Genomic DNA, 107,326 nt, shown 5'->3' with positions numbered 1-107,326 from the left:
GGAGACCATGTTCCCGGTACAGCATTGTTTGAAACGGGTAAAGCATCAGGTGTTGCACCTTGACAATAGGTAGTTGTAATGGCATCAAACGTGGCAACAACCGTTGGGTTGACAACAACCGTTAAGGTCGTTGCTATGGCACATTCAAACGTTTCATTTGGTGTGAAAGTGAACACAAATTCACCTGCTACACTAGTGTCTACTACTCCGTTCCAAGTTCCCGTTACGCCCTCTAAGGAAGTCGCTGGCAATACCGGAGCGTCTGCATTTTGACAAACAACAATTGGATCGAATGTTGGAAGGATTTCGGAGGAGACGGTTACCAATATAGTCACTGGAACAGCACACTGACCTGCATCTGGAGTAAACACATATACTGCATCAACCGCTACTGAAGTATCAATTGTGGCCGGACTCCACTCACCAGTGATTCCATTAGTGATAACCGGTAGAGCATCAGGTGTTGCATTTAAACAATAAGCCGTAACTATTGGCTCAAATGTTGGTGTAACTTCTTCCGTTACAGTTACTAACCATGTAACTGGGTTTGAACACTGCCCTTCATCTGGAGTAAATACATACTCTGCATCTACAACAGCTACTGAGGTATCAATTGTTGAAGGGTTCCATGTTCCTATTATACCATTTGTTGCTGTTGGCAATTCATCTGGTGTTGCACCAATACAATAGGTTAATGTAATTGTTTCAAAAACTGGGTCAACAACATCATTGATCGTTATTGTAACTGTGTGACTTTCATTAATTTCACAAACTCCTGTATTAGATGAAACTAAATAAGTAATTTCATAAACACCATCTGTACTAGTTGACAAATCAATTGCTCCTGTTGAAGGATCAATTGTTAAGCCTTCAGGTGTAGCAGTAAATTGTCCTGTTGTATCAAAGTTTTCGGCCGGTTCAAGAACTGGATTAGATCCTGATTTACAGTATTCTTCTTGATCATAACTAAATTCTGTAATTGGTGTAACTGCATTTACTAATTCTATTGTAAAAGAATAAGTACCTCCGTCCGTACAACCTTCTGCTTCTAAAGTATAAATTACTTCGTAAATTCCGGCAGTACTAGTTCCCAAATTAATTTCTCCAGTAGTAGCATCAATTACTAAACCTGCTGTAGAAGTAAATTCTCCTCCAGCATTAAAGCCCTCTGCCAAAGTTGGCAATAAAAGCCCGCTACTGCTTGAGACACAAATTACAGCCGGATTATATTCAAATTCTACAATTGGTGTGATAATATCATCGCCAAAATTCAAGAAGAATGATTTAACCAAAGAACAGGTATTCGTTAAATCGGAAACGCGTACCCAAATTTGTTGGCCATCCGTACCTTCAAATTCAGCAGGGTTTTCAATAGGGTTTTGAGGAACTAAAGCATCTTCTTCCGATGTATAATAAGTAATCAAGAATAAATCAGGATCAAAAGTTCCTAATATTATTGGCGTGTTTTGTGTTAAATCAAAGATTGCTGTTCCAGTAGCACTACAAGACTCTAAATCTACAGGGTCGTTGCTTGGGAATTCAATGATGTAAACAATATCAACCGTTTTAGAAGTTGTAATTTCTTCTCCTGGTGTACACGTTGAGTACGTAGCAATCGCTTGCATTTCCAGCGTTAACGATAAGTTTTCTTCTAATTCTTGTTGTTGTTCTGGTGTCAATACAATTGAAATATCGTTTTGATCACTATAAAGTGAACCGTTCATTAACCATTGGAAGTCAACATCGGACTCTCCGTTTGGAAGGAATCTCCATGCTTCTTCAATAGCAGTCCAAGTTCCTGTGTTACGCCCTGGGGGAGTATAACCCAAGGTTCCTGTTGCGTTTTGGATACCAATTACACCTCTTCCCCCATTCCATGATGTACAAGGAACTCTTCTTTGCACATAAACCTCAATAATATTTGAAATTTCATAGATAACAATCTGAGTTGTTTGAGCTCCAATATTAGCATCAGTTGTACAACCAAATTGAGCAACCTGCGAGAAATTAACAACAAGAGCTCTACAAGGAGATGTTCCTAAAACCTGATAGTTTATATTGGGTGATGCAAAAGCATTGTTAATATTAGGGTCGATATCTTGGTAAACGCCATAAATTGCATTTAAAATTGGGAAATTTGGATCCGGCACAGATTGAGTGTAAGACCAAGGACAAAACCCTCCATTTGTCATTCCATTTCCAAACTGAACAACTCCGTTAGAACCAACCTTTGCTTGTGTAAAAGATTGACCAAAGAAACAAAAATTAAATGGTAAGTTAATTGCATTCGACCAAACATCATCTGTATTTACAGATGTTTGTATTCCTCCTGTAAAAGGAAATGGTGGTGCATATTCTATCGGATTAACTTCATACGAAGTAGTAGCAGCAATACCATAAAAAGAGGCCGAAAGGTTTATTTCTTCGATATCAGAATCCGGACAAACCACAATTGAGCCATCGACTATGTCAACTCCAACTCCAACCACATCTACAGATGCACATCCGGGTGGAATAAAAATTGAAAACTGTTCTGGACCTGACCAAAAACTTACATCAGTAGAGCTGCATATAGCCCTAACGTAATATTCATAAAAAACATCTTCACTTGCTATAAAAATATAACTCGGATTATTATTTACAATTACTCCAGTTGCTCCTACTCCAGGGGCACCGGTTCCTAAAGGTTGCACTATAACCTCCCATTGCGTTTCAGGACCAAGAGGTGTCCAAAGAAGCTCCACTGAAAATGAACCAATTTCAGTTGTTGCCAAAAGGTCAATTGGTTGCGGACAAGTTGGTAATGTTGTTCCGGTTGCCGAAACACTCCAAGGACCAGTTTCCTGATCACAAACAGCTCTTACATAAAAAGTATAACATGTTAAAGGATTCAATCCTGTGTAAACGTGCGATGTAGTAGTACTTGTTTGCCAACCTGTTGAATTAGCATCAGGTGCTGGTGAGCCACAAGGTAGTGCTAAAATTTCCCAGCTGTTTCCACTTAAACTGTTCCATGTTAAATCTGCAGTAAACGTATTAGTTGCTGTCACCGTTAAATTAGTTGGCGAAGGACAGCTTGTACATACTACACTAGCTACCCAGCCTGGGGCGTTTACAACACCATCGGAGGTGAAAACAAACGTTAAGCAACCTCCAAAAGTTGACGAGCTAATTTGAGGAGGTAAATTAACTCCTGTGTATGTAGCAATTAATGGCGCCGTTGCATCGCTTCCATCATACACCCTTAAAAAGTCAAAATTATTTTCGATGTTAAAGGATGAAAAAGTTACTGTTACAACTTGATTCTCATTTGTAGGGCATATTGTAGTAGTAACATTTGCATTGTTTGGATAATTAGCAGAAACTCCTCCTGGATCAGAGAAAGTTCCTCCACACGCTGGTGGTATTTGTTGTGTAGTTGCATTTACGCCTTGAGACCAAGTACTGATATCATCAACAGCACATACAGCTCTAACATAAAATGTGTAACATGTATCAGGATTTAAGCCAGTTACGTTGAATGGGTTCGTTGGTGCATCTACCCATCCGGTAGTTGACTCATTTGGTAATGGTGAACCACATGGTAAAGCGAGTACTTGCCACGCTGTAGCAGTACTGTTATTGGTCCATGCTAAATTAACTGATCCTGATAAAACAGCAGATGTCACCAAAGCTGTTGGTCTTGGACAAGTTGGTGCAGGACCACAAATTACGTTGGCAACCCAACCCGGACCTACAACACTTCCATCTGATGTAAAGACAAATGTTAAACATCCTCCTGGTGTTGATGATGTAACATCCGGTGGAATAGCATTCCCTCCATAAGTTCCAATTAATGGTGCTGCTGCACTATTTCCATCATATATTCTTAAAAAATCACAACAAGCCTCTGTACCAAAAGATAAAAATGAAACAGTTACTAAATCTGTTGCATTAGTTGGACATATTGTAGTTGTAACGTTTGTATTATTGGCATAATTTCCTGTCGCTCCACCCGGATCTGTAAAAGTTCCTCCACATGCTGGGGGTACTTGTTGCGTGGTTGCGTTAATACCTGCAGACCATGTACTGATATCATCAACAGCACAAATAGCTCTTACATAAAAAGTATAACAGGTGTCAGGATTTAAACCTGTTACGTTAAACGGATTTGTTGGTGCGTCTACCCATCCGGTATTTGACTCATTAGGTGCAGGTGAACCACAAGGTAAAGCAAGCACTTGCCACGCTGTAGCAGTACTATTATTTGTCCATGCTAAATTAACTGAACCAGACAAAACTGCAGAAGTTACTAAAGCAGTAGGTCTTGGGCATGTTGGTGCAGGACCACAAATAACGTTGGCAACCCACCCTGCAGCTGTAACACTTCCATCAGAGGTGAAGACAAACGTTAAACAGCCTCCTGGTGTAGAGGATGTAATGTCTGGCGGAATAGCAGTTCCAGCATACGTTCCAATCAATGGAGCTGCTGCACTATTCCCGTCATAAACTCTAAGAAAATCACAACATCCCTCGGTTGCAAAAGATAAAAACGAAACCGTAACTAAATCCGTTGCGTTAGTAGGACATATAGTAGTGGTTACGTTTGTATTGTTAGCGTAGTTAGCTGAAGCACCTCCCGGATCCGTAAAAGTTCCTCCACAAGCAGGTGGAATTTGTTGCGTAGTGGCATTAAGACCCGCAGACCAAGGACTACTGTCATCAGCAGCACAAATAGCTCTTACATAAAATGAATAACATGTATCCGGATTTAATCCAGTAACGTTAAACGGATTTGTTGGAGCATCAACCCAACCTGTTGTTGAGTCATTTGGCAGAGGTGAGCCACAAGGTAAAGCAAGCACTTGCCAAGCTGTAGCAGTACTATTATTTGTCCATGCTAAATTAACTGAACCAGACAAAACTGCAGAAGTTACTAAAGCAGTAGGTCTTGGGCAGGACGGTGCAGGAGCACAAGTGATGTTAGCAATCCAACCAGCTCCTACCACACTTCCATCTGATGTAAAATTGAAAAATAAACATCCTCCCGGAGTAGACGAAGTGACTGATGGTGGTAAAGCATTACCAGAATAAGTTCCTATTAATGGTGCTGCTGCACTATTTCCGTCATAAACTCTGAGAAAATCGCAACAACCTTCTGTTGCAAAAGCAGTAAAAGTTACTGTTACTAAATCTGTTGCGTTTTCAGGACAAATTAAAGTATTAACATTTAGATTATTTGTATAATTTCCTGTTGGTCCTCCCGGGTCAACAAAATTTCCACCGCAACCAACCGGAGCGATAGTTGTAGTAAAATTGAATGGTCCAACCCACTCGCTAGTTCCATCTTCACATATTGCCTTCACATAGTAGGCATACGAAGTATTAGGAGATAAGCCTGTCGCTAAGAAGGTATTTGAACCAGAATGAGGCACTCCCGTTCCTGTTGGAGCTGCTGGCAAAGCAACTACTTCAATTTCCCATGAAGCAGCAGAACCTAACCATGTTAGCGTAGCCGAATTTGAAGTGGTGGTAGCACTTAAATCTGTTGGATCTAAACATCGTTCAATCAACCGAACATCATCCACAATCCATCTGTCTCCGGTTGGAGTTGTAGTTGGTTGTGTTACTAACATTACGAAGGCGATATAAATTTGCTGACCTTCAGCATAACCTGCTGCTACTAAATCAACCGTCTTTTCTTCACAAATGTTAAAGATGGCATTTAATTCTGCTTCTGTCCATTGAGCAACAATTGAAAAGCCACTGGTTTGTGAAACTGTTGATACTCTAATTTGGTATAGTGTATTGTCAAAACCGTTAATTGTTGAGCGGGTTGAAAATAATAATTGTCCGTTTGCCGGAACAGTAACTTGAGAGGAAACCAACCACTTTTCTGAGGTATTTCCTGCACCAATATTTTCTCTGCCGTTCACAAAGGCCGATATAGAGCCTTCACAAACTGTTGGAGGAGTTGTTACTGCATTGACGGTAGTCCATTGAGCGGCACCGAAGGCGTTGTTAAATCTTGTCCAGCCAGGTGGTATTCCGCCCTCAAAATTCTGAGGAACCTGTGAATACGTAACCGTTCCTGTCAACAAAAACAACAGTAAGAGTAAAGTAATTCTTTTCATAAAATGAAAGTTTAAATTGTTTTGTAATTTTTTTTCGTAAGTTTAGAGAGCCAAATTTAACAAAAATTAAGAATTATGTAACATTATTTTAATTTTTAACTAAATAATTCAACATTTTTATTTCAATTGTTTGGGCAGATTGGTTAGAAAAGCTTCTGAATTGCTTAATTTTGCAAGACATTTAATGTGATATGTTAGAAAAAGAAAAAATAAATTTTGAAAAAACCGTTGTTGTAGGAATTGTAACGAAAGAGCAAGATGAGTCTAAATTGAATGAGTATTTAGATGAATTAGAATTCTTAACTTTTACTGCCGGTGGTGAGGTGATAAAACGGTTTTGGCAAAAACTCGAAAAACCTCATCCGAAGACGTTTCTAGGAACCGGTAAAATTGAAGAAATTCACAAATACATTGTTGAAAACGAAGTGTCTTCTGTTATTTTTGATGATGAACTCTCGCCTGCTCAACAAAAAAATATTACTAAAATATTGGATTGCAAGGTCTTAGACCGAACCAACCTGATTTTGGATATTTTTGCTCAACGTGCTGAAACTTCCTATGCCAGAACACAAGTAGAATTGGCTCAATGTCAATATTTACTACCTCGATTATCGGGGATGTGGACGCACTTAGAACGTCAGCGAGGTGGAATTGGAATGCGTGGTCCGGGGGAAACCGAAATTGAAACTGACCGTCGGATCGTTCGTGACCGCATTGCTTTATTAAAAGAAAAAATCAAAACGATTGATAAACAAATGTCGGTACAACGGGGAAATCGTGGTGCGATGGTTCGTGTAGCATTGGTGGGATATACCAATGTGGGAAAATCGACATTGATGAATGCCGTTGGAAAAAGTGATGTTTTTGTAGAAAATAAATTGTTTGCCACGTTAGATACAACTGTTCGAAAAGTGGTGATTAGAAATTTACCGTTTTTGCTTTCAGATACGGTTGGGTTTATTCGAAAATTGCCTACGCAGTTGGTGGAATCGTTTAAAAGCACGCTCGATGAAGTTCGCGAAGCCGATTTATTGCTGCATGTAGTGGATATATCACATCCGGATTTTGAACATCATATTGCCTCGGTGAATCAGATTTTGCAGGATATAAAAAGTGCCAACAAACCGATTATTATGGTTTTTAACAAAATTGACGCCTATAAACCTGCTCATTTTGATGAAGATGATTTGATGATTGAAAAAACCAGTAAACATTATTCGTTAGAAGAATGGAAAGCAACTTGGATGAGCAATGTGGGCGAAGATAAAGCCTTGTTTATTTCGGCAACAAATAAAGAGAATTTTGAAGAATTTAGAGAAAAAGTATACGAAGCCGTCAGAGAAATCCACGTGACTCGTTTTCCTTATAACAAATTTTTGTATCCGGATTATAAGGATGCTGTGGATGAGGAATAGATTGATTGCATAAACTGCGACAGGGATAGCAATGGAAAGCTTTTTTGATTTTTTTGGTACAAATGCCCGAGCGAGGAAGCGACCAACGGAAGCTCCCGCAGCCGGAGCAGTTGTAAAAAAAATTAAAAACTTGGAATGTAAAGCCCGGCCGCTCGCCCAAGAAATAAAAAGGGCTCTTCACGTGATTCGTTTGGCTTTTTTTATTTCATAACTTTACAGTTCTAATTCAAAAAATATGACAATCCAAAAACCATTCAATCTTAACCAATGGATTGAAGAAAACCGTCACCTACTCAAACCACCCGTTGGGAACAAAAATATATACGTCGATTCCGGCGATTATATCGTCATGATTGTTGCCGGACCAAACGCCCGAAAAGACTATCATTACAACGAAACCGAAGAATTATTCTATCAATTAGAAGGAAACATCACCGTTTTTGTTCAAGAAAATGGAGAAAAAATTGCCATGCAACTTGGTCCGGGCGATATGTTTCTACTTCCCGCCAAAACACCACATTCTCCCGTGCGAGAAGAAAACTCCATCGGATTAGTGGTCGAACGAAAACGAGTGGGTCAAGACATTCCCGACGGATTACTCTGGTTTTGCGACAATTGCAACCATAAATTATACGAAGTGTATTTTGAACTCAAAGACATCGAAAAAGACTTTTTAGGCCACTTTCAACACTTTTATAATTCCAAAGAGCTTAGAACCTGTCAAAAATGCGGCACCGTTATGGAAACTGATCCTCGATTTGTCGCAAAAACAGACAACTGATAACCTACAACTGTTAGGGCAGACAATTCCCGCTGTCCGTTACAAGCTTGTTTGCAAAAACTGTTTTTTCTAAGTTGCCCCAAGAGCTTCCGTTGGTCGCTTTGGTTCACCAAGAAAAAATCAGTTTTTGCGGCACAAGGCTTTCCACTACCATCGGGGCTGCGATTCACTGCTTCACTACAAAATCAGTTTTACAAGAGAAAAAAAATCGGTATCTTCGCAAAAAAATATAACAAAAACCTTTAAAAAAGTTATAATGTCAACGATCGCACAACAATTCGGTATGACCGAAGCCTTAGAAATATTAGGTATCAAACCCATTAACGAAGGAACTTCCACCGGAAGCAATCACTTTTCAAACGGCGAACTCATCGAAAGTTATTCACCTGTAGATGGTCAATTAATAGGAAAAGTAAAAGCAACCACCGCAGCCGATTACGAAAAAGTAATGCAAGCTGCAACCACTGCTTTCAAAACATTCCGAGCCATGCCAGCTCCGCAAAGAGGAGAAATTGTGCGTCAATTCGGGAATAAATTAAGAGAATTAAAAGAACCGCTCGGAAAATTGGTTTCTTACGAAATGGGGAAATCACTCCAAGAAGGCTACGGCGAAGTACAAGAAATGATTGACATCTGCGATTTTGCCGTTGGTTTATCACGTCAATTAAACGGACAAACCATTCCATCCGAGCGACCGGGTCACGTGATGCGTGAACAATGGCATTCCATTGGCGTTGTAGGAATTATTTCTGCCTTCAACTTTCCGGTAGCTGTTTGGGCTTGGAATACTGCTTTGGCATGGATTTGCGGCGATGTTTGTGTTTGGAAAGCTTCCGAAAAAGCACCGTTATGTTCTATTGCCTGTCAAAATATAATTGCAGGCGTTTTAAAAGATAATAATTTACCGGAAGGTATTTCATGTATCATCAACGGCGATTACAAAGTGGGTGAAATGATGACAACCGATGTTAGAATTCCATTAATTTCTGCCACAGGTTCCACCCGAATGGGAAGAATCGTAGGAACGACCGTAGCTCAACGTTTCGGAAAATCATTATTAGAATTAGGCGGAAACAATGCGATCATTATTACACCAACTGCCGATTTAAAAGTAGTGGTTCCGGGTGCTGTATTCGGTGCTGTGGGAACTGCAGGACAGCGTTGTACTTCAACCCGACGTTTAATTATTCACGAATCGGTTTATGATAAAGTGAGAGATGCAATTGTTGGAGCATACAAACAATTAACCATCGGAAATCCATTAGATCAAAAAAATCATATCGGACCATTAATCGACAAAGATGCTGTAAACACGTATTTAGCGGCTATTGAAAAAGCAAAAGCCGAAGGCGGAAAAGTCTTAGTTGACGGTGGCGTTTTATCCGGCGAAGGATATGAATCCGGATGTTATGTAAAACCGGCCATTATTGAAGCCGAAAACCATTTTGAAATTGTGCAACACGAAACCTTTGCACCGGTTTTATACTTAATGAAATATTCCGGCGAAGTAGAAAACGCCATTGAAATGCAAAACGGAGTAGCACAAGGTTTATCTTCTGCTATCATGACCAACGAGTTAAAAGAAGCAGAAAAATTTCTATCCTTTGCCGGTTCCGATTGTGGAATTGCCAACGTTAACATCGGAACTTCCGGTGCCGAAATCGGAGGAGCTTTTGGTGGCGAAAAAGAAACCGGTGGCGGCCGAGAATCAGGTTCTGATGCTTGGAAAATTTATATGCGAAGACAAACCAATACCATCAACTATTCTGATCAGTTGCCTTTGGCTCAAGGAATTAAGTTTGATTTGTAGTTTAGAAGAAAATAGAATAAAGAAAATAGAGAAAAGAAAACCTTGCAAATTTTTGTATTTGCAGGGTTTTTTTACGCAACTTTTTCATTGGTTTCCCATCTAAATTATTAACCAAAAAAATAAACACATGAAAAAGATTTTTTTACTATTGGCATGCACGCCATTTTTACTTGCAACCACTTGCGATGATGATGATGAAATTTATTGCACCCAAGAAGCAAAAGCCGGTTTAAACATCACTGTAAAAGACGCTGTAACCGATGAGTTTTTGTCAACAGGAGTAACCGTTGTTGCACAAGATGGAACATATACGGAAACATTAGAACAATTTCCAAACGAAGAAGTTCCTGTTTTTATCGGAGCTTGGGAACGCGTTGGAACGTACGTTTTAACCGTTTCCAAAGAAGGTTATCAAACATTTATCTCTGAACCAATCGTGGTGACGGCTGATGTTTGCCATGTTATTCCAGAACAATCAACAGTGCAACTTCAGCCCAATTAACATTTGTTTTGTTTTAAATACGAAAACCCTGCCAGACTTGATGTTTAGCAGGGTTTTCCAATTGACGCATTGACTAATCGTCCAATTGCCACATTATTTCGTTTTCTTCGCATACTGTGTTAAAATGTAAATCGTTTGATTTTCCACTCTTCCTTCAATAAGATTAGCATCATCCCAAACCAATTTAATATGATGAACAGCAGCACCACGTTTAGCAGTAAAATTAGCTCCTTTTACATCCAAATCTTTTATTAAAACCACCGAATCACCATCTTTTAAGATGTTTCCGTTGGAATCTTTATGGATGATTTTCCCTTCTTCATCATCACCTTCTCCGGTTGCTTTTGCCCATTCTAAGGCATCTTCATCCAAATACATCATATCCAGTAAGTCGTGGTTTTTTAACCGAGCCAACATTCGCCATGATACAATTTGAACCGGTAGATGTTCGTTCCACATGCTTTCATTTAAACCTCGCCAATCGTCTGGATTTGTGGTTTCGGGATTTTCGATTTGATTTTTTAAGTTTTGCGTAATTAAAACGCTGTTTTCTGCACTTTCTTCTGTTTTAGGAGGAACGGTGTAAACCACTAAATTTTCCTCTAAACCACTAAATTCAGATTTGGAACCACTGCGGTCTCTTAATTTTTTTTCGATTAACGTCACCTTTATTATAAATTAAAACAAGCTCCAATATTAAATTGAAATTGATTATTCAATTTTTGATATCCAATTGGATCATTCTCATAGGATGCAATTGGGAAACCAATTTCTGAAAACAATCCAAAACCGTCAGAAAAAAAGTAGCGAGCACCTACGTGACCACCAAAATTACGCAATCCGAGATTTAAACCGGGATAAACATCAACTTTAGCTGGCACTCCAATAACGTTACCAATGTTGGCACTAAAACGAGCTTTTAAATCATATCGATCTTCAAACTTTGCTCCACTGACCCCAGCAGGCTCATCAACACCTAAAAGATAGCCTGTTTGAATACCAATCGACATGTTTTCGCCAATTCCGTGGTCATAAAATAAAACAATTCCGGTTCCGTGGTCTTGAATATTTGCCCCTACCTGAAATTTTTGGTCTCCTTTTCCGCTATATGCTTGTGCATTAGCAAATAAACCACTCAAAATCAATCCAAATGTAAATAGTTTTTTCATCGTTATAAATTTTATACAAATGTAAACAATTCTGTTTTAACAGTAAACTGCTAATTTCTGCCTTTTTCATTAGGATACAATTGCGGCAAGGGTTCGCTTTGCCAGTATTGTTTAGAATTAACATCTAAAATGGTAAGTGGGCCATGAAAAGCAGCACCCGTGTCGATGTTCCAAACACAGGCTTTGTTGATTGGAATGGATTCATTGATTCGTGTAGTTGGTGTATGACCAATATAAATTTCATTGTACAAGGTGAACCGTTTCGGATAATATGGACTTTCTTTGGTTAGATTTGGGTTCAATGCAAGAGCCGTTTCCCACAAAGTTCTATCCCAATAAAATAATTTTGGAAAATATTCAAAGGCGATTCCATTTACATTGGTAAAACCGGCGTGAATATACAAGCGATTTTGTTCGTCTAAATAATAATCTTTTAAATTATTTTCTAAAAATTCAATATGTTCGTGTCGAGTAGCCTCCGAAACTTTTTCATAGGCATCAATGGTCGATTGACCGCCGTGTTTGAACCATTCTTGGTTGTAATCGTTTGTTTTTAAATAATTGAGCAGCAATTCATCATGATTCCCTCTGATGAAAACACAATTTTGTTTCTTTTCCAAAGCAATTAAATAATTCAAAACTTGTGGCGATTCACTCCAACCATCCACATAATCTCCTAAGAAAATTAAAGTGTCATTTTTTGTGGCTTGGCTTCTTTTGAGCACTTGATGTAAAGCACGAAGACCTCCGTGAATATCTCCGATTACGAATGTTTTAGTCATTGTTTCTATCATATTTCACCTTCCTTAAAATCCGCATGGTTTCTTTAAAATTTACATAAACCGTTGCGTTTTCAACTGATTTTAAAAGCGGTTTGGCATCAATTAATTTTTGTTTGGCTTCTTCAAATCCGTTTAAATAACAAATCATCAAAGTAGAGGGCAAATTTAGTAAATCTCGCTTTTCATTTTCGGATAAAGCGATTCCTTTTTGTAATTTTTGCAACAAAGACAAGTTGGAATTGTAAATATGAAACATCATTTTTCGATTGTATTGTGGTGGATCAAACAAAAACTCGTTTTCAATTTTATAATAGCCGTTATCAAAAAAAGTCAACGTTTGTTTCTCCAATGGATAATAACTCGTTTTGTCATTCAATCCCAACGGAACATATTCAGTAATCGAAAAAGTCTTGTCATCATATTCAATCGAAACTTCATCAAAAGCGGAATAAAACAGCTTGACTTGTTCGTTAATTAATTCAATATCCACTCGCGAATAAAAGGTTTTGTCACGAACTTTTTTCTTATTTCCCGCCCAACAAACCACAAAAAGTTCCTTAAAAACATGGTATTTGGTTGCCATGTCTTTGTGCCGATTGTTCATAAAATCCAAAACACCTTCTAATGTATAAGAAATACTGTTTCTCGAATTATTTTCAATCCCAATAACTGTTTCGGTATTCATTTTAGAAAACGGAATTTTGTCTTCAGTTGGAATAGAATTACTTCCTCTTCGCACAAAAACCGTTCGAGCCGGAATCGTGTATATTCCTTTTTTAAACGCTGAAACCTTGCTGTTGGGTTTAATTGTGACCAAACCCACCACTTTATCCTTAGGTAAATTGGGAAACGGCACATTTTCATATTGAATTTTAGGTGGATTTTCTAAAAAAGCATTCACTAAATTCTGAATCCTACTGTCATCAAAAAAATCATTGCCGGTAATTTCATTATCTTGATCTTCAACGCCAACCACGATGTACGAATTGTTTGTTGGGTTTGAATTGGATAACGCACAAATATGTTTCAAAAACTTCGCTTTTCCTTCTTTGGTATGCAAATTCAACTGACGTTTTTTATCATAAAAACTACTCTCATCATTGTGAGCTAGGAGATTTTTGATAAGTAGGCGTTTGTTGATCATTTTAAAGTTGCGGGTTTTAAAGTTACGAGTTGCGGGTTACGGGTTAACTCGCAACCTGCAACCCGCCACTATTTTTTGTCAAACTTACTTCCGTTATTGTCAGATTTTACCAAGTAAGCCATAAATGAACCTATTTTTTTGCTTTCAGTAATTGTTTTCTCTCTTAAGAATTCAAATTCTTCTTCGGTTATATGTTTTCTGTCAAATGCTCTGTATAATTGTGATCTCAACTCTCCACAAGAACCTTTAGAATAGCTCAAAAAATTTATAAATTGTCGTCGTCCATTCCTCTCAAAACCCTCAGCAATATTATCCATTATTGAACCGGATGATCGATTCATCTGATTTTTTAATTCAAAGTCTTTTCCTAATGAAGTGTTTTCAAAAGCATTCCAAACACCTTGACAAATTTCTCTACTTAATTGCCAAATGTCTAATTCTTTAAACGTGTTAATTGTTGCCATTTTTAAAGATTTTTTGGTTTAAATAATGAACAATCTTACTCATAAAAAATTTAAAATCCAAACCTTCAACTCGCAACTCGCCAACCCGCAACCTACGGAACCTCATTCCCCATACTTTCCGTCCAAATTTCAAACCAATCTTCTTTGTCTAAAGTTAATTCAGAAGCTTTTTGAAGTTGTTGAATTCTGGCCACATTCACTGTTCCTGCAACCGGAATAATTTTGGAAGGATGTTGCATTAGCCAAGCCAACAAAATAATATCGGAACCAAAATGATATTTTTCGACTAATCGGGCCAGCAGTTTTTTTAATCTTCGGGTTTGTTCAGTGTCTTCTCTAAAAATTGTCCCCAAAGGATTCCAAGCCATCGGGCGAATGTTGTGTAATTGCATGTGATCTAAACTTCCATCCAACATCGGTTCAAAATGCGTTGCCGAAAACTGAATTTGATTGTATGAAACTTTCGTTTTTTGTTGAATTAAATCGGTTTGCGAAGGAGTAAAATTCGATAATCCAAAGTCTAAAATTTTACCGTCTTTTTTTAACTTTTCAATCGCTTCTGCAATTTCATCAGTTTGCATTAACGGACTTGGACGATGTAAAAGAAAAACGTCTAAATAATCGGTTTTTAAATTCTTCAGCGAATTTTCAGCCGACCAAATAATGTGTTCTTTAGAATAATCATAATGTTTGATTCTATTTTTACGATTATCAGTTATTAATTGAATGCCACATTTAGAAATTAATTGAATTTTGGAACGGTCAATTTTGCTTTGTTTGAAACCTTCTCCAAAAGTGGCTTCGGTGGTATAACCGCCGTAAATATCCGCATGGTCAAAGGTGGTAATTTTATTTTCTAAGCAAACAAGAATTAGGTTGGCCATTTCGGCGACACTTAAATTTTTGTCCCAAACACCCCAATTCATAGTTCCTGCAACAATAGGAGATAATGTAGTTTTCATTTTTTTACAATTTATGGTACTAGGTAAAGGGTGATTGTTTATAGGTAGTTTTAACTTGAAACCTGAAACCTGAAACTTTCAAACCCACAACTTTTTTCTTATTGGTCTTAAAATTATAAAAACTAAATCACAAATCACTCTTAAAGCCTATGATTTTATTGAAGTTTTAACGCTATGTTAACATCTTAAAACGAATAAAATTTTCAATTTGCACTGTTAATTTAAACAGATTAAATTCGAGCTCTTAAAATAGGAATTATGGAAGAAAATACAACTACGCTAGACATCCGAGCGATTAATGAAAAAATTGAAAGAGAAAGTGCTTTTATCGACCTTCTGACCTATGAAATGAACAAAGTTATCGTCGGTCAAAAACATATGATTGAGCGATTGTTGATTGGTCTTTTAGGACAAGGTCACATTTTGCTAGAAGGTGTTCCCGGTTTGGCAAAAACGTTGGCGATTAATACGTTGTCACAAGCTGTTCAGGGTTCATTTAGCCGAATTCAGTTTACACCGGATTTATTACCCGCCGATGTGGTTGGAACAATGATTTACAACATCAAGCAAAATGAATTTTCGATTAAAAAAGGACCTATTTTCGCCAATTTCGTTTTAGCCGATGAGATCAACCGTGCTCCTGCCAAAGTGCAATCAGCCTTGTTAGAAGCGATGCAGGAAAAACAAGTAACCATTGGTGACACGACTTTTAAATTAGACAAACCGTTCTTGGTTTTAGCCACGCAAAACCCAATTGAACAAGAAGGAACGTATCCGTTACCGGAAGCTCAAGTCGATCGTTTTATGCTAAAAACCGTGATTGATTATCCTAAAATGGAAGACGAGCGATTGGTTATTCGTCAAAATTTAAAAGGAAGTTACGAAAAAGTGAATGCCGTGATTTCCATCGATCAAATTCTTCGTGCTCAACAAGCAGTTCGTGAAGTGTATATGGACGAAAAAATCGAAAAATACATTTTAGACATCATCTTCGCTACACGTTTTCCTGAAAAATATAAACTAGAAAGTTTAAAACCATTAATCAGTTTTGGATCATCTCCTCGTGGAAGCATCAATTTAGCCACAGCCGCAAAATGTTACGCGTTTATCAAACGTCGTGGTTATGTGATTCCCGAAGATGTGCGTGCCGTTGTTCACGACGTGTTGCGTCATCGTATCGGAATTACCTATGAAGCCGAAGCAGAAAATATCACTTCGGTTGAAATCATTAATAAAATTGTGAACGAGATTGAGGTACCTTAATTTTTTGTTTCAAGTTTAATGTTTCAAGTTTAAAACCTGAAACAAAGAAAACCTGAAACCTGAAACAAAGAAAAATGGAAACAAAAGACTTACTCAAAAAAGTACGAAAAATAGAAATCAAAACCCGACGATTGAGCGATCATATCTTTTCGGGCGAATACCATACGTCATTCAAAGGTCGTGGGATGACTTTTTCGGAAGTACGTCAATATCAATTTGGCGACGATGTTCGTGCGATTGATTGGAACGTAACTGCACGTTACAACGAACCATACATTAAAGTGTTCGAAGAAGAGCGTGAATTAACAATGATGTTAATGGTGGACATTTCCGGTTCAGAAAGTTTTGGTACAAAAAATCAATTGAAAAGTGAAATTGTCACTGAAATCGCTGCAACCATGGCATTTTCAGCAACTCAGAACAACGATAAAATTGGTTTGATTTTGTTTTCCGATGAAATTGAGCTTTACATTCCACCTAAAAAAGGAAAATCGCACGTGTTGCGAATCATCCGTGAGTTGATTGAATTTAAACCAAAAAGCAATAAAACCAATATTACCAATGCGTTGAAATTTTTATCAAGCGTGATGAAAAAGAAAGCCATCGTCTTTTTTATATCTGATTTTATTGCGGATGATAATTACGAACACACTTTAAAAATCGCCGGAAAAAAACACGACATCACCGGAATCCGAGTATTTGATATTCGAGAAGAAAAAATGCCAAACATCGGAATGGTCAATATGTTGGATGCTGAAACGGGCGAAACCATGTTAGTGAACACCAATTCAAAATCCATACGAATGGAATATGAAAAATACTATCGCGAGAAAGTAACTTTTTTCAAAGAAACTTTTTCAAAATGTGGTTCCGGAACAGTAAATACAAGAGTTGACGAAAGTTATGTGACCAAATTACTAACTTATTTTAAATCAAGATAATCATAAGCAAATTTCAAAAAATTTTGTAAATCGCTGTGAAACAGACAATGAAAATTAAATTATATATCTTTTTTCTACTTATTTCAACCTTCGTTTTTGCTCAACAAAAAAGAGTAACTACTTTGGTTGACAGCACCAAAGTTAAAATTGGTGCACAAATTAATTTAACCTTCAAAACAACGGTGGATACACTTTCAAAAGTGGCTTTTCCGGAAGGAAAATTATTTGGAAGTTTAGAAGTGTTAGAAAGTTACCCCACCGACACAATCAAAGAAAACGATAAGTATCAGCTTATCAAAAAATATGGTTTAACGCAATTTGACAGCGGAAAATACACGATACCATCGTTAAAAGTCATAATCAATTCAAAACCATTTGCCACCGATAGTATTTTAGTAGAAATTCTTCCAGTTGTGGTCGATACGTTAAAGCAACACATGTATGATATCAAAGATATTTCAACCGTTCCGAACGACTATTCGAATTGGTGGATTTATTTGTTGATTGTAATCGGAATTGCCGGAATTGGTTATCTGATTTATTTTCTGATAAAGAAATATAAAAAACCTATAGAAGAAGAAATTGTCTATGCTTCTCCCATTGAAAAAGCGACGGCACATCTAAAAACATTAGAAAAAAAGAGCTTAGTTGAACGTGGCGAAGTGAAAGAATATTATTCTGAATTAACCGATATTGCCCGAACTTATATCGAAGAAGCCATCGAAATTCCGGCAATGGAAAGCACGACTGACGAATTAATTTCTGCCTTCAAAATTGCGATTGTCAAAAAGAAACTTTCGCTTTCGGAAGAAACCATTAAAAATTTGGAAAAGGTTTTAAAACAAGCCGATTTAGTAAAGTTTGCAAAATCAAAACCATTAGAATTTGAAATTGCCGATGATAAAATTAAAATCGAAAAAACTATTTTCAAAATTCATCAATCCATTCCTGAAGAAGTGGAAGAGGAGGAATTAGAAGATAACGAAGCCAATCAAGTAAAAATTTTAAAACGAAAAAAAGCAAAGAAAAGAACACTGATAATTGTTTCAGTAGTTGTTGTTTTATTTGTCTCATTCGGTATTTTAATTGCCGTGAAAGGTTTCGACTTTTTAAAAGACAACATTCTTGGTCATCCAACCAAAGAATTATTAGAAGGCGAATGGGTTTCGAGTCAATACGGAAATCCGGCCATTAAAATTGAAACGCCAAAAGTGCTCAAACGAATGGATGTTTCCAAAATGATGGGCGGACAGCAGTCGGAAATGGCAGACATGCAAATGTTTGGCTACGGAGCAATGATGGATGATTTTTACATTGCGATAATGACCACCAAATTAAAGCAAGAAATAAAAATTGAATTGGCTCAAGCACTCGAAGGTTCACTAAAAATGATGGAAGCCAACGGAGCACAAAATATCTTAGTGAAACAAGAAAGTTTCAGTACCAAAGAAGGTATTGAAGGATTGAGAGGTTTCGGAACTATGAATATTTTAGATCCAATCACCAAAAAAAGCCGAAAAGCCTATTACGAAGTAATCTTTTTTGGTCAAGAAGGCGGATTGCAACAAGTTATTGTATTGCAAGAAGAAGGTGATGAAATTGCCAACGAAATAACAGAGCGAATTATGAATTCGGTTGAAATTGCTATAATCAAATAACTATGGAAAACATCACTTTTTTACATCCACAGTTTTTTTGGTTGTTCACCCTTCTGCCGGTGGCAATCGCCTGGTATATTTGGAAACGAAACAAGCAAACGCCTACTTTAAAAGTCAGTTCGCTAAAAGGGTTTAAAGTAAAGAGTTCAATTTTACCCAAATTGAAACCATTACTTTTTGCGATGAGAATACTAGCATTAAGCTTCATCATTGTAGCACTAGCTCGACCAAGAACGGTGGATATCAGTAATAAAACCAAAACCACTCGCGGAATTGATATTGTGATTGCCACGGACGTTTCCGGAAGTATGTTAGCCAAAGATTTAAAGCCAAATCGATTAGAATCATTAAAAAAAGTGGCGGCAAACTTTGTGAAAGACAGACCCAATGATCGTTTCGGAATTGTGGTGTATGCCGCAGAAAGTTATACCAAAACTCCTGTAACCAGTGATAAATCAATTGTGATTAATGCCATCCAAAGCATTAATTACGACAATGTTCTCAAAGATGGAACCGGAATCGGAATGGGATTGGCCACCGCCGTTAACCGTCTAAAAGACAGTAAAGCAAAAAGTAGAATCGTTATTTTGTTAACTGATGGCGTAAACAATGCGGGTTTTATTGAACCGGAAACTGCCGCCGACATTGCCAGAGAATATGGGATTAAAGTATATACGATTGGAATTGGGACAAACGGAATGGCAGAATTCCCGTATGCCTTTGCTTCAAACGGTGGATTTTTATACAAAATGATGCCCGTTGAAATTGATGAAGCATTGATGAAAAGCATCGCCAAAAAAACCGACGGAAAATATTTTAGAGCAACCAGCAATAGTAAATTAGAAGAAATTTACAACGAAATCAATAAGTTAGAAACGACTGAAATCGAAGAACAACGTTTTTACAATTACGATGAAAAATTCCGACCATTAATTTGGATTGCAGGCTTATTATTGTTGATTGAAATTTTATTAAAACAAACCATTTTTAGAGGTTTTATATAATATGTATTCACAAATAGACGAAAAAATATATTTATACTTTTTAGCTGTTATCCCAATAATAGTGATACTTTTTTTAATCAATTTATATTGGAAAAGAAAAAAGCAACGCGAATTTGGGGATGTCGAATTAGTTAAAAAACTAAGCCCTGAAAAGTCGGTTTTTAAACCGGTTTTAAAAATTACTGTTTTGCTTTTGGCATTAGCAAGTTTAATAATCGGTTTAGCCAATCCAAAAATTGGTACCAAAATGGAAACCGTGAAGCGAGAAGGAATTGACGTGGTTTTTGCAATCGACGTTTCCAAAAGTATGCTAGCCGAAGACATGGCACCCAACCGATTAGACAAAACAAAACAAATCGTTTCACAAATCATTAATCAATTGGGTAGCGACCGAATCGGAATGGTGGCTTATGCCGGAAGTGCGTTTCCTGTGTTGCCCATTACAACTGATTATGGTGTTGCAAAAATGTATCTGCAAGGCATGAATACCGACATGGTTTCGTCGCAAGGAACTTCGTTAGAAGAAGCCATCAAATTATCAGCTAATTATTTTGATAAAGGAAACGCTACCAATAAATTAATTATTCTGATTTCGGATGGAGAAGATCATTCCGACGGAGTAGATGGAGCCATTGAAGAAGCTCTTAAAATAAAAGCAAAAGTAATCACGATTGGTGTTGGAACCGAAAAAGGCGGACCCATTCCAATCAAAAGAAATGGTGTCGTAGAAAATTTCAAACGAGACCAAAACGATGAGGTTGTGGTAACCAAAATGAATCAAGAAATCCTAAAACAAATAGGAAAAGGAACAAAAGGCGGTTATGTTTACGGCGGAAATACCAAAGAAGTACTGGATTATGTAAAGAATGCCTTAGATAACATCGAAAAAACCGAATTTGAAACTACTCAAGTAGCCGATTTTCAATCACAGTTTCAATGGTTTTTGGGCATAGCTTTTGCACTGTTGTTCATCGATATTTTTCTGTTAGAAAGAAAAACAGGCTGGATCAGTAAGTTGAATTTATTTAATGAAAAGGAATCATGAAGCAAATCGTTTTTTTAATTAGTTTATTGTTTTCTTATTTTATGTTCGCTCAAGAGGAAGTTAAAAAAGAGAAAGATAAAATTTTGCCCAAAGCAAATGAAGCTTTCGCTGAAAAGAAATATACCGAAGCCGAAGCTCAATACCGTATTTCCAATTCCAAAGGATTATCTGGAGCAGCTCCTTCGTATAATTTAGGAAATTCAATTTATAGGCAAAAGCAATTCAGTGAATCAAAATTTGCGTATTCACAGGCATATGAAAAAGCAACCACGAAAGAAGAAAAGCACAAAGCACTGCACAATTTAGGTAATGTTTATATGAAAGAAAAACAATACGGTAAAGCGGTTGAAACGTATAAAAATGCCTTGCGAAATAATCCTTCTGACGAGCAAACCCGCTACAATTATGCCTTAGCCAAAGAATATCTAAAAAATAATCCTGAAGATCAAAACCAAGACAAAAAAGACGATAAGAAAGAGGACAAGAAGGACGATAAAAAAGACGATCAAAAACAAGACAAAGGCGACGGAGATAAAGACAAAAAAGACGATAAAAAAGAAGGCGACAAAGACAAAAATAAAGGGGATAACAAAGAAGATAAGAACGAAGGAGATCAGAAGAAAGACCAAAATCAAGGTGGTCAGCCAAAACCGCAACCTTCCGGAATTTCCAAAGAAAGCGTTCAAAATCTGCTTGATGCCGTAAATAATGAAGAAAAGAAAGTACAGGAAAAAGTAAATCTTCAAAAAGTTAAAACAAAACCTGTTCAAACGGAAAAAGACTGGTAATTAAAAAATGAAAAAATTAGTATTCATACTATTATTAACTTGTCAGACAATTTTTGCTCAAGTTCAGTTTGAGGCCAAAGCGAGTAAAACTTCTTTGGGGCTCAACGAACGCTTGCGTATCGATTTCACTATGAATGTAGATGGCGATAACTTCGTTCCTCCTGCCTTTGAAGGTTTCAGAGTCATTGCCGGTCCAAGTCAGCAAGTCAGTCAATCATGGGTAAATGGGAAAAGTTCGTTCAACAAAACGTATTCCTATTTTTTATTACCTACTCAAAAAGGAACTATTTCCATCAAACAAGCGTCGATTGAGTACAACGGACAAGTGTATAAAACCACGCCAATAAGTATTAAAATTACCGATGCGGTACAACAACCACGTGATCCAAATGACAATTCCGTTTCGATAAACGATGCGTTGCATTTGGTTGCTGAGGTTAGCAAAACCAATCCCTATTTGAACGAACCTATCACGGTAGTTTACAAATTATATTTCAGCCACAACATCGGAATTTCGAATTGGCGAGAATTAGATAAACCCAAATACAATGATTTTTGGAGTCAAAACATCGACATCAAACAATTGGTTGCCGAAGAAGGAAATTACAATGGTGAACGCTTTCGTTTTGTCGTACTTCGCAAAACAGTTCTATATCCGCAAAAATCAGGAAAATTAGAAATTGAACCACTTTCGTTAGATATTGATGTAGAATTACCAACCAATCGACGAAATATTTTCGGTCAAGTGATGTTAACCAAAGACCACAAACGGGTTTCTGCCGGAAGTAAAATCATCACCGTGAAACCACTTCCTGAAAATGGAAAACCAATTGATTTTTCTGGAGCTGTTGGTAAATTTGATTTTAAAGTTACGCCATCCAAAACTACCTTAAAAAATGGTGAAAGTATGGATTTGGAAGTAAGTGTCTCCGGTTCAGGAAATTTAAAATTATTCAGTTTACCAAAACCTGTTGTTCCCACAGCTTTGGAGATGTATGATCCGGTTCACTCCGAAAATGTGAATACGCCTTTGAGTGGAATGAACGGTAAAATTTCAGATAAATACACGATTATTCCGCAATTCAAAGGAAATTACACGATTAAACCAATGCAGTTTTCCTATTTTGATTTAGGAACGAACAGTTATAAAACCATCACTTCCAACGAAATTACGATTAATGTGGCAGACGGGCCGTCTTCGCCTAACGCAGGAACTGCTAATCAGGACAATGCTTCTGCGGAGAAAAAGACAGTTTCGGCACAAGATCAATTCAAATTTATTCATTTAAAAACTAAATTATCCCAAATTAATAAAAAGGATTTTTTTGGTTCAACAATGTATTATGTTTTGTTGGGAATACCGTTTTTATTGATTCCGTTTATCATTTTATTTAAAAAGAAAAAAGAAGCAATTGATGGTGATGTGGTTGGAAACAAATTGAAAATGAACAACAGATTGGCTAAGAAATATTTATCTGAAGCCAAAAAGCAACTAGGAAACAAAGAGCCGTTTTATGTAGCATTAGAAAAATCGTTGCACAACTTTCTGAAAGCGAAATTGAAAATTGAAACCTCGGAAATGAGCAAAGATTTAATCAAACAATTATTAGCCGATAAAAAAGCTCAATCGGAAACGATTGAAAAATTTATTCAAATCACCGAAAATTGCGAATTAGCTCGCTATGCTCAATTTTCAAATGTAGCGATGCAGCAGGATTTTGACAAAGCGGCAGAAGTAATTTCGGAATTGGAAAAACAAATTTCTTAACATCAAAACCATGAAAAATATCATCTATATTTTACTCTTGTTAACCCAAACTTTTTGGGCACAGAGTGTTTTTGATAAAGGAAACGATCATTATCGCAAAGGTAATTATCAAGAAGCAATTACGGCGTATGAAAGCATTATAAAAGGCAAAAAAGAGTCGTGCGATTTATATTTTAATTTGGCCAACAGCTATTATAAACTCAATAAAATTGCACCGGCTATTTATTATTATGAAAAAGCACTATTGATAAGTCCAAATGATAAAGACATCCAAAACAACCTGAAATTTGCTAAAAACAGTACAATTGACGATATTAAAACCATTGAAAAAGTTGGTTTTGAGCGAATCATGCGAAACTTCACAGGATTGGTTCATTACAACACTTGGGGATATATTTCGGTTGGTTTAGCAATTCTGTTTTTGTTGTTTTTTATAGGCTATTACTTTTCACAAACAACTGTGGGAAAGCGAATTTTCTTTGTGGGAATGTTCATTATTCCGTTTTTTATTTTAGCAGCCGTTGGAGCAGCCGTTTTTGAAAAAAACCTTTATCAAACCGAACGCCCGGCCATTGTTTTTGAACAAATAATTTCCGTGAAAAACGAACCAAGAGAAAATGCCACAGAAGCATTCATTCTCCATGAAGGCACAAAAGTATTTGTTTTAGAAACGGTTGATAATTGGAAAAAAATTCAATTGACAGATGAAACCGAAGGATGGATTTTAAGCGAAGCCATCAAGGAGTTAAAGTAGTTTCTTCATATACTTTTTTTACATCGTCAATCCATTTTGTAACCATCGGCATTATAAAAGCGGTGGTGTCTAAAATTGGTCTGTAAAAAACCGATTTGTCTTGTTTTTCTTTAGAAATAAATTGATTATCAATGTTTGTTTTTTGAACTAAATTCAGCACAATTCCAATTAATAAAGCGGTTTTTAAAACACTGAAAATTCCACCGCCTAATTTATTTGCCCAACCTAAAAAAGCAAAATCTGCAATTTTTGTAAAAATCTTTGCTAAAAAATGAACGCCAATTACAACCATAATTAAAGTCAAAACAAAAGCTGTAATTTGAATAGTTTTCGGATTCCAATTTACAAAACCTTCTAAAAATCCTTTCACCAAATACGAAAATTTAATAGCAATAAAAACGCCTAAAATAAATGAAATAATGGAAGCAATTTCCACAAACAAACCGTTTTTAATGCCGTGATACAATCCAATAATTAATATAATTCCAATTACAATATCCATTTTTTTCTTTTAAACAAAAATAAGTTTTTTTCTGAACCATTAAGGTATTAAGTTTCATTAAGCCTTAATGCTCCTTAATACCTCAATGGTTTAAATATTTTTAAATTTTTATTTTTTTAATTATTCTTATTTCTTAAATCTGTGTTCTAAATTGTCTTAATTTTAATGGTTTTAAACTAAAAACTTATCTTTGCCAAAAATAGTGGTTGATGATTGAAATTATTCTTCCATCTTTCCACTTCCATCTTCCATCATGTCAAGAGATATTCAATTAAAAGAACGTTGGGAAAACGTTGTCAACATACTATCCAATCAATTTGCTGAGGGCGATGTACTCGACCTAGATGCCATTATCTATTTAATTGGCGTTCAGGAGTTAGGTAAAGTGAAAAGAACCTTCAAAAAAGATGAAAAAATCGAACTCATGCACATTGCCATTTGCCGATTATTAGAACCTTATGGCTATTATGAATTTGAGTTTTTTGATAACGACGGTTGGCCACATTACAAAGTAAAAGAAGAACTTCCGCCATTAAAAGCAGGCGAACAGTCGGTTTTGATGAAAGAAGCGATTGTGAATTATTTTTTGGAGAGAGAGTTGATTGAATAGTTTTCGGTTTTTGATAAAAACTCCAATCTTCCAACTCGCAACTCCCAACTTTTTCCTAAATTTGCACCTTTACAGCACGAACGATGATAGATAAGATAAAAGAATACATTGGCGAAGCACAAGCTTTTCAAACGGATAACAAGGAAACTCTTGAACAATTCAGAATTAAATTTTTAGGAAGCAAAGGTCTGTTGAAAGACTTGTTTGCCGAATTTAAAAATGTTCCCAACGAACAGAAAAAAGAATTTGGTCAAGTAATCAATACGTTGAAAAACACAGCCGAAGAAAAAGTAAAATCAATTCAGGAATTGTTGGAAAGCAAAGAAGAATCGGTTGGACTTTTTGGCGATTTAACGCGTCCGGGTGAGCCTTTCCCGATTGGTTCTCGTCATCCTATTTCGTTGGTAAAAAATCAAATTATCGATATCTTTTCAAATATTGGTTTCAATGTTTCTGAAGGTCCGGAAATTGAAGACGATTGGCATAATTTTACTGCATTAAATCTTCCTGAATACCATCCGGCGAGAGATATGCAAGACACATTTTTTATTCAGACCAATCCGGATGTTTTGTTGCGAACGCACACCTCTTCGGTTCAGGTGCGATACATGGAAAACAACAAACCGCCAATTAGAACGATTTCTCCGGGAAGAGTTTTCCGTAATGAAGCTGTTTCTTCGCGTTCACACTGTATTTTTCATCAAGTGGAAGGATTGTATATTGACAAAGATGTTTCGTTTGCTGACTTGAAGCAAACACTTTTATATTTCACTAAAGAAATGTTCGGAAAGTCAAAAATTCGTTTGCGACCCTCTTATTTTCCTTTTACCGAACCAAGTGCTGAGGTGGACATTTACTGGGGTTTAAAAACCGAAACCGATTACCGCATCACCAAAGGAACAGGCTGGTTGGAAATCATGGGTTGCGGAATGGTAGACCCAAACGTTTTGAAAAACTGCGGCATCAATCCGGATGAATACAATGGTTTCGCCTTTGGTATGGGAATCGAACGTATTGCCATGCTTTTGTATCAAATTGGCGATATTCGTATGTTTTATGAGAATGATGTTCGCTTTTTAGAACAATTTAAAACGAATATTTAATTTAAACAGTAAGAAAACTAAGATTTACACTAAATACGAAAGTTTACACAATTACCTTCGTGTCCTTGGCGATTTTAATTTGAGTTCTTTCCTGTTAAATTTTCCTTCAAGATTTTCAAAGCTTCTATCGCATCAGGAACCAAATCTTCTTTTAATTTTTTATCAATTTCAGTTTCAGAAAAATTTTGAAATTGATTTTTGAAAAATTCAATTTGGTTATTTCTTCTATTTAGTTCCTCAGAATTTGAAAGTGCGTTGAAATTTCTAATTTTCTCATTTATATTTTCTATGTTTAAAAGATAAAAAAGCATTAAAAAGAAGAAAGGAATTAAATGAATTTTAAAAACAGAAAGATTAATACCAATTGAAAAAGGCACGAAATGAATTAAATCAAACAAACCTATTAGTAAAGCCGTTCCAAACAGATAATTTGCAATTCTCTTACGTTTTAAATAAGATAAAATGGTAAAAACCACGATAAGCATCCCGATGTAAAATCTAATTTCAAAATGCCAGTGGTTGTAAAATCCCAACACCAACGAAATTATACAAATCATCAACAGAGTTAATGTGAGAAGGAAATTTTTATTCTTCATTTTACTTCTTTACACTTGAAATCACTCCCTTCATCATCTCATTAAAATTAAAATCCTCATCTTCCGTTAATCCAAAACGAACAATCACCAGTTCCTTGGACGGAATGATAATCACTTTCTGCCCTTGAAATCCTCCACAGAAATACATATCTTTTGGTACATCGGGATATTTTCCACCGGCGTTTAACCAAAAATGACCTCCATATTCTCCTTTGGAAGTGGGTGTGGGAGTCGCCACATACTTTGCCCAGCTTTTATCAAATAGTTGCTTGCCATTCCAATTGCCTTCGTGCAAATAAAGTAAGCCAAACTTTGCCCAGTCTCTTGCCGTTGCCCAGCCGTAGGACGAACCCACGTAATTTCCCGCCATATCAGGTTCAATTAACATCGAGTGCATGCCGATTTTATCAATCAAAGACGAATACCAAAAATCTAAATAGTCTTGATGAGTTTTAAATTGTCTTCGTAAAATTCCCGACAGCAAATTCGTCGTTCCCGAAGAATAATTCCAATGGGTGTTTGGTTCAAAAGCCGTTGGTTTTTCTAACTGAATTTTTGCCATATCATCCGCTAAAAAAAGCATTTTGGTCACATCGGATATTTTTCCGTAATCTTCTTCCCACTCTAAACCCGAATTCATTTGAATTAAGTTATGTAACGTGATTTTCGAGCGTTCATCATTCGCCCATTCCGGTAAACCAGCAGGTTGATTGATGTCAATTTTTCCTTGCTGTTGCAAAATTCCAAAATACGTTGCCGTAATACTTTTTGTCATCGACCAACCTAAAAATTTAGTATTCTTAGAAAAACGATCTTCATATTTTTCAGCAATAATTTGATCTTTATAAATCACTAAAAGTGCTCGGGTACGTTTGGTTTTCTCTCCTTTTTTGTCAAAAGCATTGTTCACCGCTTTTTCTAATTTGACATAATCAACATTGTCAAAAACAGTATCTTTTGGTTCTAAATTTCCATAAGGGAATGGCAAATTAGTTTCAGTTTTTGTGCGTTTCGGAACTAAATAGGGTTTCGTTTCATCAAAATCATCGTTAACCAATGTAGCTCCTAAACCTTCGCGGTAAATTGCTTTTCGTTTTTTTAATCCAAAAGCGGAAGAGATGACCAATTTTTCTTTTTCATTGATTTCATTAGTTGCCAAACGAACATTGTCAATATCGTTATCCCCGGTTTCAATTATTTCGAGCGGTCTTCCGTCAATAAAATATCCAGAAGCAACACTTTTTGCCGAAAACCCGGAAACAATATCTAATTTCGGGTAGGTTGTAACACCAACATAAACGACAGTAAGTAAAAGAGCAATACCTAGAAATTTAAAAAACTTTTTCATTTGAAATATTATTTAGTGCAATGTATAAAATTTAAAGAAATAAAATAATTAATTGTCCTATTTCAGGTGATACAATTCATAAAAATTCGTGAATTCGTGGTAGATACGAATTCCTTTTTTACTACTTTTGTATTTAGAATTTTTCTAAATAAAAATGATAAACATCCAAAAAATCAGAGCCGATTTCCCAATACTTTCCCAAAAAGTAAATGGAAAATCGCTCGTATACTTTGATAACGCAGCAACTTCGCAAAAACCACAAGTGGTCATTGATGCAGAGGCAAATTATTACAAAGAAATCAATGCCAATATTCATCGCGGTGTTCACACATTGAGTCAGTTAGCAACCGATGCTTATGAACGTTCGCGATTGAAAATTCAACAGCACATCAACGCCAAATTTAGTCACGAAGTACTTTTTACTTCAGGAACAACCCACGGTATTAATTTGGTTGCAAACGGATTTTCAAGTTTTCTAAAACCTGGCGATGAGGTCATGGTTTCTGCTTTGGAACACCACAGCAACATTGTTCCGTGGCAAATGTTATGTGAAAAAACTGGAGCTAAATTAGTCGTGATTCCGATGAATGAAATCGGCGAATTAATTCTTTCAGAATACGAACGATTACTTTCAGAAAAAACGAAAATTGTAACTGTTAATCATATTTCCAATGCGTTGGGAACCATCAATCCTATTAAATTGATGATTAATAAAGCCCATAAAGTTGGAGCAGCCGTTTTAATTGACGGAGCACAAGCAGTTCCGCATTTAAAACCGGATGTTCAAGAACTAAATTGTGATTTTTATGTTTTTTCCGGACACAAAATATGCGGACCAACCGGAACCGGAATTTTGTATGGAAAAGAAGAATGGTTAAACAAATTGCCACCCTATCAAGGCGGCGGAGAAATGATTGCGACAGTTACATTTGAAAAAACAACGTACGCTGAATTACCTCATAAATTTGAAGCCGGAACTCCCAATATTGCGGGTGGAATTGTTCTCGGAACCGCCATTGATTATCTTAATGAAATTGGCTTTGAAAACATTGCAGCCTACGAACACGAATTATTAGAATACGGAACCAAACAATTACTAGAAATTGAAGGTTTAAAAATTTATGGCACATCATCTCAAAAAACTTCCGTAATTTCGTTTACTGTTGAAGGCATTCATCCGTATGACATTGGTACGATAATTGACAAGTTAGGAATAGCCGTTCGCACCGGACACCATTGTGCTCAACCCATTATGGATTTTTATCAGATTCCGGGAACATTGAGAGCTTCGTTTGCATTTTATAATACTAAAGAAGAAATCGATGCTTTGGTAGTGGCCATTAAAAAAGCACAACAAATGTTGACCTAAAACAAATAACTATGAAAGTCTTTACGTTAGTTTTCCTTTCGCTATTTTTAACAAAAAATTGTAATCAAAAGGAAAAAGAAGAAATGAAGAAAGCAACTATCGAATACCAAGCCATTTCGAGAGGAAGCTATTTCAATATACAAATTCAAAACGAGGTGTTATCGGTTGTTAGAAATCGAGGTGAAAAAGCAAAAAGCTATCAATTAGCAAAGGAAGATTTTAAAGAATTAGCTGATTTGTTTGTAAAAATTGATTTAAATCAACTGGAAAATTATAAAGGGCCAGCCGAAAAACGATTTTATGACGGTGCAGCAATGGCCAACGTAAGAATCGTGTATGAAGGAAAGTTATATCAATCACAAACGTTTGATCATGACAGTCCACCCGTTGAGATAGAAGCCTTTGTAAACAAAATCGTTTCGTTTGTAAAAACCGAAAATAATGACAATTAAAGAAATACAAACCGAAATCGTTGACGAGTTTTCAATGTTTGACGACTGGATGCAACGGTATGAATACATCATCGAACTCGGAAAAACATTGCCGTTGATTGATGAAAAATTCAAAACGGAAGAGAATATCATCAAAGGATGTCAATCAAAAGTATGGTTGCAGGGCGAAGAAAACAATGGGAAAATTGCTTTTACAGCCGACAGCGATGCTATATTAACTAAAGGAATCATTGCAATTTTAATTCGTGCATTTTCTAACCAGAAACCTTCAGATATTTTAGAAGCCAACACCGATTTTATTGACGAAATTGGTTTGAAAGAACATTTGTCACCTACACGTGCAAACGGTTTGGTTTCGATGATTAAACAAATAAAAATGTATGCTTTGGCTTTTGAAGCAAAAAATTAATGAAAATATCCATTACAGCACTAGTGCTATTTTTTAATTCAATTTTTTTTGGTCAAAGTGCATTTAATGTAATGCCAAAAGAAGCTGAAAAAATTATATTTGAATATGAAAGAAAATCGAACATTGAAGTTACCGAAAATGGAATTTATGCAGATTCAATCGTATTAAAAATAGAATTTCCATTTTATAAAACTGAATCTAAATCACATCCAAAAGATTCTTCGCTAGTAACAAGATTTATTAAATTAGCTGAGTTTTCAAAAGATGATAAAGAAAAACTTGGCAGTATTATTTATCATTCAAATGAAATTACAAAGGGCGAATATCTTGAAAAAAAAAATAAAGCAAAGTATGAGGTTGCCAGAAATCATCCGGAAACAAAAAAAGCTTTTAAAATTTTAAATTTAATTTATCCAGGATCTTTTCATTACAAATATGAAGTAAATTACAAAAAGGGATTAAAGGAGGTGTCCTATCCTCTTACAAACTATGTTCATTCTTTTAAAGATGTTGAAATAAGCATTGATTATATAGATAGTTTAAGCGGCACTTTTGAAGTGCTAATTAACAACAAAATACTATTGCACAATTCAATTCAACTTAACGAAAATTTGAATAGGTACGTCACTTTTGATATTTTTGCAAGCACTAAATTTGGTGTGGAAAAAACAGTTTCAATCTATGAAACAATTAAATTAACAGCTGTAACATATAAATAAAATGGAAGAATATAAAGACGATATAAATTTAGGCGAATCCGTAGTAAAAGTCCTTAAAGGAATTTACGACCCAGAAATTCCAGTCGATATCTACGAACTTGGCTTAATCTACGATGTTATGATCAACGAAGATAATGATGTAAAAGTCTTAATGACATTAACTTCACCCAACTGTCCTGTGGCAGAAACATTGCCAAGAGAGGTAGAAGAAAAAATCAAATCACTGGATGCTGTAAAATCCTGTGAAGTAGAAATCACTTTCGACCCACCATGGAGCAAAGATTTAATGAGCGAAGAAGCCAAATTAGAATTAGGGATGTTGTAAATTTAGTTTCAAGTTTCAAGTTGATAAATCTGAACCTGAACTTTTAAACCTGAACCATATGGACGAAATCATCAACAAAGTAGCCAACTCATCACTTGAGGTTTTCGATTTAGAAGAGCATTATCCTTCCGGAATCCGAACACAAATTGATATTTCGCAATGGCTTGAGGAGGGATATTTATTGAAAGAAAAAATCTTTCGCGAGGCATTAAAAAACCACGATTGGTCACAGTACCGGAATCACTTTGTGGCCATTTATTGTTCTACCGATGCTATTCTACCAGCTTGGGCAACCATTTTAGTTACGGTTCATCTTCAACCGTTCGCACAAAAAATTATCTTAGGTAAAAAAGAAGAAATCGATACCTTATTATATAGTGAAATCCTCAATCAAATCGATTATTCTATTTACCGAGGAAAACCGGTTATTCTAAAAGGTTGTTCTAAAAAACCGGTTCCTGAAACCGCTTATGTTTTTGCAATTCAACAACTTCAAAAAGTTGCCAAAAGCATTATGTTTGGTGAGGCTTGCTCGGCAGTGCCTTTGTATAAAGCTCTAAAATAGTTATCTTTTAACAGAAAAAATTGTTAATTTTAGAACAATTACTAACTTTGTCGCCTAAAAACTTAAAAATTGAAAGGATGAAAAAAGTAGTAATTGCACTAAGTTTAATGCTTGGACTCCATGTTTCAGCTCAACAAGAAGTGGTGAAAAGTGTTGAAGAAGTAGTTAAAGCAGTAAACGATACCACGCGAACAAAAGGTTGGATTAGAAAAGGAAACATTTCATTTCTATTCAATCAATCCACTTTTGACAATTGGGTTGCCGGTGGAGAAAACAACATTTCCGGAAATCTTGGACTCAACTATGATTTCAATTACAAAAGCGACGACTGGTCATGGGACAATAAAGTGATCGCTTCGTACGGTATCGTAAAAACCAAAAACTCAGAATTTGAAAAGAAAACAGACGACCGCTTTGAATTTAATTCGTTAGCCGGGAAAAAAGCTGGTGGTTACTGGTATTATTCAGCATTTTTAAATTTCAGAACCCAATTTACTAAAGGTTTTGTTTACGGAACAGATGCCAACGGAAAAGAAATTAGAGATGAAAATACCAACTTTTTGTCGCCGGGTTATCTCACGTTTGGTCCAGGTATGATGTGGAAAAAGCGTGATGATTTCAAATTCAATTTAGCTCCATTATCGTCTAAATTAACGTTTGTTGACAAAGATTATACTTCCGTTCCTGGTTATGTAAACGGAAGTTATTTTGGTGTTGATGCCAACAAATCTATGCGTTACGAGCTTGGTTTTTACGCCGCCGGTTACTACAAATTCAATTTGTTTGAAAACGTTTCTGCCGAAAATATCCTTAGTCTCTATTCCAATTATTTAGAGGATCCACAAAACGTAGATGTTGATTATCAGTTAAATATCGTGATGACCATTAACAAATTCTTGTCTACCAACCTTTCATTCCAAACCATTTACGACGACAATGCATTTCGCGGATTTCAAACCCGTCAAGTATTAGGATTAGGGATTAATTACGGTTTTTAATATAGCATAAAAACACTAAAAATGTGTCTTTCGCTGGTTTTGGACTTATTTTATTTCTTTAATTATATAGGAATATACAGCGAAATGGTCACTATAGCCTGGCTCTGCCGGAGAATTTCTCAAGGGATAACCTTTATATTGTCCGGTAGTTTGTACTAAGTAGGGTTTGTTAAAAACACCTGCTTTCCAAAAACGGAAAGAGGAATAATCTTTACGAATAAATGGCTCAGTGAACAACATCTGGTCGAATAAATCCCATGCATCACGATAGGCTAGTGAACCAATTCCTCTGTTAGACATTTCCTCCATAGGGTTAAATATCCCGCCTGGTTCAACTTCCTCTTTTTTGGCTTTTGCTCCTAGGAATTTTTTAACGCTTTTATTATAAGGTCCGTCGTTTAAATCGCCCATGGTAATTACTTTGGCGTCCGGATTAATTTTTTGAAGAGAGTCGATGATTTTTTTGTTTAAAGCTCCTGCAGCTTCGCGGTAAGGACTACTTCTTTTCTCGCCACCGGAACGAGATGGCCAGTGGTTTACAATAAAGTGCATTTCCTCACCATCTAAGTAACCGGTTACCAGTAATTGGTCACGAGTGTAAACTCGTTTTCCGCTTCCGTCAATATTTTGAATAATCAGCGGTATGTTTGCTGAGCTTGTAGGGGTGAAATGTTTCTTTTGATAAAGAAAACCAGTATCAATCCCCCTCCCATCGGGAGAATCATAGTGAACAATACCGTAATCTTTCGCTGCTAGTTTAGGCATTTTGATTAAATCTTCTAAAACGCCTCTGTTTTCAATCTCACAAACACCTAAAATAACTGGAGAATTGGTTTGTTGGTCGCTGGTACCTATTTCAGAAATTACTTTTTCTAGGTTTTTTAATTTTTGTTGGTATTTTTCGGTAGTCCAGCCATTAGCCGGGGTATATTCTGAATCATTTACATTTTCGTCATCTTTTATGTCAAAAAGATTTTCGACATTATAAAATGCGACTGTATGCATTATAAATTTTTTGTCCTGAGCAATCACGCTATTCAATGAGGAAATCACAAGAAATGCGGCAATAAATTGTTTAATTTTCATAAATTGTATATTAAATTACTGTCAAGTTTAGTACAAACTTCGCACCAAAAGTAAATAATATTATTAAATAATGTACATTTGCTGCCTGTTAAGAAATAATTAACTTAATAGGGGAGAAAATTAAATTTAATTTTATTTATGAAAAAACTTGTTTTTAGTATTTTACTTGTAATGCAAGTGTTTTTTGGATTTGCACAAAACTCGGGAGGAGTCAGGGGAGTTGTGGTTGATTCAAAAACACAAAAACCATTACAGAGTGTTATTGTTACGATTCAAAACACAAGCTTAATGAAGTTAACCGCTTCAGATGGAGTATTTGTTTTTGAAAGTGTCCCGCAGGGAAGCCAGCTCCTTCAAATTAGAAGTGAAGGGTATTCTCAACAACTTTTAAGCATTGATTTGGCAAGCGGTGAAGTTTTAGATTTAGGAATTATTGTCTTGGAGTTCGATATTACTTCAGAACAGCAATTAAGTTTAATTACTATTACCGAAAATGATTTAGGTGATGACAACAGTGGATCAGAAAGTACTGCTGGTTTGTTACAAGCCACAAGAGATGCATTTCTTCAAGCATCGGCATTTAATTTTGGTCAAGCCAGGTTTAGAGTAAGAGGTTTAGACAATGAATATGGTGCCACCATGATTAATGGGGTGATGATGAATAAATTATATGATGGTAGACCTCAATGGGGTAACTGGGGAGGTTTAAATGATGCAACGCGAAATCAAGAGTTTACCAATGGATTAGCTCCGTCAGATTATACATTTGGGGGGATTTTAGGGACGCAAGAAATTAATACGAGAGCATCAATTTATCGCCCGGGATCACGGGTTTCGTTCTCTGGTACAAACACTAATTACAGTTGGAGAATGATGGGTACCCATGCCTCCGGAATGAATAAAAATGGATGGGCTTATGTTATTTCTGCCGGAAGAAGATGGGCTCAAGAAGGTTACTTTGAAGGAACAGACTATTCTGCAAACTCATTTTTTGGGAGTGTCGAAAAACGCATTAACAGCAAGCATAGTATAAATTTAACTACTATCTACGCTGAAAATAGTAGAGGTAAAAATTCGCCTAATACTAGGGAAGTTAACGACTTAATGGGTACGAACTATAATTCGTATTGGGGTTGGCAAGATGGTAAAAAAAGAAATTCTAGAGATAAGGATTTAGTAGAGCCAATGGCGATTCTGGGGCATTATTGGAAGATTAACAATAAAACTCTCTTGACTACAAATATTGCTTATCAAACTGGGCAAATTGGTAATAGCCGTTTGGATTTTAATAACGTTACTAATCCAGATCCAACATATTACCGTAATCTTCCAAGTTATTACACAACGCTTCACACTAACATAGATGGTGTTCCAACCTGGACGCCCAATTTTGATGAGGCAGATAGAACTAGAGCTAGATTCTTAGCCAATAGTCAAATAAACTGGCAAGCGATGTATGAAGCAAATTCTACACCTATCACAGATGCTAGTGGAAATTTTATTGGAAGAACACCAAGCGAAAGCGTTTATGTGTTATATGAAGACAGAACAGACGACGATTTGTTAACTGTTAATTCAATATTGAATACGCAATTGAGTGATAATATTGTATTCAATGCAAGTGCTTCCTACCGAAACTTAAAATCCAATAATTTTCAAAACTTATTAGATTTAATGGGCGGTTTGTACTATCGAGATATCGATCCATTCTTTCAAGGAAATCAATCGCAACCCGATTTAAATAATCCAGGCAGGTTAGTTGGAGAAGGGGACAAATATGGTTATAATTACAATATTTTAGCAACATCAATCGATGCTTTCACTCAATTTAAATTCAACTATAATAAAGTGGATTTTTATTTAGCACAATCTTACTCTAGAAATGAATACCAAAGAGAAGGATTGTATAGAAACGGTATTTATCCTCAAAATTCATTTGGAAAAAGCCGTAAAGTGGAATTTGATAATTTTGGATTTAAAGGAGGAATGACTTATAAATTGACAGGACGTCATTTGTTTGATGTGAATGCTGTTTATATGTCAAAGGCTCCTACTGTTAGAAACACCTTTCCAAACGCCCGTTTAAACAATCAAATTGTTAATGACTTAACAAGTGAAACTATTTCCGGAGGAGATGTGAGCTATATTATTAGAGCTCCAAAATTAAAAGCGAGATTAACGGCATATTATTCTAAAATTCAAGACGCAACAGAGGTAGGTTTCTTTTTTGCGGAAGGTTTAGGGGTGGTTGATGATACAGGCCAGTTGGCATCCGGAAACGGAAATGCCTTTGTTGCCGAAATCGTAACAGGTCTTGACAAGAAAAATATGGGTCTTGAATTAGGATTGGAATATCAAATTACTTCTACTATCAAAGCCACTGGAGCGGCGGCTTACGGTCAATATACCTACGATAGTAACCCAAATGTTGCCTTAAATGTTGACAATGTTCGTAGAACAATTAATTATGGTACAGCAACTATGAAGGATTATAAACAGCCGGGTACTCCTCAACAAGCCTATTCATTAGGTTTAGAGTATAGAGATCCAAAATTTTGGTGGATAGGAGCTAATGTGAATTACCTTGCCGATAGCTACATGGACATTTCTGCTATCATGAGAACTGATAATTTCTTTAATAATGATCAAATTTTTATTGATGATTTGCCATTTGACAATGTTGACGAAGACCTTGCCAGACAATATTTAAAACAAGAAAAATTTGATTCATTTTATTTAGTAAATTTGGTGGGAGGAAAATCATGGAGAGTTAGCAGAAAAAATAGAAATACTGTTGGATTTTTTGCCAGCATTAACAATGTTTTTGATGTTGAATACATTACTGGTGGATTTGAACAAGGAAGAAATGCAAACTTTTCGCAAGTTCAACAAGATTATGCCGGTGATACCCGATCATTTGGTCCAAAATATTTTTACGGTTACGGAAGAACATACTTCGTAAACTTTTATTTAAACTTTTAAAAAAACTATAGAAAAAGATATATTATGAAAACAAACTTTTTAAAAACATCCTTATTCATCTTTGCTTCATTAGCTCTATTCAGCTGTGTTAATGATGATGATTACGAAATTCCGAATTTCGAATGTAACGATCCAAATCTAACTGCGAACAAAACAGTTCAAGATCTTTATGATATGGCTTCAGCAACCATAACTCAGTTCCCTACTAATGTTGTTAATGAAGATATTCTTGAAGCGTATGTTGTTTCTTCAGACAGAGGAGGAAACTTCTTCAAAAGTTTATCGCTTCAAACGCTTGGAACCGCAACTACTCCACCACGTGGATTTAGTATTCCAATCGATCAGACCAGCATGTTTACAATTTATGAGCCAGGAAGAAAAGTGTATGTAAAATTAAACCGTAGATATTTCAACATCACCAATGGTTCTTTAATTATTGGGGAGTTGTTCTTAAATTCAGGCGGAAACGCTTCTGTGGGTAGAATTTCAGCGTCTACTTATGGTAGTATAGTTATTAGATCTTGTCAATTTAAAGATGAGTCAGAGTTAGTTAGAACATTAACCGTTAACGAAGCGAAGCAAGATGCAAATCTTAATACCTTGATTGAATTAGATAACGTACAATTCATGGACGCAGCTGTTGGGTCGACTTATTTCAATCCAAACAATGTTATTGGTGGAGCTACTAATCACTTAATTACTGATACGAATGGTAATACTGTAATTTTCAGAACTAGCAGTTTTGCAACTTACGCAGGTACAGTTGTTCCAGGAGAAAGTGGAAAAATTAGAGGCGTCATGACAAAATTTGGATCAGATTATCAATTTTTTGCAAGAACTATTGATGATGTTCAATTAACAAACACACGTTTTGACATTGATTTTGCACCACCGATTGTTGGTAACAATATTGTATTTCTTTCTTCATTAAATGAAAATTTTGAAAGCTATCCAACAACAACGCCAGCTAATAGAATATTTCCTTCTTACATTAACGACCCTGTTGTTGGTAGCAGATACTGGGGAACAACTACTTTTGGTGGAAATAAATACATTCAAATGACTTCTTTTGGAGGTACACCTGAAAACAACAGATCTTTGTTTATTATTCCTGTTGATATGGGAGCTGCAAATGCTTTCTCTTTTCAAACTAAGGCAGGTTTTGCAAATGGATCCGTATTAAAAGTATATTATTCTACTGATTATGTCGTTGGTGGCAACGTCAATAATGCTACTTTAGTTGATATTACATCCAGCTTTACTATTTCTGCTGGGCAAGCGAGTGGCTATCCGGCAGACTTTACAAACAGTGGAAACTTTGCAATTCCTGCTTCAATAACAGGAAATGGTTTCTTTATATTTGAGTACGTTGGTGCAGGTGGTGGAGTTACAACTACGATGCAAATTGATAATATTGTAATCAATTAATTTTTTAAGTAGTAAAAGACCTGAATAATCCACTCGGAATATTCCTTGTAAGTAAATACCAAAACACTCACAAAGTAATTTTGTGGGTGTTTTTTTTATGAGTTCAGATTGTTATTTTAACTTTAGTCGATTTAGAATTTGAGGAGTGAGCGTGTTTCATGTTACAACAATCTTTGACATTTTTTACTGAATGCATGGAGTGCTTTTTGGCCCTTAATAACTTAAATTCTTGTTTCAAAATTTGTTTAAAATTCACTCTATCACTTTTTTGAGATTTTAATTTAGATAAGACATCAACTTCATTAAGCAATTTTATAAAAATAACAAAGCCGCTTCAACGATTGAAACGGCTTTGTTATTTTTTAAATTTAAATGATATTAAGAAATATCGGAAACCCTAAGAGTATTTACCATTCCTTTGTCAGCAATCGGCATAGCAGCTAAATTGATAACCATATCTCCTTTTTCTACAAAGCCTTTTTCTTTGGCTAATTTATTTACATCTTCCACGGTGTCATCGGTACTGGCAAACTTATCATAATAAAAAGAACGAACACCCCAAAGTAAATTCAATTGAGTTAAAATGCGTTTATTTGACGTAAAAACCAAAATATGAGCACTTGGTCGCCAAGCAGAAATTTGAAACGCTGTGTAACCACTGTTTGTTAGTGTAGAGATAGCTTTCGCTTTAATTTCATTGGCCATAATTGCAGCATGATAACAGATTGATTTGGTAATAAATCGTTTTGTGCGAACATGAGGAGCATTGTGAGGAACCTGAATAAGAGGGCTATCTTCCACCGAACGTATAATTTTAGACATGGTTTCAATTACTTCTACCGGATAATTTCCTACTGAAGTTTCTCCGGAAAGCATTACAGCATCGGCACCATCCATGACAGAGTTGGCAACGTCGTTTACTTCGGCTCTCGTTGGCGTTAAACTGGTGATCATGGTCTCCATCATTTGCGTAGCAACAATAACCGGAATCCGGGCTGTTTTTGCTCTATGAATTAATTTTTTCTGTATCAATGGAACTTCTTCTGCCGGAACTTCTACACCTAAATCGCCGCGAGCAACCATTAAACCATCACAAAAAGCAACAATTTTATCAATATTTTCAACAGCTTCCGGTTTTTCAATTTTGGCAATGATTGGAATTTTATAGGAAGAATGTTTCGCAATCAAATCTTGTAATTCTTCCAAATCTTTTGGCGTTCTCACAAAAGAAAGGGCAATCCAATCTACTTCATTCTCAATGGCAAAAAGAGCATCTTTAATGTCTTTCTTGGTCAATGCCGGTAACGAAACTTTTGTATTGGGAAGATTAACACCTTTTTTTGATTTTAATGGACCACCTTGAATAACTCTACATACAACTTCAGTTGTGCCGTTTGTTTCAAGTGCTTCAAACATTAGTTTGCCATCATCTAGAAGAATTTTTTCTCCCGGATTTACATCTCTCGGGAATTCTTTGTAATTCATATAAACACGTTCGGCTGTACCTGGGATATCCTCTGCGGTTTGAAAGGTAATAATATCACCTTTATTTACCACGACATCTTCTTTCATTACTCCTACACGTAGTTTCGGACCCTGCAAGTCGGCTAGAATAGCTGTGGTATATCCAAATTCATCATTCAATCCACGGATAATGTCAATACGTTCTTTAACATCTTCATAATCAGCATGGGAAAAATTGATACGAAACACGTTAACTCCCGCATCAATCATATTCTTAATGACTTCTTTGCTGCTGCATGCTGGCCCTAATGTGGCAACAATTTTGGTTTTTTTGTTGATTGGCATATTTTTTAAAAAATTAAATTGTTTTTAGTTTTTATTCGATTCAAATCTACAGCATAAACCGTAGTAATTTGACCGATAGAATTAAGTTTAGTTGTTATTTTATTGATGTCTATTTGATTTGCATCGCTTTCAATTTTCAGAAAAAAATCCACATTTTTAAATTCAGGTAAAAAGTAATGGGTATTACTAAATTCTTGTTCTTCGTTAAAAAGGTTAATTGTTTTGCTTTTTTGAGGAAGAGAAATTTCTCGTTTATTTTCAATTAAAGTCCAAAAAACTTGATTTTTATTGTCTTCAAATTGAAAGTTTGAAAATCCTGTTTTCTGTTTTTCTGTTCCAATCAGAATATCTTTTTTGTTTCGATGAAGTAAAACAGGTAGGTTTTGGTTAATAAAGTACGCAACTCGATAGTTTTCCAAGGTGGTGTGAATGGCGATTAACTGATAATCTGCTTCTTCGAAGTCGTCAATGAATAATTTATGAATAGCCATATTTAACATTCAAACAAGATGTAAATATAGTGTTTTTGGGCTACAAAAAAGATTGAATTTCTTAACTTAACGATAATTTATGAACGAAAACGATGTAGTTTTAAGATTTCTATAATTTTTTGTCCATTTTTTCTTGAAAAGCGAAAAATGCACGTTTAGAAGCAATTTCTTCGGCTTTCTTTTTGGAAGTAGCTCTCGCTTTGGCAATTATCTTGTTATCAATACTCAACTTAACGCCAAAATAACGTTGGCCATCGTTGCCATTATCATCATAAACATCATAGTGAAATGGTTTTTTTTCTTTTTGACACCATTCGATTACTAAGCTTTTGTAGCTGATTACCTTTCCCTCTAATTTAGCAATATCAACATAAGGAACGATGACTCTTTTGTAGATAAATTTTTCGCAGTACGTGTATCCTTTGTCTAAAAAAATTGCACCCACTAATGCTTCAAAAATATTTCCGTGAATATTATCACCAAAATGTTGCGACGGAACTTTACTATTTACCAATTGAATCAAGTTCAAATCACGGCCAAGTTCATTCAAATGTTCACGACTCACAATTTTAGAACGCATTTTGGTTAGATAACCTTCGTCTCCTGAGGGAACTTCGTTAAATAAATGTCCGGCAATAACGGCACTCAACATGGCATCACCTAAAAATTCTAAACGTTCATAATTAATCGGATTTCCTTTTAAATCTAATTTGTTGGAAGACCGATGTGTAAATGCTTTTTGATAAAATTCAATGTTATTTGGTTTAAATCCCAGTATTTTATGAATAGCTTCAAAAAAAATCCCGCCTTCTAGAGGACGGGAATTTTTGGTAAATATTTTTTTAAAAACGTTCATTGAGAATTATTCCTCTAATTTTTTAAATAAAACACAAGCGTTGTGGCCACCAAAACCAAAGGTGTTACTCATTGCCACTTTAATATCTCTTTTTTGAGCTTTGTTTAGCGTAAGATTTAATTCAGGATTAATGTTTTCATCCACCACAGAATGATTAATCGTGGGTGGAATTAATCCGTGTTTAATGGCTAAGATGGAAGCAATCGCCTCAATTCCGCCGGCAGCACCAAGTAAATGCCCAGTCATTGATTTGGTCGAATTGATATTGATGTTCTTCGCGTGATCGCCAAAAACAGCACTAATAGCTTTTAATTCAGCAACATCTCCCAATGGAGTTGAAGTTCCGTGTGTATTGATGTGATCAATCTCTTCCGGCTTCATTTTGGCATCACGCAAACAGTTATTCATTACTGCAATAACGCCAAGTCCTTCCGGATGTGGTGCAGTTAAATGATAAGCATCGGATGACATTCCGCCACCACCAATTTCACAATATATTTTTGCTCCACGAGCTTTGGCATGTTCGTATTCTTCTAAAACTAATGCACCGGCACCTTCGCCCAATACAAATCCGTCACGGGTTGCATCAAAAGGTCTTGAGGCTGTTTCCGGACTATCGTTTCGGGTTGATAAGGCGTGCATCGAATTGAATCCGCCCATTCCTGCAATAGTAACTGCAGCTTCTGAACCACCTGAAATAATGACATCACATAATCCTAAACGAATATAGTTAAAGGCATCAATCATAGCATTTGCAGAAGAAGCACAGGCAGAAACGGTAGTATAATTTGGTCCCATAAACCCATTCTTCATCGAAATATGAGCGGGAGCAATATCGGCAATCATTTTTGGGATAAAAAACGGATTAAATTTTGGTGTTCCATCGCCTTTGGCATAGTATAAAACCTCTTCTTGAAAAGTTTCTAATCCGCCAATTCCGGCACCCCAAATAACACCAACTCTATGTTTGTCAACATTGTCTGCAGTAATTCCAGCATCTAAGATGGCTTCGTCGCTGGCAACAATGGCATATTGAGCAAATTTATCCATTCTGCGAGCTTCTTTGCGATCAATAAAATCTTCTACGTTAAAATTCTTTACTTCGCAAGCAAACTTTGTTTTGTGTTTTTCAGTATCATAATAAGTAATTGGTGCAGCACCACTAACGCCGTTAATTAGCGCATTCCAATATTCCTCAATGTTATTTCCTATGGGTGTTAAGGCTCCTAAACCGGTAACCACGACTCTTTTTAACTCCATTATTAATGCTTATTTGTGAGTACGAATATAAACAAAAAAACCCTGAAATTTATTGAAAATTAAAAATCAGGGGTGTTTTTTTCTGTATGTGTGTGATTGAATGACAATCAATAAATTAGTTTTAGTAAAAATAATAACACCCGTTCCGGATAAACAGAACGGGATGTTTGTAGTTATTATTTTTTAGCTTCTTCGATGTAAGAAATAGCTTGACCTACAGTAGCTATGTTTTCCGCTTGATCATCCGGAATTTGAATATCAAATTCTTTTTCGAATTCCATAATTAGCTCAACAGTGTCTAATGAATCAGCACCTAAATCGTTTGTGAAGCTTGCTTCTGTTACAACTTCGTTTTCGTCAACACCTAATTTGTCTACGATAATCGCTTTTACTCTTGATGCAATGTCTGACATAATCTTTTAAATTTTAGTTTAATTGTTGGCAAAAATAAAAAACTTTATTTTAAAACAACATTTTAGTTAATAAATCTGACTACGAATTTAAAAAATTAATTTGACAATAGAAGCTCAAACCCTATAAATTCTCGTTTCTTTTTTGTTTTTTTGCGTAATAAAAATTACTGGAAACATGAAGAACATCGTGATTTTTGCCTCCGGAACGGGTTCCAATGCGGAAAATATCATTCACTATTTCAAAAATAATACCTCAAAATCGGTAGTCGCTGTGTTTTCAAACAATTCTAATGCCAAAGTTGTACAGAAAGCAAAAAAGTTGGGTGTTCCATCGGTTATATTCAATAAAGACGAGCTTTACGGTGATTTCGTACTTTCTAAATTAATCGAATTAAAACCCGATTTAATTGTCTTAGCGGGTTTCTTACTTAAATTTCCGGAACACATTATCGCAACATTTCCCAATAAAATTGTCAATATTCATCCTGCGTTGTTGCCGAATTATGGTGGAAAAGGAATGTATGGCAAACACGTTCACCAAGCCGTTTTGGATAATAAAGAAACTGAAACCGGAATCACCATTCATTTTGTAAATGAGCACTATGACGAAGGAAGGATAATCTTACAAGAGAAAACCTCAATTTCAGATTGCAGAACGGCCGAAGAAGTGGCAGACAAAGTTCACAAACTCGAATACCGCTTTTTTCCAAAAACAATCGACCAATTAATTTAGCCCTATTACCCATCACCAATAACCCATTACCAAAAAAAAATGACCCACGAAGTCCACATCTACACCGACGGAGCAGCCAAGGGTAATCCCGGACCAGGCGGCTATGGCGTTGTGATGGAATTAGTCGGTTCGCCTTACAAAAAAGAATTCTACGAAGGTTTTCGCTACACCACCAATAACCGAATGGAATTATTGGCCGTGATTGTGGGTTTGGAGAAATTGAAAAATCCGAATACGACTGTTCTAGTAACTTCCGATTCAAAATATGTGGTGGATGCTGTTGAAAAAAGATGGGTTTTTCAATGGGAAAAGAAAGGATTCACCGGAAAGAAAAACCCCGATTTATGGTTGCGTTTTCTAAAAATTTATCGCAAACACAAAGTGGATTTCAAGTGGGTAAAAGGGCACAATAGTCATCCTCAAAATGAACGTTGTGATGAATTGGCGGTTTATGCTGCGGGTTTGCCGAATCTCAATATTGATTCGTTTTATGAAAAGGAGGAGGGGAAGTTGTTTTGAAATAATTTAGATATTTCACTCAAAAAAAAACAAATCTATAAAACAAACCCTCGTGAAGCAATTTCACAATAATTAAGAATAAAACTCAACTTGCAAAAAATTTAATTTGAATTCCATTCTCCGATATCCAAATTAACAACATACACGTTAAACTTGTCTTTATAAGTTTTATGGATAGTAAATGCCTCTTTATTTACATTTAGTTTTTCGCCAAAAGTTCCCGAATGCACAAAAACGCGTATTTCCTTTTCATCAATAATGCTTTCTAAACTAGTACTATCACTAATCATTTTAAAGTTTGAAAGATAATCAGTTATGTGGTATTTCGTAAGTTTCATCTTTGTTGACTTGTCGTAGGTTTTGAGAAATTCAAACGTATGATTGGCACAAAGTTTTTCATTAAAAGGTTCAACTTCATAACCATCCGCATCAAAAACAATATTTTGTGGAATTATAATTCGATTACGGTCACTTATGGTTTTTAAGGAATTGAAATATTTCACCAATAAAAATTCTTTAATTTCTTTAGAATCATAAAAATTTATCAGTTCGCTTTCGGTTTTGTTTGTGATTTTAAAACTCCTTTGAACCGTGCAGGATACAAAAAGAACTGATAAAAAACACTAAAAGTAATCGGTTCATAACGTTCTTATTGTTTCAAAGGTTAAAAATAGAAAACACATTTGTTATTACAAATCTATTCCTTTAGCTGACATTATTGTTAGTCAACCCTATACTAAAAATAAAAAATCTGAATAAATTTTTTAGAAAAGTTAAATCTTTATAGTTTCCAATACTAAAAAAAATGATTATTTACAGAATTATCTTTTTATAATACTTACAGCAGTTCCGGTTACTGTAACGGTAACATAATTACTTGTTGTTAGCTCAATATCAACACTTATTCCAACCACAGCATTGGCGTTTAATTTTTCTGCATTTGCTTTAAGTTGCACAAAAGCTTGCTCTTTTACCTCGGAAACGCTTTCACTTATTCCTGCATAATATTTTTGCATATTAAAAGTCATTTTCATTTTTTGCATATTAACAGCTGTACCAGAAACAATACCTCTGTATTCTGCAATTTTGTACTCTTCAATGGAATTGGTTGTTGTTAAAATCATAGTGTTATTTTGATTTTTTAAACTTTTTTTAAGTAGTCGTGTTTCTTGACGAAAGATACTTCGTTTATTTTTTTATTCCAAATTGAGTTTTTTCACATAACTTGTATTTTTCACACCTGTTTATTTCAGCCAACAAGTATAGTGAATGTTATTGGAGATCAAATAATTATGAGATGTGATTTCTATCATTCCAGCTCCACCATCCATAAAACAAAATCGCACCAACCACGTACAAAATCCCATCAATTACATCTGCGGTGTAGCGAGGATTACTCTCGGGTAAATAGACTTCAAAAAACCATCCATAAAGAAATGCCATTGCAAGACATTGAAAAAAAGTGAGCTGAAGAGTTGGATTTGATTTCATTTTTCTTGCCGTCCACAAAGTAATGCTTAAAACGATAGGTAAAGCCATCAAATCGTTATAGTAATTGTTGATGATTTTTGGTAAATGGCAACCGTTTTGTTGAAGCAAATAGACCATAAATGAACTTGAAAAAATCAAAAAAAATACCAAATAAGAATATTTTTTTTTCATGTCTATTACGCAGAAATTGTAGCAGCCAACCAAGCGAGAAAACTTCCAACAGCCATAACAATCACCCAAACCGAATAGAGGATTGTTCCAACAGCTCTGATAAACCAAAAATGATGGTTCCGCAATTTATACAATAATGAGTTTTCGGCCTCAACTTGCTCTTTTTTTAGATGCTCTTTGTGCTTTTTCTTCCTTTTTTCGATATTTTTTTTTCTAATTAGACTGGGATTAATCAATTCGCCACAAGTAGAACAATAGTCCAAATTGCGATTAAATGTACCGCAAGCCTTACATTTTATGATGGATAAATTAGTCAAAATCGGTTTTTTACAAAAATACAAAAAATAAAAAAGAAGGTTGAATTAGTATTTTATTAATTCTAGTTATGTAAAGGAAACAATCTTTTTTATTTACAATCCCGCAAATTTTCACAAACTTTTAAACCTCCATCCATTTAAACTTTTAAACAAAAAACGTATCTTTGCACCTTATTTCAAACCATAATCCATGAACAAACTACTCATCGTAGGAACCGTTGCTTTTGACGCGATTGAAACCCCTTTCGGGAAGACCGACAAAATTTTAGGCGGAGCCGCTACTTTTATTGGCTTGTCGGCTTCTTTTTTTAATGTGAAATCGGCGATTGTTTCTGTTGTTGGAGAAGATTTTCCGCAAGAATATTTAGATTTATTATCCGATAGAGACATCGATATTTCCGGAATTGAAATTGTTAAAGGTGGGAAAACGTTCTTTTGGAGCGGTCGTTACCACAACGATTTGAATTCGAGAGATACGTTGGTTACAGAACTAAATGTATTGGCCGATTTTCAACCGAAAGTACCTGTCGAATACAAAGATTCAGATGTTGTAATGTTAGGCAACTTACACCCAATGGTTCAAATCAGTGTGTTAGACCAAATGACTGCTAAACCTAAATTAGTGGTATTGGATACAATGAATTTTTGGATGGATTGTGCATTAGCCGAATTACACGAAGTGATGAAACGCGTCGATGTAATCACCATTAACGATGAAGAAGCTCGTCAATTATCCGGAGAATATTCATTGGTAAAAGCTGCAGCGAAGATTCATACCATGGGTCCAAAATATGTAGTAATCAAAAAAGGAGAGCACGGAGCCTTGTTATTCCAAGGAAAAGAAATTTTCTTTGCACCGGCTTTACCATTAGAAGAAGTTTTTGATCCAACAGGAGCTGGCGATACGTTTGCAGGTGGATTTTCAGGATTCATTGCCCAAAGCGAAAACATTTCGTTTGGCAACATGAAAAATGCGATTATTTACGGTTCAAACTTAGCATCGTTCTGTGTAGAAAAATTTGGAACCGAGCGAATGCTTGACCTTGAAAAAGAGGAAGTGTATGACCGCTTGAAACAATTTAGAGAATTAACTCAATTTGATATCGAATTAGAATAAAATAGTGTGCCCCGAAATTTCGGGGCATTTTTTATAGTAATAGTTTTAAAATCAACCTACAAAAAAGAAACTGAAACAAGTTCAGTTTAAACAACAACAATGAGTGACAATCTAAAACACGAATGCGGAATTGCTCTTTTGCGATTGAAAAAACCGCTTCAGTATTATAAAGACAAATACGGAACCGCTTTTTATGGGATACAAAAAATGTATCTTTTGATGGAAAAGCAGCACAACCGTGGTCAAGATGGTGCCGGATTTGCTAGCATCAAATTTGATGTGGAACCTGGTCAGCGTTACATCAGTCGGGTTCGTTCCAACAAATCGCAACCCATTCAGGATATTTTTGCTCAAATTAATGAACGAATTAATGAAGATTTGGCGAATAATCCCGAATTTCAAAATGATGTTGCTTGGCAGAAAGAAAATATTCCGTACATCGGAGAACTGTTTTTAGGTCACGTTCGCTACGGAACGTTCGGAAAAAATAGTATCGAAAGTGTTCATCCGTTTTTACGTCAAAACAATTGGATGCACCGAAATTTGATTGTGGCCGGAAACTTCAACATGACCAATGTAAAAGAACTCTTTGATAATTTAGTCGAATTAGGTCAGCACCCAAAAGAATTGGCCGATACGGTTACCGTAATGGAGAAAATCGGTCATTTTCTTGATGATGAAGTAACCGATTTGTATCAGGAATGTAAAAATAACGGGTTATCCAAAAGAGAAGCTTCTCCAGTGATTGCCGAAAAATTAGATATTGCTAAAATTTTAATACGAGCATCTAAAAATTGGGATGGTGGTTTTGCCATGGCCGGTTTGTTAGGTCATGGAGATGCATTTGTGTTTCGTGATCCTGCCGGAATTCGTCCTGCGTTTTTTTATGAAGATGATGAAATCGTGGTCGTTGCATCAGAAAGACCGGTAATTCAAACGGTTTTTAATGTGCCTTTCGAAAAAGTGCAAGAATTAGATCCCGGAAAAGCGTTGATTATTAAGAAGAATGGAAGTTTTTCGTTAGAAGAAATTTTAGAACCGTTAGAAAAGAAAGCCTGTTCATTTGAGCGTATTTATTTCTCAAGAGGAAGTGATGCCGAAATTTACAGAGAAAGAAAAATGCTTGGTAAATTGATACTGCCAGCCGTTTTAGAGGCGATTGAAAACGATACAGACAACACCGTTTTCTCTTATATTCCTAACACAGCCGAAACTTCTTTTTATGGAATGGTAGAAGCGGCACAGGATTTTTTGAACCAACGAAAAAACAAATACATTCTTACCAACCGAAAAACACTTACTAAAGAAAAATTAGAAGAAATTCTTTCCGTAAAAATCAGAACTGAAAAAGTTGCGATTAAAGATGCCAAGTTGCGAACCTTTATTACAGAAGACAGCAGTCGGGATGATTTGGTAGCTCACGTGTATGATGTAACGTATGGCGTAATCAATCCATCCGATAATTTGGTGATTATTGATGATAGTATTGTTCGTGGAACTACGTTAAAGAAAAGCATCATCCGAATGATGGATCGATTAAATCCAAAAAGAATTGTTATCGTGTCATCAGCTCCACAAATACGTTATCCTGATTGCTATGGTATTGATATGGCAAAACTAGAGGGATTGGTTGCGTTTAGAGCTGTTTTAGAATTATTAAAAGAAAACAACCAATATTCGATTATTGATGAGGTATATAAAAAGTGTAAACTTCAAGAAAAATTCAAAGACGGTGAAATTGTAAATTACGTCAAAGAAATTTATGCACCATTTACCGATCAACAGGTTTCAGACAAAATTGCCGAAATGTTATGTTCTTCCGATACAAAAGCGGAAGTAAAAATTATCTTTCAAACAGTAGGTAGTTTACACATAGCTTGTCCAAACCATTTGGGCGATTGGTATTTTACGGGCAACTATCCTACACCTGGTGGAAATCGTGTGGTAAACCGTGCATTCATGAATTTCTATGAAGGGAAAGACGCGAGAGCATACTAGAATTTAACAAATTTTGCCTTTTAACGATTTTTGATGCATTTCATCTAATTTATTTGATAAAAATAATGTGTTAGTATACATTTGTTTCACCATAGCATTAGTAGGTTAAGTTTATGGTAGATTTGGGGCAAAAAGGGTACGCTATGCGTACCTTTTTTATTTTATGCAAGTTTAAAACACTTTTAAAAACCAATCAAAAACCCATATAAGCACACAATGTACCCTTTATTCCCTAATTGTTAAATTTTATTCTGTCATACAATAGTTTCTTACTAAAAACCGTTGTACTTTTGTTATTACCATAGTACACACGGTTAAGTTTATGGTAGATTTGGGGCAAAAGGGTGGAAGAAATTCCACCTTTTTATTTTTCACAAAAAAAGCGACACTCGTTAGAATGTCGCTTTTTTCGTTTAAGAAGATGACTGTTTATTTTTCAGTAGCAAATCTTCTTGAAACTTCTTCCCAATTAATTACATTAAAGAAGGCATCGATGTAGTCCGGTCTTCTATTTTGATAATGTAAATAATAAGCATGTTCCCAAACGTCCATTGCCAAAATAGGTGTTCCGCCACAACCAACGCCCGGCATTAACGGATTGTCTTGATTAGGTGTTCCGCAAACTTCCAGTTTTCCATCTTTCACACATAAAAAAGCCCATCCAGAACCGAATTGAGTTGCTCCTGCTTTAGAGAATTTTGCTTTAAATTCGGCAAAAGTACCAAAATCTCTTTCGATTGCATCGGCTAATTCGCCAGTTGGTTCTCCACCACCGTTTGGAGACATCACTGTCCAAAACAAATTGTGATTATAAAAACCGCCACCGTTGTTGCGAACAGCCGCATTGGTTTTGTCTAAATTAATTAAAATATTTTCGATGGTTTTACCCTCCATATCTGTGCCGGCAATTGCAGCATTCAAGTTGTTGGTATAAGCCGCATGGTGCTTAGAATGATGAATTTCCATCGTTCTGGCGTCAATATGTGGTTCTAATGCATCGTATGCGTAAGGTAATTGTGGTAATTCAAATGACATAATTTTATATTTTTTTATGTTTAACAATAAGGAGCTTCAAATTTAATCAATTAACTTTGGAAAAGGAAATTCTATTTCGTTATTGTTGCATTAATTTATATTATACCCTTGAATAAACCCGCTTTTTCAATCTACGATGCTTCTGCCGGTTCGGGCAAAACCTTTACTTTGGTGAAAGAATATTTAAAAATTATTCTTTTATCTAAAAAAGAAGATGCTTATAAAAATATTTTAGCGATCACATTTACCAACAAAGCAGTTGGCGAAATGAAATCAAGAGTAGTAGAAACACTTTCGCAATTTGCAACCGACGAACCTAATGGCAAAGCAATGGCGGTGATGAATACCATTGTGAAAGAAACCGGACTTTCGATTGTTGACATCAAACAAAAATCAAAAGCTATTATTCGAAATATTATTCATAATTATGCCTCTTTTGATATTTCTACGATTGATAAATTTACACATAAAGTAATCCGAACGTTTGCTCACGATTTGAATTTGCCTTCCACGTTTGAAGTTTCGCTAGAAACCGACAACCTTTTGCAAGAAGCCATTGATGCTATTATTGCACAAGCCGGCGACGATGAAATGCTCACCCGTTTGTTGGTTGATTTTACGTTAGAAAAAACAGACGATGATAAATCGTGGGATGTTACTCGTGATATCAAAGAAATTTCAAAATTGCTAACTAACGAAAATAACCGTAATGAAATTGTTCATTTTAAAGACAAACAGATTCCGGAATTTATTGAGTTGAAAAAAAATGTGCTCGACAAAATCAAAACCATCGAAAAAGAATGTTTGGAAGTTGGTCAAAAAGCCATGCAACACATTAACAACCAGCAATTGGATGCAAAATCATTTAATCGAGGCGTGGTTTTTAATTATTTTACAAAAACGGCCCAAGGCGAAATCATCAACAATGCCAAAATTGAAGAGTATTTAGCGGAAGGAAATCGCTATTCAAAATCAATTCCGCAACTGCAAAAAGAGGCGGTTGATTCAATTGCGGCAGAATTACTGCACTTTTTTGGTTTGATACATTCTTCGGTAAAAGAATATATGTTGTATGTCGCTTTTTTAAAAAACATCACACCCTTATCACTTTTAAATCGAGTGAGTCAGGAATTGGATAAAATTCAAGAAGAGCAAAATATTTTATCGATTTCAGAGTTCAATGCTATCATTCACAACGAAATTCAAAACCAACCTGCTCCTTTTATTTATGAACGAATGGGCGAACGGTATAAACATTTTTTTATAGATGAATTTCAGGATACCTCGCAAATGCAGTGGGAAAATTTAATTCCGTTGATTGATAATGCTTTGTCCAGCGAAGATTTGAACCAAGAAAGAGGTTCTTTGATGATTGTGGGCGATCCAAAACAATCGATTTACCGTTGGCGTGGTGGAAAAGCAGAACAGTTTATCGAATTAAGCAAAAATGAAAATCCGTTTATAAATCCCGAGAAAGAACTATTTCATTTGGATACCAATTGGCGGAGTTACAGCCAAATCATTGATTTTAATAACCAGTTTTTCGCGTTTTTGTCCAATAGTTTCGAGCATTCGGATTATAAAGATTTGTATGAAAATCACAGTCATCAAAAAGAAAATGATAAAAAAGGCGGCTATGTGAAGCTTTCTTTTATCCCGTCCAAAAAAGAATTAGAAGAAGATGTTGAAAAAGATGATTTGTATTTAGAAAAAGTCCTTCAAACTATTGATGAATTAAAAGTTAAGGGATTTTCATATCGAGACATGGTTATTTTGACCCGAAAAAAAGAACCGGGCGTCAAAATTGCTGCTTTTTTGACCGAAAAAAGTATTCCGATTGTTTCGTCTGAATCACTGTTGTTACAAAATTCTTCCGATGTAAATTTGATCATTACGCTATTGCGATTTTTAAAAAACGGAGCCGATAAAGAATCAAAAGCACATTTTCTATATTATGTAGCAAAAAATCTTCAGTACGAAATACCAACTCACGATTTTGTGGCAAAAGGAATGGAGTTTGACTTGGAAATTGATTTAGAAAACTGGTTAACTTCGTTAGATTTATCTTTTTCGTTTCAACAAATTAGAAAAAAATCGTTGTATGAAGCGGTTGAAACCATTATTCAAACGTTCATCAAGCCCAAAATATCCAACGCCTATATTCAGGATTTTCTCGATAGGGTACTAGATAGAGATATTAAGAACCAATCTGGAATTTCAGATTTTTTATCGTATTGGGATGAAAATAGTGCCAAATTCAGCATTCCATCGCCGGAAGGAAATAACGCTATTCGGATTATGACTATTCACAAATCAAAAGGATTAGAATTTCCGGTGGTGATTTTTCCGTTTGCCGAAGAAAATTATGCCAATTCACCCAAAGATAAATTGTGGATTGAACCCGAATCCGATTTAATCGAATTGCCCAAAGTTTTAATCGATAATAACAAAAACGTGGAAGAATTTGGCGTATCCGCCGCCGCTGTTTATCATCAAAAAAAGGAAGAAGAATTGTTGGACAACATCAATATTCTTTACGTAGCACTCACACGAGCAGAAGAACAACTATACATTATTTCGAGCATGAACTTAAATGCCAAAGGCGAAGTTTCTCCTAATAATATGTCTAGTTTCTTTCTTTCTTTTTTACAGGAAAAAAGGGAATTTGATTCTCATAAAAATGTGTACGAATGGGGAAATGCAGACAAGGTTTCTGGAGAGAGTAAAAAAGTACAAGAATTAATTCCGATTACATTGGTAGAGCAAAATCTCAATCCAATTTCCATTAAAATTGCTCAACGAGAGAGCATGATGTGGGGAACGTATCAGCAAAAAGCGATTGAATATGGCAATGTGATTCACGAAATACTATCCGATATAAAAACCAAAAACGACATTGATTTGGCGGTTACAAAAGCATTGGAAAACGGAATCATCTCTTTGAGTCAAAAAGAAGCTGTTTTGTTGGTAATCAACCAAATTTGTTTGCATCCGGAATTAGCCATCTTTTTTGATGAGTCAAATAGAATATTGAATGAACAGATTATTTTGCGAAAAGAAGAAGCGGTTGTTAAACCTGATCGCATTGTAATAAACCAACAAAATGAAGCTCTAATTCTCGACTATAAAACAGGAGAGCCGCTCGCAAAACATCATAAACAACTAGAAATCTATAAATCTGCTTTGCAAAACATGGGATTTAAAGTCGTTAAAAAAGCATTGGTTTATATTGGAGAAACATTGGAAATAGTAACTTTGTAAAAAATTAAAACATTATGTACGGTAAAATACAACACCATTTACAAAACGAATTAGATACAATTCAACAAAACGGATTATTTAAAAAAGAACGAATCATTACTTCGCCACAAGGAGCAGAAATCACTATTTCGACCGGTGAAAAAGTATTGAACTTTTGTGCAAATAACTATTTAGGACTTTCTTCGCATCCGGAAGTGGTTCAAGCGGCCAAAGATGCTTTAGATTCGCATGGTTTCGGAATGTCGTCTGTTCGATTTATCTGTGGGACACAAGATATTCATAAACAATTAGAACAAAAAATCGCCGAATTCTACGGAACCGAAGATACGATTTTGTATGCCGCCGCTTTTGATGCCAACGGTGGTGTTTTTGAACCTTTATTGGGAGAAGAAGACGCGATTATTTCAGATAGTTTGAATCATGCTTCAATTATTGATGGAGTTCGGTTATGTAAAGCAGCCCGATATCGCTATGAAAATAACAATATGGCAGAGTTGGAACAACAGCTCATCAAAGCTAACGAAGAAGGAAGACGTTTCAAATTAATTGTAACTGATGGTGTTTTTTCGATGGATGGCATAGTAGCTTCATTAGATAAAATTTGTGATTTAGCTGATAAATATGATGCGATGGTAATGGTAGATGAATGTCATGCTGCCGGATTTATTGGTGCAACCGGAAAAGGAACTTTAGAAGCAAAAGGAGTTATGGGTCGCGTTGACATTATCACCGGAACATTAGGAAAAGCGTTAGGCGGAGCCATGGGCGGTTATACCACAGCCAAAAAAGAAATTATTGAAATTTTACGGCAACGTTCTAGACCTTATTTATTTTCCAATTCATTAGCTCCTTCTATTGTTGGTGCTTCTCTGAAAGTTTTTGAATTACTTGAAAAAGATACTTCGCTTCGCGATCAATTGGAATGGAACACCAATTATTTCAAAAACGGACTGAAAGAGGCAGGCTTTGATATCATTGATGGTGATTCAGCTATTGTTCCAGTGATGCTCTATGATGCCAAATTATCGCAGCAAATGGCAGATGAATTACTGAAAGAAGGGGTGTATGTGATTGGGTTCTTTTTTCCGGTAGTTCCTAAAGATAAAGCAAGGATTCGGGTGCAACTCTCTGCTGCTCATACTAAAGAGCATCTTGATAAAGCAATAGAAGCGTTCATAAAAGTGGGAAGATTGTTGAATGTAATCTAGTTTTCTTATTAATATTTTAACATTAAGTTTTGTAGTTATCGGAAAACAACCTATTTTTGCATCAATTAACAATGTATTGTAATCAAAACAAATCAAGTATGAAACATCTTAACAAATTAGTTGTCGCTATCTTTATGTTTGCTGGACTAAGTTCGCAGGCCCAAGATAATAACAACCCATGGGCAGTCTCCTTTGGAGCGAATGCCGTCGACGGAGGTAGAGTTAGTGCTGCCGAAAGTATTAAAAATCAGTTTTCTGAGTATTTTAATGCAGAGGATTATTGGAACTTTGTTCCTTCTGTATCTTACTTAACAGTGACTAGACACGTTGGAGACAATTTCTCTTTTGGACTAACAGGGTCTTTTAACAAAATTGACAAATTTGTATCTGAAAAATCACTTATGAACAATGGTGATTATGTGGTTACAAGGATTGATGAAATGTATTATGGAGTTGATGGTAGCATCAATTATAGTGCTGGTACTTTCTTCAAGTTTATCGAGCCTGTGTTACACATTGGTGGAGGTTATACTTTCCTAGGAGATAATAGTGCAGGTACTGTTAATGGAGGATTAGGATTTAACTTTTGGTTCTCAGAAACTGTTGGATTGTCTGTTAAATCTACTTACAAACATTCTTTCGAGGATGATAGAACAGTTATGCCTTCTCACTTGCAACACTTTGCAGGTCTTACCTTCAAATTCGGTGGTAAAGATACAGATGGTGACGGAATTTATGACAAAGACGATGCTTGTCCAGACGTATTTGGTTTAAAACAATTTAACGGATGTCCTGATACAGACGGAGACGGAATCATAGATGGTGATGACGCTTGTCCAGACGTATTTGGTTTAGCTGAATTCCAAGGTTGTCCTGATACAGACGGAGACGGTGTGCCAGATAAAGATGATGAGTGTCCAGAAGTTGCTGGTTTAAAATCATTAAAAGGATGTCCTGATACAGACGGTGACGGAATCGCTGATAAAGATGATGATTGTCCAAATGAAAAAGGACCTAAAGAAAACAAAGGATGTCCATGGCCAGATAGAGATGGAGACGGAGTTCTTGACAAAGATGACAGATGTCCAGATGTAAAAGGTACTGTTGCAAATAACGGTTGTCCTGAAGTATCTGCAGAAGTTGTTAAACAATTGAATGATTTTGCTAAATCAATCTTATTTGATACTGGAAAATCTACAATCAAGCAAGTTTCTTTCGGAACATTAGCTTCCATTAAAAGTGTAATGAACGAATATCCATTTGCTAAATTCAGAATTGAAGGACATACAGATAGTACAGGTTCTTTAGCAACAAACGAAAGACTTTCTAAAGAAAGAGCTGCTGCTGTTAAAGATTACTTAATCGCAAACGGTGTAGACGCTTCAAGATTAGAATCTGAAGGATTTGGTCCATCAAGACCAGTTGCTGATAACAAAACAGCTGCAGGTAGAGCTCAAAACAGAAGAACAGAAGTTGTTGTTATAAAATAATTTCTTTTTAAATAATTGAAGAAACGCTCCGATTTATCGGAGCGTTTTTTTATTTTTATAACATGAAGCCAATTTCTTTTTTATCGTTACTCGCAAAGCATATCGTTGCCAATTATTCTACAACAATTGAGGAATTAGTAGTAGTTCTTCCTAATAAAAGAGCAAAAGTCTTTTTATTAGAAGAATTAAAAAAAGAAATTCAACAAAATAGTTTTGCTCCCAAAATTATTAGTATCGAAGATTTTATTCAAGACATTGCTGGAATCCGTTCAATTGATTCAGTTGAGTTGTTGTTTGAATTTTACAATGTTTATATCAGTCTAACAGAAAAAGACAAACAACCTTTTGAACAGTTTTCCAATTGGGGAAAAACATTGTTGCAAGATTTCAACGAAATAGATCGTTACTTACTCGAACCAAATCATGTTTTTTCGTATTTAAAAGACATAGAAGCCATTAAACGATGGAATCTTGAACCACAAGACAAGACCAAATTAATAGATAATTATCTCTTGTTTTGGGAAAATATGCCGTTGTATTACGATGCATTTTATAAACATCTTCTTTCCAAAGGAATTGGCTATCAAGGTTTAATTTACCGCGAAGCAGTTGAAAATTTGAATCATTTTTCAAATTCCATCGAGCATAAAATCATTTTTGCCGGATTTAATGCGTTGAATCAAGCCGAAGAAAAAATATTCCAACACTTACTTTCCCTTGAAAAAGCTGATGTTTTATGGGATGTGGAAGAAACGTTTTTGAATGATCCTTATCATGATGCCGGGTTATTTGCCAGAAAAATGAAACGAAGCTGGCCACATTATAAAGCCAATCCCTATGAATGGATTTTTAATGAATTCAAGCAACCCAAGACTATTAAAATCATGGGAACGCCTAAAACCATTGGTCAAGCAAAACTGGTTGGTGAAATAATCGAATCCATTTCGTCATCACAACCACTTGATAAAATTGCTGTGGTTTTAGGGGAAGAAAATATGCTAATTCCGTTATTAAATTCGTTACCGGAAGCCGTATCGCATCTGAATATCACAATGGGCTATTCGGGCAAAAACAATCCTGCACAATTGTTGGTTTCTAAACTTTTTAAGATGCATCAAAACGCATTTAATCGAAGTAAGAACAGTTATGTTTTTTATTATAAAGATGTACTGGAAGTGCTTCAAAATCCACTCGTAGAACCTTTCGCGAAAGCAAAAGTGGTTGTAAAAAAAATAAACGAAAACAATTATACTTTCATCACACATTCAAAATTGTTAGATTTCTGTGATAATGAAAACCAATTTTTTAGCCTTTTATTTCAAAAATGGGAAGCCAATCCAGTTACTGTTTTAGAAAAAATTTCATCCATTCTACTTCAAATCAGGAACTATTTGTTGGATGAATCCTCTAATGACCGACTAACCAATAGTTTTGTTTATGCTGTTTTTAAAGTGGTTAACAAGTTAGCAACCTATTGTGAGCAACACAACCACATTACTTCCATTGACGGATTATTTTCCCTTTACAAACAAATAATTGATTTAGCTGAAGTTTCGTTTGAAGGCGAACCATTGCAAGGTTTACAGATTATGGGTGTTTTAGAAAGTCGTGTACTCGATTTTGACACCGTCATCATTACGTCGATGAATGAAGGTGTTTTTCCCGCCGGAAAATCGCAAAATTCCTTTATTCCGTTAGATGTGAAACGAGAATTGGGTTTACCAACTTTTAAAGAAAAAGATGCGATTTACACCTATCATTTCTATCATTTGTTGCAACGAGCAAAGAATATTTATTTGCTTTACAACACCGAATCGGAAGGAATTGATGCCGGCGAAAAAAGTCGATTTATCACCCAATTAAAAGTAGAAACCCAACCCAATCATGTGCTCTCGCATCAAATTTATAATGCTCATTTACCCGAAAAAGCACGAGAATTAATTGAAGTAGAAAAATCAGCTTTAGTAATGGAACGATTGAAAGAAATGGCTGAAAACGGGTTTTCACCTTCTACCTTAACAACGTATATTCGTAATCCAATCCAATTTTATTTTCAACGAATTCTGCGAATTTCTGAGGTAGATGAGGTAGAAGAAAATATTGCTGTCAATACGTTAGGAACCATTATTCATGGAGCTTTAGAGGAGTTGTATAAACCCCATTTGAATGCATTTTTAAGCGTTTTAAATGTTGAAAATATGCTTCAATTGGCAAATGATGAGGTGTTGAAACAGTTCAAATTGGTTTATAAAGAAGGCGAAATTACCAAAGGTAAAAACCTATTGGCTTTTGAAGTGGCGAAACGAAATGTCTTCAATTTTCTCCAACTCGAAAAACGTCTTTTAGAACAAAATGATGCGGTGAAAGTTTTGTTTTTGGAAAAAAATTATGAACAAATTTTGATTGATGGACGACTGCCATTTCCCATCAAAATAAAAGGAAATGTGGACAGAATTGAACTTAGAAACGGAAAACTTCGCATCATCGACTACAAGACCGGAAAAGTAGAACAAGCTAGTTTGTCTATCTCTAATTGGAATGGTTTAACGGAGGATATCAAATACGATAAAATCATTCAGTTGTTGTGTTATGCCTTCATGGTTCAATCCGATTTCCCGAATACGGAATTGGAAGTCGGCATTATTTCCTTCAAAAACTTAAAAGCCGGATTTATGCCTTTTCAAATTAAAGAAGGGCGAGAAGTAATTGTAAATCAAGTAGATGATTCTGTTTTAGGTGATTTCAAAACCGAATTAATTGTATTGCTTAATGAAATTTTAAATAGTGAGTTGGCTTTTGAAGAGAAAATTTTGTAACCAGATGAAGAGGATAGTTTTTTTGAATTTTTTATAACTGATATGGTAAAATGAATTAAATTTTTTTCAAAAAGTGAAGCAAATAGTTTGCAATTCCGTTTTATTTTGAATGTGACTCATATTGTCGATTCGCAAAAGTAACCAGTTCTATTTTTGTATTTATAATTTGTTTAATGTTCTCTTCGTGTTTCAAAATACTATATTTTTCTTATAAATTTAAAAATGTTGTTTTTGGAGAAAAATTTTAAACAATTTTAAGAAGACATTTGACAGTCTTTCTCGATTTTAAGAAAAGGTAATGTTGAACTCCGAACTGAAACACTTCGACCTAACGCTTGTAAAATCGGAAAAGTGAGGTAAAACAATTTATTAATTCAAACTTTTGATAGGGTAATTTTTGTCTTCAAAAATGACAAATTCATTCAATGTTAGCGTTATAAATTTATGACTTAAGGCTAATTTGAAATAACCAAAGTGAAAACTGGCGTCATTTCTTTCAAAAACTTAAAATCAGGATTTATGGTGTTTCAAATTAAAGAACGACTTAAGGTTACTACTTACTAGAAACTTTCAAAATCTAATTAATCGCAATGTTGAATCAAATTCTAAATCATTCAATTTCAGCCTAAAAAAAATTTAGAATATAGTGTAAGCAGCAATGATACTAGTTTCTAAATTCTTTTGATCATAACCTGTAATATATTTAATACTATTTTGAGGACCACTCATTCTTAAACCCACACTAAATTTATTATTGTATCTAAAACCGGCTCCAAAACCATAATAGTCTTCGCCTATTGCTTTAAAAGCTAAACTTCTGATTCGTTCTGGCTCACTTTCAGCTGTTAAAATACTTTCTAATATATTTTTTCGCGAATTAACAGATCCAATATTATAATATCCCTCTATAAAGACACTTGATAGTTCACTGAGGTGAATATAATATTTCAACCCTAACATGACATCAAGTCTCTTCATTTTTATTGTGGTGGTCGATGTAAAAAAAGGGCTTGCAGTTATGAAATTAGGTTCATTATTTTCAACATAAGTCGCATTGAAGTTAAAGTAAGATAATTCGGCAAAGAAACTAAAGTTTTTTCTTTTTAAAGGTAACACAACTTCAAATTGACTTCCAAATCTGAATGCAGTTACATTTGAACTTGAGTTGTTTATGTAAATATCGGACTCAGATTCAAATGTTGATTTAACAAAACTTACTCCAGCAAATAAGTTAATATTAAAATCAGCTTTATTACTTACTTCATATTTTGTGGATACACTATTTGAGCAGGTATTGTATTTTTCAAAATATTTAATTAAATCGTTTTCATTGTAATTAATTTTGTTTGCATTTATTCTACTATCGCCACAATTAACATCAGTATTTAATTGATAAATAAAATCTTTATTGGTCATTACATGCGTGTTGTTGTACAAATAAGTTTTAAAAATTAAAGATTTAATAGTGCTATCATCAACTCTATAAAAATATCTTATTCCTCTGTTGTATTGATACATAAATAAGTCCGCTTTTCCGTCGATAAGCGTTTTTAATAAAACAACTTTATTTTCAAAAAAGGCTTCTCGAGTAGCAGTTAATTCTCCCAATTTAGCTGACGAAGTCTCTATATCAACGGAAGCTTTTATATATTTTATTTTATTTAAAATTTCAAATGATTTTAAAGCGGCTAGACCCGCGATAGATTCAACACCATTTTGATTTATAAATTTTACGCTTTCGGGATTGTAAGCCCAATTTTCATTTTTTATTTGGCATTCTAGTATAGTTCCGTTTTCAAATTCAATCTTTCCATCTTCCCATTTGTTTTGAGAAAGTAAATTTATTGATACTAAAAAGAGTGCAAAAAGTAAAAGATTTTTCATTTGATTTAGTTTTTTCAAAAGTATGAATAAATATAAATAATCCTACTAAAAAATTGTTGTCAATCAAGTATTTTTTACATTCTTAATAAATTTATATAATATTTTTTTCAATGGTGCTTCATTTTCAATGTGACTCATGTGTCCATCCGGAAAGGAAACCAATTCCACTTTAGTATTTTCTATTTGTTCTAAACTGTCTTCGTAATTTAAAACACCATCTTTTTTACCTAAAATTAATAGAATGGGATAAGGTGAAAAGTGCAACAAAACTTCTCTGTCATTGCGAATTTTCATCCCTTCCAACGCGGCTACAATGCCTTGAAGTGGTGTTTTTAAAGCTTCGTTGCGAACTTCTTCTATTTTATCGGCTAAACGTTCCCGATTGTCTTCAATAAACAAATTGGCAATACTCATCCGAACAAAAGCGGTATAATTTTGTTTCACAGCCAAAATGGCTCGATCACGATTTATTTTACGTTCTTCACTATCGGCACGCGAAGTAGAATTCAACAAAACCAAACCTTTTACATTATCCGGATACAATTCGGCGAAAGCCAACGCCACATAACCACCCATCGAATGCCCAATAAAAATCGCTTTTCTGATTTTTAGTTCGTGTAATACTTCATGTACCATATCGGCTTGGTCTTCCATGGTGTGGATGTATCCCAAACATTCGGTGGCTCCGTGACCTAATAAATCAATGGCAATGATGCGGTTTTTTTTAGAAAACTCATCCACATATGCATTCCACATGCCTACATTTTCCAGAAAACCGTGAAGTAAAATCACAGCCGTTCCTTTTCCCGTGTCGGTGTACTTGATTTTGGTGTTTTTATAGAGGATATTTTTGGTTTCAGGTTTCAAGGTTTCAAGGTTTGGGGTTGAAAAGTTGCTTTGGCAAAGTAAATTATAACTTATATAAAATCCAATTTGAATGAACAAATTAAATTTATTTGAACACCGATTTTAGAAATTATTATAATTTTTCAAATCTGTGTTCAGAAAAAACGACCCACATTCCTGCAAGCCGCCTTTTAAACTCTTAAACCTTTTAAACCAAACTAAGCATTCATTAAAGATTCAATTTCTTCAATTTCAATCGGAATATTCCGCATCAAATTAAACGGCTCACCACTTTTTTGAATCACCACATCATCTTCCAAACGAATACCAAAACCTTCTTTTGGAATATAAATTCCGGGTTCAACCGTAAAAACCATATTGGCATGCATGGGTTCATGCAACAATCCGTAGTCATGCGTATCTAATCCCAAATGATGCGATGTGCCGTGCATAAAATATTTTTTATAAGCCGGCCATTCCGGATTTTCGTTTTGCACATCGGCTTTGTCTAAAAGACCTAAATTCAATAATTCTGAAGTCATCATTTTACCAACTTCCAAATGATACTCTTTCCATAAAGTTCCGGGAATTAATAATTTCGTTGCTTCATTTTTTACATTCAAAACCGCATTGTAAACGGCTTTTTGACGGTCATTGAATTTCCCTGAAACCGGAATCGTTCGCGTCATATCACTCGAATAATTAGCATATTCTGCACCTACATCCAACAAAATCAAATCGCCTGCTTTGCATTGTTGGTTGTTTTCTATATAATGTAAAACATTCGCATTATTTCCTGAAGCAATAATAGGTGTGTAGGCAAATCCTTTTGAACGATTTCTAATGAATTCATGAGCAAATTCAGCTTCAATTTCATATTCCATCACATTCGGCTTCACAAAAGATAGCACTCTGCGGAAACCTTTTTCTGTCAAATCACACGCTTTTTGCAACAAGTCAATTTCTTCGCTTTCTTTCACTGAACGCAAACGTTGCAAAATCGGATTGCTTTTTTCCACTTTGTGAGCCGGATAATTTTCTTTCCACCATTTTGTAAAACGAGCCTCGCGGGTTTCTGTTTCAATGGAAGCTCGGTAATGTTCGTTGGTGTTGATGTACATCGTATCGGCATACGCCATCACTTCTTTCAAAATCTTATGAAAATCACTCAACCAATACACCGATTTAATACCCGAAACTTCAAAAGCTCGGTCTTTAGTGAGCTTTTCGCCTTCCCAAACGGCGATGTGTTCGTTGGTTTCTCGTTGAAATAAAATTTCTTTCAAATGAGCATAAGGTGCATCGGGAAACAAAAGCAAAATACTTTCTTCCTGATCAACGCCTGACAAATATAAAATGTCACGATGTTGTGCAAACGGCAACGTCGTATCGGCACTCACAGGATAAATATCATTGGAATTAAAAACCGCCACACTGTTTGGTTTCATTTGAGCAGTAAATTTTGCTCGGTTTTTAATGTATAAATCGCGATCAATCGGATGGTATTTCATAATGGGAAAATGTAAATTGTGTAAAAATCAAAATTAGTAAGAATACAACGATTTGCTGTTAATTCAACGATAAAATTTTGTCAACAGCGTAGTTATGACTAATTTTCCGTACTAAATTTATTCAAATGAAGAAAGAACGTGTCAGTTTGGTTTGGCTTCTCCTTTTTGTTTCCTTTTCTTGGGCACAAAATACCTCAGTTTCAAATGAAAATTCTCTCGTAAAAAACATTGCTTTTCAAAGTGTTGGACCAACCATCATGAGCGGAAGAGTGGTGGATGTGGATGTAAATCCCGTTAATCCAATCGAATTTTATGTGGCGTATGCGTCGGGCGGACTCTGGTATTCCAACAACAACGGAATGAGTTTTGAACCTGTTATGGATACTTCGCCTACTCAAAATATGGGCGAAATTGCCGTAGATTGGAAAAACGGAACCATATGGGTGGGAACCGGAGAACACAATGCCTCTCGTTCTTCGTATGCCGGAATCGGAATTTTAAAATCTTCCGACAAAGGAAAAACGTGGAAAAATATGGGTTTAACCGACAGTCATCACATCGGAAAAATCGAAATAAATCCGAATAATTCCAATGAAATTGTGGTTGGTGTGACAGGACATTTGTATTCAAAAAACACCGAAAGAGGAATTTACAAGTCAACTGATGGTGGGAATTCTTGGAAACAAACACTTTATATCGATGATGAAACAGGAATTATCGACATTTCTGTTTCGCCAAAAAATTTCAACATTCAATATGCTGCAGCTTGGAAAAAAGACCGAAAAGCATGGAATTTTTTAGGAAATGGCTCTACTTCAGGAATTTATAAAAGTGAAGATGGCGGAAATTCTTGGAAATTAATTTCAACACCGGAAAGTGGATTTCCTACCGGAGATGGTGTGGGCAGAATTGGTTTGGCCGCTTTTGATAACAATACGATTTATGCTTTGTTAGACAATCAAAATAACAGACCTTCAACAGCTTCAAAAAATACAACATTGCCAACCATGTTCAGCGTTCCCGGTGATGTTTTTATGCAAATTCCTGATAAAGAAGTTAATTCCTATTTAAAAAAACGTGGTCATACTGAAAAATATCGTGCTCAAAATCTGAAAAATTTGGTGAAGGATGGTTCGATGAAACCTGAAGAAGTCAAATCACTTCTTTTAGATGCTAATGCCGCACTTTTTGAAACCGAAGTTATTGGAGCAGAAGTCTACAAATCAACCGATGGCGGAAAAACGTGGAATAAAACGCATACCGATTTTATTGATGATTTTTATTATTCGTATGGTTATTATTTTGGTAGAATTGCCGTAGATTCAAATAATTCGGATAAAATTTACCTTTCCGGAGTTCCGGTTTTAAAGTCGGATGATGGCGGAAAATCTTTCGTTTCCATCAATCGTGAAAATGTGCATGTAGATCATCATATTGTATGGGTCAATCCAAAAAAACCAGGTCATTTAATCAATGGAAATGATGGGGGATTAAATATTTCGTATGATGATGGAGCAAACTGGATCAAATGTAATCCGCACGGAGTGAGTCAGTTTTATTCAGTGAATGTAGATTATCAAAAACCGTATAATATTTATGGTGGGATGCAAGATAACGGCGTTTGGGTTGGCCCGAGTAATTACAACTACAACGTAGAATGGCACCAAGAAGGAAAATATCCGTTTGAAAGTTTAATGGGCGGCGATGGGATGCAAACGCAAATCGACCGAAGAAATCCTGACATCGTTTTTACCGGTTTTCAGTTTGGAAATTACTATCGAATTGACAGAAGTAAAAAGGAAACTAAATACATTTCGCCTAAAGCAAAAAAAGACGAAAAACCGTTGCGATTCAATTGGCAAACACCGATTTTGTTGTCTTCGCATAACCAAGATATTTTGTATATGGGCTCACAATATTTGCACCGTTCTTTCGATCAAGGTGAAACTTGGACACCAATTTCTTTCGATTTGACGCAAGGAGGAAAAGAGGGAAATGTGGCTTATGGAACGCTCACCACCATTAGCGAAAGCAAAGAACAATTCGGAGTAATTTATGTGGGAAGCGATGACGGTTCGGTTCATGTGACTAAAGACGGTGGCGTGAAATGGCATAACATTTCAACGACTTTTCCGAAAGATTTATGGGTTTCCAGAGTAGTTGCTTCTACTCATAAAAACGAACGTGTTTATGTCACTTTGAATGGTTATCGTTGGGATGACTTTAAGTCGTATGTGTATGTTTCGGATGATTACGGTCAAACGTGGAATTCCATTGCTCCAAAATTTGAAACGCTTTCTGTAAATGTTCTAGTTGAAGATAATGTAAATCCGAATATTTTGTATTTAGGTTCCGATAATGGGGTTTATATTTCATTCGATCAAGGGAAAAAGTGGCAAACCTTCAACAACGGAATGCCTCCGGTTGCAGTGCACGACATGGTTATTCAAACGGAAGCTCAAGATCTAGTGGTTGGAACACACGGAAGATCGATTTATAAGGTGAATTTAAAATCAATTCAACAATTAAATGAGGAAACTTTAGCGGCTGATTTAAAGTTATTTTCAGTTGATAATTTATCTCATTCTAAGTTTTGGGGAAGCACTTGGAGTAAATGGTTGCCTGCCAATGAACCAAAAATCGATGTAGATTATTATTTGAAAAATCAAGGCGAAGTGACAATTCAAGTCATTCACGAAAACGGAATTGTTGTATATGAAGAAGAACAAACCGCATCAACCGGAATAAATCAATGGAACTACGACGTTGAAATTTCAAAAACCGGAATCGAAAAATGGAAGAAAAAAGATAAGAAAATTATTTTAACCGAATCGAAAAACGGAAAAACGTATTTAATTCCAGGAAAATATCAAATCAAAATCACCCAAGGAAAAATTTCACAATCCACTCCTTTTGAAATCATAAAAAATGAAAGAAATAAAAAAGAATAAATTTTTAAGTACGCTCGCTCCCCTATCCTTTGGAAAGGGGTTGGGGGTGAGGTTTTTAATATTATTAATTGCCACTTCTTCCTTCGCCCAAAACAAATCGCCCTACCAAGTTTTCGATAAAAACGGGAAAAAATCATCCTATGAAAAAATTCTAAAAGCAGCCGAAAAATCAGAATTGGTATTATTTGGCGAACATCACGATAATTCTGTCGTGCATTGGTTACAACTAGAGTTTACGAAAGATTTAGCCGAAAAAAAGCCATTGGTTTTAGGGGCAGAAATGATTGAAGCTGATAATCAAAAGCAGCTCAATCAATATTTGAATGACGAAATTGATCAAAAAAAGTTTGACACAACAGCTCGTTTGTGGAATAATTACAAAACGGATTATAAACCATTGGTTGATTTTGCGAAAGCGAAAAAATTTCCTTTTATCGCTACAAATGTTCCTCGTCGATATGCCAGTATGGTTTTTAAAAAGGATTTCGTCGGTTTAGACGATTTGTCCGATGAAGAAAAAAGTTGGATTGCTCCATTACCAATCCCATTTGATATTAATTTGCCCGGTTATCAAAAAATGTTGGAAATGATGGGCGGACATGCCGGAGAAAAAATGCCGAAAGCCCAAGCAATCAAGGACGCAACGATGGCTCATTTTATTATTCAAAATCTAAAAAGCGGCACTATTTTTGTGCATTATAATGGAACGTATCACAGTGATTTTTTTGAAGGAATTAGTTGGTATGTTAATCAATACCGTAAAAACACTAAAATAATTACGATAGCTACGGTTGAACAAAAAGAGTTAACTAAATTAGAACAAGAGCATTATAATAAAGCCGACTTTATTCTCGTTATAGATGAAGATGTGACCAAAACCTACTAATATGACCAAATTGATTAAATTGACTTCTGTAATTTTTCTTTTAGCGATAAGTTACGGTTTTTTTTCTTGTAGTTCTGAAGACGGACCAGCCGAGCCTGCTAGTTTAATTATCAAAATCAAATTTGATCCAACCCAAATCAGGTTGAATAATTTAGGGCAACCTTCAGTAATTCCCGAGGGAAATGCAGCTCAAACCCCCGATATGAAAAATATTAGTGCCCATTATTTAGAATTAGCACCATCTGCTACCACATTATTAGGACAAGGAAAAGTACTTTATCACGCTCCCGAAACTGATTTAGGAGGAGCATTGGCGATCGATTTTAGTCAGGCAAAAATTGTGGGACAAAACGAGGTTTTTCTAACCATTCCCATCACGACAGAAATGGCAGGTTCATATGAATGGGTGCGCCTTTCATTAGCTTACCAAAGTGGAAAAATTCAGGTTTTTAGTCAAGGAGCTACTTACACAGGTACTTTAGATAGTTTTTTAGGGTACAATACATACATTGGTTCACATAGTATCGGCAATAATGTTTTTCCGGTAAACGCGAATAGATTGCAAGGTTATTGGGCTTTTGCATTGGATTCATTCCCTTATATGACTTCCGGACAAGCTCCTCCTGGCGCAACCACGGTGCCGAATCCATTATTTCAAACTTCGCCGGTTCCTCAAGGTTCTTGTGTGGTAACTGGTAGATTTGAGAATAATTTGACCTTAGTTGGTAATGAAACGTCAGATGTTGTGGTGACTTTATCTCTTTCCATAAACAACAGTTTTGAATGGACAGAAGTAAACAACGACGGAAAATATGAACCGTCTGCAGGTGAAAATGTTGTTGATATGGGATTAAGAGGCATGATTCCGAGTTTTGTTAGACAATAATGTTTAGTGTTTTAAGCTAAATTATTCTTTATAGGCTTTCATTTTTTAAACACTTGTTAATCCTTCTTTAAAATCACTTTAAATAACAGCGAAAAGGTTGTAGTTATTGTGAAATTGCTGTAAATTTGTGTGAAATTTTTAAAAATTTATTTACACAACATTATGGCAAAATCTGCACTTTTAAAGTCATCCATCGGAAAAAAATATTGGATGGCTCTTACGGGTTTATTTTTATGCTTGTTTTTAGTAGGTCATTTAGCGGGTAATTTACAGTTACTTATGCCAAATAGTCAATTGCAATTTAATCAATATGCATTGTTCATGACTTCTAATCCGGCCGTAAAAATTCTTTCTTATCTCACTTACATCTCAATCTTATTCCATGCAATAGATGGAATTCTTTTGACAATTCAAAACAAAAAAGCAAGACCAGTTGCTTACGCAAAATCAAATCCTTCTGCAAATAGTAGTTTTGCATCAAGAAACATGGCGGTTTTGGGAACACTGGTATTAGTTTTCCTTGCAACACACATGACTAATTTTTGGGCAAAAATGCATTTTGACAAAAGCATGCCTTTGATGACGCAAACTATTGAAGCAGCACCCGGAATGAAAAGTGAGTATTATGTAGGAAGAAGTGTTGGACAATATTATCAAGTTGATCAGGTAAAATTACCTGGCGACAAAGAAGCAGAGGCTGGAACACCACCTAAGCAATTAGAAGTTAAAAACGGAACCGATGTGTACAACGTGCAAGCAAACGTGAAAGTTGGTGAATTATATAAAGATTTACATAAAATAACGTTTGATTTTTTTAAAAGCAAGAATAAATTGTTTGGAGTAATCCCCAACGAAGGGTTGCTTTTCACCATTTTTTATGTCTTGTCAATGTTAGTCCTGGCTTATCACTTGTGGCACGGATTCCAAAGTGCGTTTCAAACGCTCGGATTAAATAGTCCAAAGTGGACACCAACTATTAAATTTTTAGGAAAAGCATTTGCGGTACTTGTGCCTTTATTGTTTGCAATTATTCCTTTATACATTCATTTTACTAAATAATCAACATCAGAAATATATTATGAAGTTAGATTCAAAAATACCGGAAGGTCCAGTTGCTCATAAGTGGACAAACCATAAAAATCATTTGAAATTAGTGGCTCCCAATAACCGTCCAAAAATTGACATTATTGTCGTGGGAACCGGTTTAGCCGGGGCTTCTGCCGCTGCTTCTTTTGGAGAAATGGGTTACAACGTAAGTGCATTTTGTTTTCAAGATTCACCTCGAAGAGCTCACTCGATTGCTGCTCAAGGTGGAATTAACGCTGCTAAAAACTATCAAAACGATGGTGATAGTGTTTATCGTCTTTTTTATGATACGATTAAAGGTGGCGATTACCGTGCTCGCGAAGCAAACGTACATCGTTTAGCCGAAGTTTCAGGAAGCATCATCGACCAATGTGTGGCTCAAGGTGTTCCTTTTGCTCGTGAATATGGCGGAATGTTAGACAACCGTTCCTTTGGAGGAACGCAAGTGCAACGTACGTTTTATGCAGCAGGCCAAACAGGTCAGCAATTATTATTAGGAGCGTATTCTGCTTTATCAAGACAAATCGGATTGGGTCGTGTAAAAATGTACAACCGTCACGAAATGCTTGATTTGGTAAAAGTAGACGGAAAAGCTCGTGGAATCATTGCTCGAAATCTTATCACAGGAGAATTAGAAAGACATTCAGCTCACGCTGTAATTATAGCATCAGGAGGTTACGGAAACGTCTATTTCCTATCAACCAATGCCATGGGAAGCAACGTAACTGCGGGTTGGAAAATCCACAAACAAGGTGCATTATTCGCCAATCCTTGTTATGTGCAAATTCACCCAACGTGTATTCCCGTTCACGGCACCAACCAGTCAAAATTGACATTGATGTCGGAATCGTTACGTAATTCAGGACGAATTTGGGTACCTAAAAAGAAAGAAGATGCAGAAGCAATTCGTTCTGGAAGTTTATTACCAACACAAATTGCTGAAGAAGACAGAGATTATTATTTGGAGCGAAAGTATCCATCTTATGGGAATTTGGCACCAAGAGATATATCATCAAGAGCAGCGAAAGAAGTGTGTGATGAAGGCAGAGGAATTGAATCCAACGACACAAACGAAGGAGTTTACCTCGATTTTTCATTTGAAATTCTTAACAAAGGTAAACAAGCCGCTTTTGCAAAAGGAAATCACAATCCTTCTGTAGATGAAATTAAAGCATTAGGTAAGCAATGGCTTAAAGAAAAATATGGTAACTTGTTTACCATGTACCAAAAAATTACTGACGAAAATCCATACGAAACGCCAATGAAAATTTATCCGGCCGTACACTACACCATGGGTGGCGTTTGGGTTGATTATAATTTGATGTCAACTATTCCAGGTTGTTTTGTGGCGGGAGAAGCTAATTTCTCAGACCACGGAGCAAACAGATTAGGTGCGTCTGCGTTGATGCAAGGTTTAGCTGATGGTTATTTCGTATTACCATACACGGTTTCCAATTACCTAGCCGATGAGATTAGAACCGGAAGAATTTCGACTGATTTACCTGAATTTGCAGAAGCAGAATCAAATGTGAAATCGCAGATCGATAAATTTTTAAACAATAACGGATCTAAAACAGTGGATCATTTTCACAAACGTTTAGGTTTAATTATGTGGAATAAAGTGGGTATGGGTAGAAACGAACAAGGTTTAAAACAAGCCATTTCCGAAATTGCTCAATTAAAAGAAGAATTCTACAGTGATGTATTTGTACCTGGAAGTGCTGATGAATTAAACCCAGAGTTGGAAAAAGCTCTTCGTGTAGCAGATTTTATCGAACTCGGACAATTAATGGCAATGGATGCTTTGCAACGAAATGAATCATGTGGCGGACACTTCCGTGAAGAATACCAAGACGCCGAAGGGGAAACATTGCGTGACGACGTAAACTTCAAATTCGTAGGAGCATGGGAATATAAAGGTTCAGATATTTCAAAAGCTGAATTACACAAAGAAGAATTGAAATACGAAGAAATCAAAATTGCAGCTAGAAATTATAAATAAGATAGTATGAGTGCAGCTAAAAATATAAATATTACCCTTAAAATTTGGCGTCAAAAAAACGCTAAAACCAAAGGAGGAATCGAAACATATAAATTAGATAATGTTTCAACAGCCAGTTCGTTTTTGGAAATGTTAGACCAATTAAACGAGCAACTAGTAAACGATAGAAAAGAACCGGTTGCGTTTGACCATGACTGTCGCGAAGGAATCTGTGGAAGCTGTTCGCTTTACATCAACGGCCGTGCTCACGGACCTGATATCGGTATCACCACCTGTCAATTGCACATGCGAATGTTCAACGACGGCGACACAATCTTTGTTGAACCATGGAGAAGTAAAGCCTTTCCGGTAATCAAAGATTTAGTAGTGGACAGAACTGCTTTCGACCGCATTCAGCAAGCCGGTGGATTTGTATCCGTCAATACATCCGGAAACACCATCGATGCCAACTCACTTCCTGTACCAAAAGACGATGCCGACAAAGCGTTTATGGCAGCAGCTTGCATTGGTTGCGGAGCTTGTGTAGCGTCTTGTAAAAATGGCTCAGCCATGTTGTTTGTAGGAGCCAAAGTTTCGCAATATGCACTACTTCCTCAGGGAAAAGTCGAAGCAACCGAGCGTGTTTTAAACATGGTTCGACAGATGGACGAAGAAGGTTTCGGAAACTGTACCAACACTGGTGCTTGCGAAATCGAATGTCCAAAAGGCATTTCATTAGAAAATATCGCCCGAATGAACAGAGAATATTTAAAAGCGAGTTTATAAAAAGGTTCAATACCACGGATTAATTTGTGAAAATTTGTGCAACCTGCCTGCCGGCAGGCAGGTTCGTGGCAAAAATATAAAGCATTCAGCACCAGTTGAATGCTTTTTTTGTGGGCGTTACCCAAGGGTCGGGCTTTCCGCTCTATCTTTTGCTCCGCAAGCTCCACAAAAGGATGCCGCTGCAATCCCTAACGCAAATCCTGCTCAATAAGAAAATTTAGTATATTTGAAGAACAAACAAACAACTATGCGATATCTACTGCTCACCATTTTCCTATTTATATCCGGACTAAATTTCAGTCAAAACTACCAACAATATGTCAACCCCTTCATCGGAACAGGCGGAACCGGACACACATTTCCAGGAGCCACAGTGCCCTACGGAATGGTGCAACTTTCGCCAGACACCCGAATCGACGGCAGTTGGGAAGGCTGTTCCGGCTATCATTATTCCGATAATCGCATTTATGGTTTCTCGCACACGCATCTCAACGGAACCGGTGTTTCTGATTATGGCGATATTTTATTGATGCCAACCATGGGCGAACCTTCCTTTGACAATAAAATTTATTCGTCCACTTTTTCACATAAAAATGAAAAAGCTTCTGCCGGATTTTATTCCGTCAAATTAGATAAACATAACATCGATGTTCAATTAACAACGTCCACAAGAGTTGGTTTTCACGAATATACCTTCAATGAAAGCGGTCTGGCAAACATCATTTTAGACTTAAATCATCGCGATATATTGTTGGAAGGTGAAATCAGAGTAATAGATGATAAAACCATTGAAGTATTAAGACGAAGTGAAGCATGGGCTCGTGACCAACATGTTTATGCGAGAATTGAATTTAATGTTCCTTTTTTAAAACCACATGTAGTCAATAGTCTTAATGGAAATGAAATTGACATTAAAAGAAGTTCAATGATTTTCTCTACAAAAGTCAAAAAAGGAGAAAAACTACTCGTAAAAGTAGCCCTTTCACCCACAGGATACGAAGGAGCACAACTCAACAGCACCGAAATTCCTCATTGGGACTTTGAAAAAGTAAAAAAAGCCGCAGAAGAAATGTGGAATAAAGAATTGTCCAAAATTGAAGTCACTTCTTCCGATAAAAACAAACTCACCATTTTCTACACAGCTTTGTATCACACGATGATGCAACCCAATATCGCTCAAGATTTAGATGGAAAATACCGAGGTCGCGACAACAAAATTCACCAAGCGGAGGGATTTGATTATTACACCGTTTTTTCCCTTTGGGATACCTTTCGAGCTGCTCATCCACTGTATACGTTAATTGATAAAAAACGAACATCAGATTACATCAACACCTTTATCAAACAATATGAACAAGGCGGTCGCTTACCCGTTTGGGAACTCGCTTCCAACGAAACCGATTGTATGATTGGCTACCATTCCGTTTCCGTGATTGCCGATGCAATGGTCAAAGGCATCAAAGGATTTGATTACGAAAAAGCGTATCAAGCCGCCAAACACTCCGCTATGCTTGATCATTTAGGGTTGGATGCTTACAAAAAACAAGGTTTTATATCCATTGATGATGAGCATGAAAGTGTTTCCAAAACCTTAGAATATGCGTATGACGATTGGTGTATCGCTCAAATGGCTCAATTATTAGACAAAAAAGAAGATTATCAGTATTTTATGCTTCGTTCCCAAAATTGGAAAAACCTTTTCAATTGGGAAACCGGATTCATTCAACCCAAGAAAAATGGCGGTTGGGACAAACCCTTCGACCCAAAAGAAGTGAACAACAATTACACCGAAGCCAACGGTTGGCAATACACGTTTTTTGTGCCGCAAGATATTGAGGGAATGATACAAGCGATGGGTGGGGAAGAAAAATTTGAAGCCAAATTAGACGAAATGTTTAATTCTGTTAGTGAAACTTCAGGTCGTCATCAAGTCGATATCACCGGTTTAATTGGTCAATATGCTCACGGGAACGAGCCTAGTCATCACGTAGCATATTTGTACAATTACGTCAACAAACCTGAAAAAACGAAAGAAAAAGTACATTTCATTTTAGACAATTTTTACAAAAATGACCCCGATGGCTTAATTGGAAACGAAGATTGCGGACAAATGAGTGCGTGGTATGTGTTGAGTTCAATGGGGATTTATAATGTGACTCCTGGTCAACCAAATTGGGAAAGTGTAAAACCATTTTTTGAAAAAATTAAGGTAAATTTTGAAAATGGAAAAGAAGGAATTATTTCTAACATGGATGTAGATTATAAGAATAATAGTTTTGGATTTTTTAGTATGAATAGTTTTGGATCCTATTATGATATTGAAGGTATACAATCTGATAAATACATTTCTGTTCCAGTAATTCAAGCGGAAAGCAAATCATTTAAAGATAGAATGACAGTTGAAATTAAAATGAATGCCGTTACTCTTCAAAAATTAAATAAACCTGAAATTCTTTTTAGGGTGATTGAAAATGATTCTGTAAAAACTAATTTTAAAGTTTATAGAAATCCAATTGAAATTGACAAATCTTCAAAAATTGAAACATATTTAGTTGACTTATTTGAAGCTGTAGAAACAAAAAGCAACACTGTCTCCGCCAGCTTCTTCAAAAAACCAAATAATTTCACCATCGACATCAAATCAACCTCCAATCCGCAATACCACGCCGGTGGTCCGGAAGGCTTGATTGACGGCATTTTTGGCACAGAAAACTGGCGAAAAGGCGATTGGCAAGGTTATCAAATCCATGATTTTGAAGCAGTGATTGATTTGCAATCCACCCGTGAAATCAGTCAAATTACCGCTAATTTTCTACAAGACACCCGCTCGTGGATACTTATGCCAACCAAAGTGGACTACTATATTTCAGATGATAATGTGAATTTTACGCTTTTCGACACGCAAAACAACACAATTGACCCAAAAGATTACAATTCTATCATCCAAGGATTTAAAAGCCTCAAAAAACCTGTCAAAGCTCGCTACGTAAAGGTGAAAGCGACCAACTTTGGTAAACTTCCTGAGTGGCACCAAGGTTTTCCTTTTGATGGGGAGGCGTTTATTTTTGTGGATGAGATTACGGTGGAGTAGAGAAAGTTGTCTGTTGCCTGTTGTCAGCTGTCAGTTTGTGATTCTGCAAAATAAAGGATTCAGTCACCGTCACAGTATTCATTATCATTTCAAATAATAGAAATTGATAGCATTTATAAATCTTTTAAAATCCATTTTAAGCGAAGCAAATCAAAAAATTAGCGTAAATCTATTAAATCCTCACTATCCGTGTTCCATTTAAAGGTTTATTTGTTGTCAGTGAGAAATTAATCCTTCCAACCCCACGGCGACTCAGGATTTTCAACCGGCTCACTCAAATCAAACGACACCGAAAAAACCCGATCCGTTCCAATTCTGCGTAAATTATAAGTAAAAGATTTGTCATCCACTGTTATCCACCAAACATTCATAGAAGCATACGGAATCAATTCGCTCGTAAATTCATCAGCAGGAAAAAATTGCATGTTTTGTGAGCCGCCATTTGTTGAGGTTCCTCCATATTGTGTTACTTTATCGGGCTTGCCATTTTCGTGACGATGGTCATGTTTGAGTGTGATTTTACCATTTTTATAGGTCAATACCCAAGTTCTGGACTTATCATCACCAACAAAAAACGGAATTCGGATTTTATTTTTCCCACAGCTTTTTACGTGCATGACTAACTTTTTTCCCCGAAAGTCATCGTTGGCCGGAGCTTCAATTATTTCGCCTTCAAACGATTTCCCACACTGTTTTTGAAGAGCTTCCCAGAATTTTTGGGTTTCCGATTTCTGTTGCGCATTCATTGAAAGTGAAATCATTAAAGCCAATAAAAAAGTCCATTTTTTCATAGAATTGTTTTTTGTGAAGATAAGAAAAAATCTCATATTCGTATTTTGTATCTTTATCAAAAAAGAAAAATGATTGTTTCACTGATTCAAGCTCCTTTAGTTTGGGAAAATCCATCCGAAAACCGACTTTATTTTGAACAAAAGATAAAGGCAATTTCACAACAAACCGATTTAATTGTGCTTCCCGAAATGTTTACTTCCGGTTTTACAATGAATCCAAAATACGTTGCAGAAACAATGCAAGGCGAAACCATTTCGTGGTTAATTGAACTTGCAATAGCAAAAAACACTGCGATAACCGGGAGTTTAGTCATTCAAGAAGATGAAAATTTTTTTAATCGAATGGTGTTTGTTTTTCCAAATGGAAAAGTGGAATATTATAATAAAAGACATCTTTTTACTTTAGCAGGCGAAGAAAAAGTCTATCAACCGGGAAAAGAAAGGAGAATAATTGATTATAACAATTGGAAAATCTGTTTGCAAGTGTGTTACGATTTGCGTTTTCCGGTTTTCGCCCGAAATACGGAAGAATATGATTTACTTATTTATGTAGCGAATTGGCCAAAAGTGAGAATAAATGCCTGGGATATTTTATTGAAAGCCAGAGCAGTAGAAAATTTAACGTATGTCATTGGTGTAAACAGAATTGGATTGGATGGAAACGAACATGAATACGTTGGACATTCGCAAGTGATTGACGAATTGGGCAATTATATCTTGGAACCACAACGCAATGAACATGTTTTTCATATTGAGTTAGATAAAGAAAAAATGCTTGAAACGCGAAAAAAATTGAACTTTTTGAATGATAGAGATGATTTTTCTATTTCTTCTTGAAAAACTCAAGTAAAGATTCATTCTCAGAGAAAGCACGGAAAACACAGAATTTTCTCAAGTGAAAACTCCAACTACTCACTCGAAATTCCCATTCAAAACCTGAAACTTGACTCGAGGCGAAGCCGAACAGAGCGAAGCTAAACTTCAAGCCTGAAACTTTCATCAACCGCCACTAAACTTCAACGTTTGATTCACGTCCCAATTGGCTCGTACCTCGACAGGTGTAGGGAAATAGCGGACTTCTTCGCTTTGGCGTTTTTCCAGATAGCTTCCGGTATCCCAAACCTTGTTTTTGTTTTCGTCATAAATGATTCTAATCGTAAACATTGCCGGTTCCACCAAATCAAAATCCAATACTGTTGCTCCTTCTGAGTAGGCTGAAGCCAATATTTTTCCTTTGTCATCTGTCAATTCAACAATGATTGGAAACGATTTTATTCCTTCCAATTGAAGCCGGAGATTGCCATATTCGGCCACATCTTTAGTTGAAATTCTATAACCGGTAGAATCACTTTCGCGTTCTAACATATCAGTAAATGCACCTTTCTCAAGGGTGAAACTATACTTTTCGAGTGGTTCTTTTTTAAAATCAATTTCAACTTCTTGTTTTTCAGGATTGTATTTTGTTGAAAAGGCAATAGGAACGGAATCTTTAGTAATCAATTTAATTTTTGAGTCATCAATTTTTATCAGTGGAATAGAACTCGTAATCGTAAATTTATCTCGGAAATGGAGTGTTCCACTTTGTTTTGCTTTGATAGTCAACGAGTCTGCTTTTTGATTTTTCATTTTAACCGTAAATTGCTTTTCAAAATTATTTCGGTTTAATTTTAAAGAGAGCGAATCGGTTTTAATGGGTTTAAACCAAATTTGAACAGAGTCTTTTCCCTCAAATGGCGTAATGACTGTGGGGATAATTTCGTTTCCGTTTTTCAGTTCTGATTTTAAGTTATCTGCTTTTCCTTCATGCCCAACAATTATTCTGTTTCCGGAAGCTTGTGTTGGTTTTATAGGTTTAAAAGGCATATCTTCTTTAAACAATTCTAATTCATAAGCAAAATCACTGGGAACAGTTATTGTTTCAGTAAAAAATGCGATTTTATCTGATTTTGGATCAAACTTGTTATTGTTGCTCATATCTTTCATGGCAATTAAAAGATAATTTCCTTCCTTTAAATTTTCAAGTTTAAATGTTTTGCTATTGTCTAATGTATTGGTAATGTATCGGGGAACTTCTTTATAAACGATAGAATCATAGAATTTTTCGTTTTTTTCATACAACATGACGGAAACAAAATTATCTGTTTTAAGATCAAATGCATCTTTGATGGTACCTTTCAATTCAAGCGAATCGATATACGTTCCGGTAGAAAAAATATATTTAAATTGTTGATAAGGATTACCTTCGGTGTTATCCTGAATACTGTTTCCAAAATTGAAACTGTACGTAGTATTTTCAAGTAAGGTGTCTTTTATGGTGATTTTAATTTCTTTTGAAGCGACCATTGGCGTGATGAGTGGTTTGGTTTTCATCGGTGGTGAAATAATCAACTGTTTATTCACGTCTTTTAATTTTACATATTCATCAAATTGTAATTTGATGGTGTTCCCTTTGAAATTAGTTGAAAAATTCTTGGGTTCACTTAGTTTCAATAGCGGAGGAATAGTGTCTTTCATACCGCCCGTTATAAAACCTCGCTTGGCACAACTTGTCAATAAAACCGAAATTAGAAGTAGAAAAAAAATTCTCATAATTTTATCAGGTACTTAAAGTTGTCACAAAATAACAATTATATTTAGTGTAAACGAAATGTTTTGGGTTTTTCTTTAGGTATGCTTAATGTGTATAAGCCATACAAACAATACTTAATCTTGCACCTGGTATTTTCAAGATAGCTTTCCCGCATTGCTCTAAGGTTGAGCCTGTTGTTATAACATCATCAATCAATAGATAATGTTTATTGTGATGATTTTCGTTGAATTCAACTTCAAAAATCGTTTTTTTTGCTTCTGTTCTCTCTAAAAATGATTTTTTGGTTTGGGTGATTGCATATGTATTTCTGTGTAAGATATCACTATTAAAGGGTATTTGTAGTGATTTTGAAAGTGCTTGACCAAATGTAGTAAGTTGATTGTATCCTCGTTCTTTCATTCGCTTTTTGTGTAAAGGAACGGGTATGATGGAATCAAATTTTAATTGGGAGTGAACTTTTTGGAGCTCTTCCCCATACCAATCACCTAAAAAAGTGCCCACTTGTTGCCGATTTTTATATTTTAAATGATGAATAAGTTCTTGCACCATTCCTTTTTTGTGGAAATAAAGTAAAGACGAAGCATGTTCCAACGGCAAGCGACCATAAAATTTTAATAAAACTTCGTTGTTAAGATTTTCAGTGTGTTTGGTGAGTGGCAATTGATGTCGACACTTCGCACAAACCGAAATTTCATTGGTAAACAAAGGATTTTTGCAAGCGAGACAAACTTCTGGGAAGAATAAATGGAGAAGACTTTTTAGCATAAACTCATTAATTAATTACTGTTTCTTTATTAAGATTAAAGATACATTAATTTTTAAATATTGTGTTGTGCTAAGTTTTCTTGTCTATTTTATTTAGGCTGAAATAAAAAAAGAGCAAATAAAAGATAAAAACCGTAATTAAATTAAGTACCAGTATAGCCACAAAACCGGCTCCATAAATAAAAATTATAGAGATTAGGATAAATATTGTGTTTGCAATGCTTGCTTTTACTAGTGCTTTTTCTCTCGCAACAGTAAAGAATTCCGCTTCACTTTTTTCTTTTGAAAACACCAGTAGTCCAAAACCGACAACAAAAAGAATAAGTATAATTTCATCAATAGTATTAGTTTGAGTTATCACAAAAAATCGGTTTTCCATATACATAGAAACTAATGCAAAAACAGCAGTTGTATATTTGAAGTCATATTTTAAATAAAATACAGAAAATAGTATTCCAATGAGTATTAAACTAAGACCAATTATTTTGAAATAGTAGGGTAAAAGAAAATTTTTCATTTGAGTTGTACGACAGTATTACAAATTTTTTTATTGTAAATTGGGTAAAGTTTTTACTTTACCCAATTATGTTAGAATTATTTACAAATAGATTTGATTAATTCTCAGCACTTGTATATATTGGAAAAGTAGTGCTGGTTCCGTCCTCAAAGTCAATTTTTACACCCACCATCCCAAATCTATGATTTGCGATGTAAGTGATTTTAGAAATACCACTCACTAAATTTGAATTACCTACTGTTGATTCCACTTGTATGGTTTTAATTAGATAAAAACCATACGGATAATCATCTTGACCTGTTTTGCTTACAACTTTTCTAACTTTACCTGCGGTTCCCGTATTGTAAGTGTCACCGACTGAAGAATCATAGTTGACTAGTACTCCTGCGAATGGGCCGGTAAGGCATTTGATACCATCAGTGGTTTGTTTTATTTGAAAATTATCAATAGAAACTGTGTTACCATCAATTACAACACCTGGGAAATTAGATATCATATTTTTCAAGATTGTATTTGTAATAGTTGCTTGAGCGGTATAACTCGAAATTCCATTTTCAAGGCTTTCAATAGTTGCTGAAAAATCACTCACTCCTGCAATGTCAGATGAACTGGAGTGTACATTCACACCTACTAAACCCATATCTGATTGAGCCCCGGTTAGTTCATTGGGGTCATCTTTATCAACCAGATCATCACATGATACGCTTAAAATTCCTATATAAAAGAACATAAGCAAAAACATTAAATTTTTCATAATAAATGTATTTAAATTTTTATAAAACATCAAATATTCCTTATTAAAGGTAGGGTTTTTTTATAATAAATCCAAACAAATTCGTGACAAAAGTTGATCGGTATTAACACAATTGTAATGTTGATCAAAATGAATATTTTTAGTTGTATCACTGCAGCTAATCAAGCCAATTATAGAAAAATAGAGGTATTTAGTAAGCTTTTATTTAGGTTATTATTGAATCTAGCATTGCAGTAGTAACTTTTCGAAGTTTTATAATCAATTTGATTTTTAATCGGTTATCAATTTTTTCTAGTTCATTTATTTTAATTTTCTGATTTATACGGTCAGTTTTTATATTTTTGCACCATTATGGCGAAACAAGAAGATAATTTTAAGAATGTAATTTCACATGCAAAAGAGTACGGATTCATTTTTCCGTCCAGTGAAATTTATGACGGTCTGAGTGCCGTGTATGATTATGCTCAAAACGGAGCAGAATTAAAGAAAAACATTAGAGAATATTGGTGGAAATCGATGGTGCAAATGCATGAAAATATCGTAGGAATTGACGCGGCGATTTTTATGCATCCAACTACTTGGAAGGCTTCCGGACACGTGGATGCGTTTAATGATCCATTGATTGACAACAAAGATTCGAAAAAAAGATACCGTGCCGACGTTTTAATTGAGGACTATGCCGAAAAATTGAACCAAAAAGCACAAAAAGAAATCGATAAAGCCAAAGAACGTTTTGGGGATGCATTTGACGAGGCTCAATATGTGACCACCAATCCGCGTGTAATGGAATACAAAGCCAAACAACGTGAAATTTTGGAAAGAATGGCTCGTTCGTTAGGCAATGAAGATTTGGCTGATGTAAAGGCTTTAATTGAAGAATTAGAAATTGCTTGTCCGGAATCCGGTTCACGAAATTGGACCGAAGTACGTCAGTTTAACTTGATGTTTGGGACAAAAATTGGAGCTTCTGCCGATTCTTCCATGGATTTGTATTTGCGTCCGGAAACAGCTCAAGGAATTTTTGTGAATTTCTTAAACGTACAAAAATCGGGTAGAATGAAGATTCCGTTTGGAATTGCTCAAACCGGAAAAGCCTTCAGAAACGAAATTGTCGCTCGTCAATTCATTTTCCGTATGCGTGAATTTGAACAAATGGAAATGCAATTTTTCGTGAAACCTGGCGAAGAGATGAAATGGTATGAATACTGGAAAGAAACTCGTTTAAAATGGCATTTATCCCTTGGTTTAGGGCGAGAAAATTACCGTTTTCACGACCATGAAAAATTAGCTCATTATGCTAATGCAGCGGCGGATATCGAATTTAATTTTCCATTCGGATTCAAAGAATTGGAAGGGATCCACTCCAGAACCGACTTCGATTTGAAAGCTCACGAGCAATATTCAGGCAAGAAATTGCAATATTTTGATACGGAGGAAAATAAAAACTATGTTCCGTATGTAGTAGAAACTTCAGTTGGTTTAGACCGTATGTTTTTAGCTGTTTTCGCTAATTCCTTACAAGAAGAAACGTTGGAAGATGGTTCAATTCGAACAGTTTTGCGTTTGCCATCGGTTTTAGCACCAACAAAAGCAGCCATTTTACCATTGGTAAAGAAAGACGGTTTACCGGAAATTGCCCGTAAAATTGTTGAAGAATTGAAATGGGATTTCAACGTGGCGTATGATGAAAAAGATGCTGTAGGTCGTCGTTACAGAAGACAAGACGCCTTAGGAACTCCGTTTTGTATCACGGTTGACCATCAAACTGCAGAAGATGAAACGGTGACCATTCGTCATCGCGACTCCATGAAACAAGATCGCGTAAAAATTGCTGAATTGAGAGAGATTATCGCAAATGAAGTTTCGATGCGAAATTGGTTGATGAAAATGTAATTTTTGATACTATTAAAAATCCCAAACTCACTCGAATTTGGGATTTTTTATTATGCTAAGTCGGAAACAAATGATTTATTTCAAATTTAGAGTGCTTCAATTTTTTTTAACAACAATCAAAAGGTCTGCCATCGGGTTTGCTAATTAGTTTTATAAAATTCTTTACTTTTTTCCACGTTTCCGGATTTAAAGAATAAGAAACTGTATTTCCGTTGCTGCTCCCTTTGATTAAATCCACTTTTTTAAGTTCAGCTAAATGCCTAGAAACAGTGGATTGTGCCAGCGGAAGCAGTTCTACAATTTCCCCACACGCACATGACATCATGTTGCTAAGTAATTTCAAGATGGCTATGCGAGCAGGATGCCCGACTGCTTTCAGTATTTCAGCCATTTCAGTGGTCTCAGTAGAGAAGCCTTTTGTTTTCGTTATTCCCATATCGTAATATTACGATAAACTTTCAGATATTACAAGTTTTTTAACGGTAATTTTTGCGTGTTATCGAAAGCCTTGAGATATACTTTTTTAACCGTGTTTTTTAACTTAAGTTTGTTAATGGTTATAGGTTTAGGAAAGAAATTGAATAAACCTTTATTACCGTTTAAATTCGTGTAGAATGCCCCAATTTTTTACACAAATAACCTACAATTTAATTTTTTAACGAAAAAGCTGGAATGTATTTCCATTATTTCTATTCAAAAGATTTTGTAGGTTTATGATGCACTCTTACCTCATTCTTGACGATGACAGCAAAAGCATTTTGAAAATCCAGTCCGTAATGGAAGGATTTTCAAATTTTCAGCTTATGGCCACTGCAACGAATTATGAGGACGGATTAAATGCCATTTTAGAATATCAACCCGATTTTGTTTTTTTAGAAATCAATCCGCTTTCTGCTTCTTCTAATCTTTCTTTGTTGTTGATTAATGAATTGCACCGTTTTTTAAAGAAAATCCCAAAAATTATTGCCATTTCACACGATACAAGCAAAGCGTTTGAAGCGGTGAAGTATGATGTGTTGGATTTTTTAGTAAAACCTTTTTCATCGAGTGATGTTCGCAAAGCCTTGTTGCGGTTTGAAAAAAATAATGATGTCCCAGTAATTCGTTTAAATCCGGAGCCAAGAAAAATAACTGATTTCAAAATTGTTGAACCAACGCCTGAAGTTCAGGAGGGAGATAATTTGGCTAAAGAATTAATTTCGATTCAGCCGGAGCATGTTCAAGTTAATTCGGTGAATGAGGAATTAATTACGCTGCTGAAAACAGAATTATCGAGTTTAAAAGAAGCTATTTTAGAAATAGCCAATTTTCAGAAACCAACGTTTGATTCAGAGGCCATTACTGCGCAACTAATTGCAACGCTCCAAGAATCTTTTCCTAAGGGAAATACTACGGTTGATTTAGAGCCTATTCTTTCAGAAATCAAAAACATCACCTTTGATTCTCCAAAAACGATTGTGGCAAATGATGAAGTCCATCGCAATTTAATCTGTATAAAATCCTACGGTGATTATCGCTTTTTAGAATTAGACGAAATTGCTTTTTTGAAAGCCGATAACAATTCTACCGATATAACCTTAAATAACAGCGAAGTAATTACCGCTTTCAAAACCTTAAAATACTTTGAAGAAAATCTACCTTCTTATTTCTTCAGAATACACAATAGTTATATTGTGAATAAAAACTACGTTTCCCGAATTCATACCGGAAATACGGTTTGCTACATTAAAAACGCGAAGACGCAACTCCCGTTTTCTAAGAGCTACAAGGACAATGTAGAGCAAATTATAGCCCAATTAGCAGGCTCAGAATTCAAAGACATCTAAGACAGGTTATTTCACCAAAAATTGAAGTTAATCCACACTGAAACGAATGTATTCTACCATTCGCCCCTTGATTTTGTTGGCTGTAGGAAATATGCACTATACTTTTACACCGTGAATGTTTGTATCCACGTGGTGCATTTACATGACAACAGATATTGTGTCAAGCGTTCACACAACTAAAACGAAATTCAACTTATAACTTAATATCACAACATTATGAAAACTTTATTCGCATTATTAGGACTTTTTATGTTCGCTTCTGTTTCTTCTACGGACATTTCGAGTAATAATACAATAGCAAACGAATCAGTCTTGACTGAAACAAGTGATGGAACCATTGGCGGAGCAAAAAGAGGTATGATTATTACTTATGAAACTTCTGATGGAACTATTGGAGGAGCAAAAAGAGGAATGATTATTACATATGAGACTTCAGATGGAACTATTGGTGGAGCAAAAAGAGGAATGATTATCACCTAGTAGATAATTTTTATATAGATTAAAAAACTTTCATTACATTTGATTAAACATTAATGTAATGAGAGTTTTTTTTATACTTATATTATTAGTTTTTTTCTTTTTTAGTTGTTCTGACAAGAAAGATTCTAACTTAAATTCAAATATTAAAAAAGATAGTATTGACTTCTATTTAAAAAAAGCATTTGACTTTTCTTCGTCAAATGATGAAATTGAAAGAAATACTTTGAATGCTCAACGTTTGTTAAAGCAAACGAAAATTGATTCAACCTACATTTTAAATAATTTTTATGTCGCTTTTTCTTATGATAATATAGGGAAAAGCGATTTGTTTAAAAAAATCAATCTTGAAATGATTGATGTTGCCATAAATTTAAATGACTCTCTCAACTTAGCGAGAGCTTATACTTATCTCGGTGAGTACCATACTAAAAATTTAGCTATGGATAGTGCGGTAATTTATTTTCATCAGGCAGAAAAAATTTATCTCAAAAGGAAAGATAATTTAGGAGTAGGGAAAGCCAATTTAAAAATGGCTATTGCCAAATATAATGAAAGAGATTATATAGGTAGTGAAAAATCAGCTGTGAATGCTTTAAATTATTTGAGACTTGAAAAAAATCCAGGACTTTTATTCGAATCTTATACACTTCTAGGTTTAACATGTAATGGGATTAAAGATTATGACAAAGCTGAAGAATATTTTAAAAAATCTTATGATATAGCTTCTAAAGAAAATTTAGAAAATTATGGTCAATTTCAGACAAAGGCAATTTCATTAAGCAATTTAGCTTTAGTGAATTTAAAGGCTCAAAATTTTGAACCTGCACTAGAATATATTAAACAAGGTTTAAACGAACCTAAATTAAAAGAAGAACACCCTGGGCTTTATGCTACTTTGTTAACACTTAGAGGGAAATCTAATTTAGGGCTAAAACGATTGCAAAATGTTTCAGACGATTTTCATGAATCTTTTTCTATTAGAAAAGAATTAAAACTTTTACCTGGTATTGTCGAAAGTCAAATTGCACTAGCAGAGTATTTTAATATTGTAGAATTGAAAGATAGTGCGTTAACTTATGCAAATGATGCCTATAAATTGGCAAAAGAAACTCGTATTTTAAACCTACAATTGGAAGCCGTTGATATTTTGTTAAAGATTGATACTGAAAATATAAATTCCTATTCAAAAGAACATATAAATTTAAGCGACAGCCTCCTGCAAGCCGAACGTAAAGTTTCGGAAAAATTCGCCCGAATAGAATACGAAACCGATGAGTTCAAAAGACAAAAAGAGCAATTAGCACTTCAAAATAGAAACATCATTCTTTTTGCTTTACTCGCTTTTTTTATAATTGTATTACTATATATTATTCGTGACCAACGAAGCAGAAATAAGTATTTTCGCTTGCGTGAGCAACAACAAAAAGCGAATGAAGAAATTTATAGCTTGATGTTAAGTCAACAGAAAAAGTTAGACGAGGTTGTTATTAAAGAAAAACAACGCATCGGTCAGGAATTACACGATGGCGTTTTAGGGCGTTTGTTTGGAGCAAGGCTAAATTTGGACAGCTTAAACAAAAAAGGGGATGAACTAGCCATCGCCGGTAGAGACCATTATATCTCAGAACTCAAGTTTATTGAACAAGATATACGCGAAATTTCGCACGAACTGAGTCGTGAAAAGTTTGCGTTAATCAATAATTTTGTAGCGATTTTAACCAATTTGTTAGAAGAACAAAAAAATCTTTCCGAGCAAACAGATTTAAAATATGCAATAGACCAAGCCATTATATGGGATAAGGTGGATAATGATTTAAAAATTAATCTCTACCGCATCATTCAGGAGTCATTACAAAACATTAATAAATATGCGAAGGCTAAGAACGTTTCAGTTAACTTGTTAAAAGATGCCGAACACCTTCATGTAACCATTCTAGATGACGGAGTTGGTTTTGATGTTTCGAAGAAGAGTAAAGGAATTGGACTTCAAAATATCACTTCACGAGTGGAAACGTGCAAAGGTACTTTTGATATACAATCAAAACCGGGCAAAGGGACAACTATCACCATTGATTTGCCGTTTAAAAAATAAATTTTATAAACAAACACTTTTGAATTTAACAAAAGTGTTTTTTCTTTTTTATATTTGAATGTTAATTTCAACCAAAAAACAACCAAGCAACTAAATCATGTCAAAAAATTACCAAATCATTATTGTTGATGATCATCCGTTTATCATCGAAGCCTATAAAAACGCTTTAAAAAGCTACAGTGCCAATTCGTTTGAGTATACGACCACACAAGCAAACAATTGTAAAACGGCGTATGAAACCATTACGACGGCTACCCAAGCGTTTGATATTGCTTTCTTAGACATCAGTATGCCGCCTTATGAAGAAAAAGGCATCATGTCTGGCGAAGATTTGGCTAAATTACTGCGTAAGCTTATGCCTGACTGCAAAATTATTCTGCTCACCATGCACACCGAATTAATTAAAATAAATACAATCATTAAAGAAATCAATCCCAACGGATTGATTATAAAGAACGATTTAACCTTTGATGAACTATTGAATGCATTTGATAAAATTCTCAATAACGACAATTACTACAGTCAAACCGTTGTAAAATTTGTAAGTCAATCACAATATGAAAATTTGCAAGTAGATGAGTTTGATAAACAGATTTTATATCATTTATCCAAAGGGACAAAAACCAAAGATTTACCGAGTTATGTCCCACTTTCGTTAAGTGCCATTGAAAAGCGAAAGCTTAACCTTAAGGAGATTCTTGGTGTCAAAGGGAGTAGCGATATCGAACTGATTACAGAAGCAAAAAACAAAGGGTTGATTTAGTCAACCCTTTTTTATTGCACGAAACCACACTAAAATTGGAAAGAAACCACAACAATGTTTGCGGTAAACCGTAACTAATTATCTGAAAACCAAACTACTTTTACATCGAGTTAGTGAGCTTACCGAAGTTTCTGAGTAACCTAGGAACGAAAGAAAAGTAAACCGAAAAATTACCATCCTTTTGTAAGCCCCCAAAGACTTAACCTACTAATCGGATACTCAAAAAAATCTAAAAAGCGATAGGCCCCAAACTATCGCTTTTTTGTTTTCGATCTATATTATTTTTTTGCCACGAATAGCACTAATCTCAAGAATTTTTTGCCGAGCTCGCTCAAGGTTTTGAAAGCAATTGATAAATATAAAATAATCTACGAATCAGTGGCTAACTCATTTTACGGGAAACCACACCAAAAATGGCACAAACCCGTAACACATTCTGAGTGAACCCGTATTTAGATTTTAAAGTAACCAGTATATCTTTACATCATTAATTAAGATGTAGTTATTCATAATTAAAAATATTGACCCAAGAACGTTCTAAGTAGCCAACATCGAAAAAGAAATACCACCCTTTTGCCCCAACGAAAGATCTGATTCAACCAAAAACAGCTACTTAAAGAGTTTAATACGAGAAAAAGCGATGCACCCCAATGCAACGCTTTTTTTGTTTTGATTGGACTGCTAGTAAATCGCTGCGTTTTTTGCCACGAATCTCACGAATCTCACAAATTTTTCACGCCACTCGCTACTCTCTCTTCTAGAGATAAAGACTGGCGGTGAGATTCGTAAAAAAAATTAAATATAATCTAAACTTTAATCAGTGAATCAGCGGCTATTTCTATTTACGGGAAACCACACCAAAAATGGCACAAACCCGTAACACATTCTGAGTGAACCCGTATTTAGATTTTAAAGTAACCAGTATATCTTTACATCATTAATTAAGATGTAGTTATTCATAATTAAAAATATTGACCCAAGAACGTTCTAAGTAGCCAACATCGAAAAAGAAATACCACCCTTTTGCCCCAACGAAAGATCTGATTCAACCAAAAACAGCTACTTAAAAAAGTTTTAACACTAAAAAAAGCGATGCACTTACTGTATCGCTTTTTTTATTTTGATGTGGTTGCTAATGATTATTTTGAATTTTTTAGAACTTCACTGATAGCATTAAACCTCGTGAGGGATAGCAGCGGAAAGCCCGGAGCAAAAAAATGCCAATTTTCTCAGGCCAAAAAAGCGACCAAAGAAAGCTCTTTTTGGGTTGAAGAAAATGGTGTTTTTTGCGAGGACTTCCAGCGAATAGCCCGACCCGTAGTTTACGGAGGGGCACGTCCAACTTATTCTTCTAGTGCATTCCAGCCTCTGGCTTTGAGTTCTATTTTTTGATTGGCTCGTGTGACCAAATGTTTTCCTTCGGTTTCTTTATTCATGTGTCCGATGACGGTGAGGTTAGGATTGGCTTTAATTTTGTCAAAATCTTCGATAGCGATGGTGAAAAGCAGTTCGTAATCTTCGCCGCCGTTGATGGCTACGGTCGTGCTGTCGATGTTGAATTCTTCACAAACAGAAATTAATTGCGGATCGAGCGGTAATTTTTCTTCGTAAATCGTGCAACCTACGTTGGATTGCTTGCAGAGATGCATCACTTCAGAGGATAATCCGTCAGAAATATCAATCATCGAAGTGGGTTTTACTTCCAGTTTTTCGAGTAAGTCTTTGATGTCTTTTCTGGCTTCCGGTTTAAGTTGACGTTCAATCAAGTATGTATAATTATCTAAATCCGGTTGGTTATTGGGGTTAACTTGAAAGACTTGTTTTTCGCGTTCCAACACTTGCAAACCCATGTAAGCGGCACCAATATCACCTGTAACTACTAACAAATCGTTTTCTTTGGCTCCGCTTCGATACACAATATCTGCTGCATTGGCTTCGCCCAAAGCTGTGATGGAAATGATTAATCCTTTTTGTGACGAAGTGGTGTCGCCGCCAATGACATCTACATTGTATTCTTTAGCAGCATGTGTGATTCCGGCAAATAAATCTTCTAATGCTTCGAGTGGAAATCGGTTGGAAACCGCAATAGAAACGGTGATTTGTGTAGGTTTTGCATTCATTGCACAAATGTCGGAAACGTTGGCCACCACGGCTTTGTAGCCTAAATGTTTTAACGGCATATAAGCCAAATCAAAATGCACGCCTTCGACTAATAAATCGGTGGAAACGACGGCTTTTTTGTCTTTAAAATCCAACACAGCGGCATCGTCGCCAATTCCTTTGAGGGTGGATGGTTGGTTGATTTCGAAATGCTTCGTTAAATGGTCAATTAAACCGAATTCGCCCAATTGAGCGATGGAAGTGCGTTGAGGGTTTTTGTCTTCTATCATAATTAGTTTAGGTAACGAAACAATCGTATTATTTCAAATATAAATTATTTGAAGTTGCAAAGGTACAAAGTTTAAAATACTAAAGGACTAGGTTGGGTTTAGAAACAAATTTTATTCTTAAATTTATATAATATTATGAAACGTATAAAAATGAAAAATTTTGACATAGTTACCCTTACAATAAATCCTGCTCTTGACAAAAGTGCTAATTTTTCAGGATTAATTCCTGAACAAAAAATAAGATGTGAGACACCTAGGTATGATGCTGGTGGTGGCGGAATTAATGTCTCTAAAGCAATTTCTAGATTGAATGGAGAATCGATGTGTATCTATACTTCTGGAGGACCAATTGGTCTAATGTTGCAAGAATGTTTTGAAAAAGAAACAATTGCCTCGCAGGTGATTTTAACTAAAAATTGGACTCGTGAAAATTTTGTAGCCTATGATGTTTCGACACAATCACAATATCGTTTTGGGTTTCCAGGTACCGCTATTTCCGAAACAGAACAAGCGCAAATTATGGCTACAATAACTAATTTAAAACCCAAGTATTTAGTCATCAGTGGAAGTATAAACGAAGGTCTGTCTTCTAGTTTTTATCAAGCGATTTGTGTCTTGATGAAAAATTCAGATACAAAAATTATTGTAGACACGGCTGGTGAAGCTTTACAAAAGGTACTTGAAACGGGGGTTTATTTAATAAAACCTAATATAGGGGAGTTAGCAAAATTAATGAATGTTGAGAGATTAGAACTTAATGGAGTAGAAGCCGCAGCTAAAAAATTAATACAAAATCAAAGCGTAGAAATAGTTGTGGTTTCCCTTGGTCCAAATGGTGCCATTTTAGTTACAAAAGATCAAACAGAATTTGTTGCAGCTCCAGCAGTCATCAAAAAGAGTACTGTTGGTGCTGGTGACAGTATGGTTGGTGCGATGGTTTGGGCTTTATCTCAAAACAAATCATTTAAAGAAGTTCTAAAATGGGGAGTTTCATGTGGTACAGCAGCCACCATGAATGAAGGAACACAACTTTTTAATCGGGATGATGCTATGAAATTGTTTGAAGACATGAAGTAATAAAACCCAACAACTCGCGTCATTGGGTTCTCCTATATTTTTCCTCAGTACCTCAGTACCTTAGTACCTTAGTCCCTCAGCACCTTAGCACCTTTCCTAATCATTCAACTTCAATACCGCCATAAACGCCTCTTGCGGAATCTCAACATTCCCCACCTGACGCATTCTCTTTTTCCCTTTTTTCTGTTTTTCCAACAGTTTTCGTTTACGGGAAATATCTCCACCATAACATTTGGCAGTAACATCTTTTCGCAACGCTTTTATCGTTTCGCGAGCAATGACTTTTGCACCAATGGCTGCTTGGATCGGAATGTCAAATTGTTGTCTCGGAATCAATTCACGCAGTTTTTCGCACATTTTCTTACCAATATTATACGCATTGTCTTCGTGAATCAAAGCCGACAAAGCATCCACTGATTGAGCATTTAACAACACGTCCAATCGAACTAATTTTGAGGTTCTCATGCCGATTGGAGAATAATCAAACGATGCATATCCTTTGGAAACCGTTTTTAAACGGTCATAAAAATCAAATACAATTTCGGCTAGTGGCATGTCAAAAGTCAATTCAACACGTTCAGTGGTTAAATAGGTTTGATTGGTAATCACACCGCGTTTTTCAATACATAAACTCATCACATTCCCCACAAAATCCGATTTGGTAATGATGGTTGCTTTGATATATGGCTCTTCCACACGGTCTAATTTAGAAGGCTCCGGTAAGTCTGATGGATTGTTTACCACAAAGCCTACTTCAGGTTCTTTTTTAGTATAAGCCAAATAGGAAACGTTGGGAACAGTTGTAATAACCGTCATGTCATATTCACGCTCCAAACGTTCTTGTATAATTTCAAGATGCAACATCCCTAAAAATCCACAACGGAAACCAAAACCAAGAGCAGCAGAACTCTCCGGTAAAAACACCAACGACGCATCGTTCAGTTGTAGTTTTTCCATCGAAGCTCTTAAATCTTCATAATCTTCGGTGTCAACAGGATAAATTCCGGCAAAAACCATTGGTTTTACATCCTCAAAACCTGTAATCATATTGGTAGTAGGGTTTTTAGCATCGGTCAATGTATCACCTACTTTTACTTCTTTTGCTTCTTTAATTCCCGAAATTAAATAGCCTACATCACCGGTTGAAATCACATTTTTCGGAACTTGATTCAACTTTAACGTACCTACTTCATCGGCAAAATATTCATTTCCGGTAGCCATGAATTTAATCTTTTGACCTTTTTTAATTTCCCCGTTTTTCACACGGAAAATTACTTCAATACCACGGAACGGATTGTAATGCGAATCAAAAATCAATGCCTGCAACGGTTCATCAACATTTCCTTTTGGTGCTGGAATTTTTTCAATTATAGCAGCCAAAATATTTTCTACACCGAAACCGGTTTTACCCGAAGCGTGAATAATATCTTCTAATTTGCAACCTAATAAATCGATAATATCATCGCTCACTTCCTCCGGATTAGCACTTGGCAAATCTACTTTATTCAACACCGGAATAATTTCCAAGTCGTTTTCTAAAGCCAAATATAAATTGGAAATCGTTTGAGCCTGAATACTTTGAGCTGCATCTACAATCAACAAAGCTCCTTCACAAGCGGCAATGGATCGCGAAACTTCATATGAAAAATCTACGTGCCCAGGCGTATCAATCAGGTTCAGAATATATTTTTCACCTTTGTACGTATATTCCATTTGAATCGCGTGACTCTTAATGGTAATCCCACGTTCACGCTCTAAATCCATATTGTCCAGCAGCTGAGCCTTTTCCTCACGAGCCGTCACCGTTTGCGTAGCCCCCAATAATCGGTCGGCCAGCGTACTTTTTCCGTGGTCAATGTGAGCAATAATGCAAAAATTTCGTATGTTCTTCATCTTCGTTTAATTCAAATTTTTTGGGCGTTTTTTTGGGCGTTTCCCAAGGGTCGGGCTGTCCGCTATATCTTTTGTTCCGTAAACTCCACAAAAGGATGCCGCTCCCATCCCTAACGCAAACCCTGCTCCGTAGAGAATTGTGTGCAAATATAAAGCAAAGTTTTGATTTTTAGGTTTGAATCTTGCAACGTTAAACCTGAAACCAACAAAAATTAGTATTTTTGCAAAAAATTTAATTACAATGCCAAAAATCGGAAACATCATCTTGCCCGACTTTCCCTTGCTTCTTGCTCCAATGGAAGATGTGAGTGATCCGCCGTTTCGTCGCTTGTGCAAATTGCACGGAGCTGATTTGATGTATTCCGAATTTATTTCGTCGGAAGGCTTGATTCGGGATGCAATGAAAAGCAAAATGAAATTGGATATTTTTGATTACGAACGTCCGGTAGGGATTCAAATTTTTGGTGGTGACGAAGAAGCGATGGAAATGTCTTCCCGAATTGTAGATGCTGTTCAACCTGATTTAGTTGATATTAATTTTGGTTGCCCGGTTAAAAAAGTCGTTTGCAAAGGAGCTGGAGCCGGTGTTTTAAAAGATGTCGATTTAATGATTCGCTTAACCAAAGCAGTTATTAAAGGAACCAATCTTCCGGTAACGGTAAAAACCCGTTTGGGTTGGGATGAAAATTCCATCAACATTGATGAAGTTGCCGAGCGTTTACAAGATATTGGTGTGCAAGCCTTAACCGTTCATGCCAGAACGCGTGCTCAAATGTATAAAGGGCATTCTGATTGGTCGCACATTGCTCGTGTAAAAAACAATCCGAGAATTACAATGCCCATTTTTGGAAACGGTGACATCGATTCGCCCGAAAAAGCATTAGAATACAAAAATAAATACGGTTTGGATGGCATGATGATTGGCCGTGCAGCCATTGGTTATCCATGGATTTTTAACGAAATCAAACATTATTTTAAAACAGGTGAACATTTGCCAGAACCTACGATGAAAGATCGCATCGAAGCTGCTAGAAATCATCTAATTTGGTCTATGGAATGGAAAGGTGAACGCGTTGGAATTTTTGAAATGCGTCGCCATTACACCAATTATTTCAAAGGCATTCACGGATTTAAAGACTATAAACAAAAGTTAGTGACAACCGACGGAGCAATGCCGTTAATGGCTCTTTTTGAAGAAATTGCGGAGGCGTATGCTAATTATCAGACGGTTTAACTTATTCCAACAGTTTTTTGTTTACTCTACTACTTGCAATCCACGAAGCTAAAAAGCCTAAAACAGCAATAGTAGCAATCACAATCAATATATTTGTAAAGGAAAAGCGAACGGGATAAGCCATACTTTGGTTAATCATGATAAAACCAAAATGTTGTTGAAGTAGGGTAAAAACAATCCCAAAAAACAGACCAATCAAGCAACCTAAAAAGCAAATTAAAAATCCTTGAAAAAGGAAAATTTTTCTTAAATCGTCTATTTCAGCACCTAAATTAAATAAGGTTTTTAAATTTGATTTCTTTTCGATAATAATCATAATCAAAGCCCCAACTAAGGTGAACAATGTCACAGTGATGACCAACGAAAAAATTAAATACAAAACCAAATTTTCGGTATTCAACATTTTATAAAGCGATTCATTCAGTTGAGCTCTGTTTTTGATGACGACATTATTCTCCAGAATTTTTTCTAACGAAGAAATAACGTCCGACTCATTGGCATTGGGGTTAAGTTTAAACTCAATGCCTGAAATTTGATTGGATTTGTAAACCAATAATTCTTGCACGATGCTTAAATCGGCAAAAACATATTTTTGATTCAAATCTTCATTGATAAAATAAAATCCCACAGGAACCAAAACGGAACGATTAAATGCTCCATCCGGCGAATCAATTGTCCCTTTTCCGGGTTTGGGAACAAAGGTTTCAAACACATTCACTAAATCAAATAAACCCATGGAGAGTTTCTGACTGATGCCGTGACCAACCACAACTTCTTCTGAGTCTTCTTGAATCCACTGACCTTGAAAAATAGTTTTTTCTACTTGATTTACTTGATTAAAATTTTTATCAACCCCTTTAATATTGGCTAATAAGTCTTTCCCGTTGAAAGTAAAAAGGGCTCTTTCTTCAATGATTTTACTAAAATGAGCAACACCTTCGAGTTTATTGATTTCTGCTTCTTGTTGCGGACTGAAAAAAATGGTTTTTCCGGTTTTGGCAACCGCTTTTAAATCCGGATCAAAATCATTTGAAAAAGATAAACTAAAATCTTTTAATCCACTGAAAACCGACATCACTACAAACAAAGCCATTGTTCCAACAATTATCCCTACGGAGGCAATGAGGGTAATAATGTTTATAGCAGAGTTTTTACTACCGCTAAACAAATAACGTTTGGCTATGTAAAGCGGAAATTTCACGTTAAAACTTCTTTCTTTTTTCTAGAAGATTTGGATTTTCAATCGGATTTTCATCGCCAGTGAGGGCTTTGTCTATTTTTTCGATATAATCTAATGAGTCATCAATGTAGAAGGATAAGTTGGGAACTTTTCGTAATTGGAGTTTCACACGTTGCGATAAATCGTGTTTTATTAAAGGGGTATTCGATTTTATTGCGGCTAAAATTTCAGGCCCTTTATCCGTCGGGAAAACACTTAAATATACTTTAGCAATTGATAAATCGGTTGTAACCGAAACTTTTGAAACGGAAATAATCAAGTTAGTGATTCCGTTTTTACGCACTTCTCCTTGCAAAATATCAACCAAATCATTTTGCAAAACGGTTCCTATTTTCTTTTGTCTGTTTGTTTCCATGATGCAAAAGTACAGATTTTTGTGAGTATTTGAATTTTAAATGGTTTCACTTCCATTTTATTTATCGAATCTTTAGCAATAAGTTAGAAAATTTATAAAAATCATCTTCTTATCTTTGCATAAATAAATAAATTATGAAGTTCAATACCAAAGTTATACATGGTGGTCAACACCATGACCCGAGTACAGGAGCAGTGATGCCTCCGGTTTATAATACCTCAACTTTTGCACAAAAAAGTCCGGGTGTTCCTATCAATCATTACGAATACAGCAGAGCTGCCAATCCAACACGTCAAGCCTTGGAAGATGCATTGGCCAGTATCGAAAATGGTGTTCGTGGTTTAGCCTTTGCTTCCGGTTTAGCAGCAACGGATTCGGTTTTAAAATTGCTTAAACCTGGTGATGAAGTCATTGCAATGGACGATTTGTATGGCGGAACTTATCGAATGTTTTCCAGAATATATCAAGATTTTGGTATTAAATTCCATTTTGTGGATATGAATAATTTGGAAAAATTTCAAGCGTTGATTAATGCTAATACAAAATTAGTTTGGGTTGAAACACCGACTAATCCGTTGATGAAATTAGCCGATATTGCTGCGATTGCTAAAATTACGAATGAAAAGAAAATTTTATTTGCAGTAGATAACACATTTGCCACACCATATCTTCAAAAACCATTGGATTTAGGGGCGGATATTGTCATGCATTCGGCAACCAAATATTTAGGAGGACATTCGGATGTAATAGCCGGTGCTTTGATTGTAAAAGATGCTGCATTAGGCGAAAAACTACACTTTGCACAATTTGCAACCGGAGGAACATTAGGACCACAAGACAGTTATATGGTGTTGAGAGGAATCAAAACCTTACACCTAAGAGTGCAAAGACATTGTGAAAACGGAATGAGAGTAGCCGAATTTTTAAGTAACCATTCCGAAGTAGAAAAGGTATTCTACCCCGGTTTACCGGATCACCCGTTTCATGCAATTGCTAAAAAACAAATGCTAGGCGGTTTTGGAGGAATGGTTTCCTTTACCTTCAAATCAGGTAAAAAAGCAGATTCTATCTCTTTCTTAGAAAAATTAAAAGTATTCACTTTAGCAGAATCATTGGGCGGTGTTGAATCGTTGGCTAATCATCCGGCGTTGATGACGCATGCATCAATTCCGGAAGAAAAACGCAAAGAAATTGGGATTTCAGATGACTTAGTTCGGTTGAGCGTTGGTGTTGAAGACATTGATGATTTACTAGCCGATATTGAACAGGCTTTCAGATAAAAACAAAAATCCCGTCAGCAAAAAGGTGACGGGATTTCTTATTATATTGTAATTAAAATTAATTTATAAATATTAAAGAGAAGGAATGATATTGCAATAAAGAGAAATATGATATGAACTATAACTTTTCTATTATTTAATGGCTTTGCTCTCAGTAATAAAATTATTTCTTGAAAACTATTGATAATATAAGCTAACGTAAGTAATAAAATAAAAGAATAAGCAAAGAAGCTTGAATAGTCCATACATCAATAGGTTTGAAATATGTCATTAGTTTATACAATTTAGAAAAATCAAATCGTACTATAATTCATTAGAAAAATGAACTTCTATTGTGCGAATTTTTTTTGTAGTGTGATTAATCTAAATAATAAATATAACCTACATTTAACCAAACTAACCAGTCATTCGCTTTGTTTTCGGTATATACATCCGGATTTGGATTTAAACCATCCACCCAGTTGGAAAAATAATATTGCCAACGCAAATCAATCATTAAATCAGAAAGTACGGTCAATTTATAGCGTGTTCCAACACTCGCCACAACAGACCAAACTGTTCCGGCTTCGTTTGTAACACCATCAATGTATTTTATTGGAGTAACTTCTAATAAATCTCCTAGACCAGGGCCTAATGTAGAGTAAGCTTCTGGATTGTAGTAACTAAATTGAGCACCTAAACTAATAAAAGGAGCTAGTTTGCCCGGTGTTGCAGAAAATTCTCTAATACTTAATGGAAAATATTCTAATTGCATACCGATATTTGTCACAGAAGTACTTCCTTTCATTCCTCTTAGCTGTTGAGCAAAAACAGAGGTTCTACTATCGTCAACCCATTTTCCAAAATGTTCAAGATTTGTTTTGTTATAAGAAAGCTCACTTCTTAGCTTAAAGTGGTCATTAAAATAAGTTGGCGTTGCATAACAATTACAGTCAGCTCTATAGGAGAAATTCATGTAATGAATAATACCGATACCAAAACCAGTATTACCTAGGTTTGTTTCGCCATCTCCACGAACTCCGTAATCGGATTGAAAAGCAACTGGGCCAACAATCGCACCAATTTCATGTGAAAAACCAAATTGTGCTTTTACTGAGTTAGAAAAGCCAAATAATAGCAATAAGGTAATTATAAGGTATTTGGGCATTTGCATATTTTTTAAAATCAATTCTCGACAAATATATAAAAACATAATTCACTTGTAAAATAAAATGAAAAAATACTTGTATATATACGAAAAAAACTAAAATTTGTTTTAAATGTTATGATTAAGTGCGGATTTTATCGTGATTTCTTAACAAAAAAATAATTCTACTGAGAATATAAAAAAAATTATACCCATATTTTAATAAAATGTATATTTGTCGCAACAAACGAAAACGTTTTCATAAACGTTATTAAACTAATAATCATGACAGAAAGTATTCACTCTTTTGTTGAAGCTGTAGCTAAAAAAAATCCAAACGAACCTGAATTTTTACAGGCGGTGAAGGAAGTTGCCGAAACGGTTATTCCTTTTATTGAGCAAAATAAAAAATACCAAAATCAAATGCTCTTAGAGCGTATGGTTGAACCGGAGCGAGTAATCATATTTCGTGTAACATGGATTGATGATGCCGGAAAAACACAAGTTAATCGCGGATATAGAATCCAGATGAATTCTGCGATTGGTCCTTACAAAGGCGGAATACGTTTTCATCCTTCAGTAAATTTAAGTATTTTAAAATTCTTGGCTTTTGAGCAAACATTCAAAAATAGTTTAACTACGTTGCCAATGGGCGGCGGAAAAGGAGGCTCTGATTTTGATCCGAAAGGAAAATCAGATATTGAAATCATGCGTTTTTGCCAAAGTTTCATGACAGAATTAGCTAAACACATTGGTGCAGATACCGACGTTCCGGCTGGAGATATTGGCGTTGGCGGAAGAGAAGTGGGTTATATGTTTGGTCAATACAAACGATTAAGAAACGAATTTACCGGTGTTTTAACCGGAAAAGGAATTTCATTTGGAGGCTCTTTAATTCGTCCGGAAGCAACAGGTTACGGCAATGTTTACTTTGCTCAAAGTATGTTAAATACCAAAGGTGATAGTTTTAAAGGAAAAATTGTAACCGTTTCAGGATCAGGAAACGTAGCTCAATATGCAGCCGAAAAAGCTACCGAGTTAGGCGGAATTGTAGTAACACTTTCAGATTCTTCAGGCTTTATTTATGATGCAGACGGAATTGATGCTGAAAAATTAGCGCACGTAATGCACATCAAAAATGAACAAAGAGCCAGAATCAGTGAGTATGTGAAAAAGTATCCTAACGCAAAATTTGTTGAAGGAAAACGTCCATGGGAAGTAAAATGTGCTATTGCTTTACCTTGTGCAACTCAAAATGAGTTAAATGAAGAAGAAGCAAAAACATTAATTGCAAATGGATGTATATGTGTTTCGGAAGGAGCAAACATGCCATCAACTTCAGAAGCCGTTGAAGCTTTTTTAAAAGCAAAAATATTATTTGCACCGGGGAAAGCATCTAATGCGGGAGGTGTAGCTACATCAGGTTTAGAAATGTCTCAAAATTCATTGCGGTTAAGTTGGACTGCAGAAGAAGTAGACGAACGTTTAAAAGCAATTATGGCCAACATCCACGAATCATGTGTAAAATATGGTTCAGATGCAAACGGCTATGTTGATTACGTAAAAGGAGCAAACGTTGCTGGTTTCGTAAAAGTAGCCGATGCCATGTTAGGTCAAGGAGTGGTATAACACCATGCTTCATTCAATACAAATTGGAAGCTGTCTGAAAAAGACAGCTTTTTTTATTCCCAATATATTAAAAGAAGGATTCTATCGTTTTACCTATATTTGTCTGTCAATTTGAATTACTAATGAAGAATTTTTTTTGGATAACAGTTTTTTTAATCGCTCCGTTTGCGACGATTTCACAAAACCTTTTGTGGCAAGGTTATTTTTCATATAACGAAGTACGCGATCTATCAGAGTCTGAAAATCGTTTGTTTGCCGCATGTGAAACCGCTTTGTTTTCTAAAAATCGTTCCACAAACGACATCAAAACGTTTAATACGGTTGATGGTCTTTCGGGCGAAACAATCTCAACTATCTATCACAGTGAACAGTTAAACCGAACCTTTGTAGGTCACGATAATGGCTTGTTGATTATGATTAATGAAGCCACGGAAGAAATTACCTTATTAGTTGGAATTCGCGATCAAACTGGCGGAATTCCTCCTAATAAAAAGAAAATCAATCATATTTATGAGCATAATTCAAAATTATACATTTCTTGTGATTTTGCTTTGGTTGAATTCAAATTAAACGATTTTACTTTTGGAGATACATTTTATAACAGTCCAACCGGTGCTCAAGCAGAAGTTCTAGAAACAACTGTTTTGAACGAAGAAATTTATGCGGTTACTTTAAATCACGGAATTCGTAAAGCACCATTGTCAAATCCAAACTTGGTTAATTTTAATAATTGGGTAACCTTTGATGGCGGATTTTGGAGAGGAATCGTCTCGTTTAATAATCAACTTGTCGCCATTAATTCCAATAATGTTATTTATAGGTTTATCGGAGCTACTCCTTCCCCTGTTTTAAATGTAGGTCAACCTTTTCTGGATTTAAGAAGTAGAGGCGATAAACTAATAGCCACTGCGGCCACAAGAGTTGTTGTGATGAATGAATCGTTTAGTCAAATTGTGACAATTCAAAGCACATCAGTTCCGGATTTAACATCAAATTTTACATCAGCTACTATTATTAGCAATTCCATTTATATTGGTACATTTGAAAATGGTGTGATTGAAACCTCACTAACCAATCCAACTTCTTTTGAAGTTTTACTTCCGCAAGGGCCCAATAAAAACAATATTTTTTCATTAACTGTAACGCCATCCGGTACTTTATGGGCAACTTATGGAGATTATACCCAATTTAATAATCCCTATCCGTTAGATGAGTTTGGCTTGAGTAAATTAGCACAAGAACAATGGCTTAATATCCCGTACAGTGAATTGTTAGAGGCCAAATCAATTGTTCGTGTGACGGTTAGTCCAACCAATGAAAATATTGTTTATGCAAGTTCGTACTTTTCTGGTTTATTAAAACTAGAAAATGATGTGGCTACAACAATTTACAATGTGTCAAACAGTGGACTACAATCGTTAGTTATTCCCGGAAACCCTTCCTATGGTCCGGATATTCGTATTGAACAAACTGCTTTTGATAAAAACGGTAATCTTTGGGCATCAAATGGATTAATCGCCAACATGCTAAAGGTGTTGAGAGCAAATGGGCAATGGCAATCGTATGACGTGAGTGATGTTTTGGGCGGATTTACCAGTAATAATAGAATGTCAATTGACAAAAACAACACCAAATGGCTCTGTACGTTAGACGAGGGTTTAATTGCCTTTAACGAAAATTTCAATAATCGTTTAATCAAAATTACGGAAGGTCAAAACAACGGAAATTTGCCCTCCTCAGCTGTTCAATGTGCGGTTGTGGATAATAGAAATCAATTATGGATTGGCACCCGAAGAGGGTTGAGAATCTTACCTTCGGTAGATCGGTTTTTAAGCGAGGAGCAACTTACAACCAATTCCATTATCATTTTGGATGACGGCTTGGCTCAAGAGCTTTTGTTTGGCCAATTTATTACCGATATCGCCGTTGACGGTGCAAACAATAAGTGGATTGGAACAGCAGATGCCGGCGTATTCCAGTTTTCTGCAAATGGACAACAGACTTTACAACGATTTACTACGGTGAATTCACCTTTGCCAAGTAACGTAATCAACGACATCGAAATAAACGGAACCACAGGAGAGGTGTTTATTGCCACCGCCAAAGGAATGGTGTCTTTCAAAGGAACCTCCACTAAACCCAACGACAACCTGCAAGACGTGTATGTTTATCCTAATCCTGTCCGGCCCGGTTTTCAAGGAACCGTAAAAATTTCGGGACTCACTAGCAAAGCCAATGTAAAAATCACCGACATTGAAGGAAACCTTGTTTATGAAGAAATCTCCGAAGGCGGTACCATTGAGTGGGACACCACCGCATTTGGCAAATACAAAGTAGCTTCTGGGGTGTATATGATCTTTATATCTACGGATGATGCGTTGGATACTACAGTGAAGAAGGTGATGGTGGTGCGGTAGGACCTTTGATGCTGCTTTGACTTCGTTGGGAGTTTGTTATTTTATTACTATTTATTTCTATCTTGGGAGAGTGGTGGTAGTCTGTTACTATTGATGTTTTTTTCATACATTATCCATACATTATCTATACATTATCTATACAATATCTATGCTTTATCTGGGTATAGGTTGTAGGTTTGACTCGTCCTAAAATAACTATACAGGTTATTAAAGCAAAAAACCCTGCCGAAAGACAGGGTTTTATCAATGAATTAATAATTTGTATTTATTTAGCAATTAATTTACCTGTTTGAATAGATCCTTCTTTACCTTGTAGTTGGTAGTAATACATTCCAGATGAAAGATTGGTTTCTATCACAGTATTGTTTTGTGTCAGGGCTGTTTTCACCACCATTGCTCCTAAGCTGTTGTATATGGTTAATTCTACTCCTTCTGTGTTGAACTCATTTAATGAAACAGTAATTGAATCCGTAAAAGGATTCGGATAGAATTGAGCCATTGGTTTTGCGATTGTGTTTGAAGATGTGCTTAACGCTTCGCATCCGGGAGTCATTACGGCATTAATGCCAAATGTTGTTATACCGCCACTTGTGCTCAGAACACGGCCTTCAATTTGTACACCTAAATTTAGAATAACTGCGCCATTGTTTCCTATCACAGTTCCTTTAAAGTTTGCATAATCATTCAAACTGGTAGCCCCATCAATTTTCCAGAATACGTTTTTGGCTTGTGTACCATTGATTAATTCCACTGTTGCATAGGTTCCGGTTGATAAAGCACCGTTGATTTTGATTACAAAAACCGCATCGGGATTGTCTTGACCGTTTAAAATTACTGTACCAGTTAACACTGTAGCAGCATTCATCAAGTAGGTATGCGGTGTTAAGACAAGATCTTGCCCAAAAGCAGCAGGATAAAGTAATTCGATATCTACAGGAAGAGTATTTAAATACGTGTAAACATTATTTAAATCAGCGGCGCATTGTGCGGTTGACACATCCGGGTTTGGGTGTATTGTTCCGGTTACATTTTCTGCTTGAAAACCACTTGTGAGACCAACGTTTGTTCCGATGTCACCCGTTACAAATGAAATTCCTGTATTTGTCACTTCACCATTTCCTGAAAACACAGTATAACATGCTACTGAATTAAGTGGTGGGGCAATAGGACCCGTTAGTTCCGGAATTCCGCAACCCAACGGTGTCGTTACGGTTACACCTGCTACCGTTACCGCACCTGTGGTTGAAAGAGCACGGCCTTCTAATTGAACGCCACTGTTTAAGATGATGGCAGCATTGTTTGCTACGATAGTTCCTTTCATGTCTGTGTTTGTGGCGAGATCAACCAGCCCTTCAATTTTCCAGAACACATTACAGGCCAGAGCACCGTTTGTCAGTGCAACTTGTGCACCGGCAGCAGAAGAGAATGATCCTTGTACTTGAAAAATAAAAACAGCATTTTCATCACCCTGTGCGTCTAACGTAAGCGTATTGTTTAATGAAGCACTTTGATTGATGAAATAAGTTCCTTCATTCAGTGTTTCTCCATTACCTAATAATGGAGCGGGAAAGAAGTTTGGCACAGCGGCATTTAATTGGTTATAAGCAAGCGTAAGATCTGCTGCTGCTAAAGCCGTTGTTCCGTTTGCGTTGTGCATTACACCATCTACATTACCAAAGTTGTTATTTGGGCCATTGTTCGTACCGACATTTCCTGTTAGGTGCGAAAGCCCTGTATTGCTCACTGCACCATTGGTTGAAAAGAGTGCAAAAGAAGAGGATGTTCCGAGCACGGGAGCTTGCGCATTTGATTGTAAAGTAGCACCTAGTAGGCTTACTGATGTTACTAAAAGTAGTAGTTTCTTCATAATTATTTGGGGGGTTTTTGTTACTAATTGTTGCCAACTTTTTTACTGTTTACTTTGTAAAATTGGTCTTGGACTTTGTAGACTTTTCTTTGAACTACACACGACTGTCTTCACATGGAATCCGCATGCCTAACGTTGTAGTTTCTTTTTTTTTATTGAATTAAAAAATAGTTTATCAGACTAGAATTTACTTCTGGTTATTTCAGTTCCTGCAGGATAATTTAAATTTCCTTCTTCTTCCGCCGTGATGAAAATTTCTTTAGCATTAAACGGCGTAACCGTTTTCAAAACTGCTTTTTTGGCGTTTTTGTTACTGAGTTGGCCAATGTTTTTTGTCATTCCGTCATCGGTAATGATCCAAACACTGTAGTTGTTTTTTGGTGGATTCAATCTGCTCGCTTCGGCCATATTTGTTGCCGTTACTTCAATCAAGTAATTATTATTTTTGTCTTGTTTTTTCGTAACGATAATATCAGCTGCCGGAACACTTGATGAAATTGGCAGAGTGACTTTGGACGAACAAGCCGTTAAAAGGAAAAATGATAAGATAAAGGATGCTAATTTGAGGGTTTTCATTTTTGTTGCAATTTAATTTCTTGTGTAAAATTATAATTATCAACTCAAGTACCACTAACCCTTGCTCAGGTAAATCTGTTTGAGACAGCAATAAACCGTTTTAAGAAGATTTATAACTACTGGGTGCTATTCCGAAGCGTTCTTTGAATCGTACTGAGAACATCGATGTACTTTTGTACCCACAACTCATAGCGGTTTCTTTGATGCTTAGGTTTCCCTCATCCAGCAATATTTTTGCTTTATTTAAACGTTCGAATCGTAGAATTTCTGAAAAAGTTTTGCCGTATATTTTTTTAAAACCTTGTTTTATTTTTGTTTCATTTGTGCCAACTTCTTTCGCCAAGACAGCTAAGGTAATCGGTTTGTTGAAGTTGTTGTGAATGTATTCTTTGGCTTTTTTTAGTAATTCGAAGTCGATTTTTTTAAAAATTTTATCATCATATCCAAACTTTTGTTCGTTGTTATATTGTTCTGTGTGGAGCCACAAAAGTTCTAAGGCTTTGGATTCTATGAAAAAACGTTTCGTAATTCCTGTTTTTGAAGTGGTGATGATGTCTGAAATAGATTCTGAAATCGCATAGGAATAGTTACTCTGAAAAATGAAATATTCCTCATTTTCATTTTTTTTACTCCCTGTATTTGTTTCTTTTGAAAATTCAAAAAAGTCACTTTTTAAATCAATGGCATATCGTTTTATGTCTACTTGTAAAAAAAAGGCTTCTATGTTATTTTGCGTAGGTAAAGTGATGCGTTGGTTATTCATTCCTTTTACACCAACGATCGATGAAAAGCTGTTGTTTAAGCGATACCGAATACTAGGTGATAGCATATGAACGACAACTCCGTTTTTAACAATTAAAAACCTCAAATGATTTGTGCCATCTTCTGCAATTTCTAATTCTAATGGTTGTTGTAAGTCGCCTTTGATCGCAGTAAAATTAAACCCATTTCCGAACTGAAAACTTTCAACGGAGAGCGTTATTTTATTTTTTGAAATTATTGTTTTGTATTCGTAACCGTTTTTTTTAAAACTAGTTTTAAACTTTAGATTTAACGTTTTGTGTAAATTTTCAAGCGTTCCGTTTTCAATGTTAATTAGCATTCGTTTTCAGGTATTTTAATTCAATTACATTTCGCAAAGCTTGCTGATTATGGTTACTATCCCACTATTTTTCAACTATCTATTACAATTTAAACAAAGGTATGTAGTATCAATAGTAAAAAATAGTATGGTTACTAAAAATTTTTCATTTGGAAGGGACGGGAAGGGGATGGGAGCGATGCGGTTGGGATTTGGCGAATTTAGCCTCACCCCGACCGGTCTCCATCCGCCTTCGGACGGGACAAGAAGGAAAGGGGAGACGAAACGGAAACCGGGCGTTGTGGTAATGTGTCAATTGCGCAATGTGACAATGGAGTTATTAAAGCGATGCTTCGTGCCTCAGCATGAGAAGATTGGGGGTTGGACTCTGCCGCTGACTCGAACCAATTTTGATAGTTACTTGTTTAGGTATTTATCCATCTAATTAACAGTCAGATGTGGCTTAGTACTTACCTAGCAGTTTTTTTGTAATCTCAGGATATCTCGCAAGATTTTCGATATAAACCTTACTCTTCATAGCCTTGATATGTTTTTCAATGCCTATAGCTTGCTTTTTAGAAGTACATTCTAACGAAAAGAACAGTGTCCAATCGTCTGCTTTATAGGTAAATTTTCTAGCTTGTGTGTCATGGAGATGGAAGTCTAGTCTCAAGTCTAGATTAGTAGTTTAACCAATATAAAACCGGTTTAGTTTTTGGGAGTGGAGGATGTAAACGATGTGCATGGCGGATAAATTTAAAATAAAAATTGACACTTTCGTGCTAGACTTTCTGCTTTTCCTCTTCGGCTCGAACCAATCCCGATAGCTGTCGGGACTCAGATTAACTGTATCGTCCTAAAAAAAGTTTACAGTTTTTAATTAAATCCTAGTATTGGTTTACGGTTCATTTTTAATCCTGTAATTGGTTTACAATTATAGTG

Annotated in this window: 88 protein-coding genes and 1 pseudogene; 50 read left to right on the top strand and 39 right to left on the bottom strand. The window is 35.6% G+C overall.

Going from position 1 to position 107,326, the window contains the following annotated elements; all coding sequences use genetic code 11:
- Positions 1-6,113: CUB domain-containing protein (locus tag B0I10_RS13740; protein WP_181456958.1), on the bottom strand; the 6,113-nt coding region annotated here is incomplete at its 3' end.
- A gap of 191 nt (positions 6,114-6,304) precedes the next feature.
- On the opposite strand from B0I10_RS13740, the gene hflX reads away from it, so the two are divergent.
- The 5 genes from hflX to B0I10_RS13715 all read left to right on the top strand — a co-directional run bounded on the left by hflX (position 6,305) and on the right by B0I10_RS13715 (position 10,621).
- The gene (gene hflX / locus B0I10_RS13735) at positions 6,305-7,528 is read left to right on the top strand and encodes a GTPase HflX (RefSeq protein WP_112087082.1); all 1,224 of its coding nucleotides are present in this window, start codon (positions 6,305-6,307) and stop codon (positions 7,526-7,528) included.
- Between the two features lie 31 nt (positions 7,529-7,559).
- Positions 7,560-7,739, top strand: coding sequence for a hypothetical protein (locus tag B0I10_RS13730; protein ID WP_112087081.1), 180 nt, complete (start codon positions 7,560-7,562; stop codon positions 7,737-7,739).
- A 24-nt stretch (positions 7,740-7,763) separates the two neighbouring features.
- Positions 7,764-8,309: a 3-hydroxyanthranilate 3,4-dioxygenase gene (locus tag B0I10_RS13725; RefSeq protein ID WP_112087080.1), complete on the top strand. Its 546-nt coding sequence runs from the start codon at positions 7,764-7,766 to the stop codon at positions 8,307-8,309.
- Positions 8,310-8,565: 256 nt separating this feature from the next.
- Positions 8,566-10,119: an L-piperidine-6-carboxylate dehydrogenase gene (gene amaB, locus B0I10_RS13720; protein WP_112087079.1), complete on the top strand. Its 1,554-nt coding sequence runs from the start codon at positions 8,566-8,568 to the stop codon at positions 10,117-10,119.
- A 127-nt stretch (positions 10,120-10,246) separates the two neighbouring features.
- Positions 10,247-10,621 carry a carboxypeptidase-like regulatory domain-containing protein gene (locus tag B0I10_RS13715; RefSeq protein WP_112087078.1) on the top strand — a complete coding sequence of 125 codons (375 nt, stop codon included), beginning with the start codon at positions 10,247-10,249 and terminating at the stop codon, positions 10,619-10,621.
- Between the two features lie 93 nt (positions 10,622-10,714).
- Here the strand turns inward: B0I10_RS13715 and B0I10_RS13710 are convergent, their stop codons facing one another.
- The 6 genes from B0I10_RS13710 to B0I10_RS13685 form a co-directional block, all read right to left on the bottom strand.
- Positions 10,715-11,287, bottom strand: a complete 573-nt coding sequence (locus tag B0I10_RS13710; protein ID WP_112087077.1) for a PhnA domain-containing protein — start codon at positions 11,285-11,287, stop codon at positions 10,715-10,717.
- 5 nt (positions 11,288-11,292) lie between these two features.
- Positions 11,293-11,790 carry a DUF6646 family protein gene (locus tag B0I10_RS13705; RefSeq protein WP_112087076.1) on the bottom strand — a complete coding sequence of 166 codons (498 nt, stop codon included), beginning with the start codon at positions 11,788-11,790 and terminating at the stop codon, positions 11,293-11,295.
- A 50-nt stretch (positions 11,791-11,840) separates the two neighbouring features.
- Complete coding sequence (locus B0I10_RS13700) at positions 11,841-12,572, bottom strand: metallophosphoesterase (protein WP_112087089.1); 732 nt, start codon at positions 12,570-12,572, stop codon at positions 11,841-11,843.
- Complete coding sequence (locus tag B0I10_RS13695) at positions 12,565-13,716, bottom strand: ATP-binding protein (protein WP_112087075.1); 1,152 nt, start codon at positions 13,714-13,716, stop codon at positions 12,565-12,567. Before B0I10_RS13695 ends, B0I10_RS13700 begins: the two co-directional genes overlap by 8 nt.
- 68 nt (positions 13,717-13,784) lie before the next feature.
- Positions 13,785-14,180, bottom strand: coding sequence for a four helix bundle protein (locus B0I10_RS13690; protein WP_112087074.1), 396 nt, complete (start codon positions 14,178-14,180; stop codon positions 13,785-13,787).
- A 92-nt stretch (positions 14,181-14,272) separates the two neighbouring features.
- Positions 14,273-15,142, bottom strand: a complete 870-nt coding sequence (locus B0I10_RS13685; protein WP_112087073.1) for an aldo/keto reductase — start codon at positions 15,140-15,142, stop codon at positions 14,273-14,275.
- A gap of 258 nt (positions 15,143-15,400) precedes the next feature.
- On the opposite strand from B0I10_RS13685, the gene B0I10_RS13680 reads away from it, so the two are divergent.
- The 8 genes from B0I10_RS13680 (at position 15,401) to B0I10_RS13645 (ending at position 24,363) form a co-directional block, all read left to right on the top strand.
- Positions 15,401-16,405, top strand: a complete 1,005-nt coding sequence (locus tag B0I10_RS13680; RefSeq protein ID WP_112087072.1) for an AAA family ATPase — start codon at positions 15,401-15,403, stop codon at positions 16,403-16,405.
- Positions 16,406-16,479: 74 nt separating this feature from the next.
- Positions 16,480-17,346: a DUF58 domain-containing protein gene (locus tag B0I10_RS13675; RefSeq protein ID WP_112087071.1), complete on the top strand. Its 867-nt coding sequence runs from the start codon at positions 16,480-16,482 to the stop codon at positions 17,344-17,346.
- Positions 17,347-17,393: 47 nt separating this feature from the next.
- Positions 17,394-19,004: a BatD family protein gene (locus B0I10_RS13670; RefSeq protein WP_112087070.1), complete on the top strand. Its 1,611-nt coding sequence runs from the start codon at positions 17,394-17,396 to the stop codon at positions 19,002-19,004.
- A gap of 2 nt (positions 19,005-19,006) precedes the next feature.
- On the top strand, positions 19,007-20,008 hold the full coding sequence (locus tag B0I10_RS13665) for a vWA domain-containing protein (protein ID WP_112087069.1): 1,002 nt from the start codon (positions 19,007-19,009) through the stop codon (positions 20,006-20,008).
- Between the two features lies 1 nt (position 20,009).
- Complete coding sequence (locus B0I10_RS13660) at positions 20,010-21,053, top strand: VWA domain-containing protein (protein WP_112087068.1); 1,044 nt, start codon at positions 20,010-20,012, stop codon at positions 21,051-21,053.
- Positions 21,050-21,841, top strand: coding sequence for a tetratricopeptide repeat protein (locus tag B0I10_RS13655; protein ID WP_112087067.1), 792 nt, complete (start codon positions 21,050-21,052; stop codon positions 21,839-21,841). Before B0I10_RS13660 ends, B0I10_RS13655 begins: the two co-directional genes overlap by 4 nt.
- Positions 21,842-21,848: 7 nt before the next feature.
- Entirely contained in the window at positions 21,849-23,609 is a 1,761-nt protein-coding gene (locus tag B0I10_RS13650; protein WP_112087066.1) for a BatD family protein, read from the top strand.
- A gap of 10 nt (positions 23,610-23,619) precedes the next feature.
- Positions 23,620-24,363: a tetratricopeptide repeat protein gene (locus B0I10_RS13645; protein WP_112087065.1), complete on the top strand. Its 744-nt coding sequence runs from the start codon at positions 23,620-23,622 to the stop codon at positions 24,361-24,363.
- Here B0I10_RS13645 and B0I10_RS13640 read toward each other — a convergent pair.
- On the bottom strand, positions 24,347-24,865 hold the full coding sequence (locus B0I10_RS13640) for a CvpA family protein (protein WP_112087064.1): 519 nt from the start codon (positions 24,863-24,865) through the stop codon (positions 24,347-24,349). The two genes, B0I10_RS13645 and B0I10_RS13640, sit on opposite strands and share 17 nt — an antisense overlap.
- A 253-nt stretch (positions 24,866-25,118) precedes the next feature.
- Here B0I10_RS13640 and B0I10_RS13635 point away from each other — a divergent pair, with 253 nt between their 5' ends.
- A complete protein-coding gene (locus B0I10_RS13635) occupies positions 25,119-25,475 on the top strand; it encodes a hypothetical protein (RefSeq protein WP_112087063.1) in 357 nt (118 codons plus the stop codon).
- Positions 25,476-25,558: 83 nt separating this feature from the next.
- A complete protein-coding gene (gene pheS / locus B0I10_RS13630) occupies positions 25,559-26,578 on the top strand; it encodes a phenylalanine--tRNA ligase subunit alpha (protein ID WP_112087062.1) in 1,020 nt (339 codons plus the stop codon).
- 74 nt (positions 26,579-26,652) lie between these two features.
- On the opposite strand, the gene B0I10_RS13625 is transcribed toward pheS, so the two are convergent.
- Both B0I10_RS13625 and B0I10_RS13620 read right to left on the bottom strand, forming a co-directional pair.
- A complete protein-coding gene (locus B0I10_RS13625) occupies positions 26,653-27,174 on the bottom strand; it encodes a hypothetical protein (RefSeq protein ID WP_146740365.1) in 522 nt (173 codons plus the stop codon).
- A gap of 1 nt (position 27,175) precedes the next feature.
- Positions 27,176-28,522, bottom strand: a complete 1,347-nt coding sequence (locus B0I10_RS13620) for a serine hydrolase domain-containing protein (RefSeq protein ID WP_112087060.1) — start codon at positions 28,520-28,522, stop codon at positions 27,176-27,178.
- 154 nt (positions 28,523-28,676) lie between these two features.
- Here B0I10_RS13620 and B0I10_RS13615 point away from each other — a divergent pair, with 154 nt between their 5' ends.
- The 7 genes from B0I10_RS13615 (at position 28,677) to B0I10_RS13585 (ending at position 33,359) form a co-directional block, all read left to right on the top strand.
- Positions 28,677-29,891, top strand: coding sequence for an aminotransferase class V-fold PLP-dependent enzyme (locus tag B0I10_RS13615; protein ID WP_112087059.1), 1,215 nt, complete (start codon positions 28,677-28,679; stop codon positions 29,889-29,891).
- 11 nt (positions 29,892-29,902) lie between these two features.
- Positions 29,903-30,343, top strand: a complete 441-nt coding sequence (locus B0I10_RS13610; protein ID WP_112087058.1) for a hypothetical protein — start codon at positions 29,903-29,905, stop codon at positions 30,341-30,343.
- Positions 30,333-30,752: a SufE family protein gene (locus tag B0I10_RS13605; RefSeq protein WP_112087057.1), complete on the top strand. Its 420-nt coding sequence runs from the start codon at positions 30,333-30,335 to the stop codon at positions 30,750-30,752. Before B0I10_RS13610 ends, B0I10_RS13605 begins: the two co-directional genes overlap by 11 nt.
- On the top strand, positions 30,752-31,471 hold the full coding sequence (locus B0I10_RS13600) for a hypothetical protein (RefSeq protein ID WP_112087056.1): 720 nt from the start codon (positions 30,752-30,754) through the stop codon (positions 31,469-31,471). Before B0I10_RS13605 ends, B0I10_RS13600 begins: the two co-directional genes overlap by 1 nt.
- A gap of 1 nt (position 31,472) precedes the next feature.
- Positions 31,473-31,796, top strand: coding sequence for an SUF system Fe-S cluster assembly protein (locus B0I10_RS13595; RefSeq protein WP_112087055.1), 324 nt, complete (start codon positions 31,473-31,475; stop codon positions 31,794-31,796).
- A 58-nt stretch (positions 31,797-31,854) separates the two neighbouring features.
- Entirely contained in the window at positions 31,855-32,361 is a 507-nt protein-coding gene (locus B0I10_RS13590; RefSeq protein ID WP_112087054.1) for a DUF2480 family protein, read from the top strand.
- A 77-nt stretch (positions 32,362-32,438) separates the two neighbouring features.
- On the top strand, positions 32,439-33,359 hold the full coding sequence (locus B0I10_RS13585; RefSeq protein WP_112087053.1) for a DUF3078 domain-containing protein: 921 nt from the start codon (positions 32,439-32,441) through the stop codon (positions 33,357-33,359).
- Positions 33,360-33,404: 45 nt separating this feature from the next.
- On the opposite strand, the gene B0I10_RS13580 is transcribed toward B0I10_RS13585, so the two are convergent.
- On the bottom strand, positions 33,405-34,445 hold the full coding sequence (locus tag B0I10_RS13580; RefSeq protein ID WP_112087052.1) for an endonuclease/exonuclease/phosphatase family protein: 1,041 nt from the start codon (positions 34,443-34,445) through the stop codon (positions 33,405-33,407).
- Between the two features lie 138 nt (positions 34,446-34,583).
- Here B0I10_RS13580 and B0I10_RS13575 point away from each other — a divergent pair, with 138 nt between their 5' ends.
- Together B0I10_RS13575 and B0I10_RS13570 are read left to right on the top strand one after the other, a co-directional pair.
- A complete protein-coding gene (locus B0I10_RS13575; RefSeq protein ID WP_112087051.1) occupies positions 34,584-37,427 on the top strand; it encodes a carboxypeptidase-like regulatory domain-containing protein in 2,844 nt (947 codons plus the stop codon).
- A 24-nt stretch (positions 37,428-37,451) separates the two neighbouring features.
- Positions 37,452-38,855, top strand: a complete 1,404-nt coding sequence (locus tag B0I10_RS13570) for a DUF5689 domain-containing protein (RefSeq protein ID WP_112087050.1) — start codon at positions 37,452-37,454, stop codon at positions 38,853-38,855.
- A gap of 378 nt (positions 38,856-39,233) precedes the next feature.
- Here B0I10_RS13570 and pyk read toward each other — a convergent pair whose 3' ends face one another.
- From pyk to B0I10_RS13540, 5 genes are all read right to left on the bottom strand, one after another.
- Complete coding sequence (pyk, locus tag B0I10_RS13560) at positions 39,234-40,664, bottom strand: pyruvate kinase (protein ID WP_112087048.1); 1,431 nt, start codon at positions 40,662-40,664, stop codon at positions 39,234-39,236.
- Positions 40,665-40,669: 5 nt separating this feature from the next.
- Positions 40,670-41,155 carry an IPExxxVDY family protein gene (locus B0I10_RS13555; RefSeq protein WP_112087088.1) on the bottom strand — a complete coding sequence of 162 codons (486 nt, stop codon included), beginning with the start codon at positions 41,153-41,155 and terminating at the stop codon, positions 40,670-40,672.
- A gap of 109 nt (positions 41,156-41,264) precedes the next feature.
- On the bottom strand, positions 41,265-42,011 hold the full coding sequence (rnc, locus tag B0I10_RS13550; protein WP_112087047.1) for a ribonuclease III: 747 nt from the start codon (positions 42,009-42,011) through the stop codon (positions 41,265-41,267).
- A gap of 6 nt (positions 42,012-42,017) precedes the next feature.
- Complete coding sequence (gene fabF / locus B0I10_RS13545; protein ID WP_112087046.1) at positions 42,018-43,271, bottom strand: beta-ketoacyl-ACP synthase II; 1,254 nt, start codon at positions 43,269-43,271, stop codon at positions 42,018-42,020.
- 176 nt (positions 43,272-43,447) lie between these two features.
- Entirely contained in the window at positions 43,448-43,684 is a 237-nt protein-coding gene (locus B0I10_RS13540; RefSeq protein WP_007137004.1) for an acyl carrier protein, read from the bottom strand.
- A 175-nt stretch (positions 43,685-43,859) separates the two neighbouring features.
- Here B0I10_RS13540 and purN point away from each other — a divergent pair, with 175 nt between their 5' ends.
- Positions 43,860-44,417: a phosphoribosylglycinamide formyltransferase gene (gene purN, locus B0I10_RS13535; RefSeq protein ID WP_112087045.1), complete on the top strand. Its 558-nt coding sequence runs from the start codon at positions 43,860-43,862 to the stop codon at positions 44,415-44,417.
- A 39-nt stretch (positions 44,418-44,456) separates the two neighbouring features.
- Complete coding sequence (rnhA, locus tag B0I10_RS13530; RefSeq protein ID WP_112087044.1) at positions 44,457-44,936, top strand: ribonuclease HI; 480 nt, start codon at positions 44,457-44,459, stop codon at positions 44,934-44,936.
- 101 nt (positions 44,937-45,037) lie between these two features.
- Here the strand turns inward: rnhA and B0I10_RS13525 are convergent, their stop codons facing one another.
- The 4 genes from B0I10_RS13525 to B0I10_RS13510 all read right to left on the bottom strand — a co-directional run bounded on the left by B0I10_RS13525 (position 45,038) and on the right by B0I10_RS13510 (position 46,915).
- Positions 45,038-45,439, bottom strand: a complete 402-nt coding sequence (locus B0I10_RS13525) for a hypothetical protein (protein ID WP_146740364.1) — start codon at positions 45,437-45,439, stop codon at positions 45,038-45,040.
- 318 nt (positions 45,440-45,757) lie between these two features.
- Positions 45,758-46,060 carry a heavy metal-binding domain-containing protein gene (locus tag B0I10_RS13520; RefSeq protein ID WP_112087042.1) on the bottom strand — a complete coding sequence of 101 codons (303 nt, stop codon included), beginning with the start codon at positions 46,058-46,060 and terminating at the stop codon, positions 45,758-45,760.
- A 166-nt stretch (positions 46,061-46,226) separates the two neighbouring features.
- Positions 46,227-46,598 (bottom strand): hypothetical protein, encoded by a 372-nt coding sequence (locus B0I10_RS13515; protein WP_112087041.1) that lies wholly within the window; start codon positions 46,596-46,598, stop codon positions 46,227-46,229.
- A 5-nt stretch (positions 46,599-46,603) separates the two neighbouring features.
- Entirely contained in the window at positions 46,604-46,915 is a 312-nt protein-coding gene (locus B0I10_RS13510) for a hypothetical protein (protein WP_112087040.1), read from the bottom strand.
- A gap of 190 nt (positions 46,916-47,105) precedes the next feature.
- On the opposite strand from B0I10_RS13510, the gene B0I10_RS13505 reads away from it, so the two are divergent.
- Entirely contained in the window at positions 47,106-48,032 is a 927-nt protein-coding gene (locus tag B0I10_RS13505; protein WP_112087039.1) for a PfkB family carbohydrate kinase, read from the top strand.
- A gap of 99 nt (positions 48,033-48,131) precedes the next feature.
- Positions 48,132-50,030 (top strand): amidophosphoribosyltransferase, encoded by a 1,899-nt coding sequence (locus B0I10_RS13500; protein ID WP_112087038.1) that lies wholly within the window; start codon positions 48,132-48,134, stop codon positions 50,028-50,030.
- A gap of 429 nt (positions 50,031-50,459) precedes the next feature.
- On the opposite strand, the gene B0I10_RS13495 is transcribed toward B0I10_RS13500, so the two are convergent.
- On the bottom strand, positions 50,460-51,065 hold the full coding sequence (locus B0I10_RS13495; RefSeq protein WP_112087037.1) for a superoxide dismutase: 606 nt from the start codon (positions 51,063-51,065) through the stop codon (positions 50,460-50,462).
- Positions 51,066-51,173: 108 nt separating this feature from the next.
- Here B0I10_RS13495 and B0I10_RS13490 point away from each other — a divergent pair, with 108 nt between their 5' ends.
- The 4 genes from B0I10_RS13490 (at position 51,174) to B0I10_RS13475 (ending at position 59,840) form a co-directional block, all read left to right on the top strand.
- Positions 51,174-54,326 carry a UvrD-helicase domain-containing protein gene (locus B0I10_RS13490; protein ID WP_112087036.1) on the top strand — a complete coding sequence of 1,051 codons (3,153 nt, stop codon included), beginning with the start codon at positions 51,174-51,176 and terminating at the stop codon, positions 54,324-54,326.
- Positions 54,327-54,340: 14 nt separating this feature from the next.
- Positions 54,341-55,534 (top strand): glycine C-acetyltransferase, encoded by a 1,194-nt coding sequence (gene kbl / locus B0I10_RS13485; protein ID WP_112087035.1) that lies wholly within the window; start codon positions 54,341-54,343, stop codon positions 55,532-55,534.
- A gap of 98 nt (positions 55,535-55,632) precedes the next feature.
- On the top strand, positions 55,633-57,024 hold the full coding sequence (locus tag B0I10_RS13480) for an OmpA family protein (protein ID WP_112087087.1): 1,392 nt from the start codon (positions 55,633-55,635) through the stop codon (positions 57,022-57,024).
- Between the two features lie 62 nt (positions 57,025-57,086).
- On the top strand, positions 57,087-59,840 hold the full coding sequence (locus B0I10_RS13475; RefSeq protein ID WP_112087034.1) for a PD-(D/E)XK nuclease family protein: 2,754 nt from the start codon (positions 57,087-57,089) through the stop codon (positions 59,838-59,840).
- Between the two features lie 636 nt (positions 59,841-60,476).
- On the opposite strand, the gene B0I10_RS13470 is transcribed toward B0I10_RS13475, so the two are convergent.
- From B0I10_RS13470 to B0I10_RS13460, 3 genes are all read right to left on the bottom strand, one after another.
- Positions 60,477-61,724, bottom strand: a complete 1,248-nt coding sequence (locus B0I10_RS13470; RefSeq protein ID WP_112087033.1) for a porin family protein — start codon at positions 61,722-61,724, stop codon at positions 60,477-60,479.
- Between the two features lie 63 nt (positions 61,725-61,787).
- Positions 61,788-62,591 carry an alpha/beta fold hydrolase gene (locus tag B0I10_RS13465; RefSeq protein WP_112087032.1) on the bottom strand — a complete coding sequence of 268 codons (804 nt, stop codon included), beginning with the start codon at positions 62,589-62,591 and terminating at the stop codon, positions 61,788-61,790.
- Positions 62,592-62,788: 197 nt separating this feature from the next.
- The gene (locus tag B0I10_RS13460) at positions 62,789-64,081 is read right to left on the bottom strand and encodes an aminopeptidase P family protein (protein ID WP_112087031.1); all 1,293 of its coding nucleotides are present in this window, start codon (positions 64,079-64,081) and stop codon (positions 62,789-62,791) included.
- Between the two features lie 125 nt (positions 64,082-64,206).
- On the opposite strand from B0I10_RS13460, the gene B0I10_RS13455 reads away from it, so the two are divergent.
- From B0I10_RS13455 to B0I10_RS13425, 7 genes are all read left to right on the top strand, one after another.
- Positions 64,207-67,032: a VPS10 domain-containing protein gene (locus B0I10_RS13455; protein WP_112087030.1), complete on the top strand. Its 2,826-nt coding sequence runs from the start codon at positions 64,207-64,209 to the stop codon at positions 67,030-67,032.
- Positions 67,010-67,918: a ChaN family lipoprotein gene (locus B0I10_RS13450; RefSeq protein ID WP_112087029.1), complete on the top strand. Its 909-nt coding sequence runs from the start codon at positions 67,010-67,012 to the stop codon at positions 67,916-67,918. Before B0I10_RS13455 ends, B0I10_RS13450 begins: the two co-directional genes overlap by 23 nt.
- Position 67,919: 1 nt before the next feature.
- The gene (locus B0I10_RS13445; RefSeq protein ID WP_112087028.1) at positions 67,920-68,804 is read left to right on the top strand and encodes a hypothetical protein; all 885 of its coding nucleotides are present in this window, start codon (positions 67,920-67,922) and stop codon (positions 68,802-68,804) included.
- Between the two features lie 162 nt (positions 68,805-68,966).
- The gene (locus B0I10_RS13440; RefSeq protein ID WP_112087027.1) at positions 68,967-69,863 is read left to right on the top strand and encodes a succinate dehydrogenase cytochrome b subunit; all 897 of its coding nucleotides are present in this window, start codon (positions 68,967-68,969) and stop codon (positions 69,861-69,863) included.
- 19 nt (positions 69,864-69,882) lie between these two features.
- Positions 69,883-71,892, top strand: coding sequence for a fumarate reductase/succinate dehydrogenase flavoprotein subunit (locus B0I10_RS13435; protein WP_112087086.1), 2,010 nt, complete (start codon positions 69,883-69,885; stop codon positions 71,890-71,892).
- A 6-nt stretch (positions 71,893-71,898) separates the two neighbouring features.
- Positions 71,899-72,657 carry a succinate dehydrogenase/fumarate reductase iron-sulfur subunit gene (locus B0I10_RS13430; RefSeq protein WP_112087026.1) on the top strand — a complete coding sequence of 253 codons (759 nt, stop codon included), beginning with the start codon at positions 71,899-71,901 and terminating at the stop codon, positions 72,655-72,657.
- 247 nt (positions 72,658-72,904) lie between these two features.
- Positions 72,905-75,748, top strand: a complete 2,844-nt coding sequence (locus B0I10_RS13425) for a GH92 family glycosyl hydrolase (protein WP_112087025.1) — start codon at positions 72,905-72,907, stop codon at positions 75,746-75,748.
- Between the two features lie 227 nt (positions 75,749-75,975).
- On the opposite strand, the gene B0I10_RS13420 is transcribed toward B0I10_RS13425, so the two are convergent.
- The gene (locus B0I10_RS13420) at positions 75,976-76,539 is read right to left on the bottom strand and encodes a hypothetical protein (RefSeq protein ID WP_112087085.1); all 564 of its coding nucleotides are present in this window, start codon (positions 76,537-76,539) and stop codon (positions 75,976-75,978) included.
- 69 nt (positions 76,540-76,608) lie between these two features.
- Here B0I10_RS13420 and B0I10_RS13415 point away from each other — a divergent pair, with 69 nt between their 5' ends.
- Positions 76,609-77,376, top strand: coding sequence for an amidohydrolase (locus B0I10_RS13415; RefSeq protein ID WP_112087024.1), 768 nt, complete (start codon positions 76,609-76,611; stop codon positions 77,374-77,376).
- A 162-nt stretch (positions 77,377-77,538) separates the two neighbouring features.
- On the opposite strand, the gene B0I10_RS13410 is transcribed toward B0I10_RS13415, so the two are convergent.
- The 4 genes from B0I10_RS13410 to B0I10_RS13395 form a co-directional block, all read right to left on the bottom strand.
- The gene (locus B0I10_RS13410) at positions 77,539-79,128 is read right to left on the bottom strand and encodes an Ig-like domain-containing protein (protein ID WP_112087023.1); all 1,590 of its coding nucleotides are present in this window, start codon (positions 79,126-79,128) and stop codon (positions 77,539-77,541) included.
- Positions 79,129-79,213: 85 nt separating this feature from the next.
- Positions 79,214-79,894: a ComF family protein gene (locus B0I10_RS13405; RefSeq protein ID WP_112087022.1), complete on the bottom strand. Its 681-nt coding sequence runs from the start codon at positions 79,892-79,894 to the stop codon at positions 79,214-79,216.
- A gap of 70 nt (positions 79,895-79,964) precedes the next feature.
- A complete protein-coding gene (locus B0I10_RS13400; protein WP_112087021.1) occupies positions 79,965-80,411 on the bottom strand; it encodes a hypothetical protein in 447 nt (148 codons plus the stop codon).
- Between the two features lie 97 nt (positions 80,412-80,508).
- Complete coding sequence (locus B0I10_RS13395; protein ID WP_146740363.1) at positions 80,509-81,141, bottom strand: hypothetical protein; 633 nt, start codon at positions 81,139-81,141, stop codon at positions 80,509-80,511.
- A 375-nt stretch (positions 81,142-81,516) separates the two neighbouring features.
- Here B0I10_RS13395 and B0I10_RS13390 point away from each other — a divergent pair, with 375 nt between their 5' ends.
- Positions 81,517-83,058 carry a glycine--tRNA ligase gene (locus B0I10_RS13390; RefSeq protein ID WP_112087019.1) on the top strand — a complete coding sequence of 514 codons (1,542 nt, stop codon included), beginning with the start codon at positions 81,517-81,519 and terminating at the stop codon, positions 83,056-83,058.
- A 106-nt stretch (positions 83,059-83,164) separates the two neighbouring features.
- On the opposite strand, the gene B0I10_RS13385 is transcribed toward B0I10_RS13390, so the two are convergent.
- The gene (locus tag B0I10_RS13385; RefSeq protein WP_112087018.1) at positions 83,165-83,494 is read right to left on the bottom strand and encodes an ArsR/SmtB family transcription factor; all 330 of its coding nucleotides are present in this window, start codon (positions 83,492-83,494) and stop codon (positions 83,165-83,167) included.
- 277 nt (positions 83,495-83,771) lie between these two features.
- Here B0I10_RS13385 and B0I10_RS13380 point away from each other — a divergent pair, with 277 nt between their 5' ends.
- The 4 genes from B0I10_RS13380 to B0I10_RS13365 all read left to right on the top strand — a co-directional run bounded on the left by B0I10_RS13380 (position 83,772) and on the right by B0I10_RS13365 (position 88,219).
- Positions 83,772-84,884, top strand: a complete 1,113-nt coding sequence (locus B0I10_RS13380) for a LytR/AlgR family response regulator transcription factor (protein WP_112087017.1) — start codon at positions 83,772-83,774, stop codon at positions 84,882-84,884.
- Positions 84,885-85,100: 216 nt separating this feature from the next.
- A complete protein-coding gene (locus tag B0I10_RS13375) occupies positions 85,101-85,364 on the top strand; it encodes a hypothetical protein (protein ID WP_146740362.1) in 264 nt (87 codons plus the stop codon).
- A gap of 58 nt (positions 85,365-85,422) precedes the next feature.
- Positions 85,423-87,456 carry an ATP-binding protein gene (locus B0I10_RS13370; protein WP_112087015.1) on the top strand — a complete coding sequence of 678 codons (2,034 nt, stop codon included), beginning with the start codon at positions 85,423-85,425 and terminating at the stop codon, positions 87,454-87,456.
- A gap of 97 nt (positions 87,457-87,553) precedes the next feature.
- A complete protein-coding gene (locus B0I10_RS13365; RefSeq protein ID WP_112087014.1) occupies positions 87,554-88,219 on the top strand; it encodes a response regulator transcription factor in 666 nt (221 codons plus the stop codon).
- 1,343 nt (positions 88,220-89,562) lie between these two features.
- Here the strand turns inward: B0I10_RS13365 and thiL are convergent.
- Positions 89,563-90,609 carry a thiamine-phosphate kinase gene (gene thiL / locus B0I10_RS13355; protein ID WP_112087012.1) on the bottom strand — a complete coding sequence of 349 codons (1,047 nt, stop codon included), beginning with the start codon at positions 90,607-90,609 and terminating at the stop codon, positions 89,563-89,565.
- A 135-nt stretch (positions 90,610-90,744) separates the two neighbouring features.
- Between thiL and B0I10_RS13350 the strand changes: the two genes are divergently transcribed.
- Positions 90,745-91,686: a 1-phosphofructokinase family hexose kinase gene (locus B0I10_RS13350; protein WP_245943001.1), complete on the top strand. Its 942-nt coding sequence runs from the start codon at positions 90,745-90,747 to the stop codon at positions 91,684-91,686.
- 96 nt (positions 91,687-91,782) lie between these two features.
- Here the strand turns inward: B0I10_RS13350 and lepA are convergent, their stop codons facing one another.
- Complete coding sequence (gene lepA, locus B0I10_RS13345) at positions 91,783-93,579, bottom strand: translation elongation factor 4 (protein ID WP_112087010.1); 1,797 nt, start codon at positions 93,577-93,579, stop codon at positions 91,783-91,785.
- A gap of 241 nt (positions 93,580-93,820) precedes the next feature.
- Between lepA and dusB the strand changes: the two genes are divergently transcribed.
- Positions 93,821-94,813 (top strand): tRNA dihydrouridine synthase DusB, encoded by a 993-nt coding sequence (gene dusB, locus B0I10_RS13340; protein ID WP_112087084.1) that lies wholly within the window; start codon positions 93,821-93,823, stop codon positions 94,811-94,813.
- 1 nt (position 94,814) lies between these two features.
- On the opposite strand, the gene B0I10_RS13335 is transcribed toward dusB, so the two are convergent.
- Together B0I10_RS13335 and rbfA are read right to left on the bottom strand one after the other, a co-directional pair.
- Positions 94,815-96,014 (bottom strand): ABC transporter permease, encoded by a 1,200-nt coding sequence (locus B0I10_RS13335; protein WP_112087009.1) that lies wholly within the window; start codon positions 96,012-96,014, stop codon positions 94,815-94,817.
- Between the two features lies 1 nt (position 96,015).
- A complete protein-coding gene (gene rbfA, locus B0I10_RS13330; protein WP_112087008.1) occupies positions 96,016-96,408 on the bottom strand; it encodes a 30S ribosome-binding factor RbfA in 393 nt (130 codons plus the stop codon).
- Positions 96,409-96,542: 134 nt separating this feature from the next.
- Here rbfA and B0I10_RS13325 point away from each other — a divergent pair, with 134 nt between their 5' ends.
- Positions 96,543-97,688, top strand: coding sequence for a cystathionine gamma-synthase (locus tag B0I10_RS13325; protein WP_112087007.1), 1,146 nt, complete (start codon positions 96,543-96,545; stop codon positions 97,686-97,688).
- A gap of 358 nt (positions 97,689-98,046) precedes the next feature.
- Here B0I10_RS13325 and B0I10_RS13320 read toward each other — a convergent pair whose 3' ends face one another.
- A complete protein-coding gene (locus tag B0I10_RS13320; RefSeq protein ID WP_112087083.1) occupies positions 98,047-98,835 on the bottom strand; it encodes a THC0290_0291 family protein in 789 nt (262 codons plus the stop codon).
- 264 nt (positions 98,836-99,099) lie between these two features.
- On the opposite strand from B0I10_RS13320, the gene gdhA reads away from it, so the two are divergent.
- Positions 99,100-100,443 carry an NADP-specific glutamate dehydrogenase gene (gene gdhA, locus B0I10_RS13315; RefSeq protein WP_112087006.1) on the top strand — a complete coding sequence of 448 codons (1,344 nt, stop codon included), beginning with the start codon at positions 99,100-99,102 and terminating at the stop codon, positions 100,441-100,443.
- Between the two features lie 122 nt (positions 100,444-100,565).
- On the top strand, positions 100,566-102,860 hold the full coding sequence (porZ, locus tag B0I10_RS13310; protein ID WP_112087005.1) for a type IX secretion system anionic LPS delivery protein PorZ: 2,295 nt from the start codon (positions 100,566-100,568) through the stop codon (positions 102,858-102,860).
- Between the two features lie 265 nt (positions 102,861-103,125).
- Here porZ and B0I10_RS13305 read toward each other — a convergent pair whose 3' ends face one another.
- The 4 genes and pseudogenes from B0I10_RS13305 to B0I10_RS15875 form a co-directional block, all read right to left on the bottom strand.
- Complete coding sequence (locus B0I10_RS13305) at positions 103,126-104,727, bottom strand: ice-binding family protein (RefSeq protein ID WP_112087004.1); 1,602 nt, start codon at positions 104,725-104,727, stop codon at positions 103,126-103,128.
- 180 nt (positions 104,728-104,907) lie between these two features.
- Positions 104,908-105,303 (bottom strand): putative periplasmic lipoprotein, encoded by a 396-nt coding sequence (locus tag B0I10_RS13300; protein ID WP_112087003.1) that lies wholly within the window; start codon positions 105,301-105,303, stop codon positions 104,908-104,910.
- 100 nt (positions 105,304-105,403) lie between these two features.
- Positions 105,404-106,405 (bottom strand): helix-turn-helix transcriptional regulator, encoded by a 1,002-nt coding sequence (locus B0I10_RS13295; protein WP_112087002.1) that lies wholly within the window; start codon positions 106,403-106,405, stop codon positions 105,404-105,406.
- Between the two features lie 442 nt (positions 106,406-106,847).
- Positions 106,848-107,060: pseudogene (locus tag B0I10_RS15875) on the bottom strand (GIY-YIG nuclease family protein); the annotation flags it as partial.
- Positions 107,061-107,326 lie beyond the last annotated feature (266 nt).

Origin of the sequence: Flavobacterium lacus (genome assembly GCF_003268815.1) — a bacterium.
Lineage (GTDB): Bacteria > Bacteroidota > Bacteroidia > Flavobacteriales > Flavobacteriaceae > Flavobacterium > Flavobacterium lacus.
This window is presented reverse-complemented; position numbering and strand designations above follow the sequence as displayed.

Excerpts from the sequence above, each read along its gene's own strand:
- B0I10_RS13580 (WP_112087052.1), bottom strand. The coding sequence starts at position 34,445 with ATGAAAATTAAACAATTTATTGCCGCATTTCTTGTGATTTCCTCATTG.
- gdhA (WP_112087006.1), top strand. The coding sequence starts at position 99,100 with ATGACAGAAAGTATTCACTCTTTTGTTGAAGCTGTAGCTAAAAAAAAT.
- B0I10_RS13475 (WP_112087034.1), top strand. The coding sequence starts at position 57,087 with ATGAAGCCAATTTCTTTTTTATCGTTACTCGCAAAGCATATCGTTGCC.
- B0I10_RS13695 (WP_112087075.1), bottom strand. The coding sequence starts at position 13,716 with ATGATCAACAAACGCCTACTTATCAAAAATCTCCTAGCTCACAATGAT.
- B0I10_RS13430 (WP_112087026.1), top strand. The coding sequence starts at position 71,899 with ATGAGTGCAGCTAAAAATATAAATATTACCCTTAAAATTTGGCGTCAA.
- B0I10_RS13405 (WP_112087022.1), bottom strand. The coding sequence starts at position 79,894 with ATGCTAAAAAGTCTTCTCCATTTATTCTTCCCAGAAGTTTGTCTCGCT.
- B0I10_RS13495 (WP_112087037.1), bottom strand. The coding sequence starts at position 51,065 with ATGTCATTTGAATTACCACAATTACCTTACGCATACGATGCATTAGAA.
- B0I10_RS13365 (WP_112087014.1), top strand. The coding sequence starts at position 87,554 with ATGTCAAAAAATTACCAAATCATTATTGTTGATGATCATCCGTTTATC.
- B0I10_RS13700 (WP_112087089.1), bottom strand. The coding sequence starts at position 12,572 with ATGACTAAAACATTCGTAATCGGAGATATTCACGGAGGTCTTCGTGCT.
- B0I10_RS13665 (WP_112087069.1), top strand. The coding sequence starts at position 19,007 with ATGGAAAACATCACTTTTTTACATCCACAGTTTTTTTGGTTGTTCACC.
- B0I10_RS13325 (WP_112087007.1), top strand. The coding sequence starts at position 96,543 with ATGAAGTTCAATACCAAAGTTATACATGGTGGTCAACACCATGACCCG.
- B0I10_RS13390 (WP_112087019.1), top strand. The coding sequence starts at position 81,517 with ATGGCGAAACAAGAAGATAATTTTAAGAATGTAATTTCACATGCAAAA.
- B0I10_RS13730 (WP_112087081.1), top strand. The coding sequence starts at position 7,560 with ATGGAAAGCTTTTTTGATTTTTTTGGTACAAATGCCCGAGCGAGGAAG.
- B0I10_RS13515 (WP_112087041.1), bottom strand. The coding sequence starts at position 46,598 with ATGAAAAAAAAATATTCTTATTTGGTATTTTTTTTGATTTTTTCAAGT.
- B0I10_RS13500 (WP_112087038.1), top strand. The coding sequence starts at position 48,132 with ATGAGTGACAATCTAAAACACGAATGCGGAATTGCTCTTTTGCGATTG.
- B0I10_RS13620 (WP_112087060.1), bottom strand. The coding sequence starts at position 28,522 with ATGAAAAAGTTTTTTAAATTTCTAGGTATTGCTCTTTTACTTACTGTC.
- B0I10_RS13595 (WP_112087055.1), top strand. The coding sequence starts at position 31,473 with ATGGAAGAATATAAAGACGATATAAATTTAGGCGAATCCGTAGTAAAA.
- B0I10_RS13605 (WP_112087057.1), top strand. The coding sequence starts at position 30,333 with ATGACAATTAAAGAAATACAAACCGAAATCGTTGACGAGTTTTCAATG.
- B0I10_RS13305 (WP_112087004.1), bottom strand. The coding sequence starts at position 104,727 with ATGAAGAAACTACTACTTTTAGTAACATCAGTAAGCCTACTAGGTGCT.
- B0I10_RS13380 (WP_112087017.1), top strand. The coding sequence starts at position 83,772 with ATGATGCACTCTTACCTCATTCTTGACGATGACAGCAAAAGCATTTTG.
- thiL (WP_112087012.1), bottom strand. The coding sequence starts at position 90,609 with ATGATAGAAGACAAAAACCCTCAACGCACTTCCATCGCTCAATTGGGC.
- B0I10_RS13450 (WP_112087029.1), top strand. The coding sequence starts at position 67,010 with ATGAAAGAAATAAAAAAGAATAAATTTTTAAGTACGCTCGCTCCCCTA.
- fabF (WP_112087046.1), bottom strand. The coding sequence starts at position 43,271 with ATGGAGTTAAAAAGAGTCGTGGTTACCGGTTTAGGAGCCTTAACACCC.
- B0I10_RS13375 (WP_146740362.1), top strand. The coding sequence starts at position 85,101 with ATGAAAACTTTATTCGCATTATTAGGACTTTTTATGTTCGCTTCTGTT.
- B0I10_RS13645 (WP_112087065.1), top strand. The coding sequence starts at position 23,620 with ATGAAAAATATCATCTATATTTTACTCTTGTTAACCCAAACTTTTTGG.
- B0I10_RS13470 (WP_112087033.1), bottom strand. The coding sequence starts at position 61,724 with ATGAAAAATCTTTTACTTTTTGCACTCTTTTTAGTATCAATAAATTTA.
- B0I10_RS13670 (WP_112087070.1), top strand. The coding sequence starts at position 17,394 with ATGAAAATTAAATTATATATCTTTTTTCTACTTATTTCAACCTTCGTT.
- B0I10_RS13445 (WP_112087028.1), top strand. The coding sequence starts at position 67,920 with ATGACCAAATTGATTAAATTGACTTCTGTAATTTTTCTTTTAGCGATA.
- B0I10_RS13575 (WP_112087051.1), top strand. The coding sequence starts at position 34,584 with ATGAAAAAACTTGTTTTTAGTATTTTACTTGTAATGCAAGTGTTTTTT.
- B0I10_RS13400 (WP_112087021.1), bottom strand. The coding sequence starts at position 80,411 with ATGAAAAATTTTCTTTTACCCTACTATTTCAAAATAATTGGTCTTAGT.
- purN (WP_112087045.1), top strand. The coding sequence starts at position 43,860 with ATGAAGAACATCGTGATTTTTGCCTCCGGAACGGGTTCCAATGCGGAA.
- B0I10_RS13655 (WP_112087067.1), top strand. The coding sequence starts at position 21,050 with ATGAAGCAAATCGTTTTTTTAATTAGTTTATTGTTTTCTTATTTTATG.
- pyk (WP_112087048.1), bottom strand. The coding sequence starts at position 40,664 with ATGCCAATCAACAAAAAAACCAAAATTGTTGCCACATTAGGGCCAGCA.
- B0I10_RS13690 (WP_112087074.1), bottom strand. The coding sequence starts at position 14,180 with ATGGCAACAATTAACACGTTTAAAGAATTAGACATTTGGCAATTAAGT.
- B0I10_RS13635 (WP_112087063.1), top strand. The coding sequence starts at position 25,119 with ATGTCAAGAGATATTCAATTAAAAGAACGTTGGGAAAACGTTGTCAAC.
- B0I10_RS13425 (WP_112087025.1), top strand. The coding sequence starts at position 72,905 with ATGCGATATCTACTGCTCACCATTTTCCTATTTATATCCGGACTAAAT.
- B0I10_RS13385 (WP_112087018.1), bottom strand. The coding sequence starts at position 83,494 with ATGGGAATAACGAAAACAAAAGGCTTCTCTACTGAGACCACTGAAATG.
- B0I10_RS13705 (WP_112087076.1), bottom strand. The coding sequence starts at position 11,790 with ATGAAAAAACTATTTACATTTGGATTGATTTTGAGTGGTTTATTTGCT.
- B0I10_RS13370 (WP_112087015.1), top strand. The coding sequence starts at position 85,423 with ATGAGAGTTTTTTTTATACTTATATTATTAGTTTTTTTCTTTTTTAGT.
- kbl (WP_112087035.1), top strand. The coding sequence starts at position 54,341 with ATGTACGGTAAAATACAACACCATTTACAAAACGAATTAGATACAATT.
- B0I10_RS13440 (WP_112087027.1), top strand. The coding sequence starts at position 68,967 with ATGGCAAAATCTGCACTTTTAAAGTCATCCATCGGAAAAAAATATTGG.
- B0I10_RS13480 (WP_112087087.1), top strand. The coding sequence starts at position 55,633 with ATGAAACATCTTAACAAATTAGTTGTCGCTATCTTTATGTTTGCTGGA.
- lepA (WP_112087010.1), bottom strand. The coding sequence starts at position 93,579 with ATGAAGAACATACGAAATTTTTGCATTATTGCTCACATTGACCACGGA.
- B0I10_RS13320 (WP_112087083.1), bottom strand. The coding sequence starts at position 98,835 with ATGCCCAAATACCTTATAATTACCTTATTGCTATTATTTGGCTTTTCT.
- B0I10_RS13640 (WP_112087064.1), bottom strand. The coding sequence starts at position 24,865 with ATGGATATTGTAATTGGAATTATATTAATTATTGGATTGTATCACGGC.
- B0I10_RS13585 (WP_112087053.1), top strand. The coding sequence starts at position 32,439 with ATGAAAAAAGTAGTAATTGCACTAAGTTTAATGCTTGGACTCCATGTT.
- B0I10_RS13570 (WP_112087050.1), top strand. The coding sequence starts at position 37,452 with ATGAAAACAAACTTTTTAAAAACATCCTTATTCATCTTTGCTTCATTA.
- B0I10_RS13675 (WP_112087071.1), top strand. The coding sequence starts at position 16,480 with ATGGAAACAAAAGACTTACTCAAAAAAGTACGAAAAATAGAAATCAAA.
- B0I10_RS13725 (WP_112087080.1), top strand. The coding sequence starts at position 7,764 with ATGACAATCCAAAAACCATTCAATCTTAACCAATGGATTGAAGAAAAC.
- pheS (WP_112087062.1), top strand. The coding sequence starts at position 25,559 with ATGATAGATAAGATAAAAGAATACATTGGCGAAGCACAAGCTTTTCAA.
- B0I10_RS13555 (WP_112087088.1), bottom strand. The coding sequence starts at position 41,155 with ATGGCTATTCATAAATTATTCATTGACGACTTCGAAGAAGCAGATTAT.
- B0I10_RS13610 (WP_112087058.1), top strand. The coding sequence starts at position 29,903 with ATGAAAGTCTTTACGTTAGTTTTCCTTTCGCTATTTTTAACAAAAAAT.
- B0I10_RS13420 (WP_112087085.1), bottom strand. The coding sequence starts at position 76,539 with ATGAAAAAATGGACTTTTTTATTGGCTTTAATGATTTCACTTTCAATG.
- B0I10_RS13505 (WP_112087039.1), top strand. The coding sequence starts at position 47,106 with ATGAACAAACTACTCATCGTAGGAACCGTTGCTTTTGACGCGATTGAA.
- rnhA (WP_112087044.1), top strand. The coding sequence starts at position 44,457 with ATGACCCACGAAGTCCACATCTACACCGACGGAGCAGCCAAGGGTAAT.
- B0I10_RS13300 (WP_112087003.1), bottom strand. The coding sequence starts at position 105,303 with ATGAAAACCCTCAAATTAGCATCCTTTATCTTATCATTTTTCCTTTTA.
- B0I10_RS13455 (WP_112087030.1), top strand. The coding sequence starts at position 64,207 with ATGAAGAAAGAACGTGTCAGTTTGGTTTGGCTTCTCCTTTTTGTTTCC.
- B0I10_RS13540 (WP_007137004.1), bottom strand. The coding sequence starts at position 43,684 with ATGTCAGACATTGCATCAAGAGTAAAAGCGATTATCGTAGACAAATTA.
- B0I10_RS13520 (WP_112087042.1), bottom strand. The coding sequence starts at position 46,060 with ATGATTTTAACAACAACCAATTCCATTGAAGAGTACAAAATTGCAGAA.
- rbfA (WP_112087008.1), bottom strand. The coding sequence starts at position 96,408 with ATGGAAACAAACAGACAAAAGAAAATAGGAACCGTTTTGCAAAATGAT.
- B0I10_RS13600 (WP_112087056.1), top strand. The coding sequence starts at position 30,752 with ATGAAAATATCCATTACAGCACTAGTGCTATTTTTTAATTCAATTTTT.
- B0I10_RS13460 (WP_112087031.1), bottom strand. The coding sequence starts at position 64,081 with ATGAAATACCATCCGATTGATCGCGATTTATACATTAAAAACCGAGCA.
- B0I10_RS13615 (WP_112087059.1), top strand. The coding sequence starts at position 28,677 with ATGATAAACATCCAAAAAATCAGAGCCGATTTCCCAATACTTTCCCAA.
- B0I10_RS13590 (WP_112087054.1), top strand. The coding sequence starts at position 31,855 with ATGGACGAAATCATCAACAAAGTAGCCAACTCATCACTTGAGGTTTTC.
- B0I10_RS13680 (WP_112087072.1), top strand. The coding sequence starts at position 15,401 with ATGGAAGAAAATACAACTACGCTAGACATCCGAGCGATTAATGAAAAA.
- B0I10_RS13435 (WP_112087086.1), top strand. The coding sequence starts at position 69,883 with ATGAAGTTAGATTCAAAAATACCGGAAGGTCCAGTTGCTCATAAGTGG.
- B0I10_RS13715 (WP_112087078.1), top strand. The coding sequence starts at position 10,247 with ATGAAAAAGATTTTTTTACTATTGGCATGCACGCCATTTTTACTTGCA.
- hflX (WP_112087082.1), top strand. The coding sequence starts at position 6,305 with ATGTTAGAAAAAGAAAAAATAAATTTTGAAAAAACCGTTGTTGTAGGA.
- B0I10_RS13685 (WP_112087073.1), bottom strand. The coding sequence starts at position 15,142 with ATGAAAACTACATTATCTCCTATTGTTGCAGGAACTATGAATTGGGGT.
- B0I10_RS13350 (WP_245943001.1), top strand. The coding sequence starts at position 90,745 with ATGAAACGTATAAAAATGAAAAATTTTGACATAGTTACCCTTACAATA.
- dusB (WP_112087084.1), top strand. The coding sequence starts at position 93,821 with ATGCCAAAAATCGGAAACATCATCTTGCCCGACTTTCCCTTGCTTCTT.
- amaB (WP_112087079.1), top strand. The coding sequence starts at position 8,566 with ATGTCAACGATCGCACAACAATTCGGTATGACCGAAGCCTTAGAAATA.
- B0I10_RS13625 (WP_146740365.1), bottom strand. The coding sequence starts at position 27,174 with ATGAAGAATAAAAATTTCCTTCTCACATTAACTCTGTTGATGATTTGT.
- B0I10_RS13415 (WP_112087024.1), top strand. The coding sequence starts at position 76,609 with ATGATTGTTTCACTGATTCAAGCTCCTTTAGTTTGGGAAAATCCATCC.
- B0I10_RS13410 (WP_112087023.1), bottom strand. The coding sequence starts at position 79,128 with ATGAGAATTTTTTTTCTACTTCTAATTTCGGTTTTATTGACAAGTTGT.
- B0I10_RS13650 (WP_112087066.1), top strand. The coding sequence starts at position 21,849 with ATGAAAAAATTAGTATTCATACTATTATTAACTTGTCAGACAATTTTT.
- rnc (WP_112087047.1), bottom strand. The coding sequence starts at position 42,011 with ATGAACGTTTTTAAAAAAATATTTACCAAAAATTCCCGTCCTCTAGAA.
- porZ (WP_112087005.1), top strand. The coding sequence starts at position 100,566 with ATGAAGAATTTTTTTTGGATAACAGTTTTTTTAATCGCTCCGTTTGCG.
- B0I10_RS13660 (WP_112087068.1), top strand. The coding sequence starts at position 20,010 with ATGTATTCACAAATAGACGAAAAAATATATTTATACTTTTTAGCTGTT.
- B0I10_RS13395 (WP_146740363.1), bottom strand. The coding sequence starts at position 81,141 with ATGTTCTTTTATATAGGAATTTTAAGCGTATCATGTGATGATCTGGTT.
- B0I10_RS13295 (WP_112087002.1), bottom strand. The coding sequence starts at position 106,405 with ATGCTAATTAACATTGAAAACGGAACGCTTGAAAATTTACACAAAACG.